This window comes from Bacillus cereus group sp. MYBK14-1 (assembly GCF_051916885.1).
Classification (GTDB): domain Bacteria; phylum Bacillota; class Bacilli; order Bacillales; family Bacillaceae_G; genus Bacillus_A; species Bacillus_A cereus.
Genome location: NZ_JBQAHM010000005.1, coordinates 285723 through 366854, shown reverse-complemented (window position 1 = coordinate 366854; position 81132 = coordinate 285723). Strand labels below are relative to the sequence as shown.

The following is an 81132-nucleotide window of genomic DNA, read 5'->3' as shown; positions in this document are numbered from 1 at the left end:
TGGTCGGCAACACTCTATCTACAAATTTAAGTATCTCATAAAAATAGATACTCTTGGGTTTATAGGTACATCCCGTCCCTAAAAAACCTAACTTAATCATACGAGGAGGTGAGAACTTGGAAAGAATTCACGAACTCATCAAGGCATTGAATATAAGCGATGTTATTACAAGTACTCAATTTAAAGTAGGTGGTGCTATAGGCGGTGGATTAGGAACAATAATTAATTTGTTATATGGTAAAGCGAACTTAATTTGGATCTCGATTTACTGCTGGATTATCATGCTCGACTGGATTACTGGTAGTAAGGCTTCAAAACTAGATGGAACATACTCATCACAATATGGAATTGAGGGCATCACGAGAACCGTGGTGCTTTTATCATTACCAGCTCTTGCACATTTATTTGATATTGCTCTTAAACTACCTGATTTCTTTTTCTTCATGGTAGTCGGTGGATTGAGTTACCACATTTTTAATAGTTTCGCAGCAAACTGCGCACGAATTGGCTGGGAAAAATGGATTCCTGCATGGTTATTAGAAAGTGTAGCATCCGAAATACAAGCAAAAATCCAAAGAAGTGATGCACGAAAAGAAAAACATAATACCAAATAAAAAAATACACGCCTTACATAAGAAGAGCATTGTCAAAAGACGGTGCTCTTTTTGTTTGGCAAAAAGGGGAAAATACACAATGAAAAAACCAATTAAACTATTCAGCTCATTATTTATGACTCTATTACTCTTATTTTCGTTTGCTACGGCTTCTTTTGCCGATAGAGTACTAATTATCCAAGACTTACCGAAACAAGCATATCGCTACGGTGTAGGCGCTTATGAGGGCGTTGTAGCACATAGTACTGCAACGCCAGAAGCACCAGCAATTAACATTCGAAATTATGAAGCTAGAACATGGAGAAATGCATTTGTACATTATGCTGTAGATTGGAACGAAACAGTCCAAATTGCTGATACAAAATATGTTGCTTATGGTGCTGGACCATCTGCAAATAAAAGATTTGTTCACGTAGAACTTTCTGAAACTAGCAACCCAAATAAATTTAAATCTTCTTACGAGCGTTATGTAAAACTATTAGCTAAGATTTTAAAAGATAGAGGAATTCATCCAAGCAAAGGTTTATGGACACATAAAGATATTACTTACAAATTAGGTGGAACTGACCACGAAGATCCGATTGATTACCTTCGCAGTCACGGTGTATCAGAATCGCAATTCAGAGCGGACGTACAAAAGGCGTATGAAGGCGCAACAGTTACAGTTAAACCAAAACCACAAGAACCATCTCAAAACGTTGCAGGCGAAACAGGAGTAGCTTATATTGATGGTTTTAACGTAAACCTAAGAAGTGGGCCATCAACAAATTATGGTGTTATCCGTCAATTAAATAAAGGAGAAGCATATCAAGTCTGGGGAAAACAAGGTGATTGGTTAAATCTTGGTGGTAACCAATGGATTTATAACAACCCTTCTTACATTAAATATCAAGGGGAACAAACTACTACTTCAAGTTCTGTAGTAGGAAAACGTGTTGTTTCTAAAGTGGACGACCTTCGTTTCTATGATTCTGCTTCTTGGTCTGATAAAGATGTAGCAGGAACAGTAGATGAAGGGCTTGGATTTACTATTGATGCTAAAGTATCCGTTAATGGTTCACCGCAATACAAAGTGCACAATAGTAAAGGAACAACATACTATGTAACTGCAAATGAAGCCTATGTTTATGTGAAGTAAAAGAGGCCTACTCTATCATGAGTAGGCACTTTTTGTATATATTTTAAACTAATTAAATTAACCACCTGTATGACCGTGCGAGTATTGTACAACTTCTTCAGAGGATACTTGTGTTTCTTTTGGGGTATTTGCATTTCCTAAGATTAAGGTAAAAGCAGTTAATATTCCTAACGAATAAAGAATTGTTTTTTTCATTTTATTGCCCCCCTAAATGATTTTTTCCGTTCATTATAGAACATAAATAAAAATACTCACTTGACTTCACATGATTATTTTCCCGATAGAATGTTAGTGCTAATTTTTCATTATATTCCTTTACATACTCATATATATTTTCTCGTTCAAAATATACATTACCTGCTAATACAATTTTTTCTAATTCTTCCGCACATACACCTTTTGCTATTGCTTGTGAAATTTTAAAGTGATGTTCATATTCTTCATTTTTCAGATCTGTACTAATTTTCAAGCCTTTCTCAAACAACTCTAATGCTTTTTCTTTTTCCCCAATTTTTTCATGTTCACATGCTGCAATCAATATAGCCTTATAATCATTTGGTAATTCTTTAATGACTTCTGAAAGGTGACGAATAGCTAAGTCTGATAGCTTTTGGTTTGCGTACATAAACCCTAAATTGTGACGCACATATAAGATAGCCTGTTCTTCTTTTTGTTTTTGAAATATATTCATTGCAGACATAAAAAATTCCTCGGCTGTTTCAAATTCATTTAAATGTGTACAGATAAGACCAGATACGTTATTGCAATATCCTATATTTAGTTCGTATCCGTTATATTTAGAGAAGATTTCTTCTGCTTTGGACACTTGTTGAAATGCAGGTATATACTGCTGATGGTGACAGTTAAATGTAGCGAGTTTGAAATAAAACTCCGCATGCTCTAACTGATCTGGTATTTCTCTTAGTTTTATTTCAGCTTTATCATAGTAAATTTTAGCTAAGTTGTAATTTCCGACTATCGTCGAATGCATCGCCTTAAAAAAGTAATAGTAGTATATAAGAGAATCATCTGTTGGAATATTAAAAGATTCGATTTTGTTGAAACTATCTTTTCCAATACTTAAACTATCAACTAAATATTGATGACGAAAATCTAATAGAGAGTAGTATAAAAGTAAGTTTTGATCTTCTTCCATATTTTTCATTTTTTTATCAATTTCAGTTTTTAATAGATGTGCATTTCTTAAGCGTCTAGCGCGAATTTCAATGTACCATTCATTCAGCATTTGCATGATTTGTTCATTTGTTTGTGCCTGAACCTCCATACAACAACCTCCTCTTAGAGTGACAATGTTTATTATTTCCATTTATTTTAACACGCCTTTAGATATATAAATTTTTAAAAACTTGATATAATATATACTGAATATTCAGTATATATTATTGATATTAAAAAGAACTCTTCAAGTCATGAAAGAGCTCTTTTTTTAACTATATTTAAGAATACAGGTTACTTAACTATTTTTTGCTATTCTGTAGAAAAAAATAACTAACAATGTAATCCCCATTCCTAAAATTATTGATATCAATATTACTAAATCATGTAATACATAGAATGTTAATAAACTCCATAATCCTAAAGTTAAAAAAATTAAGGTTAAAAACAAATTTGGTTTAATGTATTTAAATTTTTTCGCATACAGCAGTAATAGCATTATAGGAATAGTATAGATAACAAACATGAGAATGTCTTTTTGATCATCTAGATTCCTAATATCAAATCCTATTACAATGATTACCACTAAAGCAATCAACATAAACGCTATTTCTTTTATTTTTCCACATTAAACAATCCTTTTTTGCAAAAATTCCGAATTTTATACACAAACATATAACAACATAGTATACTTGGATATATTAACCATATATGGAGGGGTATTGTTAAAAGAATTATTGGGATTTTGTTCAGTTTAGTTTAATTGAAGAGTACTCTGGAATTTTAGCGAAAAAACTTTATCAAGAAGGGAATTATGAGAAAGCTAGCCAATATTTTAATATATCTTATGATGCTAAAGAATTACTTCAGAAGGGAAGTGCGTTAAAATGAAAAAATTACTAATGGGATTTTTTAGTTTTGCTGCTGTTTTAACTATTGGAAGCTTTACTGAATCTTTTACATCACAAGCTGATCATGGTAGACCACCTGCACCACAAAGACCAGATTATATTTCTAATGTGGCCGATTTTGATCACGGTAGACCACCTGCGCCGGCATACGAATACGGCGATACTTATATTGATCATGGTGAGCATATCTAAAACAAAAAGAGGACGAGATCTTGATATGATCCCCTTATAGTAGACAGGAAAAAGAAAGCGCATTAACCTGTTTACTATGGAGGGGATTTTTTTATGGGGAAAATTAGAGTCACTTACGATGTAGAATTTAAGAAAAAAGCTATAGATTTATACTTAAAAGAAGGCATGAGCTATAAAAACATTGCGAAAGAATTAGGTATTCATCACTCGGTTGTAAGTCGTTGGGTGAAATACTTTGAAGCTGAAGGTATCAAAGGACTAGAAGAAAAACGTGGAAAAGCGAAAGGGCCAGGTATAGGAAGAACAAAACCAAAAGATCCAGAAGCTAAGATTAAACGATTAGAAGCCGAGAATGAAATGTTAAAAAAGCTCTTAGGGATGTAAAAGGAGGTATGCAAGCTATATCCAAAACGAGAAAGTTTGAAGCTATACTTGAGATGTTAGAAAAGGGGTATACGATTAGCCTATTATGTGCCATCGCTGGTGTAACTAGAAGTGGGTATATAAGCGGACAAAGCGGCACTTAGTGCCTTCTGAAAAACAACTAGAGGACGCTAAAACCAAGAAAAAGATATTGAAGTGTCATAAAAAACTAAGAGGGATTTATGGATATAGAGGAGTGCAAGTGTGACTGAAAGTCACCTATAACCTTCATTTGAAGCATAAGCGCATACAAAGATTGATGAATCAATTAGGCATCAAAGATTTCAAAAGAAATTAAATAATCTGAGTCCATATAAATATAGAACTCAGGTTACTTAGTTGCGCTTTTTAAATCCTGTCTACTTGACAGGGGTCACTGCAGGCATCAATTCCTTGTGTTTCGAGCTGTTTTTTCCAAACAGAAATCGTTGAAGGGGCAGGAATATTAAAGATAGCTGCCGTCTCAAATAAGGACATACCGTTTTCAGTCATAAAGTTTAGTACGTCTAGTTTAAATTGTTGTGTGTAATTTGTACATCGTTTTAGAAAAGCTTCCAGACCATGCTGTTTATATTGGTTTACCCAATTCAAAATGATTGTGTCACTTATACCGAGCAATCTACCCATTTCTCGATAACTTTCATTTCCGTTCAAATAACGTAGAACGATTTGTATTTTTTCATCAGCTGTAAATTTAGCCATAGAAAAACTGCACCTCCAATTGTTAGACACAGTCTAACAATTGGAGGTGCAGTTCATTATAGGGTACTCTTTTATGAATCAGTACACCATTCATATATTGTTAATGTTTGTGAGTCATGAACAATTAAATGGTTTAACAAGTAAGGATTCAAGATAATGTATGTAAGATGAGTATAAATCGTTATAAAAAAATAAAGAAGAGCACCATTATATAGTACTCTTCTATGAATCAGTACACCATTTATATATTGTTGATGTTTGTGAGTCATGAACAATTAAATGGTTTAACAAGTAAGGATTCAAGATAATGTATGTAAGATGAGTGTAAGTTGTTACAAAAAATAAAAAAGAGCACCATTATAGGGTACTCTTTTATGAATCAGTACACCATTTATATATTGTTGATGTTTGTGAGTCATGAACAATTAAATGGTTTAACAAGTAAGGATTCAAGATAATGTATGTAAGATGAGTATAAGTTGTTACAAAGAAATAATTAGTCAGCAAAAGCAAAATGATTAGCTCTTAATGGAAAATGAAATGTATTATTAGAAACTCATGATATAAACAACTAGGTTGTGAAGATTAAAGTTTTTCAAAAAACTTCATTTGGTATTACTCTAGAATGGAATTATTGAACTTATAAATTAATATGCCTTTTCGTTTATTGACAAAATAAACACGTTGATAGGAGTAATAACGTATTCCTTTAAAAATACGCTTTTTCATTAGGGAATTAATCTAAGCACTAGATAAATAGATGCGTATACTTATATTATGTGAGTTGTGAATGTAATTAAACTGAATTTTTATAGTTTAATTATTAGTAACTATTTTTATTCTAAGAAAAATGGATATTTAAAAATATTCAACACCATTACAATTGAGTGTTTCTTAGTATAAGAATATTCTCTCAAAATTATTAAATAAGGAGGAAATAAATGAAACATAATGATTGTTTTGATCATAATAACTGCAATCCGATTGTTTTTTCAGCAGATTGTTGTAAAAATCCACAGTCAGTTCCTATAACTAGGGAACAATTAAGTCAATTAATTACTTTACTAAACTCATTAGTATCAGCTATTTCAGCATTTTTTGCAAATCCAAGTGATGCAAACAGATTAGCGTTACTCAATTTATTTAATCAATTTTTAATTTTCTTAAATTCCTTACTACCTTCCCCAGAAGTTAATTTTTTGAAACAATTAACTCAAAGTATTATAGTTTTATTACAATCTCCAGCACCTAATTTAGGACAATTGTCAACATTATTGCAACAATTTTATAGCGCCCTTGCACAATTCTTCTTCGCTTTAGATCTTATCCCTGTATCCTGCGACTCAAATGTCGATCCTGCAACTTTACAAGTTCTTTTTAATTTATTAATTCAATTAATCAATGCTACTCCAGGGGCAACAGGTCCAACAGGAGCAACAGGTCCAACAGGCCCAACGGGAGCGACAGGTCCAACAGGAGCAACAGGAACGGGAGCAACAGGTCCAACAGGAGCAACAGGCCCAACAGGTCCAACAGGTCCAACAGGTCCAACAGGTCCAACAGGTCCAACAGGTCCAACAGGTCCAACAGGTCTAACAGGTCTAACAGGTCCAACAGGTCCAACAGGTCCAACAGGCCCAACAGGAGCAACAGGTCCAACAGGTCCAACAGGAGCAACAGGTCCAACAGGTCCGACAGGTCTAACAGGTCCAACAGGCCTAACAGGAGCAACGGGAGCTGGAGCAGTTATTCCGTTTGCATCAGGTGGGCCAGTAGCGTTAGCAACTGTTTTAGGTGGATTAGCAAACACAGGAGCACTTCTTGGATTTGGAAGTTCATTCTTCCCTGTAATTGTCCCACCTGGTGGCCCGATTACTATAGGTCCTGTACCTCCAGTATTTGATTTCGCATTTGTAGCTCCTCGCGCAGGTACAATTACTTCGTTAGCAGGATTCTTTAGTGTAACTGTAGCGGTTGCTTTAGCATTAGGAAGCATACAAATTCAAATGCAGTTGTACAGCGCACCAGCAGCAAGTAATACTTTCACTCCAGTAGGTACACCGTTACTATTAACACCAGCATTTAGTGGTCTTATTGCTATCGGTAATACTTCAAGTGGTATTAGCGCACAAGCCATTGCAGTCGCTCCACAAGATAAGATATTACTTGTTGTTTCATCAACTACACCTGGTTTTGATATAGCTACTGCTATTACAGGCTTCGCAAGTGCAGGTATAACATTCGTATAATCACTTGTAAGTTTTGTAGTTGAAAATTTTGATATAAGAAAAGAGATTGTCAAAAAAGTATCCTCAGATTAACTTTTGAAGACAGTCTCTTTTCTTTAATTGTTTTTATACTTTATGTCTGGTGAAAATGATTAAATATACTATGAGAATGTAGTGTGATTGTGTTAAGTTAGATGATCACTGCTAGTAAATTACACAGTAATAGGCATAAGAAAATGAAGGTTTCCAACCTATTTGGTATACAGAATTAATTTCATACACATATAAAGGCATATATCTAAAATATTTTAAATTTTAGTCTTACATATGTAGGATTGAGAAGTGGGAGGGTTATATAATGAAGTATATGAGTATCAAAGAATTAAATGATGATTACATTTATACTATCCTTGGAATGAAACCAGGTAAGTTTTATAGAAAACGTAAATCAGGTATCATCAACTTTGCTACAGCGCTTGGCATGATTTAAAAAGTAATGGAATTTTAGGAGTACTGTTCAGGGCACTATTTAGGGCACTTAATTAGGTGCCTTTTTACATTGGAATCGGCGGTACGATATTTCTACAGTTAATTGTTCTTTGAAAAAAGAATGCTGTGGGGATAGCGTAGCTCCTTTATCAAAACGTTACTTGGTCGGAATAGACGGAGAAAAAAGGAAGAAAAAGACGAAAAGCTTAATTGATTTTATATATAAAGCCACGGTGCATAAGTGTCGTGGCTGGATATCATGAAACTGTCCGGGTGCCAACGGGAAAAAGTGTTGGCTTTTCATATAAATCTCATAATTGAGAATTGGTTTAAATAACCAGTGCACCAACAGCAAAATGTGATTCATATATTTGCGCACATTTTGCTCACATTTTGTTCACGTACTATATAAAAAAGTATGAAAATCTATAAAAACAATTATTTCAATAAAATTTATTCTGGATATTAAAAAGTGCCAAAACCCTTGTTTTATAAGGGTTTTTGCACTTTTGTATTTTATCAAATAAACAATTCTAAAATTGTTCATTCTTCTCCCAAGATTCAACGATATAATGTGCAATCGTCGGATTGAAGCCTTTACCAACTAAAAACATAATTGCAGCAACTTCTGTTAATGCGTGTTCGTGTGATGTATGTTTTGCTTCATTTAAACCGTAATCTACCCATGGTTTTACGAAATCTAGTACAGGTTTCTTGAAAGGTAAAAACTGTGTACCGACAACTTGTTGAATTTGTTGTTGTGTTGGTTCAGTAATTGGTCCAGGTGGTAAGATTTGTGGTTGTGTAATGTCTAGTGTTGGTCCGGGCGGTAAAATTTGTGGCTGAGTTGGATCTATTGTTGGTGGTTTAGGTGGTGAGACACGTGCGTCGTAGTTTGGTTGATACATTTGTTGTTGATATTGCGGTTGTTGTGGTTGAGTTGTGTATGGGTTTTGTGGTGCTGCATATGGATTTTGTTGATATTGTTGTTCTTGGTTTTGTGGTGCTGCATATGGATTTTGTTGATATTGTTGTTCTTGGTTTTGTGGTGCTACATATGGATTTTGTTGATATTGTTGTTCTTGGTTTTGTGGTGCTACATATGGATTTTGTTGATATTGTTGTTCTTGGTTTTGTGGTGCTGCATATGGATTTTGTTGATATTGTTGTTCTTGGTTTTGTGGTATTACATATGGATTTTGAGGATATCGCTGTTCTTGATTTTGTGGTGCTGCATATGGATTTTGAGGATATTCATAATTTGGACGTGTGTCATATGGATTTTGTTGAAATTCAGTTTCTTGGTTTTGCGTTGTTGCATATGGGTTTTCGTCATATTGTTGCTCTTGCTGTTGTAACTCTTGTTCTTCGTATTGTTCTGTGTATCGCTGTTCTTGTTGTTGAGGATACAATGGTTGCCTTGGATAAGGCGGTTGATTATTATAGAACATGTTTATTCCTCCTTCATGATGATGCCTACCACCTAGTGTATGGGCGGACAAGAAAATATGTGATGAAAAAATGCGGGCGTGTTACAATAAGTAACTGGGTGAAGATAAAATGACAAAACAAGAAAAAATTCAAAAAACAATTACTTTTGTAAAACATATTTTAGAAAAAGATGCGAGTGGGCATGATTGGTATCATATTGAACGTGTACATAAAATGGCGATTTCTTTATCTGAGCAAGAAGGTGGAAATCGTTTTATAATTGAAATGGCAGCATTACTTCACGATGTGGCAGATGAAAAGCTAAATGAAAGTGAAGAAGCAGGAATGAAAAAAGTTTCTGATTGGTTAGAAGAGCTACGTGTTGAAGAAGAGGAAAGTAAACATATTCTTCATATCATCGCCAATATGTCTTATAAAGGTGGCCATGGCGGCACAGTAGAGTCACTTGAAGGGAAAATTGTTCAAGATGCGGATCGTTTAGATGCTCTTGGTGCAATAGGAATTGCTCGTACATTTGCATATGGTGGGGCGAAAGGGAGATTAATGTATGACCCAACTATTCCGCCGCGTGAAGAAATGACGAAAGAAGAGTATAGAAAAAATAATGATCCATCTTTAAATCATTTTTATGAAAAACTTTTGAAATTAAAAGATTTAATGAATACGAATGCAGCAAAACAAGAGGCTGAAATTCGTCATCGTTATATGGAACAGTTTATTGAACAATTTATGAAAGAGTGGAATGCACAAATATGAAAATGTTAACTGTGGAGAACTTATCAAAATCATATGGAGAAAAGCCGTTATTTGATGGATTATCATGTAGTATTACAGAAGGACAACGTGTCGGAATTATTGGTGTAAACGGAACAGGTAAATCGACATTATTAAAAATTATTGCGGGATTAGAAACTCCTGATACAGGTGATATGACGCATTCACGAGGGTATACAATTAGTTATTTATCACAGCAACCAGAGTTTGATGAAAAACTGACAGTATTAGAGCAAGTGTTCCATGGTGATACACCTTTAATTCGTCTTCTTCGTGATTATGAAAAAGCACTATTAAATATTGAAAAAGATCCAAGTAATGAAAAAGTGCAGGAACAATTATTTGCAGTGCAGCAACGTATGGATGCAATGAGTGCATGGGAAGCAAATGCAAATGCGAAATCTCTTTTAACGAAATTAGGAATTACGGACTTTACTGCAATTGTTGGGAATTTATCTGGTGGACAGAAAAAACGTATCGCAATGGCACAATGTTTTATTGAAACACCGGATTTATTAATTTTAGACGAGCCTACGAACCATCTTGACCACGAGACAGTTGAATGGTTAGAAGAATATTTAGCGAGATATACAGGTTCGGTATTACTTGTAACCCATGATCGTTATTTCTTAGATCGTGTGACGAATCGTATTTTTGAATTAGATAATGGTAAACTATATAGCTACGAAGGAAACTATAGTACATTTTTAGAAGCGAAAGCACTTCGTGAAGAGCAAGAATTGGCACAAGAATCGAAACGCCAAAATTTATATCGTCGTGAACTTGCTTGGATTCGTCGTGGTGCAAAAGCCCGTTCTACGAAACAAAAGGCGCGTATTCAGCGTTTTGATGAGCTAAAGGCACAAGAAGGACCAGCTGCAAAACAGTCAGTTGATATTGCACTAAGCGGAAGTCGTCTAGGAAAGAAAGTACTTGAGTTAAAAGATGTAACGAAAAAATTTGGCGATAAGACGGTATTACATAATTTTAATCATATTGTGAAACCGGGTGATCGTATCGGAATTATTGGGGCGAATGGAAGTGGGAAATCTTCCCTATTAAATATGCTTGCAGGTAAGTTATCTCCTGATAGTGGTGAAGTGGAAGTAGGACAAACTGTAAAAGTTGCTTATTATACGCAAGAAAATGAAGAGATGAATTTAAATCAGCGTATGATTGAATACATTAAAGAGATTGCAGAAGTTATTCATACGACAGATGGAAAAGTAATTGGTGCATCTCAAATGTTAGAACGTTTCTTATTCCCGACGCATTCACATGGTACACCACTTGGTAAACTATCTGGTGGTGAAAGAAGACGTTTATATTTATTACGTATTTTAATGGGAGAACCAAACGTACTTTTACTTGATGAACCTACGAACGATCTAGATACACAAACATTAACAGTACTAGAAGATTATTTAGAAGATTTCCCAGGTGTCGTTTTAACTGTATCGCATGACCGTTACTTCTTAGATAAAGTAGTAGATGAACTGTTCATCTTTACTGGCGGAGGCGAAGTGCGTGAGTTTCTAGGTAGTTATACAGATTATTTAGAAATGGAAAAAACGAGAGAACTTATGGAGAAAGCAGAAGTTCAAAAAGAGAAAAAAGTTGTAGAAGAAGCTCCAAAACAACAACGTAAACGTAAACTTTCATACAATGAACAGCGTGAATGGGAAACGATTGAAGATACAATTGCCGAACTTGAAGAGAAAATTGAGTCAATTGGAGAAGAACTTGCGAAAGTTGGATCTGACTTCACAAAGGCACAAGAATTATCTGAAGCACAGCAGAAAACAGAAGAAGAGCTAGAAAAAAAGATGGAAAGATGGAGTGAACTATCAGACATCGTTGAAGGATTAAAATAAAAACAAGCTGCATATATTGAAAAGTAAAGAGAAAAACTTTACACTATTGGTAGAACCTATTTTAGGAGGGAAAAAATGAGAACATCTAATCCAATGTTGAAAAAAGAGGCATTCCGTAAAGAGGGAGCAAGTGCTTCTGCGATGACGATTGGCGGAACAGTAGGCAAAACGTTCATTATGCTTATCTTGCTACTTGCAACGTCTGTCTATTCATACATACAGATGATGCAGGGGACGATGAAGATGCCAGTATTAATTGGTGCTTTAATCGTTGCGGCAATCATCGCATTTGCGTCTATGTTCTTCCCGCGTATTTCACCTTTTGGTGCACCAATCTATGCAGCGGTAGAAGGGGTTGTGTTAGGAAGTATTTCAGCAGTTTATACAATGAAATTTGGCGATTCTATCGTTTTAAATGCTGTATTACTAACAATCTCAATTCTATTTGCAATGTTAGTGTTATATGCAACACGCGTAGTAAAAGTAACGGATAAATTCCGTACAGGCGTGATGGCAGCAACACTTGGAATTATGGTTATGTATTTAGTCGTATTTCTACTAAATATGTTTGGTGTAACTGTTCCATACATTCACCAAGGTGGTACAATCGGTATTATTATTAGTGCAGTTGTTATTGTAGTTGCTGCATTAAACTTATTACTAGATTTCGATTTAATCGAAAATGGTGTACGTAGTCAAGCTCCGAAATATATGGAGTGGTATACTGCGATGGGATTAATGCTTACATTAGTATGGTTATACTTAGAAATTCTTCGTTTCGTTTCGTACTTTACGAAAAATGACTAATAAAAAAATCCTGCATGAAAAATGCAGGATTTTTTTATTTTCAAAGATATATTGAATGTATGGTATAATATGGATGATAGCAACTTGAAGTGAAGGAGATGGAATATGATGAAAGAGAAGAAGGGGATTATGAAAAAACTATTTTCTAAAAGTTTTTTCATAGAACTAGATGAAGCTTTAACGTATCCATCATCAAAAGTTATTACTTCAGCGATTGAAGGATATGCAACTGAATGCAATGAAAGACTAAAATTTGAGAGTAAAGTTAAACCGATTACTTTCTACTTAGAAAATGCAATGTACCGTGCTGAAATAAAGATGGCTCGCGGAGGATATTACATATCTTGTACTGAAGTGTAATAAATTTTGAAACCATACATGTTTGAACTATGTATGGTTTCTTTTTTTGTTTTGTAAGGTCTAAAATAATACTTTTTACTTACGGATATATCATTTTGTGCTTTTTACCATTCAAACATTTCTCCTTACAATGAAGAAAAACATGTGAGGTGGTATAACTTATGATGAATCGAGTTGTATTAATCGGTAGATTGACAAAGGAGCCAGAATTATACTACACAAAACAAGGCGTCGCTTATGCACGAATATGTGTTGCGGTGAATAGAGGATTTCGAAATAGTTTAGGTGAACAACAAGTCGATTTTATTAATTGTGTCGTTTGGCGCAAATCGGCTGAGAATGTAACTGAATATTGTAAGAAGGGGTCGCTCGTTGGGATTACAGGGCGTATTCAGACTAGTAATTACGATGATGAACAAGGCAAGAGAATATATAGAACTGAAGTTGTGATTGAGAGTATTACCTTTTTGGAGAGAAGGCGGGAGGGGGCATTGTAATAAAAGGTGATTTTAAGTAATAGCTTCGGAAAAAATTGTGGAAAGTATTTTAATAAACTTAATGGATAAAAAATAAAAATCATCGGAAACGAAAGCTTTTAAAATCCCGTTCCTAATTTAAAATGTAAAAAGAATGAAATAGTATGGTAGCGGGAAGAAAGTAGTAAAATTAAGCATCCGAGTAGGAGTATAGAGTGATAATATGTTACAATACAGCTAAGAACATGCAATAAAGGAGAGTTTTTTACGTGAAGATTAAAGCAATTGAACCGACGCCAAGTCCAAATACAATGAAAGTTATTTTGAATGAAGTATTACCATCAGGAGCACGTAATAATTATACAAATGAAAATAAAGAACAAGCACCAATGCAAGTGCAAGAAATTTTGAAAATTGAAGGCATTAAAGGTGTATATCATGTAGCCGACTTTTTAGCAGTGGAGCGAAATGCGAAGTATGACTGGAAAGTTTTATTACAACAAGTTCGTGCTGTTTTCGGCGAAGAAGTATTGGAAGAAAGTGAAGAACAACAACTTGCTCATTTTGGAGAAGTGAAAGTGTTTGTTCAAATGTTCTTTACAATTCCAATGCAAGTAAAGTTAACAGATGGAACGACGGAAGAACGTGTTGGTTTACCAGATCGTTTTAAAGAATCAATTATGAAAGTGCAAATGTCTGCACCAAACGTTGTAAAAGAGCGTAAATGGGTAGAACAAAGTACACGTTACGGTAATTTTGAAGAAATTGGGAAAGAAGTAGTGGAAGAGATTGTTGCTGCTTATTCAGAAGAACGTGTAAATGAAACGGTTAAAGAATTATTAAATCAAGCGGGTGCTGTTGAAGTAACGATTCAAAAGCGTGAGCCATATAAAGTAACAGAAGAGATGATGAAAGATTCTGACTGGAAAAACCGTTTTGCAGCATTAGAACAAATGGATCCTACTGAAGAAGATATTCCAGTGTTGAAGATGGCGTTAGATGATGAAAAAGTTTCAATACGCCGCTTAGCAACAGCGTATTTAGGTATGGTAAAAGGTGATGAAGTATTACCGTTATTATATAAAGCGTTGTTAGATCGCTCTGTAAGTGTTCGCCGTACTGCAGGAGATTGTTTATCAGATGTAGGTGATCCGGCAGCGATGTTCGTTATGATTAAATCTCTGAAAGATCCAAGTAAATTAGTACGCTGGCGTGCAGCGATGTTCTTATTTGAACTTGGAGATGAAAGTGCGATTCCAGCATTAAAAGCAGCGCAAGATGATCCAGAGTTTGAAGTAGCGATGCAAGCACGTCTAGCATTAGAGCGTATTGAAGGCGGAGAAGAAGCAAAAGGTTCTGTATGGAAACAAATGACGGAGTCACGTAAAGGGGAATAATGTATGATTGTTTTCTATGATAGTTGGTGTCCGATGTGTACGGCCGTTGCAGAACGTACGAAAAAATTAGATAAAAAGGGTAAGATGAAATTTGTTTCATTTCGAAATGAAGATGTAGTTGAGAAGTATGAGCTTTCTCAAGAACTACAAAGTAAGATGGAACAAAGACTGTATATTTTTAAAAATAATAAGTGGTATGACGGTATTCAGAGCATAGATGTATTAGCAAAGGCCGTTCCATCTTATTGGTTTGCAGTTCCTTTTATAAAGCTATCTATCGTACTTGGTTTTGGAAGTAAAGTATACGATTATATCGCTAATAATAGAAAACTTGTTCCAGTGGGACATTGCCGCGGTGGGGTTTGTGAAATCCCTACAAAAAAATGAAATCATCGTTATCTTTCTTTTGCACCTATTAATAGAGCGTGATATGATGAATTTGGAATGAAAGTTGAAGGAGAGATTACAAGATGTCAAATGCTTATGAAGAATACATGCGCCAAATGGTAATCCCAATGCGCCAAGAGTTAGTGCGTTCTGGGTTTGAAGAGTTAACTACAGAAGAAGCTGTAACAGAATTTATGGAAAATACATCAGGTACAACTTTAGTAGTTATAAACTCTGTTTGTGGTTGTGCAGCTGGTTTAGCACGTCCATCAGCAGGTCAAGCGGTTGTTCGTGCTGAAAAACAACCTGATCATCTTGTAACTGTATTCGCAGGTCAAGATAAAGATGCTACTGCAAAAATGCGTGAATACTTCGGAGAAATTCCTCCATCTTCACCATCTATGGCATTATTAAAAGGAAAAGAAGTTGTTCACTTCATTCACCGTCATGAAATTGAAGGTGCAACTATGGACGAAATTATTACGAACTTAGAACAAGCTTTCGAAAAGAATTGCTAAAGAAGGGGGAGAGTAAATCTCCCTCTTTTCTTTATATAGAGGTGAAACAATGATCGTAACAACAGCAGGAAGAACGAATAAAGAAATGACAGATTATGCAAACGAGGTAGCAGCAGAATTAAATGCTTCTTTCGTTAAACGTAATGACATACCGGTACATAAGCTACATGAGCAGTATGAACAAGATGTGCTTGTCGTAGGGAAGAACCGATTAGCTATTTATCCAAAAGGTACGGAAGAATCGTTTTTCTTTCATCCGAACTCAGCGATGTTTCGTGTGAAAAGGTTAATGCGTGGAGAACACGATCCGTTTGTACAAGCTGCTAAATTAGAGAGCGGAATGACAGTGTTAGATTGTACGCTCGGGATGGCATCAGATAGTATTGTAGCTAGTTATGTTGTTGGGGAAAGCGGAAAAGTAACAGGACTTGAAGGCAATGAGTATATGGCTTATATTATGGAAAATGGTTTGAAAACATGGTCTTCATCTGTTTCTGAAATTGATGAAGCAATGCAAAGAATCCAAGTAAAGCAAACGGAGCATTTTTCATTTTTAGCGCAATGTGAAGACAATAGTTACGATGTCGTTTACCTTGATCCGATGTTTGAAGAAACTGTCATAGAATCCGATGGAATTAAAGGATTAAAACACTTCGCTTTGTATCATGATATTACTGACGAAACAATTGCGGAGGCAAAACGAGTGGCGAGAAAACGTGTCGTTTTAAAAGATCATTTTCGTAGTTCTAGATTTGAAAAACACAATTTTTATGTATACAAAAGAAAAAGTGCTAAGTTTCACTTTGGTGTAATTGACCCTTGCTAATTGTTTGAAAAGATGTATAATAAGCAATAATTAATTAAATATACTGTCTGTGATGAAGAGAGTAGTCTTTTTTAGAAGGAAAGCGAGCTAGGGATGGTGTGAGCCTAGTACGGAAGAAAAAGATGAAGCGCACTTCGGAGATGCTTCTTGAACGAATAGTAGAGAAAGCCGAGGCCCCCTGTCCTCGTTATAAACGGGAAAGTGGTTCGTAACGAACAACAAGGGTGGTACCACGGGTTAAAACTCGTCTCTTTTTTAGAGACGAGTTTTTTGTGTTTTAAAAATAAGGAGGTTGTATCATGGATTATAAAATGCAGTTTGCGGAAAGTTTATCTAATATTTTCACGAATGAATTAACGCAAAAACAAATTTTAGATTTAATTGAAACACCGAAACAAGATGAATTTGGAGACGCAGCGTTCCCATGCTTTTCATTAGCGAAGCAATATAAAAAAGCACCAGCTCTTATCGCAAAGGAAGTTGCTGAGAAATTCAATGATCCGTTTTTTACGAAAGTAGAAGCCGTTGGTCCTTATGTAAATGTATTTTTCAATCGTGAAACTGTAAGTGATGCAGTATTAAAAACAGTTTTAGCGGAGAAAGAAGAGTTCGGTCAAAACCACTTTGGCTGTGAAAAAACAGTAGTAATTGATTATTCCTCTCCTAATATCGCGAAACCTTTTTCGATGGGGCATTTACGTTCTACAATGATAGGAAATTCGCTGAAACATATCGCTGAAAAATGTGGCTATGAAGTTGTAGGGATTAATTATATAGGAGATTGGGGAACACAGTTTGGAAAGTTAATTACGGCTTATAAAAAATGGGGAAATGAAGCAGTAGTTAAAGAAGATCCAATACGTGAGCTATTTAAGTTATATGTCCAATTCCATGAAGAGGTAAAAGACGACGAAGAACTAGAAGAAGAAGGACGTGCTTGGTTTAAGAAACTAGAAGAAGGTGATGAAGAAGCGGTAGAACTTTGGAATTGGTTCCGTCATGAGTCCCTTAAAGAATTTTCGCGCATTTATGAACTTCTCGGCGTAGAATTTACTAATTTTCAGGGAGAAGCATTTTATAATAATTTAATGGAAGATTTTATTGGGATTTTAGAAGAACATGAGTTGCTTGAAGAATCAGAAGGTGCATTAGTCGTTAATTTAGAAGAAGAAGGAATGCCGCCTTGCTTAATTAGAAAATCAGATGGTGCGACGATTTATGCAACGCGTGACTTAACGGCAGCTTTATATCGTCAAAACACTTATGGGTTTGATAAAGCGCTATATGTTGTTGGTCCAGAACAAAGCTTACATTTCAATCAATTTTTCACCGTATTAAAAAAACTTGGCTATACTTGGGTTGATGGTATGGAACATGTACCGTTTGGCTTCATTTTAAAAGATGGTAAGAAAATGTCGACACGTAAAGGAAGAGTTATTTTACTTGAAGAAGTACTCGAAGAAGCAATCGAACTTGCAAAACAAAATATTGAAGAGAAAAATCCAAACTTAAAACAAAAAGAAGTAGTAGCAAAGCAAGTCGGTGTTGGTGCAATCATCTTCCACGATTTAAAAAATGAGCGTATGCACAATATTGAATTCTCATTAGAAAACATGCTGAAATTTGAAGGAGAAACAGGCCCGTACGTACAGTACACACATGCACGTGCTTGTTCTATTTTAAGAAAAGAAAGTGTAGAATTTGAAACATGTACACTTGCTTTAAAAGACGATCATAGCTGGAGTGTCGTAAAATTACTAAATAAATTCCCGCAAATAATTGAAGCAGCTTTCAATAAAAATGAGCCATCGATTATTTCGAAATATATATTAGATGTAGCACAATCATTCAATAAATATTACGGTAATGTTCGTATATTAGAAGAGAGCAAAGAAAAAGACAGCAGACTCGCATTGGTTTATGCTGTGACGGTTGTATTAAAAGAAGGATTACGTTTACTTGGGGTGGAGGCACCTGAGGAGATGTAACATAGTAGTAAACTGACAAACTGGGTCTAGTATAAACCTGGTTTGTTTTTTTATTGGATATATATTTTTTTTGCAAAATCAATTAAAATCTTTTTAGAGAGGGTGATTCATATTGATTCGAACTTTTATTTTACAAATTCCTTGTCATAGAAGATTAGATAGGAGTTTTTTTAAACTACAAAAGTACATACCTTTATGTGCACGTTGTACAGGCATGCTTATTGGTATTTTAATGTTTCCAATTTATTTTTATATGACACCTTCATTTCTTTTGGCAATCATACTATCATTTTTCGCTCAAATTCCGTTACTTATCGATGGGTTCACCCAAAAGTGGAAATGGAGAAATAGCTCAAATTTGCTAAGAATAACTACTGGTGTATTAAGCGGTAATGGTATGGGATTATTCATTTCCTCTAGTGTTATATGGATATTATCTTAAGATATATAGTAATGGAGGTATTTACATAGATGTTCTGGATTTACTTAATTCTAATTTTTATTTCAGGCGGAAGTGGAATTGGTTTTATGACTCAAAATAACTATACAGAAGCAATAATAGCTTTTGTTATTTGTATACTATTGTTTGGGCTACTGTATTATTATCTTAAAAGAAACAAAAGAAAGAGAAAAGCAGATTGTGACGATTTAGACTGTACGGATTGTTTTGATTGTGATTGTACTTGTTAAATTTTTCTTCCAAATAAAAAGCTAGTGTATTATTAAAAATACACTAGCTTTTTTGCTTTGAAATTTTAAGAAAAGTGTAGGAATACGGCTATTATATAGAGAACTTTAGTTTTGTATATAAAAGGAGGCGTTAGATGTTGGAAACATATGATTGGAACAATAAACTAACATATTTAAAAAACACGAGAGATTTATATTACAACGACGATTATGTAAGCTTTTTAGTAAATACAGTTTGGAAGATTACTGAGCCTGTACATATCGTTGATTACGGTTGTGGATATGGTTATTTAGGGTTAGTATTAATGCCATTACTCCCAGAAGGTTCAAAGTATACAGGTATTGATAGTGGAGAAACATTATTAGCTGAAGCCAGAGAGTTGTTTCGTTTACTTCCGTATGATTCAGAATTTCTTGAAGGAGATGCTACAGAAATTGAACTGAACGATAAATACGATATAGCAATCTGTCATGCTTTCTTATTACATATGACTACTCCAGAAACAATGCTACAAAAAATGATACATTCAGTTAAAAAGGGGGGGGAATAATCTGTTTTGAACCACATTGGATTTCTAATATGGCTTCTTATTTACTAGATGGGGAGAAACAATCGGAATTTATTCAGCTAGGTGTTTTGCAGAAATTATTTGAAAGTGATACGCAAAGAAATGGTAAAGATGGCAATATAGGCATGAAAATACCGATATATTTAAGTGAATTAGGTGTGAAAAATATTGAATGTAGAGTAAGCGATAAAGTGAACTTTTTAGATTCAAATATGCATCACAATGATAAAAACGATTTGTATCAATCATTAAAAGAAGAGGGGATTGCAGGTGATCCGGGTGATAAGCAACAATTTGTAGAACGTTTAATAGCCAGAGGATTAACATATGATAATGCGCTAGCTCAATATGAAGCTGAACTACGATTTTTCAAGGCATTTCATCTTCATTCTTCTTTAGTATATGCTCCGAATATGAAAATTACATTTGGTGAAATAGAATGTTGAAAGATAGTGATTTATTAAGGATTGCTACCTTCAATATATGGAACCATGATAGTCTTTGGTTGGAGAGATTAGAAGCTATTCGTGAGGAAATTTGAGTTATTTCTCCACATATTCTTGCTCTACAGGAGGTTAGAAGTTGTGTTAATTTGAATTCAAAGAAAAATGTTGCACAGTATATAGCGGGTCAAATAGAGTATCCGTTTTGTATATTTATGGAGTACCCTGATTTAATGAATGAGAAAAATGTCATTTTTTGTTGGTAAGTCGATATTCACCGTATAATCGCTGATATATCTTGAAAATCGCCGATATAATTTCATGTGCTGTTTTTAACTGACAAAAGATAGGATACACATGTTACGTTATTCTATATAATCAAACAAAATACAGAGAAAAACAATCATTTTTACTATATTTTGTTATAAATTTGAATAATATTAATTAATACTATCCATTATAAGAGATTTTAGTTGAATACATACTATATGGTGTGTAAAATCTAAGCAAGTAGCAGTATAAATATAAATTCGAGGTGAATGCATGCTAGATTTTAAGCAGTTAGAAACTTGTTTAAAAGACAAGAGATTTGTAGATGGATTACAGGAAATAAATAATGAAATTGCATATATAAAAGAAACGAATACTTTATCCTATGTGAAGAATTGGCTTGCCAATATTCCTTCGCATAAGGAGTTCGATATATTAATTCGTCTTACTGATGAAGGGCTTATGCACCAATACAGTTCATTCCTCATTCGTTACGCTTATAAAAAATTCCCAAATATGAGAACGCTCTCTTTATATTGTGATGAGTTAATTGATGAGCGGAAAATTCTTGAAGCAGAGCAGCTGTTAAAAGAAACTTTAGAAGAGAGTAATAAAGAAGAAATAGATGCAGATTTTTTAGCGAAAACATATTTTACGTTAGTACGATGTCTTTTAGAAATGAAACGAAACGAAGAAGCGTTAATGTATATGCAAAAAGCAGAGGAGTACAGTGCACGCGCAGTGTTTGATAAATGGGGCTACGTTTATATGCATACAGGTGAATGGGAGAAAGCGGAAGAACAATTTATTGCTGGCATGCAGCATGAAGATTGTGAAGAGTTATCTACCTATTTATTATCACAATTGTATGCCAATAAAGGAGAACAAAAACGCGCGATACAGTTAATCGATGATGCAATTGTAAAATTCCCACAAGTACCATATTTTCATTTTGAGAAGATAAAGTATTTATTAGATTTAGAGCGATATGAAGAGATGTTAGCGGTAATAGATAACATAAATACTCAGCTGCCGTATCATGCCTATAATACTTACTTTGTACATTTACGTGCAGAAGCACTGTACAAAATGAATAAATTTGCAGATTTACAAAAACTATTAAAAGAAGAAAAGAGTTTAAAAGAATCTTTATATCATAATTTAGAAAAAAATCCGGATGGAAAAAAGGTTCACTTGCCGATAGTTCCTATTGTACAAAAGGATAATTATTGTGTTCCGACAAGTTTAGAGATGATGTTGCGTATATGGGGAGAGAAACGTACACAAGATGAAATAGCAGAGTTTATTTTTGATATGACAGGTTCGAAGTTTTCAGATACTGTTTCTTATTTAGAAGAATTAGGTTATGAATATCGTTATTTTAAAGGGAATGAAGAGAATTATAAGAGACTGATTGACGAAGGAATTCCTGTTTTATTAAGTATAGATATTGAGCATGCTTCACACGTACAAGTTCTATCTGGATATGATGATACATTGCAAGCTTTCTATGTTCAAGATCCAAACTTTATAGAACCAGTTCTTGTGGAATATAGTAAATTACAAGAAAAATATCGTTATACAGGCTGTTTAGCAATCACGTTTGTTCCGAAAGAAAAGAAGGAGCAACTAGCGTTTCTAAGTGAGGAAGAAAATCGTTACTTTAAATCTATTTTTTCTCTTACGGATCATTTAGATGAACATGACAAAGAGGGGATTAGTAACTTAGTACAATTTTTAAAAGAAACGAGTGATAATCCAAATACGTGGTTATATACGATAAAGCACTTAGATGTTGAAGTAGATAAAGAATTTATTTTATATTGTATCGATAAGTTAATGGAAAAGTTTCCGAACTCGGACTTTGTTAAATTGCATGGTGCACAGTGTTTTATTCGTCTTCAAGAAGTAGAGAAAGCGGAGCAAATGCTGACAAGCGTTGAGAAGAAAAATAATCGTGCTTTATATCATTTAATAAACGGAAGATATGCTTTTGAGCAGGAAAGTTATATAGAAGCGATTTCAAGCTTTCGTTCATCGTTACAATTAGACGCAGATCAGCCTATTGCTTGGAGTTTTCTCGCTTTATCCTATATGTATATTGATCAATCTGAAAAAGCATTGCAATACTCTCAAGTTGCGTTAGAGCGTAGTCCTGAAAGGTTCACTTTAACAAATCACGGTTTAATATTAATAGATTTAGAAAGATATGAAGAAGCATATGAAATCTTTAATGACTTGTTAAAAGAGTATAAATATGAAGCGCATGTATGGTATGAACGAGCGAGATGTGCACATCAACTAGGGAAATTATATTTAGCAATAAAAGGGCTTAAAGTAGCGATTCGTTTGGATAGTAATGCACCTTACATTTATACGAAACTTTCGGAAATATACGAATCTGATTTGAAGGATGAGGAAAGTGCGAAAGAAATTTTATTAAACGGTATTGAGAATTGTGATGATAAAGCACCTCTTTACGTAAAATTAGGTGATTATCATTTTCAAAATGATAGCTTGGAAGAAGCAGAAGTATTGTATAAGCGTGCTTTAGAAGAAAATGATGAGGATGTTTATTCTCACTTCGGACTTACACAAGTTTATATGGCAAGAGAACAATATAAGGAAGCAAAAGAATATATACTTGGTCTTGAGAAGCAAATTGAAAAGAGCCAAGATTTCCTCATGAATGCAGGAATGGTTTTATGGGATGCTGAAATTGAACTTGGTGGAAATGAAGAAGGGTTTAAAGTAGCACTATCTAAGTTAGAAAATGGTATAAAGAAAAGTGATTATAATGTAGCAAGTGCGTTAGATGAATATGTGAATCGAATTAAAGGAACGGAATTTGTACAACGAGGTATAGCATTTTTAAGAACGTTACACAAAGAAAGAAATGAAGTAAGTGAGTACGGTTGTTATGCAGGTATTTTATATGAATCTATTGGACAGTACGGCCAAGCGATGAAAAGATATAATAAGGCGATAGAACAAATGGAAACGGCATTACCGTATTACCGAATTGGTGAAACACTTATGGCATTAGGGCAATTGACGGAAGCAAAACAAGCGTATGAAACATGTTTAGAGCTTGATGGGAATTTCGTAGGTGTACATTTACAGCTTGCGGAAATATACGAAAAAGAAGAAAACCGTTCTAAAGAACAAAGTCATATGGTTCAGGCGATGAAAGAAGAGCCGTTGCATATTAATATGGAATATTTAGCACAGCTTTCAGTAGATATGAATCTTCAGGAAGAATTGCTGACTGAACTAGAACAATTAGTGGACGAAGTACCTGAAATATGGCGTTTAGATGCGATTGCATATGTGTACGGAGCGATGAATGAAATAGATAAAGAACAAGCACAGGTTGAATACGCACTACAATTAGATGGTGAGCATATAGAAGTTCTATATCATTATGCAAAAGTATTAGTGAAAAAAAGAAATGTAAAAGCAATTGAAGTTGCAATGAAAGTAATACAAAAAGATTTTGATAATGAACGTATATTTGATGTTTATGTAAAAGCAGTAGAGCAACATAAAAAATTGTCTAACATACGAGATTTTCTTCATACGTTAAAGGTGAAAAAAGCAGAAAGGAGTACAGCATTCATGTATGCTGCAGCTGCGGTTACGGAAATATGGATTGAACGCCAGCTGCATGAACAGCCAAAACGATCTATCATTACGAGAGCTTTTTATCGTATGAAAAATCGTGCGAAAGAAATTTCAATGGTTACTATGATAATTGATTTATATGAAATCTCTTTAAAGTTAAATCCGAAAAATAGTATGGCAGCACAGCGATTTGCGCTATTTTATGAGAATGTAGAGATGAATAAAGAAGCAATAGAGATTCTGCACACGTCACTAGAAAATAAATGGGATTATGACGTAGCGAAGCAACTTGTAAATCTTTTCGTTGAGTGCGAGGAAGAAGATATGTTAAGAGATGCTTTGGAATTAACGAAACAAATGGTTCGAGAACTACCAGATGATTATGATACTCTTCTTCTGCAAGCACAAGTATTTTTTAAAGCAGGGGAAGAAAGAAAAGCAGAAAAGATTATCTTGCAATTAACAGAGCAAACACCGTTTGTAAGTAGAGCATTTCTTGCTTTAGGAGAAATATATCAAAGTCAAGAAAGGTTTGAAGAGGCAATTCATGTATTAGAAAATGCTTCTATACATCATCCAAATGAAACAGCAATTCTTCTTTCTTTAGCATCTTCATATCATGGTGCCGGCCAAACGATAAAGGCAGAAAAAATAACAAATGAAGTATTAATAATTGACGCGAGTGATTTGTTAGCAAGATATGATCGAGCTTGTTATTTAGCACAGTTAAATAGAAATGAAGAGGCGAAGGAAGAGCTTGAATTTGTCCTTCGTGAGGATGAATCGGGATTCTTTGCTGAACTTATTGAGGATGATGAAAATTTAGCAGCATTGCGAGAATTTGAAAAGTAATTGTATAAGAATAGGGGAAAAAGATAAGGATATATTTTGAATTAGTTGACAATTAGTTGCTAAATGGCATAAAATAACTTTTAACAAAGTATACAAATCTGAAGACGAGAAAGAGTAAAATAGTGAGCTGTTCTCCAGAGAGCCGGTATATTGCTGAAAGCCGGTGTGCAGACGTTATTTGAAAATCATCTCCGAGGAGCCGAGGCTGAAAGTAAGTAAGCCCGGACGGATGTCTACCGTTACAAAGAACACGTATGATAGTACGTTGCTAAGTGCTATTAGTGAAAAAGCTAATAGAATTAGGGTGGTATCGCGGGTAAACCCGTCCCTACTTTATAGGGACGGGTTTTTTGTGTGCTTTAAAATATTCAAAGGAGTGATTGTATATGGAAAAAGTAGATGTAAAAGAATCAGCTGTAGGAAGAGAAATGCGAATTCGCAAACAGTGGAACGAACAAAATATTTTCGAACAATCAATTCAGAATCGAGAAGGCGCACAGTCTTTCGTATTTTATGAAGGACCACCAACGGCGAACGGACTACCGCATGTAGGTCATGCACTTGGACGAACAATTAAAGACTTAGTAGCAAGATATAAAACGATGGCTGGTTATAAAGTGTTAAGAAAAGCAGGATGGGATACACATGGTTTACCTGTAGAATTAGGCGTTGAGAAGCAACTTGGTATTTCTGGTAAACATGAGATCGAAGAATATGGCATTGAACCATTTATTCAAAAGTGTAAAGAGAGTGTTTTCACATATGAGAAGCAGTGGCGCGAATTCACTGAAAGTATTGGTTATTGGGTAGATATGGATGATCCATATGTAACTTTAAAGAATCCATATATCGAAAGTGTATGGCATATTTTGGGGACAATCCATGAAAAAGGATTGTTATATAAAGGACATAGAGTTTCACCATACTGCCCAAGCTGCCAAACCTCATTGAGCTCACATGAGGTTGCACAAGGGTATAAAACAGTAAAAGATTTAAGTGCAACTGTGAAGTTTAAAGTGAAAGATAGTGAAAATGAGTATTTCTTAGGTTGGACAACGACACCTTGGACACTTCCAGCAAACGTTGCGCTTGCTGTCCATCCAAATATGGAATACGTTAAAGCAAAACAAGAAAGTCATGTATACATTGTTGCAAAAGAACGTGTACAAGAAGTATTAAAAGAGAATTATGAAGTATTATCTGTTCATAAAGGCGAAGAATTATTAAACACATCTTATACAGCACCATTTCCGATGAAAGAAGTTACAAATGGTTACCGCGTTATTGCAGCAGATTTTGTAACGGGAGATAGTGGTACAGGACTTGTTCATATTGCTCCAGCATATGGAGAGGACGATTATAGAGTTGTTCAAAGTGAAGGATTGTCATTCTTGCACGTTGTAGATGAAAAAGGTGAGTATACAGAGGCAGTACCATTTTTGAAAGGGAAATTTGTAAAAGATTGTGACGTGGATATCGTTCGTTATTTAGCGAAGGAAGGTTTACTGTATCATAAAGAAAAATATGAACATAGCTATCCGCATTGCTGGCGTTGTGATTCACCACTACTTTATTATGCAGGAGAAAGTTGGTTAATCCGAACAACTGCAATTAAAGATACATTTTTACAAAATAATGATTCTGTTACTTGGTATCCGGATCATATGAAACATGGACGTTTTGGTAAGTTTTTAGAAAATATGGTAGATTGGAATATTAGCCGAAATAGATATTGGGGAACGCCATTGAATGTATGGGAATGTGAAAGTTGTGATCATCAGTTCGCACCGAAAAGCATTGCCGAATTAAGAAAGAATAGTACGAAAGAAACACCAGAAGATTTGGAATTGCATAAGCCTTATGTAGATGAAGTGCAAGTCTGCTGCGGGAAATGCGGAGGCACAATGAATCGTACACCAGAAGTGATTGATGTTTGGTTTGATAGTGGTTCTATGCCATTTGCACAATATCATTACCCATTTGAAAATAAAGAGTTATTTGAAGAGCAGTTTCCAGCGGATGTTATTGCAGAAGGAATTGATCAAACACGCGGCTGGTTTTATAGTTTATTAGCAGTATCAGCACTATATACAGGAAAAGTACCGTATAAACGAGTGTTATCACTAGGGCATGTTTTAGATGAAGAAGGGCAGAAAATGTCTAAAAGCAAAGGAAATGCACTAGATCCAGTTGATTTAGTAGATAAATTTGGTGCAGATGCGCTAAGATGGGCTTTACTTGTTGATAGTGCCCCGTGGAATGCGAAGCGTTTTTCTGAAAGAACAGTACTGGAAGCGAAATCTAAATTTGTAGATACATTAGTCAATGTGTATAGCTTCTACGTTTTATATGCAAATTTAGATGAGTATAATCCGAAAGAAACGTATGATGTAAAGCTTACGAAATTAGACGAATGGGTATTATCAAGATTGCATAGTACAACGAAAAAAGTGAGAACTGCACTTGATGATTATCAATTTACGAATGCAGCTCGTGAAATTGCAGCACTTGTAGATGAAGTGAGTAACTGGTATGTAAGACGCTCACGTAATCGTTTCTGGGAATCTGGTATGAACGCTGAGAAAGCAGCTGCGTATGAGACACTTCATGAAGTGCTTGTAACAATTAGTAAATTAATTGCACCATTTACACCGTTTGTCGCGGAAGACATTCATCTAAATTTAGAAGGAAGCAGCGTTCATTTAGCCGATTATCCAGTTGTAAATGAATCACTACTTCAACCAAAATTAGAAGCGGAAATGGATGCTGTTTTACAAGTTGTTGAACTTGGAAGAAGTAACCGTAATCAGCATTCTTTAAAAGTAAAACAGCCGCTAGCAGAACTTGTATTACTTGAGCATAACGAGAATGATATGGATTGGGAATCTTATCGTGATATCGTTATGGATGAGTTAAATGTAAAAGCGTTCCATGTTGAACTCGATGAAACAAAATACACATCATATCAATTGAAGCTTAATTTTAAAACAGCGGGGCCGAAATTCGGTAAAAATGTGAATGCAGTGAATGGTTGGCTAAAACAATTATCACAAGAAGAAGTACAAAACTTTGTATCAACAGGAAGAGCAGTTTACGAAGCAAAACCAGAAGGAGAAGTAGTTGTAACTGGTGAAGATGTGTTAGTTGAGAAAGTTGCAAAATCAGGATTCTCTAATACGACTAACGGACAATATACAGTTATGTTAGATACGAATGTAACGGAAGAATTGTTACAAGAAGGAGTAGCGCGTGAATTCATTCGTGCGGTTCAAGAATACCGTAAACAGTTGAATTTACCAGTTAATTTACGAGTCGATATTATTCTTGATACAGAAGAAGAACTACAGCGAACGTTAACGAACCATAAAGATTTATTGGAAGAAAACTTACTCGTTAAACAATTTACATTTGGTCACTTAACGAACGAAGATGATGAACTTTCTTTAGGTGAAACAAAACTTAGAATTAAATTAAGTGCAGCTAATTAAAGAAAAAAGGAAGTTGGAATGATTCCAACTTCCTTTTTTGTATGGAGGTAAATTAACTAGCTAATTTCCTCATAATCCATTCGATAGGTCCTCTAGAAAATTTCTTTCTCCATAATACGCTAAACAAAATACTGAAAATGAAAAATACAGTAGCAAATAATAAAACGAAAAGTAGTGTTTGATGTTCCATTCTATTGAATAGAATTAATGTCCCAATCCCGATAAATACATGACTTACATAATGAGTTAATGTTAATTGACCTGTTTGTATAATGGAAGTAACAAACCAATTATTTTCATATTTTTCAGTAATATAGAGGCAAAGTATTAATATAGCAATAGCAGATCCTGTTGCAGATAAAATGTACAATACATTTGGTAAAACGGGTCCTGTATTAAACAAAAATGTAGCAGCTGCTTTGCCAATGTGTGGAATGAAGTAGTACGTGAGCCCTTTTGATAAAAGTTCTATCAGTATGGTGAATGTAATACCGAGCAAGAGCAACCTATCTCTAATCTTTTTATTATGAAGATCTAATCTGCCAATTATCATACCGATTAAGAAGAATGAAAACCATGGGAAAAAAGGGTGATAACCATTAAAGAATAAATTGCGAAGAAAACCGTTAACTGTCCAGAAGTCTACATAGTTTATAAATGGAGTAGGGCCTCCCCAACCTTCGAAAGCATTGAAAGTAAGCTGAAGAGATTGTGCCAAGAGTAGGATAATAATAGATAAGAAGAGTAATGCTTTTTTTCGGACTGTAATGAGTAAGGCAGCAACGAAAAGGTAAACACCATAGTAGTGTAATATATCCCCAGTCCACTCCATTACGTATAAAAGTAATCCTAAAATAAATAAGAATAGTGCCCGTTTCCATATGATCTTTCGGCTATTAGAAATTTTTATTTTTTCATTTCTAGCAACAGAGGATCTAGTCATTAAAGATATTCCAATTCCAGCAAGTATAACAAACAAGGCAGAAGCTCTACCTTCAAAAAGTGACATTAAAGTTATTAAAAATGGGGGACCATTTCCTTCTGCACCTGTTATCACCATAAAATTAACAAGCAGCATACCAAACATCGCCAAGGCCCTAGCAAAGTCTAAGCCGATAATTCGTTTTTTAGTATTCAATTCAATCCCTTCTTTCAAAAATACTGTTTACAGCTTCCATCCATATTTGTCTATAATCTATATCCACATGTAACATCATAAAATTCCCGACATTATCAAGCACTAATGCTAACATATGAGCTTTTGAAACTAGATTTTTATTTTCAATTAATTGCAGCTCATTTGCTTTTGTAAGGAGTGATTCAAACCCTTGTAAATATTCTGTTTGCACAGTTAGTAATCGATCTTTGTACATATCATTTCTTGAAGATAGTAATAAATATTCTTGCAACACACGATTAAAATAAGGATCGTTCTGCTGTTCATCAATTATTTTGAATCCAATTTCAATGCATTTCTCAATAAAATTTTCTTTCGTAAACTCTTCTGTATGGAAGAAGGAAGAAAACTGCATCGCAGCACATAATTCTGTGAAAATACATTCGATTAATGCATCTTTAGATTTAAAGTAATAATAAATGGACGGTTTAGCAATTCCGACTTCTTCAGCAATCATAGAATAGGTCGTTTTAGTAATGCCATGTCCGGCAAACAGTCGATAGCTTGCTTCCATAATTGAAGAGAGTGTTTCTTCACTTTTGCTCATAATAAAGCCTCCTACAAAAAGGTTATATAAATCGTATCATTCATAAATATTTTTTCAACCTACCGTTAGGTAAAAAATATCCTGTTTTTTACAAAGTAATTTAAAAAGGTTAAGAGTTATGGAAATACTTTAGAAATATATTTTTAAAGTATTGTGTTCACTTTACACATAAATATTGAGAAAATTTCACTTACCCTAAATGGAAAGGTAATAGAAGTGTTCATAGAGAATTACTCGTAGATTCAATTTTTATCCATCCGTTTTGCGGGGAATGATTGCCTAGTGGTAATGGGATAAGGTTGAGCTACTTTATTAGGGGGAGTGGTTCTATGTTTAATAAAAAAATGGTGGCAATGGCAATGACCGTGCCGTTAGTAATGGGGACGATTTCTACGGTTTCGGCATTGGAAAAACAACAGCAAGTAAAGTTAGAAGCTTATTCGCCACAGAAAAAAGCAACTGAATATTTAAAAGAAAATGCTGCGCAGTATGGATTGAAAACAGATCTTTCAGACTTGCAATATATTTCTACAACAGAAACATCAGTAGCTTCATATGTTAGGTTCCAACAAGTTGTTAATGGTGCACCTGTATTTTCAAAACAAATAACAGTTACGCTTAACGGAGAGGGAAAGGGAGTACTCGCTGTTTCTGATTATCAGCCTGTTACAGGTGTGAAGGAAGTAACGACAAAAATTAGTGAAAAAGATGCAATACAAAAATCAATGGCGTATGTTGGAGAAGCAAGTGAGCAAAATTTATGGGCTCCTACAGATAAAGAGTTCGGATATATTGTTGAAGAAGGAATTGCTCGTCCAGTATATAAAGTTGTAGTCCATTCTAATAATCCATTTGGTGCATGGGAAACATTTATTGATGCAGAAAATGGAAAGTTAATTAAAAAGGTTGATATAAACCGAAAAGCTGAAGGGTCAGGAAAAGTATTTTTACCTAACCCAGTCGTATCTAGCGGTAGTAAAGTAGGCTTAAAAGATAATAACGATGCAGATTCAACAGCTCTAACGAACCAACTGAAAACTGTTACGTTAAAAGGTTTAGATGGAACAGGATTTTTAATTGGAGAATATGTAACGATTTCTTCAAAAGCGAAAACAAAATCTACGAATTTACAATTTAACTATACACGCGCAAATGATAGCTTTGAAGATGTTATGTCGTACTATCATATCGACACATTGCAACGTTACATTCAAAGTCTAGGTTTTAAAAATATTAATAACCGTTCGATAAAAGTGAATGTTAATGGTACAACTGATGATAACTCATTCTATTCTCCATCAACAAAAGCTTTGACTTTCGGTACTGGCGGTGTTGATGATGCAGAAGATGCTGGTATTATCGCACATGAATATGGGCATTCGATTCAAGATAACCAAGTTCCTGGCTTTGGTAGTTCAGCAGAAGGTGGAGCGATGGGAGAAGGATTTGGGGACTTCTTAGGTGCTACATATGAAGATGCAGTATCGACTACTGGATATGGTAAAGCATGTGTTGGAGAATGGGATGCGACAGCTTATTCTAGTTCAGATCCAACATGCTTACGCCGATTAGATAATAATAAAGTATATCCGAAAGATATAACGAATGAAGTGCATGATGATGGTGAAATTTGGACTCAAGGCCAATACGAAATGGCACAAGCTTTTGGCCGTGATGTAGCAACAAAAATCATTTTACAATCACACTGGTCATTAACACCAAACTCTAAATTCAGTGATGGAGCGAAAGCGATTAAGCAAGCGGATGCTCTTTTATATGGCGGACAACATGCTGCTGATATTGATCGCATTTGGGCAGCGAGAGGCATTAGTACGAATTAATATAAAAAGTCGTGGCGTTTATAAGCCACGACTTTTTAATTTGCTTACGAACTGGTACTAGTAAATAAAGCTATATCAATGATAGTGTGAATATATCCGTATCCCATTTATTTTTTAGCTTCTTTAAAAACAAAATGCTCTTTAAATTTTCTAGACTCAACTTTTTGACCATTTCTCATGGAGCGGAAAGGGTGTTCTTGCCATGTAATAATTACATCAACCTCATCCGCTTTTGTAGCAACAGGTAAATTAGCGTGTTCAAATCCAGTTTTTCCACTTGCCAAACGACTTTCCTTTAGGGAAAAGAGTTCATATTTCGTTTTCTTATTTGGTTCGTTGCGGAATACTTCGACGTTTACATTATATACTTCATTATTCCCGACATTCTTTACTGAAAAATGATATGTTTGAAATTCATCTTTTTTAGCTTGAAGCATATTCTTGTTTGTTTTTTTCGGTTTATCAATATTCACTTGCCATCGATCAGAGTTTTGAGAGATTGGTAAAGATTTTGGTGAATAGGCATACGTTTCGTTTACTACAATTAAGCAAAACAAAAGGAGAAAGAAACTAATTGCTTTTTGCATAAACACACCTCGCTTTAAAATTTTTATTAATATGCGTAAATGAATTAGTTTTTATGTAAAAATTGGAAAATATTAAAGGTGTAATTTTGGATTTAATACATAAGAATATGTATTACAAAATTAACTTTTCACACTTTAGAAGAATCTAGGAGTTAGAAAATCAGAATGTTTTAAAAAAGGCTTGCATTTTATAAAGTAAGGAGTTAGAATACTCTGTAAATATAAAAAGTGATGATCAGGAAAAGTACATGGTGCAAAGATCTACAGAGAGCAGCCGGTTGCTGGGAAGGTTGCGATACCGCATGATGGAAAGACACCTGTGAGTGTTGCTTTGAACGTGATTATTAGTAAAAGCAAACGGTACCTACCGTTATCAGGGCTAAGATGGTCAGTATGACAATTTGGGTGGTACCGCGGAAAAAAATCCGTCCCTATTTATAGGGGCGGATTTTTGTATTCTTTGAAAGGGGGTGAGTGACCGTGGATGATGACGATGACAACAATAACGTAAATAAATATAAAATTACTGGAGGGAAAAATAATGGATTCAATAATGAAGCGTTCACTCACAAAAGAATGTACAAAGCAAAGTGGAAAGGTTGTATTACTTCAAGGATGGGTAAAAAAAATTCGGCACCTTGGAAATGTTAGTTTTTTATTATTACGGGACAGAACAGGAGTAATTCAATGTGTATTAGAAAATGAATTGGCCGGATATAAAGTTGATGTAGAAAGTGTTGTCCATGTAATCGGTGAGATAGTCGAGACATCGAAAACAGAATTGGGTGTTGAAGTACTTGCTCATGAAGTGAAAGTAATAAACGGTGCAGAGCCACTTCCATTTGAAATAAATAAAAAGAAGTTACAAGTTGGCTTAGATCAACTACTTAATGAGCGAGTAATATCATTAAGGCATGAGCGAACCGCAGCGATTTTTAAAGTGAAATCTACACTCGTTCAGAGCTTTAGTGAATTTCTTATAGAGAACGATTTCACACGGATCTTTACGCCGAAAATTGTTTCGCAAGGGGCAGAAGGAGGAGCAAATGTTTTTAAGCTTCCATACTTCCAAAAAGAAGCTTATTTAGCACAATCACCACAGTTTTATAAGCAAATGATGGTGGCAGGTGGGTTAGAACGAGTTTTTGAAATTGCACCTGTATATAGAGCGGAACATCATAATTCTTCCCGTCATTTGAATGAATATATATCGTTAGACGTAGAACTTGGTTTTATTCATGATTTTTATGAAGTGATGCAACTAGAAACGGATGTTTTACGATATATGTTTCAACAAGTAGCGAAAAAATGTGAAATAGAACTACAACTATTACAAATAGAAGTACCTGTTATTACTGAAATACCTAAAATTACATTGTTAGAAGCACAAGAAATTTTGAAAAGTAAGTATCGTAAAGAATCTCCTGTAGGGGATTTAGATACAGAAGGTGAAAAGTTACTAGGGAAATATGTAAAGGAAACATATAATAGTGAATTTGTTTTCATTACACATTATCCGAAAGAAGCGAGACCGATGTATACGATGCAAAATAAAGAGAATCCAGCTATTACTGATTCATTCGACTTATTATATAAAGGGCTAGAAATAACGTCAGGGGCACAGCGAATTCATAATTATGAATTGTTACTCGCTTCGTTTAAAGAAAAAGGATTACATCCAGAGAAATTTCAATCTTATTTAAATACATTCCGATATGGTTGTCCACCACATGGAGGTTTCGGAATTGGGTTAGAAAGGATTGTATATAAACTATTAGAATTAACAAATGTACGAGAGGCTAGTGCTTTTCCGAGAGATTGTACTCGTCTTATACCATAAAAAGAATCTTTGCGATTATCGCGAAGATTTTTTTTTAGTTCGTTTGAAAAGATGAAAATATAGACCCTTTCTTTTGCTAATAAGCTTAGTAAAAGTGAGTTATCAATATGAACCATTTCGACAAAAAATCAATATACCCCTTGACAGTTACAAATATAACCGATATACTTCATATTAATTTCAAAAGAAAATATATTCTAAATATTACAATGTGTTGAATAGGAGTAGTAAGGTCATGTATTTGTACAGAGAGCTATGGGTTGGTGTGACATAGTCAAATGATATCCTGAACTCGCCTAGGAGCAGTAAGGTGGAACGGAATTACATTCTTAGTAAATCTTAACGGTTAACCTTCGATATTAGGTTTGTAATCAAACGATTACTACTAAGGTGGATTCATAATGGAATCAATAAGGGTGGTACCGCGTTAAGTAAATGGCTTAGCGTCTCTTTATATAGAGATGCTAGGCCATTTTTTTATTATATGGAAGAAGAAATGGAGGGTTTATTTGAATAGGTTTATAAAATTTATTTATTTATATAAAAAGATTTAATTAGGAGGAAAATGAGATGAAACAGACGGAGCAATGGACTTCGAAATTAGGTTTTATAATGGCGGCAGCCGGATCAGCAATTGGACTTGGTGCGATATGGAAGTTCCCTTATATCGCTGGGAAGAGTGGGGGAGGAGCGTTCTTTTTAATATTTATATTATTTACTGTTTTAATTGGACTACCGCTACTTATAGCTGAATTTATGATTGGACGCAGTACGCAGAAACAAGCAGTTGGAGCATTTAAAAGCATCGCACCAAATACAGGATGGCATTGGATTGGACGCCTTGGTGTTGGAACGTGTTTTATACTACTTTCATTTTATAGTGTTGTAGGTGGATGGGTATTAATTTATTTATTCAGAGGAATAACTGGACAACTGATTACGCCAGGACAAAATTACGGCACATTATTTACTGAAACAATTGGGAATCCTGCTTGGGCTATTATGGGACATTTCGCTTTTATGTTCATTACGATATGGGTTGTATCAAAGGGTGTACAAAACGGAATTGAAAAAGCAAGTAAATATATGTTGCCAGCATTGTTCGTTTTATTTGTCGCTCTTATTATTCGTTCGTTAACACTTGATGATGCAATGAAAGGTGTGAAGTTTTTCTTACAACCAGATTTCTCAAAGATTACTTCGGAAAGTATTTTGTTCGCAATGGGGCAATCATTCTTTGCAATTAGTATCGGGATTTCAATTATGGTTACGTATAGTTCCTATTTAAATAAAAAAGAAAGTTTACCAAAATCAGCAATAACAATTGTTGGATTAAATTTATTTGTTTCATTATTTGCAGGTCTTGCTATTTTTCCAGCCGTATTTTCATTAGGAATGGAGCCAACAGAAGGACCTGGATTACTATTTATCGTATTACCATCTGTATTTAGTCAAATCCCATTCGGTGGATTTTTCTTAACAGTATTTCTTGCACTATTTACATTTGCGACATTAACATCAGCATTTTCTCTACTAGAAACTGTTGTTTCAGCATTAGCAAATGGTGAACAAGAAAAGAGAACGAAATTATCATGGCTGATCGGTTTCGGCATTTTCTTAGTAGGTATACCATCAGCGTTATCATTTGGAGTATGGAGTGATATTACGATTTTCGGAAAGAATATTTTTGATGCAGTAGACTTCTTATCTAGTAATATATTAATGCCACTTGGAGCACTATTTATTAGTATTTTCGTTTCATTCAAAATGGAGAAGAAGGTACTAGAAGCAGAGTTTTTTGTAGGTGGAAATTATGGAAAGAAAGTATTTACTTGTTGGGCATTTTTACTTCGATTTGTAGCACCACTTGCAATAATTATCGTCTTCTTAAATGTAATAGGAATTATTTAATATTAAATGTTATAATATTCAGTAAAAAAGGGGTGGTGATCATAAAGGAAAATTTGATAGAAGCAGGGAAATACATGAATATTAGAGGGAAAAAGCTATACGTTGAAACACATGGAAATCCTAAAAATAAGCCAGTCTTATACTTGCATGGTGGACCAGGAGAAAGTTGTTATGATTTTTCATTTCATCAAGCGGAACGTTTAAAAGATTCTCTATATGTAATTATGATAGATCAAAGAGGTGTTTGTCGCTCAGAAGAAATTACTGAAGACGAAGCTTTTGGATTAAATGATTTGATTGAAGACTGTGAGGAATTAAAAAAAGTATTACAAATTGAGAAGTGGTCTATAATTGGACACTCTTTCGGTGGATATGTAGCATTGCTTTATGCGTCGATATATCCAAGTTCAATAGAGAAAATAATATTTGAAGGACCAACTTTTAATTTTGCATTAACAAGTAGGGCTTTGTTACAAAAAACAGGGCATTTATTAAAAAAGTATGGAAAAGAAGAAATAGCAAAAGAATGCTTTGCTTATTCATCTAGCGATGCTAGTTCAGAAGAGTTGTTAGAAGCTTATATAAGATTAAGCGCTGAATTAGAAGAAAAAAGAATGGAGATTTACAATAATAAGGAAGATAGGACAGATGAGAGTTTATACAGTGATGAAGAGTGGGAAATATTTTCAAATCGCTCCAAAATTCACTTTGATAGATTAAAATTAGAGGGAGCATGTCATACATCATTATTATCAAAAATAAAAGATGTACAAAATCTAATGTTATTAATAGTAGGAAAACATGATGTAGTAACGTGTGAAGAACAAATTAAAACATTTAATAAAGATGCCCGAAACGGCAAGTATATCGTATTTGAAGAGAGCGGTCATTCACCTCATTATGAGGAAGCAGATAGATTTGCAGAAACAGTCATACATTTTTTGAAATGAAGAAAAGGGTGCTTCTATAAATGAGAGGCACCCTTTCTAAATTTCTGGATATGTGATTGTGATGCTAGGCCACTTACTTTGCCAATTCTTTTTTATAACTCTGTTTTTGTACATATGTAATCGTTCTTTCGATTTAAGAAAATGAGCTGTTGGTTTCACTTGTAAGGAAAGGACATCTTCAATACCACATGGGGCTGTTAAGATAACGTTGTTTAGTTCATCAAGTGTAACTCCTAAAGCCGTTGCTGTTTCAGGGAATTTAGATATAGCATTAACAGAAGAAGAATATGGTGGCATATTATTCACTACATGCATACGAGCTTGATTTTTTACAGACCAAGGGATAGTAGCATCAATATTCATTAATTTCGTTTCTAATGATTGTTCGTATATCTCATCTTGATGTAGACTATCATAATAAATCACATCAACATCAGGCATAGCCGTTTTAGCTTCATAGTCATGTAAAGTATCCCAAATTTTAGAACGAACAAATCCGGCACAAATCCACCAATCAGGTAGCTCTAGTGATTTTGCCATTTGTAATACATTCATCATCCATTCGTCGTTTTCTATTAAGCGAATGATATCTTGTTCTGTTTGTATAGTCATTTGTTATCTCACCTGCTTTTTTTTAGAGAGTAAATTTAATTCATAAGCTTTATAATCCATGTAATCCAGTAAGCACCTGGTATGAATAACAGTTGAGCAAGTAATGTACCAAAAAGTCTAGAAATCATTAGCCAAGCATACATTTTACTCATTGCTTCAGCACCTTCTTCTGATTGAAGAGCTCGCTCTGTTAAAAGAGCAATACGTGGATCTAGTAGCACTGTTAATAAAATAGTAGCAAAACCATTAATAAGACCAGAAGCTGTAGTGGCTTTTGTTGCGAAAGCTGGAATTAAAAAAGAAGCATATAGTGCGGAAAGAACTCCCGCTGTATAAATTGCAGTAGCGAACATGTTAATAAGCATTATACGCTTTGGAATACCGCCGATACGCAGTCTATGAATCATTTCTAACTTTGGAAAGCGGACATATTTTTTTGTGTACTTTAATTTTTGAATGTTATTCGTTTTCATCATTCGAATGAAAGAACCGTCTGTTTCAAAGTTTTGAATGACATATCCAAATAGTTTTGTCAAAGTTGGATACAGTATAATCGCAAGCAATGTACCGATAGAAGCAGATAATAGTACAAGACGTATAATATGCTCTAAATCAATAGAAGGATCTAGTTTTGCTTCGTCCACAATCCCGCCAAGTAAAAAGGCTTGTAGTAAGTTTGACGTTCTTGAAATGAGTAATACGATTCCTACGACGGATAATGCGACAGCAATCTTCTTTAAACGAACCCCCGCTAATCGAATACTATAAGAGCTTGTTTCAACTGCGTGGATTACAATTGTGAAAGCCATTATAAAAATTAACGTAATTGACATTTGTTTCACCAGTTTCTATTAAAATAATTGTAACTTTTTTACTTTATCATATCTATCGTATTTTGTAACTGAAAGTATGTGACATATGGAAATTGATTTTTCGAAAAAATAGATAATGATAGTATAATAGGGAGAAGTGGAAGAGATGTTAGCAGTTATTTATACAGCAAATTAAGTGGAGGAATGAAACATGTATAAAACATTTCTATTTGATTTAGATGGAACTTTAACGGATCCGAAAGAAGGAATTGTAAATTCGGTTTTGTATGCGTTAAAAAAAGTAGGAATTGAAGAAGTACATATAAGTGAGTTAGATTCATTTATAGGTCCTCCTATTCAGCAATCATTCGTAGAGAGATATAATATGAGTGAAGGAGAGGTTGAACGTGCAGTTTTTTACTTCCGTGAGTATTTAAAGCAGCGTGGATTGTTTGAAAATAATGTATACGAGGGGATTCTGAAGCTCTTGCAACAATTAAAAAGTTCAGGGAATCGCATATTTGTAGCAACTTCAAAGCCCACTGTATTTGCGAAACAAGTTATAGAGCATTTTCAATTAACGAATTATTTCGAAGACATCATTGGAAGTAATTTAGATGGTACGAGAATAAAAAAAGAAGAAATAATTGCTCATATTTTACAAAAAAATGAAGAACTAAATAAAGAAGAAATGATAATGATTGGTGATAGAAAGCACGATATAATAGGTGCAAATCAGAATGGAATTGCTTCAATTGGTGTTTTATATGGCTATGGCTGTGAAAAAGAACTGACTGAAGTTAGTGCGACCTACATAGTGAAAGATGTTGAAGAACTGTATCATTTTTGTGTAGAGAAAAATTTAATACAGCAGTAAATATAGATTCTAGCAATCCCTTTATAACGTATGACGATGAATTCGTTTCTGTTTAAAGGGATTTTTCATATGTAATCGAATAATTATAATTAGACATTTTTAGCATAAAAATTTGTATGAATAAGAGGAGGGATGTCAGAATTAAAAGGTTAGTAGAAATTTATCAATAAAATTTAGAATATTCTGTTTAATGGAGGGGTAAAATTGGAGTTAGTTATTATATTATTAGCACTAAGTTTACTTATGTTCGTAGCATACAGAGGTTTTTCTGTTATTTTATTCGCACCGATATTTGCATTATTTGCAGTATTTTTGACAGAACCTAGTTATGTATTACCTTTCTTTTCTAATATCTTTATGGAGAAAATGGTTGGATTTATAAAATTATATTTTCCTGTGTTTTTATTAGGAGCAATATTTGGAAAAGTAGTGGAAATGTCAGGAATTGCAGATTCTATCGCAAAAACAATTATTGAGTTAGTTGGTGAAAAACGTACTATATTAGCGATTGTATTAATGGGGGCTATTTTAACGTATAGTGGTGTTAGTGTGTATGTAGTAGTGTTTGCTGTTTATCCGTTCGCAGCTAAGTTGTTTCGACAAGCTAATATTCCAAAGCGTTTAATCCCTGGAACGATTGTTCTTGGAGCAGTAACGTTTACAATGGATGCGTTACCTGGATCACCACAAATTCAAAATGTAATACCTACAACATTTTTTAAAACGGATATTTATGCTGCACCGATACTTGGGATTGTAGGAGCAATTTTTGTTCTTACAGTAGGTTTACTATATTTAGAGAGTAGACGTAAGAAGGCAAAAGCGGCAGGTGAAGGATACTTTGGTTTTAATGATGGAAATACTGAAATGGCAGCATCTTTGCAAGTAGAACAAAAAAATATGCCATTAATTAATAACATTGAAATCACAAGAGCACAACAACTTATTGCATTTATACCACTTATTTTAGTAGGTGTAATGAATAAAGTGTTTACTATTATGATACCGAAGTGGTATCCAAGCGGTTTTGATTTTTCTGCAATTGGTATGAAAGCATTTGGAAAAGTAGAATTAAGTGCAGTAGTAGGAATTTGGTCTGTAGAATTGGCACTTATTATAGGGATCTTAACAACGTTATTATTATATTGGAAGCGAGTAGTAACAGGTTTCCAAGCTGGATTGAATACAAGTATTGGTGGAGCGCTACTTGCAACGATGAATACAGGAGCTGAGTTTGGATTCGGTGGTGTCATTGCAGCACTTCCAGGTTTCGCAATTATGAGAGATGGCATCTCTGCTACTTTCACAAATCCGTTAGTGAATGGTGCAGTAACGACGAATATTTTAGCTGGAATTACAGGCTCGGCATCAGGAGGAATGGGAATAGTATTAAGTGCAATGGGAGATAAATTTATTGCAGCGGCCAATCAATTTGATATTCCATTAGAAGTTATGCACCGTATCGTATCAATGGCATCAGGAGGAATGGATACACTACCACATAACGGGGCTATTATTACTATTCTTACAGTAACAGGATTAACACATAAACAGTCATATAAAGATATATTTGCTATTACAATTTTGAAAACGGTTGCTGTATTTTTAGTTATCGCATTCTATACTTTAACGGGACTCTATTAAAAAATTTGAATCGTAAAGATTCATCAAATCGATAATTTATGTTATAAAATATTAATTAGGATAAGAAGGGGTGGGGGACTTGCAAGAGGTTTCTGAGTTTCGTATGCCAAAGTCGGTATTATATGGAAGGAATTCGCTTGAAAAACTGGGAGAACAATCAAAAAAGTTAGGGAAAAGAGCTTTTCTAGTTACTGATACAATTATGGAGAAATTAGGATATGTTGAAAAGTGTATGCAACAACTAAATAAGAAAGGTATTACTGTTAGTACATATAATAAAGTGGATGCTGAGCCTACAAATATACACGTATTAGAAGCGTTATCTCTTTGTAAAGAGGAAAAGTGCGATTTTATTATCGGTATTGGTGGTGGAAGTTGTATTGATGCTGCGAAAGCGGTAGCGGTTTTATATACAAATGGTGGAGAAGTTGAGGATTATGTCCAAAAGGATATTAAAATAGAAAACAATCCACTACCACTTATTGCAATTCCAACAACTTCTGGTACTGGATCGGAAGTTACAAGTGTAGCAGTAATTACGAATAAAAAAACAGATGTAAAAATGATGATGAAGCATCCTAGTTTTATACCGAAAGTAGCAATTATAGATCCAGTTTTGACAAGTTCGTTACCCCCACAAATTACGGCAGCAACAGGAATAGATGCGTTATGTCATGCGATTGAAGCTTATATTTCTAAATTTTCACAACCACTTACAGATGTACTTGCTCTTTCAGCTATTGAAAGTATTATGAAATATTTACGTATAGCATATGAAGATGGACGTAATATGGAGGCAAGAGAAGCGATGATGATTGCTTCTTTACAAGCTGGAATTGCATTTTCTAATGCATCAGTTACATTAGTTCATGGAATGTCAAGGCCAGTGGGAGCATTATTTCATGTACCGCATGGAATATCAAATGCCATACTATTACCTACAGTGTTAGAGTTTACAAAAACAAGTGCAATGAAAAGGTTAGCAAAAATTGGACGTAGTTTAAATAAGGATTTGTATTCGAATTCTGATGAGGAAGTAGCAGACTACACACTTGGTGAAATAAAAAAACTTTGCTTTGATCTTCGTATTCCAAATTTAAAAGAATACGGAATCGATGAAATTGAATTTGAAAATGCTATTTCTAAAATGGCATCAGATGCAATTGAAAGTGGTAGCCCAGCTAATAACCCACGTGTTCCATCATATGATGAAATCAAAGAGCTGTATCGAGAGTGTTTTAATTATAAGTATAAAGAATTTATAAAAACATCAGATTGTTAATTTCAGAATATTCTATAAAAATTTCCTTGGAAATGAAAGTAGAATTATTCTTTATTATTTCCATATTTCCGTTAAAACAAGACTTTATATTCCAAACTTAAAGTCTTGTTTTATTATGTATAATATACACAATAAAACGTTGTTATTAGTTTTATAAAAATAGTTTAGGTAGGTGTTTATATGAAAACGATAGGTCTTATAGGTGGCATGAGTTGGGAATCAACTTCTGAATATTATCGAATTATTAATGAAGAAATAAAAGAGAGATTAGGAGGGCTACATTCAGCAAAATGTTTGATTAATAGTGTGGATTTTGAAGAGATTGAACGATGTCAGTCTAGCGGAGATTGGGATGGTGCTGGAGAAATTCTAGGGAATGCGGCATATTCATTACAAAAGGGAGGAGCAGACTTTATAATCATTTGTACAAATACAATGCATAAGGTAGTTGAAAAAATAAAGGAGAAAATTGATATTCCAGTCTTACATATTGCTGATGCAACTGCAAAAGAAATTAAAAGAAAAGACATTCAAAAGGTTGGTCTGCTTGGAACTAAATATACAATGGAGCAAGATTTCTATAAGTCACGTATTGAAGAGCATGATATAAAAGTAATAGTACCATCAGGAACAAATAGAGAAAAAGTAAACGAAGTAATATATACAGAATTATGTTTAGGAAAAATAGTAGTTCAATCTAGAGAGTATTATAAAAGGGTTATAGAAGAATTAGTACAAGAAGGAGCACAAGGAATTATATTAGGTTGTACGGAAATAGGTTTATTAATAAAGCAAGAAAACGTATCAGTCCCGATATTTGATACGACCCATATACATGCAATTGAAGCGGTCAAGGTAGCTTTAGATAAATAGATTATAATTATATTATGTAAACTTAATTCGTATATCTGGAAAACATTCAGAAAATACTTTATAATGTAAGTGGTTACATTTGAGGGGGAATGCGTATGTTTTCAGTTCAACCAATCGCATTTGTACATAATGAAAGAAAGGAAATAAAAGATGATGAGTGGGGAGAAGTAAGATCCCGTATAACTTTAACTGAAATGTATGCAGAAAAAAGTATACAAGGGATTGAAGATTTTTCTCATATTGAAGTTGTTTTTTATTTTCATAAAGTAACTGACGAGCAAATTCAGTATTTTGCTAGACATCCTAGAAATAATAAGGATTATCCTGAAGTAGGTATTTTTGCACAGCGCGGGAAAAATCGTCCGAATCGCATAGGTGTAACAATTGTAAAGGTGATCAAAAGAGAAGGTAAATCAATTATTGTTGAGGGATTAGATGCTATTGATGGCACTCCTATATTGGATATAAAACCAATAATGAAAGAGTTTATGCCGACAGAAGAAATACACCAGCCTAAATGGGCAACGGATATAATGAGACAGTATTGGAAGGGGAATGTAGTAAAATGAGAATATATGAAGCAACAATTGCAGATTTAGATGGACTGGCATCAGTTTTTAATAACTATCGCATGTTTTATAGACAAGATTCTGATTTAGAAGGGGCAAAAGTATTTTTACGAAATCGAATTGAGAGAAAAGAGTCTGTTATTTTCGTAGCAGTTGAAGACGACGAATATATTGGATTCACGCAACTATATCCATCATTTTCTTCCATTTCAATGAAAGAATTATGGATTTTAAATGATTTATTTGTACAAGCGGCGAAGCGTGGAGCCGGAACAGGTAAAAAATTATTAGAAGCTGCTAAAGAATACGCATTAGAAAATGGAGCAAAAGGTGTAAAATTGCAAACAGAGATTGATAATTTATCAGCACAACGATTATACGCTGAAAATGGCTATTTGAGAGATAATCGTTATTTCCATTACGAATTAACGTTTTAAAAAATTAAGTTGAAAGAGGCATTTTCAAGAAAAAGAATTTCTTTGTAATGAGAAATTCTTTTTTATTTTTGCCTAAATTAAAAAACATGACAAAAATAAAACGATATTTATTTATTGTTAAACAATAAATGTTGTGATAAAATTATGTTGCCATTAAATAAGTGAGGTATTGTAAATGAATCTTAAACGAAGTTCAACAATGTTCTTAAAAGTAATTATTTTTCTTGCTGGAATTTCAGTGCTTGCTTTATGCATATTTTTAGTGCCGGAAATGGCGGATTTCACAGCGAATTTGTATCCTAACATTGCTCCGATAAAATATCTTGTTTTCATTGTAATGTATGGAGCAGCTGTGCCTTTTTACGTTGCTCTTTATCAGGCTTTCAATCTTTTACAGTACATTGATGAGAACACAGCGTTCTCGGAATTATCAGTAAAGGCGTTAAAGAATATAAAGCGCTGTGCAATTACAATCAGTGGTTTGTATGTATTAAGTTTGCCACTTTTTCATTTTATAGCGAAAAAAATGGATCCTCCTATTGGGTTAGTGGGACTCATTATCGTTTTTGCTTCGCTCGTTATCGCCGTTTTTGCTGCTATCCTCCAACGACTTCTACAAGAGGCAATTCACATAAAATCAGAAAATGATTTGACGGTTTGAGGTGGCGGATATGACAATCATTATTAATATTGACGTCATGTTAGCAAAACGAAAAATGAGTGTAACGGAGCTTTCAGAGAAGGTTGGAATTACGATGGCGAATCTTTCTATTTTGAAAAATGCGAAAGCAAAAGCGGTTCGTTTTTCAACATTAGAAGCGATATGTAAAGCTTTGGAGTGTCAGCCAGGGGATATTTTGGAGTATAAAAACGATGAGAATACTCAATAAAAACAGATAACAAATGTAAATAATAGAAGTCAATAAAGAAGGGATAGCCACTAAGCTATTCCTTCTTTACGTTAATTGCTGTTACTAATAAAAAATATAATTTGAATTGCAATGTTTGCGTATCAAAAGGGAACTTGCTACCTTTTGAGGTGATCCGTTTTGTGGAATACAATTATTTGCCAAAAGGCTATTTTAACTATGTTTTAAATTATTTCGGGTGAATCAAAATTTTCATTTGTATTATAGTTGATTTAAAACCCAGTTTGTTGCATCTTCAAAGTTATCTGCAATGTAGTTTGGTTCAATATGTGCCCATTTGTCTCGGTACGTATGCAAAGCATCATACCCAGCGCCTGTTCGGACTAGAATCGTAGTCGCATTTACTTTTGCTCCTGCAACAATATCAGTCCAACGATCACCAACTACAGCACATTGTGTTAAATTAAGTCCATGTTTTTTTGCTGCTTTAAGCAGCATGCCTGTACTTGGTTTACGGCATTCACAACCATCACCGTGTTTATGAGGACATACATAAATATCATCAAAACCGAAGCCTTCTAATTCTTGTACAAAATCGGCTACAGTTGCTATTCCATCTGCGATACCGGGTTGATTTGTGAAAGAGAAAATTTTTATATTTTTAGCTTTTAGTTTTTGCAAGGATGTTTTTGTGAATGGAAATAATGTAAAAGATCCTGGATAATGTATTGTAGTGTCACCACCAATTGTACCGTCACGATCAATGAAAATTGCTTTAATGTTTGTCATAGTTATAGTCCCTTCACTTTATAAAGTAGTTTAAAAATATTTTACAAATCGGTAGCCATTTACTTCATAACCTAATTTTTTGTAAAAAGGATGAGCTTCTACTCTTTTTGTTCCACTAACTAGCCATGTGCCAATGCAATTATGTTTCTTTGCTAATTGCTCGGCATAATCCATCAAAACTTGTCCAATGCCTTTCCGTCGTATGTTAGAATCAACGCTAATAATTGAAATCTCTCCATAACGTGTTACATCTTCTAAATTTTCACGTATACGAAATCCAAGTAATCCAAATATAGCTTCTTCTTCCTCGTAAACATATAAAAAATCAAACGGACTCATTTGTACGAATTGTAGGCGGTTGTTCATATCTTCATAGGAAATAGAGGAACCTTTTAATTCTTTCGTTAAAGAACAAAGTGCGTCTATATCATCTATCGTTGCTTCACGAATTTGAAAAGACATATTATCAACTCCAATAAAATGTAATCAAACATTTAATATTCTGTTAAAAAATGTTTTTTCCTGCTATGAAAATAAATATTTTATAATGATATATAGATAGTTATATGTTATTCTTTTCCTTGATTGTATTGGAAATGGAAAGAAGGGGAATGCATGTTAAAAGTAAATATCCGCTCAGCTGGATATGAAATAGGGGAAAAAACAATTCATGATATAGTTTTTTCTATCGAAAAAGGTGAACTAGTTGCTCTTATTGGAGCAAATGGTGCTGGGAAAAGTACGACGATTAAAACGATACTCAGATTACTTGTAAATATGGACGGTGAAATATCATTCGGTGAAAAGAAAAATCCGTATGCATACGTACCAGAACATCCAACATACTATGATTACTTGACGCTCTGGGAACATATTGAATTATTAATGGCAGCTCGTGGAAGTGAAATGGGAAGTTGGGAAGAACGAGCGGAACAATTATTACATACTTTTCGAATGAATAAGCATAAACATGAGTATTTATCAAAGTTTTCAAAAGGCATGAAACAAAAGTCTATGCTAATATTGGCGTTTTTAACTGAGCCAGATTTTTATATCATTGACGAACCTTTTATCGGTTTAGATCCAGTAGCTACGAAAGAGTTTTTAAATTATTTATATAAAGAAAAAGAGCGCGGGGCAGGAATTTTACTTTGTACGCACGTATTAGATACTGCTGAAAAAATTTGTGAAAGATTTTTACTCATTTCACAAGGTACATTAGTCGCAGATGGACATTTAGAATCTATTCAAATATTAGCGGAAATGCCGGGTAGTTCATTATTAGACTGCTTTGATGTAATTGTAAGGCGTGAACAACATGATTAAACAACAATTTTATAAGAGATTACGCCATGAACTTGAGCGGAAATGGAAGTCTATACGTTCGGTAACAGATTGGACAGTCGCATTATATATTATTATTCCAGCACTTATATTTATGGGAATCTATTATCGATCGCTATGGATAAATGAATTATCAACGGAAGAGACGATTTATTTCGGATTAGGATTACTCGCATTTTATCTAGTAACATATCCAAGAGGAGTTCGTTCATTTTTTGAGCAAGCGGATAGTTTATTTTTAATTTCGTATGCAACACATATGCGAAAATTAGTCCAGTATGGCATGATGTACACATTTGTTCGAATAGCGATAACGAATATAATAGTAGTCGTTATTATGTTACCAGTGTTGATGAAAAGTATCGAAGTAACAGAGATACAAGTCCTATTATTTTGGGTATTCTTTACTATATTTCGATTTATGTTGTCGTTGTTAACGAGATTTGTTCATGTACATGTGGGGAAACGATGGGTTTTATGGATTGTAAAAAATGTAGTATTTTCTATGAGCGTGTCCTTTTTTGGAATTAGTTTATTTTTTATTTATAAAAATCCGTTGTATTCAATTCTATTTATCGGTCTAGTAATTTTCTTAAGTAGTGTATTAGTAAAAGAGAAAATGAATTATAAAAAGTTCTTTTTTAAAGAAATCGAGAAAGAAAAGGAGGAAAGCATGCGCTGGACGAGCGGAATTATGCAAGTTGGTGGTCATGCGGCTAAACCGAGTAGTTCGAATAAAAAACCGTGGATGTTTCCGCGCTCTAAAAGACTTTTAGGGAAAAAAGCTGATTCTCGTATTGTCGAATCTTTTTTGAAAGAATTTTTCCGTACAAGTACTGCACGAATATTTTATATTCAAATTGTATGTATCAGTACTGCAAGTATAATTATGACTCCAAGGTGGATTGCAGCTATTGTTCTCGTATTTGCTGTAGTTGCAATTTCTCGCTATGCACGTGATTATTGGAATGAATTTACGAATAAGATGTTTCTTCGTTTATATTGTGATGAAGGGAAATCACTATTGTTAAGATGGAAGGCAAATCGTTATTTACTACTACCAGCAATACTTTTATATGGAATAGTTATACTTTCACAGTTTTATTTATTGCCAGCTGTGGTAGGCAGCGTTGTTTTTATTTTATTAATTGTATGGATTGTATTTGTACCATTAAAAAAGAGCCATTGACGGCTCTTTTTCTAGTCTGTAACACATTGATAAATAAAATATACTAAAACGAGTATACTTGCGGCGGAATACATGACATCTAAAGTCATCTGATCGCCTCCTTATTGTTGTTGTATTTTTATTGTATGAAATCTTACAATTTCATATTCAAGTGAAAAATATGTGAACGTTAACAAAATTGTAAAGTGCAAAAATTACAATCATTTTGTATAATAGAAGAAACCACCGTTATATAAAAAATAATGAGTGAAAGGGGAGGGAACATAAATGCCAAATTGGTTTAGAAAAACCTTAGTCGCATTAATTACCGTGTTTACATTTGGTTTAGTGACGCCTCCTTCCATATTACTTGATAATGCCAAAGCTGCGGACAAGCCTACGAGCACAGCTGGGCAACAAAGTTTGGAGAGCACGTCCTATACATATGAAGAAACGAATGACAGGTTAACCACCGATACTTTTATTACTTATGCAATGCAAGAAGCAGAGAAGCAGTCGATGCAAAAGTTTGGTACTAAAATTGGTCCAGTAATTGAAGATGAGTTTAAAGATGTAATATTACCGAAAATTGAAGAGGCAATTGCTGAGCTTGCTAGTGATGTACCAGAAGATTCACTACAATCATTAGCGATTTCTCAAAAACCAGCTGGTGGAAATAATGAGAAGATTTTTCACGTCTACGATACGAAATCTGGAAATGATTTATTGCGTTTCCATGTAAGAAGAGATCATCCACCGCAAGATGGTTATTATTTTAATTTCCATTACCACCGTTTTGATGATGGATACTCTGGACATCATGAGTTAGGAAATATTTATTGGAATACGAATGTACCACCGAAATGGTTGTCTTAAAAAGAACAAGAGAAAATCTTGTTCTTTTTTATTTTTATAGAAGGGACAGACAACTATGTTGTTGAATAACATAGGTTTAGAAAAAAGAAGCAAAGGGAGTATGGGAATGCAAAAATATATTGTTTTTGACTTTGATGGCACATTAGTAGATTCACAAAATATATTTGTACCGATTTATAATCAACTTGCTGAAAAACATGGGTATAAAGCAGTAAAGGAAGACGAAATTGAACATTTACGTAAATTAACGATGCCAGAGAGATGTAAACAACTTAATGTACCACTGTATAAACTACCGATATTAGCGTTGGAATTTTATAAATTATATCAGCCTGCTATAAAAAATCTCGTTTTGTTCCATGGGATGAAAGAAGTATTAGATGAACTACATAAAAAAGGCTACGGAATTGCAGTCATATCATCGAACTCAGAAGAGCATATTCGGGCGTTTTTACACAAGAATGGTATCGAAAATATTCAAGAAGTGTATTGTTCTAAAAATTTGTTTGGTAAAGATAAAATGATAAAAAGATTTTTGAAATCAAAAAAAATAACAGAGAAAGATATGTTATATGTCGGTGATGAACAGCGAGACGTAGCAGCGTGTAAAAAGGCTGGAGTGAACGTAATTTGGGTATCTTGGGGATATGATGTTATTGAAACAGTGAAAAAAGATGCACCAGATTACATGGTTCATAAGCCGATGGAAATTGTGCAAGTAGTACAAGGAGCGTATTCTTAATATGAATACACTGCGAGCAGGCATTCATCATATTGAATTTTGGGTAGCAAATTTAGAGGAATCCATTTCTTTTTATAATAAGTTGTTTTCCATAATTGGGTGGAGAAAGTTAAATGAAATAGCATATAGCACAGGAGAAAGTGAAATATACTTTAAAGAAATAGATGAGGAAATTGTAAGGACGTTAGGGCCTAGACATATTTGTTATCAAGCTATTCATAGAGAAGTAGTTGAGGAAGTAGCAGATTTTCTTTCTAGTACGAAAGTGAAGGTAATACGTGGTCCAATTGAAATGAATCATTATTCGGAAGGTTACTATACGATTGATTTTTACGATCCGAATGGATTTATTGTAGAAGTTGCCTATACACCAAATGCAGAAATGTAAGGGGAATAGATATGAAGATAATTACAGCATGGCAAAACAATATACAAATAGTAAAAAATGCATTGGATATTAAAGAAATTTCTAAAGGTTTTTCACCTGATAAGAAATATATAATTACGAGTGCGAATAATGATAAATATTTATTGCAGACAGGCGATATAAAAGAGTATGAAAGAAAGAAAATAGAGTTTCAAATTTTAAATGAAATGCAAAATCGTAGTGTGCAAGCACAAAAACCAATTGAAATAGGTTTGTTGGCAGAAGAAGGTTTATGCTATGGCATCTTTTCGTATTTAGAAGGGGAAGATGCGAAGAAGTTATTGCCTACGTATTCACCAAAAGAACAATATGATATTGGTATAGAGGCAGGGAAAGATTTAGCAAAAATGCATACATATGAAGCTCCTAATAATATACTTCCATGGTATGAAAGAGCAATAAAAAAACATAGTAAATATTTAGAGGCATATAAAACATGTGGAATAAACATAAAAAATGATGATAAAATCATAAAGTTTATTGAAGAAAATGAAATATCTTTAAAGAACCGCCCAAATCGATTTCAACACGATGATTTTTATTTAGAAAATATAATTGTACGGGATGGAAAATATGTAGGTGTTGTTGATTTTAATGGCTACGACTGGGGCGACCCACTTCATGATTTTGTGAAAATTGCACTGTTTGCAAGGGACATTAGTATTCCGTATTCAATCGGACAAATAGAAGGATACTTTAATAGAAAAATACCAGAGGAATTCTGGAAATTATACACGGTGTACGTTGGTATGACAGTTTTCTCCTCAGTTGTCTGGACATTACGAGCAGCGCCGCATATGTTAGATGATATGTTAGAGCGCCTTACTATAGTTTTAGAGGATCATAATAACTTTGAGTTATCGAAGCCAATTTGGTTTCAACCAGATAAGATTGATATGAAATAGAAAAGGTAGGTGTGATTCGCACCTACCTTTATTTTTTACCATCAAAATACTTATTTAATTTTCTTAAATGTAAGCGGCTGAGTACTTAATGTAGCTGGTACATGTAACTGAAGGGATGGGAATTCACCACTTACATTCATTTCATAAGCGAATAATAAGCTCATTTTCATTTGGAATAAGTCAACTTTTGCAGAGAAGATGTCGTAATGATGATGCCCTAATTGAATATCCATTTCCATAAATTGTACATATAACGAATCATCTCGTTTGTATACTTGTAATGTTCCGTATGCAGGATGTTCAAAAGTACCAGTATAATCCTCTAACTTGTGCGAAGGTGTAGTCCCTTTAATTTGTTCAGGGAGGGATTCAGTTGCTTCTTTCATCATTTCCTTCATTTTTTTAGTATCTTCTACAGCACGTTTATGCCAATCAATGGATTCTAATTCAAGTAGTTCGTCATAAATTTGATTAGCGAGATAAGTAGGAAGTAATGTTCCTCCAGCATTCGTTAAAATGACAAGGCCTATGTTTTCTGTTGGTATGAATGAAACAAGCGCTGAAAATCCATCGATATTACCGCCATGATGAATCATTTTTTTACCACGATAAGCGCTAATAAACCAACCAAGACCGTAACTATTTAATGGAGATTCAGGGAGTGATAAAACCGGTTGGTCTGGAATTGAATTGTGTGGTGTATACATTTGTTGTAATAATTCAGAGGAGATTAATTCATGATCTCCAAATTTTCCTTCATTTAAGTGGAGAAGTACCCAATTTGCCATATCTTCAATTGTGGAATTAATACACCCAGCAGCGCCAACTGTATCGATGTTACGGAATGGAACTGCTTTTATTTCACCGTCATTTTCAATGTAAGGTAAAGCGTAATCATCTGTAGTTTGTGAATCGTTAACAGAGAAGTTTGTATGTCTCATATTTAAAGGTTCTAAAATATGTTCTGTAGTGTATTGCTCCCACGTTTGATTTGTAATGTTTTCAACAATGTAGCTAATTGTTGCATACATTAAGTTGTTATATAGAAATGCAGTTCGGAACGGTGCATCAAGTGGTAAATGTTTTATTTTTTCAACGAGATCTTTTCGAGATAAGGCAGAACTGTACCAAAGAGCCTCATGACGACTCACTCCAGTTCGATGAGAAGCTAAATCCCGTCCTGTAACTTGTGAGCTAGCAAGTAGTTCAGATAAAGTAAAGTTAGGTATATAGGACTGGATAGGGGTATCCCAATTAAACTTTTTTTGCTGTGCTAACAAGCTTAATGAAAGTGTGCCAAATGCTTTCGTTGAGGAACCGATTGCGAATCGAGTATTCGGTGTAACAGCCTCTTTTGTTTCTATATTACGATAGCCGAAACCTTCTGAAATAATAACTTCACCGTCTTTTATAACAGCGACAGCAGCACCAGGAACATTTAAATCCTTCATCATTTTTTCAGCCGTTGTTTGTAAAGAAGTCATAACAGGCGTTTCAATTTTAGACATACTTCTAACCTCCAAATATAAATTTTGTTCTACCGCACTATACTTTCGGTAATAGAAAATGAAAACCTTTTTATATTTGGAAAGTTAATAATTTTGTAAGAATTAGCGCAAGAAATTTTATTAATTAGGATTATTAAATTTATCATTTTTCATGTTATGATAAATTGCATATACGATTGAAAGAAGGTTTTCCTACATATGAAACATGCTGAAAATGAATACTTAAATTTATGCCGCCATGTAATGGAACATGGTACGAAGAAAGAAGACCGTACAGGGACAGGCACTGTATCTGTATTTGGATATCAAATGCGTTTTGATCTAAGTAAAGGTTTTCCTTTATTAACAACAAAGAGAGTACCGTTTCGCCTTGTAGCAAGTGAACTGCTTTGGTTTATGAAAGGTGATACAAATATTCGCTATTTATTGCAGCATAATAATAACATTTGGAATGAATGGGCGTTTAAGAGCTGGGTAGAAAGTGATGAGTATACTGGTCCTGACATGACTGATTTTGGTCTTCGCTCACAACAAGATGAAGAATTTAAAGTACAGTACGACGAGCAAATGGAATTGTTTAAAAAGAACGTTTTAGAAGATGATGAGTTCTCAAATAAATATGGTTATTTAGGAGACGTTTACGGTAAACAATGGCGTGCTTGGAAAACGACAGCTGGTGAGACACTTGATCAATTAAAAGATGTAATTGAAATGATTAAAAAAACACCAGACTCACGTCGTTTAATCGTTTCTGCTTGGAATCCTGAAGACGTACCGAGTATGGCATTACCGCCTTGTCATACATTATTCCAATTTTATGTAGCGGACGGAAAACTTTCTTGTCAGCTATATCAAAGAAGTGGTGACATATTCCTTGGAATTCCATTTAACATCGCAAGTTATTCACTACTAACACATTTAATTGCACATGAATGTGGTCTTGAAGTAGGAGAATTTGTTCATACAATTGGAGATGCACACATTTATACAAATCATTTTGAACAAGTAGAAAAGCAATTGGCACGTGAACCACGTCCATTCCCGAAACTTACATTAAATCCAGATGTGAAATCTGTGTTTGATTTTGAAATGGAAGATTTAACGATTGAAGGATACGATCCGCATCCAGCAATTAAAGCACCGGTTGCAGTATAATTGTAGAGGAGATGAAAAAATGATTGTTTCATTTATGGTCGCGATGGACGAAAATAGAGTAATTGGTAAAGATAATAATTTACCTTGGCGTTTACCGAGTGAATTACAATACGTGAAGAAAACAACGATGGGCCACCCGCTTATTATGGGAAGAAAGAACTATGAAGCGATTGGTAGACCACTGCCTGGAAGACGTAATATTATTGTAACTCGTAATGAAGGGTATCATGTTGAAGGCTGTGAAGTTGTTCATTCTGTAGAAGAAGTATTTGAACTATGTAAAAATGAAGAAGAGATTTTTATTTTTGGCGGAGCGCAAATTTACGATCTCTTTTTACCTTATGTAGACAAGTTATATATAACAAAAATCCATTATGCATTTGAAGGAGATACATTCTTCCCAGAAATGGATATGACAAATTGGAAAGAGATTTTTGTAGAAAAAGGTTTAACGGATGAAAAAAACCCGTATACGTATTATTACCATGTATATGAGAAGCAACAATAATAAAAAAGATTGATGTGAGAATTCACATCAATCTTTTTATTTGTATTCACCAATATAAGTTTATAGATGAGATTCGATAGTGCTATAATGATAGGTAGCATGTAAAAATGCTAAAATTTTCAAAAGTACTAATATAGAAAGAGGAGGAGAATCGATTGAGAAAGATATGGGGGATTCTTTTTCTTTGCTTAACATTCATGTTAGTTGGATGTGGTAAAGAAGAAAAACCACAAGAAGCGTTTGATACATATGTAAAAGCGTGGAATAAACAAAAATTTGCAGATATGTATGATCAACTATCAAAAAATGCAAAAAAAGATATTTCAAAGAAAGAGTTTACTGAGAAATATGAAAAAATTTATTCTGGTATCGAAGTGAAAGACTTAAAGGTAGAAACAGGGGAAGTAAAAGAAGATAAAAAAGATGAAGGTCCTGTTCCTTTTAAAGTAAGCATGGATACAGTTGGTGGTAAAATCACATTTGGTCATGAAGCAAAAATGGTGAAAGAAAAAGATGGAGATAAAGAATCTTGGAAAATAGATTGGACTCCTGATTTTATTTTCCCTGGCATGACGAAAGATAGTAAAGTGCGTATGCAGACAACACAGCCAAAACGTGGTGAAATATACGATCGTAATGGAAAAGGTCTTGCAACGAATGGGAAAGCTTCTGAAATCGGATTGATTCCTGAAAAGTTAGGCGATACTGCTCCGCAAACGAAAGAAACAGTAGCGAAGTTATTAAATATGTCTGTAGAAGAAATTGATCAAAAATTAGCTGCTAAATGGGTAAAACCAGGGTATCTCGTACCAATTGGAATTTTGCCTGAAGGGGCAACACAAAATACGTACATTGATTTACCAGGTGTTTCAACAAAACCTGTAAATGTTCGTACATATCCGTTAGGGGAAGCGGCAGCTCATCTGACTGGTTATATTGGAAAGGTAAATGCTGAAGATTTAAAAACGCTACAAAAGAAAGGCTATCAAGCTGATGACCCAGTTGGGAAAGCTGGTTTAGAGCAAGTATTAGAGGAAAAGCTACGCGGTAAAAAAGGTGGCCGTGTCTTTGTAGAAGATGCGCAAGGAAAAGAAATTAAAAACTTGGCAAAAACAGATGCTGTTGATGGAGAAAATGTAACTTTAACTATTGATAGTGTTGTTCAAGAAAAAACGTATAATGAAATGAAGGGCGAAGCTGGTTCAAGTGCAGCAATTAATCCGAAAAGTGGAGAAACAATTGCACTAGTAAGTAGTCCAGCATATGATCCTAATATAATTGCACGAGGGACATCGAAGGCACAACGCGAAGCTTGGAATAATGATCCGAAAAAACCAATGACAAATCGCTTTACACAATTGTCGGTACCAGGTTCTGTATTTAAACCTATTACAGCTGCAATTGGTCTTGAAACGAAAACGATTGATCCAAAAGAAGAGTTGAAAATTGAAGGATTAAAATGGACAAAAGATTCTTCTTGGGGTAATTACTATGTAACGCGTGTGAAAGATGCAAATCCGATTGATTTTGATAAGGCGATGAAATACTCAGATAATATTTACTTCGCACAAGAAGCTTTGAAAATCGGAAAAGACAAGTTTATGAGTGAAGCGAAAAAATTCGGATTCGATGAGAAACTACCAATTGAATATGGATTCCCTGCTTCTAAAATTGCAAATGACGGCATTAAAAATGATATTCAAATGGCAGATACAGGATATGGACAAGGACAAGTATTAATGACTCCTCTTCATTTAGCTTTAACGTATGCGCCAATTGTAAATGATGGAACGATTCCGTCACCGTATATTATTAAAACAGATAAACAACCAAAAGCTTGGAAAGAAAATGTAATTTCTAAAGGAAATCAGGATATATTAAAAACTGCAATGACGAAAGTAATTAATGATCCAGATGGTACAGGGAAAATTGCTAAAATTGATGGTATGACTCTTGCTGGAAAAACAGGTACAGCGGAATTAAAAGTATCAAAAGAGGCCGAAGGAAAAGAACTAGGTTGGTTCGCTGCATTTGATTTAAATTCGCCAGATATGGTCATTACAATGATGATTGAAGATGTAAAAGGTAGAGGCGGAAGTAATATTCCAGCTGAAAAAGTAAAACATGTATTTCAAAAATAATATGTAATAGAAGGCTATCTCTATAGGTTGTAGAGGTAGCCTTTTTATATGAAAGAGTTTGTAATATCTGTATACTAAATTTTAAGGAAACAAAGTAAATCATTAACTTACGAAAAAAAAGTAGCTATTTTTTATTGACATTGATTAAAACTTTTTATATTATACTTACATAAGGTAAGTTATTAACTTTTAAAAAACAAATCTTGAATTAAAGATAAAGAGAAAAAAGGGAGAGAATACAATGACAAAAGTACTATTTATTACAGCAAATCCAAATTCAGCAGAAGGTTCTTTCGGAATGGCAGTAGGGGAAGCTTTCATCGAAGCTTATAAAAACGAACATCCACAAGACGAAGTTGTAACAATTGATTTATTCAACACTACAGTACCAGCAATTGATGCAGATGTATTTGCTGCTTGGGGTAAATTTGCAGCAGGTGAAGGCTTTGAAGCTTTAACTGAAGTTCAACAACAAAAAGTAGCAGCAATGAACACAAACTTAGAAACATTTATGAATGCAGATCGTTATGTATTCGTAACTCCAATGTGGAACTTTAGCTATCCACCAGTAGTAAAAGCATACTTAGATAACGTAGCAATCGCAGGTAAAACATTCAAATATACTGAAAATGGTCCAGTCGGCTTATTAGAAGGTAAAAAAGCACTTCACATTCAAGCAACAGGTGGCGTATATTCTGAAGGAGCATACGCAGCTGTAGACTTCGGTCGTAATCACTTAAAGACTGTATTAGGATTTGTCGGTGTGAATGATACTGAATATATTGCAGTTGAAGGCATGAATGCAAACCCTGAAAAAGCACAAGAAATTAAAGAAGCAGCAATTGCTAATGCTCGTGAATTAGCAAAACGTTTCTAATATAGAATGCTTAAAAAGTCCGAACACTTGCTGTTTGGACTTTTTTTCTTCTTTTTCCTTCGTTTGTCTAGTATAATGAAGGTCGGAATGATAATAGGTGGGGGTTCTGTATGATTCAAACGTTTTTTAAAATCTTTTATTTAATTTTAATCGTAATTGCGATTACACCGAGAATGTGGCGTCTTAAAAGACAAGTAAATACGATGGCGCCAAAAGAAAAAGACAATGCTGTGTATAAAACGACAAATTGGTTTGGTAAGAAAATGGTACGTGTAGCTGGAGGGGCAGTAGAAGTGAAAGGACTTGAAAATGTTCCGAAAGACAAGCCAGTGCTAGTTGTAAGTAATCACCAAAGTAATATGGATATCCCTGTTTTACTAGGTTACTTAAATAAACCAATTGGATTCGTTTCAAAAGCAGAGATTAAAAAGTTCCCAGTTGTACCAACTTGGATGGAACTGATGAATTGTGTATTTATGGATCGTAGCGATCGTCGTCAATCTCTTCAAGCGATTAAAGATGGAATTGAACTATTAAAGAATGGACATTCTATCGTAATTTTCCCTGAAGGAACGAGAAGTAAGGGTGGCGAAGTTGGAGAGTTTAAGGCTGGTAGTTTTCATCTTGCAGTAAAGTCAGGTGTAGCAATTTTACCTGTAACGTTAGATGGTACATATAAGATGTTTGAAGCGAATGGAAATCGTATGAAGCCAGCTCATGCAACAGTAACAATTTCTAAGCCGATTACACCTGAAGATTATGCGAATATGGATATTAAAGAATTAACGAAGCATACACAGGAAGTTATTGCATCACAATTACATAAGTAATAAAAAAGGATTCAGCTTATCGTAAGCTGAATCCTTTTTATTATGCTGTAGGTAAGACATAAAAGAGTACACAGAAGAACATCATCGCACTACCACCTAAAACGAACAGGTGCCATATGGCATGGTTGAAAGGTAGCTTTTCCCAAAGGAAGAATATAGCTCCGACAGAATATAAAATGCCACCTGCTAAAAGTAGTGAAAAACCATGTCCAGTTAGATTTTCATAAAGTGGTTTAATAGCAACGATTATGAGCCATCCCATTATGATATAACATAGCGTTGATGCCTTAATAAAGCGACGTACAAAGAAAATTTTGAAGACGATACCTCCGATTGCTAGTGTCCATATTATAGCAAGCAACGTCCATCCTAATGGGCCACGAAGTGTAATAAGTAGAAAAGGAGTATACGTGCCAGCAATCAATAAGTAAATGGCTGAATGATCTAAAATAGTAAATATTTTTTCTACTTTAGGATGATGAATGCTATGTAGCAATGTTGAAAACAAGTACAGTAAGAACATACTTACACCATAAACAGTAAATGCAACTACGGCTGATGCGGTACCGTGCTTAGAAGCATGAATAATCAATATGATTAAGGCAGGGATGCTTAAAATGGCACCGATACCATGTGTAATTGCATTTGCAATTTCTTCTTTTACAAATTGGGTCATTCGTGTCATTTTTTCAGTCATAATGCAAATCCTTTCTACTATCATAAAATAATATGTCATTTCCCTTACCATATCATACACAAGAGCAATAGAAAATGAAATTTGTATAATTGATTATATTTTTGAATTTTTTTGACAAAAGACAATGGATTTGTTGACGTTTTCAAACTTTTTTGACAAAATAAAATTATGTAATAGTAGGACAAGGAAACTACTAATAAAGGGGATGGGGAAATGTTTTCAAATATTGGCTTTCCAGGGTTAATTTTAATTTTAGTAGCAGTACTCATTTTATTTGGACCTAAAAAATTGCCGGAAATCGGGAAGGCTTTAGGGGAAACGTTAAAAGAGTTTAAAAAATCAACGAAAGAATTGACAGATGACGCATTTCAAGAAAAGGAAAAGAAAGAAAAAATGTAGTGTATTTTCCTTGTAATGGATAAATAAAGTGTGGTGAACGAGATGGAAGATCGGGAAATGAGCGTAGTAGAACATATTGTTGAGCTTCGAAAAAGAGTAATATATACGGTGTTATCCTTTGTACTATTTTTAATTATTGGATTTACTTTTACAAAGGATATTTATTTTTGGCTTGTAAAAGATTTACCAATGAAATTAACTGTTCTCGGTCCAAGTGATGTATTGTGGATTTTTTTCTCGATTGCTACAGTATTTGCTATCGTTTGTACAATTCCTTTTGCTGCTATACAAATTTGGTTATTTGTAAAACCGGGTTTACATCCAAATGAACAAAAGATGACAATAATGTATATACCGGTATTGTCTATATTATTTCTCGCAGGTTTATGTTTTGGATATTTCATTGTAATGCCGTTTCTATTTCACTTTTTAACTACGATAGGTAATGAAATGTTTAATACGATGTTTACGACAGAAAAGTATTTTCATTTTGTACTTAATTTAACAGTTCCATTTGCTGTGATTTTTGAATTGCCAGTCGTTGTAATGTTTTTAACTAGTATTGGAATACTTACGGCGGAATTTTTAATAAAAATAAGAAGGTATGCTTACGTAGCATTAATTATCATTGCATCTTGTATATCACCGCCAGACTTTTTATCTCATAGTTTAGTTGCAGTGCCGCTTATTTGTATTTATGAAGTAAGTATTGCGTTATCAAAGGTTGTTAGTAAGAGGAAAAAGAAAAGAGAAGAAATGCAGTCGAAAAGTGCCTCGTTATAAAGGCACTTTTTTATTTATTTGTTATACTATAGCTATAAACGTATACAATATATAGAAGAAAAAAATTATAGAATCTCCAAAATTTAGACAAACTTTGCGCTTTTATAAGCTTATACTAAATGTATTAAACAATTGATGGATAATGAGATTCCCGTCTCAGAGATATTTAGGACGGGAAGGTGAATTAGGTGGAGATGAATAGAGTATAAATCTTCTAGCCATAAGGACTACAGAAATCATATAAGTCTGATTTTACTCCACTTTAAACAACGTGTTACAGCGCAAAGTAGAGGAAGTTCAAAAATCCAATGAAAAAGAGGATTGATATTGTGATTACGAAAAGTTTTTATTTCACTCATTCAACAGGGGATTGCATTAAAATATTCGAAATCCCTGTCCTACAGGCACAGCATCCATTATCGTTTCTAATTCAGTCTCGTCTTCAATTATTTATTGCAAAAATTCAAAAACAAAAACACCCAAGATTTTCGTATTCTTTCCGTGAATATTTACAAAATTGTTTGAAGTGGAATGATTATTTAAATGTATATAAAACAAATACCCTTGAAAAAAATGCATGATACGAAGTACGGACAGGGTTAGTAAACTCTGTCTTTTTCATTTTAGATATGAAAATATAATTAATTTGATGAAATTTCGTTCCAAATTGTTGAAAGCAATGGGAATACTAGTATAATAACAAGGAGAGCGTATTGGAAAGGGAAGAAGTATAGTATGCAAAAAATTAAAATTGTAACAGATTCAACGGCAGATTTATCACAAGACGTAATCGAAAAGTATGACATTCATGTTTTACCATTATCAATCTCTGTAAATGGACAAACATATTTAGATCGCGTTGATTTACAACCTGACGAATTTATTGAAGAAATGATTAAATCAGAGGAATTACCAAAAACATCACAACCAGCTATGGGTACATTTGTAGAAATGTATGACAAGCTAGGGGAAGATGGAAGCGAAGTCCTTTCTATCCATATGACAAGTGGAATGAGCGGTACTGTAGCAACTGCAAATAGCGCTGCATCAATGACTGATACAAAAGTAACAGTTGTTGATTCTCAATTTATTACACATGCTTTAGCATATCAAGTAATTGAAGCTGCAAAAATGGCAAATGACGGACGCTCACTAGAAGAAATTTTAAAACGTGTAGATGAAGTAAGAAAGAATACTCGTTTATATGTAGTAGTGGATACATTAGAAAACTTAGTGAAGGGTGGACGTATCGGTAAAGGAAAAGCGTTTATCGGTTCTCTACTTAATATAAAGCCAATTGCTAGTCTTGAAGACGGTGTTTATAATCCTGTAACGAAAGTTCGTAGCCAAGGCCAAATTGTAAAAACATTAGCTAAGTTATTTGAGCAAGATACGGCTGGAAAAGTCGTAAAAGCTGTTGCAATTCCGCATGCAAAAGCAATTCCTTTAGCTGAAAGTATGAAAGCGGCGGTTGAAAAAGTAAGTGGATTTGCTCAATCAGAAATTTTCTATACAACGCCTATTATTAGTACTCATACAGGTCCGGGCGCAATCGGATTTATGTATTTAGCAGAGTAATAAAAAAGCTACTTGAAAATATATTTCAAGTAGCTTTTTTATGTAAATAGAAAGTAAGAAATAAGAAGAGCTACACAGGCACTACCGCTAATGATATAGCGAGTCTGTAAATATTCATTCATAGAAAACACCCTTTATCCCGCTATTTGTGGACAGTAAAACTCTCTACCTCAAATTTAGCTGGAGCAAAGAGGTTAGGTAGCGGGCTGCCCGTAAAAGCTTGATTGGTGAAGGCAAATAATCAGTGGGGATGAAGAAAACCCACTAATTAAAGTTTCACTATAGGATTTTCTATATTATATGTTGGATATAGAAAATCAGTCATTACGTTACACATGTAAAGTTTCAATTTTTTCGTTTATTTGCTTATTATTTGTTGCGTTACTATAAATAAAAGTTTGACCTAAAAAGAGTACATGCAGTTGTTCCCACGGTAACATGCGCAAATTCCAATTATTTCGAAGTCTAGTTATTGCTTCACGAGGTGTTTCATCGGCGAGTGCAAAAGCTCCGTAATGCATTGGTATAAAATGCGTAGCGTTTAAATCTAAATAAGCTTGCACGGCCTCTTCAGGTGAAACATGAGATACTTTCATAAACCATTCTGGTTCATAAGCGCCAACGGGCATAAGAGCAATATCAATTAAAAAGCGTTCACCAATTTCTTTGAAACCTTGGAAATAGCCACTGTCACCACAAAAATATATGGTTTCCATAGTCGTTTCATTATCAATAATCCATCCACCCCAGTGAGACGTATTCATATCAAATAAGAATCTTCTCGTCCAGTGCTGAGCGGGTACGAAGTGAAAAGAAACTTCGTTAATTATCGTACTTTCCCACCATTTATACTCTTCTACATGTTTAAATTTCTTACGAGTAAATAATTTTTTTAATCCAATAGGTACAAGATATAGAACATCATCATTCAACTGACGAAGAGTTGAAAAATCTAAATGATCATAATGACCATGTGAAATAAGGACAATATCAATTTTAGGTAGTGCTTCTATAGAGAGTCCAGGTTCTGTAAGTCTTGGAACTAGCTTTAATTTATTAGCCCATACTGGATCTGTTAATATATTAAGTCCATTCGTTTGGATAAGAAAAGTGGAATGCCCAATCCATGTGATAGTCGTTTTTTCAACATTACTTTGCAAAAATGCACTTTGTTTAACGGGTGATTGTTCTACTAAGAAAGAAAAATCTTTTTTGTTTTGCTTTCGTTCTTTACGCCAGCGTAAAAAAGAGCGAATTGATTTTTTTGTACTAACATTATCCATATTTTCATAGCGCTTTGCCATGAACATCACCTCATTTAAAATCGTTGTATTTGTATTGTACCGAAATGTTGTTAAGGAATACAGTGTAAAACATGGATTAATGTTTAAGGAATTGTTAAAAAATAGGGAGAGGTATTTACAAAAGTAACAATAAAATTAGTTTTATCACTTTTATTTAGAGAAATAATAGTAAAAAAATATATTTTGTCTAGTAATTCGCTTGAAATAAAAAAGTAACATACGTAAATTCGTACGATTTCGTGAACAAATGTAGTAAACAATTTTCTCGTAGTGTTAACTTTTGTTATTATAAACATAACCTATTTAAATTTAGGATAGAGAAAAGAGGTTTATAAATGAAGCGTTATCAAAAAATAATTGGTCTTATGGTTGTATTTTGTCTCTTTGTACTTGCTGGATGTAGTGAATCAGGTTCAAAGCTTCGTAAACCATTAAATTGGGATTTAGAAACCTTCCAATTTACAAATCAAGATGGAAAGAAATTTGGTACAAAAGATTTAAAAGGGAAAGTTTGGGTTGCAGATTTTATGTTCACAAATTGTCAGACAGTTTGTCCACCAATGACTGCAAATATGGCCAAGCTTCAAAAGATGGTAAAAGAAGAGAAATTAGACGTTCAGTTTGTTTCATTTAGTGTAGATCCAGACCTTGATAAGCCAGAAAATCTGAAAGCTTTTATTCAAAAGTTTACAGAGGATACTAGTAACTGGAATTTATTAACGGGGTATTCGTTAGAAGATATTACAAAGTTTTCAAAAGATAATTTCCAATCACTTGTAGATAAGCCGGAGAACGGTCAGGTCATGCATGGTACATCATTTTATTTAATTGATCAAAACGGAAAAGTAATGAAAAAGTATAGTGGCATTAGTAATACGCCATACGAAGACATTATACGTGATATGAAGCGATTAGTGGGTTGAAAATAAGGGTGCATAGCACCCTTATTTTTTTGCATTAGTCTATCGATAAAATGTCATGTTGCTGGGGAAGTTTCGGCGCCCGAATTTCTAATACGCCGTTTTGATAAGAAGCTTTTGCCGCTTTTTTATTAATTGAATACGGCAATTTAATCAATCTTGATGCTTCTGAAATGGAACGTTCTCGGCGATAATAGTTATGGGATGTTTGTTCTTCTTCCTCTTCAAGTATCTCTTCTTTTACAGAGACTTTTAAGTATTCACTTTGTATTTCAATTTGGATTTGTTCTTTTTGTATACCTGGTAGTTCAGCTGTAACAACGAGTTCTTCACCAACTTCATATAAATCTACAGGGAATGTTAATAAACGGTTTCCTTTTTGGAAAAAATGATTTAAATCAGCGATTACATTGCGAAGAGGTGTTTGCTCGAAGAAATCATCAATTTGCTTTAAGTAATTACGAACCGGTGGGCGAGAAGAATCTTTTTTTTCTTCACTCATGGTATTCCCTCCTAGAAATCAATTTGCAATATCATATGACAAAAGCGGAGAAAGGTGAGTGCCTAGTTTTCATGTTTTCATAAAAAATTGTTAAAAATGTGAAATGGAGTGATTTTTTTATAGTTTTTGGTCGCCATATTCAGTTGATTATGCTAGTATAAATAGGGTTGATATAGTAGTATAGAGACAGAATGAAAACTGAAAGAGGGTAAGAAGTATGTGTGGTTTTGTAGGATGTTTATGTGAAAACCCTAGAGAGTTTTCAGAAACAGAAAAACATCAATTTGAAAATATGAACACGATGATTTTCCACCGTGGTCCAGATGACGAAGGATATTTTCGTGATGAACATGTACAATTTGGCTTCCGCCGTTTAAGCATCATTGACTTAGAGGCAGGACATCAGCCGCTAACTTATGAAAATGATCGATATGTAATTATTTTTAATGGTGAAATTTACAACTATGTAGAATTACGTGAAATGTTACTTGAAAAAGGTGCAACGTTTGCAACGCAATCTGATACAGAAGTTATCATTGCATTGTATGCACATATGAAAGAAAAATGTGTAGATTACCTTCGTGGTATGTTTGCATTTATGATTTGGGATCGTGAAGAAAAGAAACTTTTCGGTGCACGTGATCACTTCGGTATTAAACCTTTATACATCGCACAACAAGGTGATACTACATTCTTCGCATCTGAGAAGAAAAGTATTATGCATGTGATGGAAGATAAAGGCGTTAATCCAACGTCACTACAACATTACTTTACGTACCAATATGGTCCAGAGCCAGAAACTTTAACAATTGATGTTAATAAAATCGAGCCTGGTCATTATTTCGTAAAAGAAATCGGTAAAGAGATGGAAATCCATCGCTACTGGAAACCTTATTTCAACGCTTCAAGTGCAACGAAAGAGGAACATATCCAAGCAATTCGTGATGTGTTATATGATTCAGTAAAAGTGCATATGCGTAGTGATGTACCAGTAGGTTCATTCTTATCTGGTGGTATCGATTCATCTATCATCGCTTCTATCGCAAGAGAAATGAATCCAAATCTTTTAACATTCTCTGTTGGTTTTGAGCAACGTGGTTTCAGTGAAGTTGATGTTGCGAAAGAAACTGCTGAGAAATTAGGCGTTAAAAACCATAACGTATTCATTTCAGCGAAAGAATTTATGGATGAGTTCCCAAAAATCATTTGGCATATGGATGATCCTTTAGCTGATCCAGCAGCTGTACCATTGTACTTCGTTGCGAAAGAAGCACGTAAACATGTAACAGTTGTTCTTTCTGGTGAAGGCGCAGACGAGCTATTTGGTGGTTATAACATTTACCGTGAGCCAAACTCACTAAAAATGTTCTCTTACATTCCTAGTCCAGGTAAGAACGTTCTAAAAGCATTAAGTGGTGCTCTTAAAGAAGGATTTAAAGGTAAGAGCTTCCTAGAGCGTGGATGTACACCAATTGAAGAGCGTTACTATGGAAATGCTAAAATCTTCCGTGAAGAAGAGAAAGCTGAATTAATGAAGTATTACAATGAAAGTGTTAACTATATGGATATCACGAAACCATTGTATAACGAGATTAAAGATTATGATGATGTAAGTAAAATGCAGTATATTGACATGTTCACATGGTTACGCGGTGACATTTTATTAAAAGCTGATAAAATGACAATGGCAAACTCATTAGAACTTCGTGTACCGTTCTTAGATAAAGAAGTATTCGATGTTGCATCTAAAATTCCAACTGAATTTAAGATTGCTAACGGAACTACGAAAGCTATTTTACGTGAAGCAGCACGCGGAATCGTTCCAGATCACGTATTAGATCGTAAAAAACTTGGATTCCCAGTACCAATTCGTCACTGGTTAAAAGACGAAATGCATGATTGGGCTATAAATATTATAAACGAAAGTAAGACAGAGCATTTAATCGACAAACAGTATGTATTAAACTTACTGGAAGCACATTGTGCAGATAAAGGCGATTATAGCCGTAAAATTTGGACTGTACTTGCGTTTATGGTATGGCACCAAATTTATGTTGAGCATAAATACGATACGAATAAGTTCCATGAAGAAACAAAACGTGCGTATAGCTTAGTTTAATTAGAAAAACCTTAAGATCGCATACGGTCTTAAGGTTTTTTTCATAAATAGGAAGTATTATTGATACAATAATAGTAAAAGGATGGACAACATATGATTACGTTTGAGAAAGTTACTGTAGAAAATGAAAGCGTTGTTAAAGAAATGTTTAAATCGCATAGTTTAGGTGAGAAAAAGGTACAGTACTGTGTGAAAGTTGATGATACATATATTGGTGTAATAGATTATAGTGTACAAGAGGAACGGGCTGTTTTATCACAGCTAATTATTCATTTTGACTACCAAGGTTACGGTTATGGTACAAATACGTATTTTACATTTGAAGAAATGATGAAACAAAGAAATGTGAAAGAAATAAAAGTGCTACAAGAGAAATTAACAGAAAAGGCGAAGTCTTTCATAGAGAGTTTTGGTTTTACTTCAGAAGATGAAGAGTATGTAAAGAAAATATAACGATGATTATTTATGCGATACAATAAATATAAGGCAGGTGGATGTATGACGATGACTTCTGGTCTTGTATTAATTGGAGGGTGCTTTATAGTAGCAGAATTATGTCATATAATCATTCGGAAAAGAATGATTAAGAAAAAAAAGCCGTATGAATTACAATACGTCCCTGTCTTTTTCATTATGTTTTGCATGCTTAGTACATTACAAAATCTAATAAACTTTCCACCACTTGTAAATGTTTTTTTAAAGTTCGGTTTACTTTATAGTGGTGTTGGAATAGCACTTTTATTTATTTTATTTTGCATACGTTATGTTCACTATCAATCGTATATATTTATTTTAAATTGGTTAAAGCAAGATGATAGAAACCGCCTTACATAAGGCGGTTTTTTTATTTGCAATTGTAACAGAACTTGTACATTTCACATAAAATAGGACGAGTAGAAATGCAAACATATTACAAGAAAGGGGCGGGGCAATAAAATGAAACTTGTTATAGACGCAGGGCACGGTGGATATGATTCTGGTGCTGTTGGTAATGGTTTAGTAGAAAAAAACTTAACACTTCAAATTGCTAGACGCGTTCGAGACATTTTAACGGTAAATTACCCAATTACAATTAAAATGACACGTGATAGTGATGTGTTTATTTCTTTATCTGAACGTGCTAATATTGCTAATGCTTTCAGTGCGGATTATTTTATTTCATTTCATATTAATAGCGGCGGGGGTACAGGTTTTGAAAGTTATATTTATAATGCGTTATCCAATAGCAGCACTGCATATGCAAAGCAACAAAAAATGCATACAGCTGTCAATCCTGTATTAACAAAATATGGTCTTCGTGATCGAGGAGCAAAAAAAGAAAATTATGCGGTATTAAGAGAAACCGCAATGGATGCAATTTTAACTGAGACTGCTTTTATTGATACAGCTTTTGATGCAAATTTATTAAAAAATCCACAATTTATTGAAGATCTAAGTCAAGCGTATGCAAATGGAATAGCAGCTATTTTTGGAGTAGCTCCAAATCCACAACCTCCTAACCCACAACCGGTACCTCAAACGAAGGGAATCGCTTATGTTCTTGGGAAAAATGTAAATTTAAGAAATGGTCCATCAACTTCTTCCTCAGTTATTCGTCAATTAAATTCTCCAGAATCTTACGTTGTATATCAAGAAAGTAACGGATGGCTAGATTTGGGGAATGGACAATGGGTGTATAATGATTCTTCTTACATTAATTTTGTAAAGACAAGCAATAGTGATGGAAGCCCGATTGGGGTTGCATATATACAAGGGCTGAATGTAAATTTAAGAAGTGGTCCATCAACTACATCTGCAGTTATCCGCCAATTAAATTCTCCAGAATCTTATTTAGTATATATAAATGAAAATGGTTGGTTAAACCTTGGTGGAAATCAGTGGGTATATAATGACCCAGCGTATATTAAGTATACTCAATATTAGGAATTAAAATGATAGTGCAATATGGATGCGTATCCTTGTTATGTATAACAAGGATACGCATTTTAATAACAACATTTTTTTCATACTTATGCACTATGTTTTAAAAAGAAACATTAGAAAAGCGGATAGAATCTAAATAGTATATATTAAAAAAGTTTTCTGATATACATTGACAATGTATGTAAGATACATTAATCTTTAAATGTTAATGATAATCGATTTCATCTAGGGAGGACATATGATACATACTAAAAAACTAATTATGTTCTGCATTATGATACTCATGGTTGTAATTGCAGGATGTAGTAAAGAAGAGAAAAAAGAAAATAATATATCAGCGAAAGCAAAAGATTCATATACGGTAAAGCATGCAATGGGTGAAATGACAGTAAATGGTACACCTAAAAAAGTTGTTGTTTTAACAAATGAAGGCGCAGAGGCTCTCCTAGCTGTGGGCGTAACGCCAGTGGGGACTACGAAACCACGTGCTGGTGATGAATGGTATCCTCATTTAGCGAAAGAGTTAAAAAACACGGAAGTTGTAGGAACTGAACGTGATATTAATTTAGAGGCTGTAATGAAGCTTAAGCCAGATTTAATTATCGGAAATAAAATGCGTCATGAAAAAATATATGATCAGCTAAAAGAAATCGCACCAACTGTTTATGCAGAAACATTACGCGGTGATTGGAAAGAAAACTTTACACTTTATACAAAAGCTGTAAATAAAGAAAAAGAAGGGCAAAAAGCTCTTGATGATTATAAAAAACGCATTGAAGGAATGAAAGAGAAGTTAGGCGATAAATTGAATTCTAAAGTTTCTATTATTCGTTTCGTGCCAGGTGATGTTCGTATTTATCAAAAAAACTCATTCTCGGGCGTTGTTTTAAATGATATTGGATTTAAACGACCACCATTACAAGATAAAGATGATTTTGCGATAAAAGGAATTACAAAAGAGCAGATTCCAAATATGGACGGAGACTACTTATTCTATTTCACGTCTGATAAAGATGCAGATAAGAATAATGAAGGAAATTCGTTAGCGAAGGAATGGACAGAAGATCCACTCTTTAAGCAACTACAGGCTTCTAAAAATAATAAAGTATTCCAAGTGGATGAGGTAATCTGGAATACAGCAGGCGGTATTAAAGCTGCGAACCTTATGTTAGATGATATTGAAAAATATTTCCTTAAATAAATGATAAAATACATCACTTTTACGAAGTGATGTATTTTTAGTTTGTGAAAATACAGAAAATTCCTTCTTTCAGGGTGTCATAAGTTGTACAATAAAATCAATCATGTGATAAAGGAGTGGGGAAGAATGAAAGCTACTCATAAAGATTGGATCTTGTTTAATGGGAGAATGATTAATACGAAAGAAGAACAGCCGATGGTAGCATTAGAAGAGAGAGGCTTCCAATTTGGTGATGGGATTTATGAAGTATTTAGACTATACGATGGCAAGCCTCATTTATTAGATTTACATTTGGAACGATTCTTTAACTCTATGGCAGAAATAAAACTAATTCCACCATTTACGAAGGAAGAATTAGTAGAAGAGTTATATCAAATGATTGAAAAAAATCAATTTCAAGAAGATGGGAATGTATATTTACAAATATCAAGAGGTGCACAACCGCGCAATCATGTATATGAATCAGATTTACAACCGACATATTTTGCAAATCTTGTTTCGTTCCCAAGACCAGTTGCTTCAATGGAGGCAGGGATTAAGGTGACAGTAGAAGAGGACATCAGGTGGAAGTTTTGCCATATAAAATCTTTAAATTTGCTTCCTAATATCATGATCAAAAACAAAATAAATGAACAAGGGTATCAAGAAGCAATATTAGTACGAGATGGTATTGTGACTGAAGGGTGTCATTCCAATTTCTTTATCGTGAAGAATAATAAGTTGATTACACATCCAGCGGATCATTTCATTTTACATGGTATTACACGTCACTATGTAATTACATTAGCGAAAGAGTTACATATCGATGTAGAGGAACGAGAGTTTTCATTACAAGAAGTATATGACGCTGAGGAGTGCTTCTTTACAGCGACGCCACTTGAAATATTCCCAGTCGTTCAAATTGGTGATGAACAGTTCGGGGCTGGTGAAAGAGGACCAATTACGAAAAAACTACAAGCTGCATACGAAGAGAGTATTCGTTTGTTTAAAGTGACAAATTAATCATGAAGAAAAAAGCTGGTATTCTTCCGGCTTTTTTTCATGATATAATTCAAGCATAGGATAAGTTTTGAAAACGCTGTAAAAAGGGGATTTAATATATGAATTATGAAGATTTTAAAGAAGTAATTCACGGAAGACGAAGTGTTAGAAAGTTTACAGATCAAGAAGTATCTACTAATGATATAAAAGAAATAATTGATTGTGCTCGTTACGCACCAAGTGATACGAATTCACAAACGTGGGAATTCTTAGTTATCATGAATCGAGAGAAGATTAAAGAAATTGAACAAATGACATGGGATGCATTACATAAACTTGCGGAAAAAGCAGCAGAAAATGGAGAAGAGAAAGCAGGGAAATTACTTACACGTTCTTTCGGACCATATGCAACAGCTTTCTCGGAGGCACCAGTATTAATCGTATGTTTGGCAACACCATATGAATCAAAGTTCCGTGAAAAGATATTTGATCCAATTGCTTTTGTTCCAAATTCAGTTTGGGAAGAAGAAGGCATGAAGAGTAGCTGTTTAGCGGCACAAAACTTAATGTTAGCTGCACATGCAAAGGGACTTGGTACTTGTCCAATGACAGGGCCAGTATTGCTAGCTCAAGATGAACTGCGCCAATATTTACAAATTGAGCCTGAAAAACAAATAAATATGGTTATTTCACTCGGATTTCCGAAAGATAAACCGAAGAAACTTCCAAGAAAAGAAGTAGATGAGATTACAACGTTTGTTTTTTAATTGCTGTATAGAAAAGACATTGAACTAACAATGTCTTTTTATTTTTGAGGGTATGTAATTCATATGTTGGGCTAAAATGATAGATAAGAGGAAATTACTATTTATTTCATAAAAAAAATTAATGTTCTATTAAGGAAAGTATGATACATTAATCGTGAGCAAGATTCTATTTGTTCATGAAAGTGTTGAAAGTAGTCTCAAAATTTAAAAGTTATTTTTGTATAATAAATTATAATGAAGTTACAGGGGGGATGAATTTTGAAAAAATTCATAATCACTGGATTGTCTGTATTGTTATTAGTTGGTTGCGGTGCTCCACAGGAAAAAGAGGACGCGCAATCAAAACAGGAAGAACAAGTTGTAAACGCAAGTGATGAGAATATGGTTGTATTTCCTGAAGGAGCAATGTCAATTGGAGAAGGGAAAGTAAAAGTTATTACTCCAGATGGTACTTCTGAAAACGGCAATATACCGACTGTATTCATCAAAAAGGATACGTTAATTCAGCAAGTTGAATTAGAACTTTCTAATTTTCAAAGTGATAAAGAAACATTCGTATTTGTAGATCAAATGTATACAGATAAACATCAAGTAACTAGTACAACGCAGACAACAGTGCAGTTAAAAGAAAAAACGCTGGAAACAGGTAGTCATACAATTACTGCAGTTCAGTATGAAAACAATGACCCGAAAGGAAAGGTTATTAGTTTTAATCAAGCAACATTTGAGACAAAACCTGCGTCTTAATAAGAATAAAAAGTACATTACTCAAAAAGTAGTGTGCTTTTTTGTTTGGACTAGAGTGTGCAAGAGTGAATAACTTATTTCATTTTCTAATACGATTAAATAGGAAGTAATCACTTGTTACTACTATGACAGAGAAAGAGGTTGAAGATGTGAATCGGTGTATTCGTATCGTCTTGATTAGTATGATGATGGCAGTATTTTGGTTTACGATACAAGAGATGATTCAAGCTACGCTCAATTATCAAATTCATGACTTATTAATAGGAGCTATTTGTTTTACCATTGTTTATCTATTATATCCCGCACTAACGGGCAGTAAGACCTTACCTTAAAACTCGGTATAGGTGAGGAGATTAGGTGGGAGATCAACTGCCTGTAAATGCACGATTGATGAGGGCTGATAATCATTGGAGATGAACAAACTCTCCAATGATTAAAGTTTCACTTTATGATAAACTCGGATTAAGGTGAGTTTTGCAAGAAAAATGTAGGTATTTCATTTGAAATGTCGAATAGTACATACGATGTCGTAATAACAAATTTTCTATTGTTTACTGTGAAACAGGAGAAGGAGAGATAGTAATGAAACGAGCTCTTATAAATATTGATTATACATATGATTTTGTAGCTGAGAAAGGCGCTTTAACTTGCGGGAAACCAGGACAGGAAATTGAGAAGGAAATTGTACATATAACGAAGCAATATATTGAAAATGGAGATTACGTTGTCTTTGCTATTGATAAACATGAAGAAAATGATGTATATCATCCAGAATCAAAGTTATTCCCACCTCATAATATAGCTGGTACAAGTGGAAGAGATTTGTTTGGTGAATTACAAGATGTGTACGAAACATATAAAAATGCAGAGAATGTATATTATATGGACAAAACGCGATACAGTGCGTTTGCTGGAACGGATTTAGAGATGAAGCTAAGAGAAAGAGGAATAGAAGAAGTTCATCTTGTAGGTGTTTGTACTGATATTTGTGTTCTTCATACAGCAGTAGATGCTTATAATAAAGGGTTTAAAATTGTTGTTTATGAAAAGGCGGTTGCATCTTTTAATGCACAAGGGCATGAATATGCACTTGGACATTTTAAGTCATGCTTACATGCAGAAGTGAAGTGAAAAAAGAGGCCTTTAAAAAAGGTCTCTTTTATTTGTCCATGTTCATTGAAAACAGCTACAGCAACTCCTGTTAGATTGAGTGGTCTTGATCCGACAACTTTTCTAAGTTCTTCAATATATCCCATTGTATGTAACCTCTGTAAGAAAAAACAAGAGCAAATAAACTTATTCGTTATTATGTAAGTATATTCCTCTTTATAAGGGGAGAGATGACATATAACTTATTTGTTTTATTTGGTAAAATATACATCAAAAAAGGTCAAACAAAAACTTTGACCTTTTTTGACCAAATGTTATAATAAAGGCAGAAAGAGATAATCTTTCATTCATAAATAATAAGGAGGAAAAAATATGCGTAATTTATTTCCAGAGATAACAAAACGTCAAAATGGCATTTTTGATTTTGGGCCTTCTTTATTAGAAGGGATGACAGATGCTTTCTTTAAGCCACTGAACATGGATACTTTTAAAGTAGATGTTCATGAGCAATCTGGTAAATATACTGTGAAAGCAGATTTACCAGGTTTTCAAAAAGAAAACATTCAAGTTGATTTTGAACAAGATATATTAACGATCCAAGCAACGAATCATAATGAAGTAGAAGAAAAAGACGAGAATGGCACATATATTCGTAAAGAACGTTCTATAGGTTCTGTAACTCGACGCTTTAATTTTAAACAAGTTGAGGAAGAAAATGTTAAAGCAAATTATAAAGATGGCGTATTGACAATTGAATTGCCAAAATTGAAAGAAGAAAAAAGTAGTAAGACAACAATTAATATCGAATAAAAGAGCTGATAAATTCAGCTCTTTTTTTACGTAGTTAATGAATAAATGAGTTGAAATCGTAATGAGATGAATAAAGTTTTAACGTATAAAAAAATTTCACGATTTGCTCCCCCTTAGGTTATTAAAAAGGGTATATTTAAAGGGAAAGGAAAAAGAACACCTAGACATACTGTTTAAGGTGAATTAGTAATAGAATCAAAATACATAGTAAGGATAGTGGCATTTTAGATTAGGATAATAGATTTTTCTAGGCGATTATGAATTTTTTAATTAGTAAGGAAGTGGTTAAATGAGCTTATTAACGTATACTGAAGAATTTTTTAATTATGTAAGAGAGTTTTTACTTTTAAGATTTTTACTATTTGCTTTAGTTTTAATCATTATTTCTTTTGTAATAAACCGTATTATTGATTGGTTTTTTAGGAAATCAAGCTTTTTTGATGAAGAGGTAGAGCAGACGATTCAAAGTGTAATTCGATCTATTTTTAGATATATCATTATCATCAGTCTTATCATATATTTAATTAGCCAATTTGTAGATATAAAAAGTATTATTGCAGGTGCAGGGATAGCTGGAGTTGTCATCGGTTTTGCTGCACAACAGATGCTAAAAGATGTTATATTAGGCTTTGCAAGATTAGCGGACAAAGAGTTTCGGGTTGGTGATTTTGTAACTTTTAACGGAACAAATTCAGGAACTATTGAAGAGATTAGTATTCGTTTTATGCAAATTCGTGAATGGTCAGGAAAACTACTTACCATCCCGCACGGAGAGATTAGAACGATACAAAATTTTAATAAAGGATGGATGCGTGTAATTGAACGCATCACGGTAAGTTATCAGGAAGATCCAACAAGAGTGAAGGAATTGTTAGAAGAAGTATGTGTTATGTGCAATGAAGAATTGAATCAAACTCTTTATAGAGTAGAGGATGAGGCTGTTGAACCATTTAAATACGTCGGTGTTACAGACTTAAATCCTAACTTGAAATATGTTGGCTATGAATTTTGTATTACAGGTTTAATAAAGCCAGAAGATTATTTTGAAACTTCTAGACAAGTAAGATTTGAATTAATGTCTATGTTCCATAAGAATCAAGTGCAAATGCCAGCAGCGAATATGGTTGTTACTACTGAAGGTTTACAGCATATCCATGGTGGACAATCTTTATCGGACAGCTAAAGTAGAATCGTTTGTTAACAAAAATTCTGCTTCCAACATTGGATAGAATAACAATAATAAAATGATTGATATAAAGAAAGGGCTGAAGGAATTCGGTTCTTTTTTTATTTATAGAATTTAGAAATTTCTTAATGTTATAATTGTAGTTGGTGATGAGAATGAACTTTGAAGAAAAAGAGATGCGTCGTTTAGAAGCATTAAAAGAAATTGCTGAATTATTAAATGAAGCAACAAACTTACAGGATATGTTAGAAAAAGTGTTGCATACATTGTTACAAGTAATGAATTTACAAACAGGGTGGATATTCTTTATTGATGAAAGTGGAAAGCACAGCATGCTTGTAGACGAAAATTTACCAGAGGCTCTTACGTGGCAAAAGAAGAAGCCGATGTGTGAAGGAAACTGTTGGTGTGTAGAACGTTTTGTGAATGGGAGATTGGAAAAAGCGACTAATATTATTGAATGTAAGCGAATAGAAGATGCAATTGAATGTAATTGGGGAGAGACAGAAGATGTTACACATCATGCGACAATTCCGCTTAGGTCTGGATCAGAAAAATTTGGTCTACTAAATGTGGCTGCACCTCATAAGACTCATTTTTCTGAGGAAGAGTTAGCGTTATTAGAATCAATTGCATTTCAAATTGGAACGACAATACAACGTATTCAATTAGTTGAGAAAGAACGTAAATATGTAGTGGTAGCGGAAAGAAATCGACTTGCACGTGATTTACATGATTCAGTAAAACAATTGTTATTTTCTATTATGCTAACAGCGAAAGGTACTCTGAATATGACGCAAGATAGAGAATTGCAAGAGATGTTAAGTTATATTGGGGAATTATCACAAGAAGCATTACAAGAGATGACGCTATTAATTTGGCAATTAAGACCTGAAGGATTGGAGAAAGGATTAGCAGAAGCAATTCAAAATTACGGGAAGTTATTAGGAGTTCAAGTGGAAGTTCGAATTGATGGGATGGTTTCAATTGGGGATGAAATAGAAGAAGTTTTATGGCGTATTAGCCAAGAGGCGCTACATAATTGTAAAAAGCATGCTTCGTGTGAAAAGGTACATATTCTTTTGAAAATAGAAAATAACCAGTTACATTTTTACATAGAAGACAATGGAATAGGATTTATACAAGAACAAGTAAGGGAATCAGCACTTGGCCTGAAAAGTATGAAGGAACGTATTCAGTTAATGAAGGGGTCGTTTCAAATTATAACAGAGCTGAAAAAGGGTACAAAAATAGAAATTCAATTGCCGATTTGAAGGGGAGAATAAGGTTGAAGATTAAACTGCTACTAGTTGAGGACCATCATATCGTTCGAAGAGGACTTGTATTCTTTTTGAAAACGAGAGAAGAATTTGAAATTATTGGGGAAGCGGAAAATGGCGAAGAGGCATTACATTTCATGCAAAAAGAAAGACCAGATGTCGTACTAATGGATGTATCGATGCCGAAAATGGATGGAATTGAGGCAACAAAACGTCTAAAGCAATATGATGAGACAATAAAGGTACTTATATTAAGTAGTTTTTCAGAGCAAGATTATGTTATACCAGCACTTGAAGCTGGAGCAGATGGTTATCAATTAAAAGAAGTACAACCTGAGCAACTTGTCGCTTCTATTATTGCAGTACATCAAGGAAATGCGAATTTTCACCCGAAAGTAACACCTGCATTAATGGGGCGTTCTGCAGTAAAGAAGGAAGTAGAAAATCCTTTTTCAATGTTAACGAAAAGAGAGCAAGAGGTACTTCGCGAAATTGCGAAAGGAAGAAGCAACAAGGAGATTGCAGCAGAACTTCATATTACAGAACAAACTGTGAAAACACACGTTTCAAACGTTTTAGCTAAATTGGAAGTGGATGATCGTACGCAAGCCGCATTATACGCAGTGAAACATGGAGAGAATTATTCATAAGCATGAATAATTCTGTTATATCGTATGACAGAATACATAGGAGCAATTAAAATTTATAGTAATCCCTAATATAGGTTTTTCTTCTTTCGATAATTAGGTACAATAAAGTGAAACTCTAATCAGTGGGGGACCATCCCCACTGATGATTAGTTTAACTAATCGGTTTTTACAGGATAAAGCTACGATGGAAGGGGAGGATATGCTATGCCTGGTACAAGAAGTGGGATTGGAAAGATTCAGGCTTCGTTAAATGGTTTATCACCGAAATTGCGAAGTATTGCCGAACATATTTTGAAACATCCACAAGATGTTGTACATAAATCTATTACAGAATTAGCTGAAGTTACGAATAGTTCCGAAGCTACGATATTCCGCTTATGTAAAAACCTTGGTTTGCAAGGTTTTCAAGATTTAAAGATTACATTAGCTCGTGAAATTGTACATACACCGATGCAAAATATTCATGAAGAGGTATCAGCAGAAGATAGTATGGTAACTGTTGCTAAAAAAGTTTTTCATTCGCATATTACAGGACTGCAAGATACTTTACATTTGCTTAATGAAACGGCACTTGAGCAGGCTGTACGAGCCTTACAAGAAGCAAGTCGAATTGAGTTTTATGGAAATGGTGGCTCTGGTATTATTGCAATGGATGCGTATCATAAGTTTATGAGAACGGGTATTTCTTGTATCGCTCATACTGATTCGCATTTTCAAATTATGGGAGCAGGTTTACTCTCAGAAAATTCAGTTGTTATTGGTATTTCTCATTCTGGTAGCAATAAAGGATTACTTGAAGCGTTAGAAGTAGCGAAAGCAAGAGGAGCCAAAATTATTGCGATTACGAGCTATAAGAAATCAGCATTAAGTCAACTTGCTGATATAACGTTATATACATCAACACGTGAGACTGAATTCCGCACAGAAGCAAGTTCATCACGATTAGCACAGTTAAGCTTATTAGATACTTTGTATGTAGGGTTGTCGTTGCAGCGACAAGAGGAAACTCTAAAAAATTTACAAAGTATACGTGAAACGATTTCGATGAAGCGAATATAAAAAAAGCTCTTCAAATGAAGAGCTTTCAGACTGTAGACAAACTATTTTTGGAGAGTTCAAATGCTAAAAATAGTTTGTTTCTTATTTTAGGGATAATTTATCCAATGGAATTTATATGTAGTGCTTTCTATACTATAATTTACTATAAGTGAGGAAGATGTCTTATGAAAATATCTGTTTATGTTGCAAGTGCATTTAGCAAGGAGCATAAAGGCGGAAATAAAGCAGGAGTGGTATTTATTGAGAATACAAATACATTGACCACTACTCAAAAAATCGAAATAGCCAAACAACTGGGTTATGCGGAAACCGCATTTATATCAGAATCTGAAATTGCTGATTATAAATTTGAGTATTTTACTCCAAAAGAAGAAGTTGATTTATGTGGTCATGCCACAATTGGCTCTTTCGCGATACTGATGTATTTAAATAAACTTTTCAGGAATCGCTATACGATTGAAACGAACAGCGGTGTTCTTACTATCACTATAAAAGATGACATCATATTCATGGAACAAAATAAACCGAGATTCTATGATGTTGTATCTCCAAACGAGTTCATCGACTGTTTTGATAGTAAAGATATAGACAATAAATACCCAATTCAAATTGTCTCCACTGGCTTAAAAGATATTTTAATTCCTATAAAAAGCGAAATACAATTACATGCACTGCAACCTAATTTTGAAAAAATTAAAGAAATCAGCAAGTATTATAATGTTGTCGGGATGCATTTATATACTTTTAATGACAATCGAATTATATGCAGAAATTTTGCTCCACTATACGACATTAATGAAGAAGCAGCGACTGGAACTTCAAACGGTGCATTAGCTTGCTATCTTTATGAACAGCACTATTTGCAAAAAGAAGTCTATGTATTTGAACAAGGTTATTCTTTACACTCGCCTTCCGAAATATTAGTTAAATTAGCAACCAATAGCAAGAATAAAATAGAAAAAGTTTATGTTGGTGGCAAAGGCTATTACTGTGAAACTAAGTGTTTAAATATAGAAAATATTGAGTGAAGAGCTTTTTTATCGATGAGAAGTTTGTTACTTTATTTTCTTTTAGAAATGTATGACTTACTTATAGTCAGTGATAAACTCTCATTTTTAAAAATTTAAAATAAAGACCGATTTATGTAATAATTCAAATATTGTTCATAATTTCACAAATTGTTTATGAAGTGTCATGTTATGATGAAGATGTAATGATGATTGAACACTTAAATTTGGTACAATAACTAGCCAAAGTAGTGAAGAAAGTAGTTGTGAGATAAACTCATTAAAATGCTAAAACACTAAAGGGGAGATCACATATGAAAGCAGTAGTGGTTAATAAAAACAGCAAAGCAAACATCGAAGTGATTGAAAAAGAATTACGTCCGTTACACTCAGGTGAAGCGTTAGTAGATGTAGAGTATTGTGGAGTTTGCCACACTGATTTACACGTTGCGAATCATGATTTTGGTAACACTGATGGCCGTATTCTTGGTCATGAGGGTGTAGGTATTGTTACGAAAATAGCTGATGATGTTACTTCACTAAAGATAGGTGACCGTGTAAGTATTGCATGGATGTTCCAATCTTGTGGACGTTGTGAATATTGCGTAACTGGTAGAGAAACATTTTGCCGTGAAGTTAAAAACGCTGGTTATTCAGTGGATGGTGGTATGGCTGAACAATGTATCGTTACAGCTGATTATGCGGTAAAAGTACCAGAAGGATTAGATCCTGCTCAAGCATCATCAATTACTTGTGCTGGTGTAACTACATATAAAGCTATTAAAGTATCAGATATTAAACCTAGTCAACCTATTGTAATCTATGGCTGCGGTGGATTAGGTAACTTAGCTATCCAATATGCTAAAAATGTATTTGGTGCAAAGGTAATCGCAGTAGACATTAATGACGATAAATTAGCCTTAGCGAAAGAAGTTGGTGCTGATATGACTATCAATCCAATTTCTCAAGGTCCTGCTGATAAAATTGTGCAAGAGAAGTTTGGTGGCGCTTATGCTGCGGTAGTAACAGCAGTCTCTAAAGTAGCCTTTAACTCAGCAGTTGATGCAGTACGTGCTTGCGGTAAAGTAGTTGCAGTAGGGCTACCAGTAGAAACAATGGACTTAAACATCCCACGACTTGTACTGGATGGAATTGAAGTAGTTGGTTCTCTAGTTGGTACTCGTAAAGATTTGGAAGAGGCGTTTATGTTTGGGGCAGAAGGAAAAGTAGTGCCGGTTGTTCAAACTTGTTCGCTAGATAAAGTACAAAATGTATTCGAAGAAATGGAACAAGGTAGAATTCAAGGGCGTATGGTAATTGATTTTAAAAAACATAATTGTGAT

General features: G+C 34.0%; 79 protein-coding genes, 5 pseudogenes and 4 other annotated features (1 of these 88 cut by a window edge). Of the genes and pseudogenes, 68 read left to right on the top strand and 16 right to left on the bottom strand.

What is annotated here, in order from left to right; genetic code table 11:
• Positions 1-116 precede the first annotated feature (116 nt).
• Together ACTFR3_RS16745 and ACTFR3_RS16740 are read left to right on the top strand one after the other, a co-directional pair.
• Complete coding sequence (locus ACTFR3_RS16745; protein ID WP_000439586.1) at positions 117-614, top strand: phage holin family protein; 498 nt, start codon at positions 117-119, stop codon at positions 612-614.
• 79 nt (positions 615-693) lie between these two features.
• A complete protein-coding gene (locus ACTFR3_RS16740) occupies positions 694-1752 on the top strand; it encodes an N-acetylmuramoyl-L-alanine amidase (RefSeq protein WP_324656369.1) in 1059 nt (352 codons plus the stop codon).
• A gap of 57 nt (positions 1753-1809) precedes the next feature.
• Here ACTFR3_RS16740 and ACTFR3_RS16735 read toward each other — a convergent pair whose 3' ends face one another.
• Together ACTFR3_RS16735 and ACTFR3_RS16730 are read right to left on the bottom strand one after the other, a co-directional pair.
• Positions 1810-1947 carry a hypothetical protein gene (locus ACTFR3_RS16735; RefSeq protein WP_170879373.1) on the bottom strand — a complete coding sequence of 46 codons (138 nt, stop codon included), beginning with the start codon at positions 1945-1947 and terminating at the stop codon, positions 1810-1812.
• Between the two features lies 1 nt (position 1948).
• Positions 1949-3037 carry a hypothetical protein gene (locus ACTFR3_RS16730; RefSeq protein ID WP_086408604.1) on the bottom strand — a complete coding sequence of 363 codons (1089 nt, stop codon included), beginning with the start codon at positions 3035-3037 and terminating at the stop codon, positions 1949-1951.
• A 644-nt stretch (positions 3038-3681) separates the two neighbouring features.
• On the opposite strand from ACTFR3_RS16730, the pseudogene ACTFR3_RS16725 reads away from it, so the two are divergent.
• From ACTFR3_RS16725 to ACTFR3_RS16710, 4 genes and pseudogenes are all read left to right on the top strand, one after another.
• Positions 3682-3819: pseudogene (locus ACTFR3_RS16725) on the top strand (aspartate phosphatase); the annotation flags it as partial.
• Positions 3816-4031, top strand: a complete 216-nt coding sequence (locus ACTFR3_RS16720; protein WP_061457132.1) for a hypothetical protein — start codon at positions 3816-3818, stop codon at positions 4029-4031. The pseudogene ACTFR3_RS16725 and the gene ACTFR3_RS16720, both read left to right, overlap by 4 nt.
• Positions 4032-4124: 93 nt before the next feature.
• Positions 4125-4415, top strand: a complete 291-nt coding sequence (locus ACTFR3_RS16715) for a transposase (protein WP_061457133.1) — start codon at positions 4125-4127, stop codon at positions 4413-4415.
• An 8-nt stretch (positions 4416-4423) separates the two neighbouring features.
• The gene (locus tag ACTFR3_RS16710; RefSeq protein ID WP_262984027.1) at positions 4424-4558 is read left to right on the top strand and encodes a hypothetical protein; all 135 of its coding nucleotides are present in this window, start codon (positions 4424-4426) and stop codon (positions 4556-4558) included.
• A gap of 277 nt (positions 4559-4835) precedes the next feature.
• Here the strand turns inward: ACTFR3_RS16710 and ACTFR3_RS16705 are convergent.
• Positions 4836-5156: pseudogene (locus tag ACTFR3_RS16705) on the bottom strand (transposase); the annotation flags it as partial.
• 941 nt (positions 5157-6097) lie between these two features.
• Here ACTFR3_RS16705 and ACTFR3_RS16700 point away from each other — a divergent pair.
• The gene (locus ACTFR3_RS16700; protein WP_440044604.1) at positions 6098-7405 is read left to right on the top strand and encodes an exosporium glycoprotein BclB-related protein; all 1308 of its coding nucleotides are present in this window, start codon (positions 6098-6100) and stop codon (positions 7403-7405) included.
• 337 nt (positions 7406-7742) lie between these two features.
• Positions 7743-7874, top strand: a pseudogene (locus ACTFR3_RS16695) (ArpU family transcriptional regulator); the annotation flags it as partial.
• A gap of 532 nt (positions 7875-8406) precedes the next feature.
• On the opposite strand, the gene ACTFR3_RS16690 reads toward ACTFR3_RS16695, so the two are convergent.
• Positions 8407-9324, bottom strand: a complete 918-nt coding sequence (locus ACTFR3_RS16690) for a hypothetical protein (protein ID WP_440044603.1) — start codon at positions 9322-9324, stop codon at positions 8407-8409.
• Between the two features lie 109 nt (positions 9325-9433).
• Between ACTFR3_RS16690 and ACTFR3_RS16685 the strand changes: the two genes are divergently transcribed.
• The 15 genes and pseudogenes from ACTFR3_RS16685 to ileS all read left to right on the top strand — a co-directional run bounded on the left by ACTFR3_RS16685 (position 9434) and on the right by ileS (position 28668).
• Positions 9434-10081 (top strand): HD domain-containing protein, encoded by a 648-nt coding sequence (locus ACTFR3_RS16685; protein WP_000165966.1) that lies wholly within the window; start codon positions 9434-9436, stop codon positions 10079-10081.
• Entirely contained in the window at positions 10078-11973 is a 1896-nt protein-coding gene (locus ACTFR3_RS16680; protein ID WP_000783169.1) for an ABC-F family ATP-binding cassette domain-containing protein, read from the top strand. Before ACTFR3_RS16685 ends, ACTFR3_RS16680 begins: the two co-directional genes overlap by 4 nt.
• Before the next feature lie 75 nt (positions 11974-12048).
• Positions 12049-12780, top strand: coding sequence for a Bax inhibitor-1/YccA family protein (locus ACTFR3_RS16675; protein WP_001260655.1), 732 nt, complete (start codon positions 12049-12051; stop codon positions 12778-12780).
• 105 nt (positions 12781-12885) lie between these two features.
• On the top strand, positions 12886-13140 hold the full coding sequence (locus tag ACTFR3_RS16670) for a DUF4318 domain-containing protein (protein WP_000975138.1): 255 nt from the start codon (positions 12886-12888) through the stop codon (positions 13138-13140).
• 161 nt (positions 13141-13301) lie between these two features.
• Positions 13302-13637 carry a single-stranded DNA-binding protein gene (locus ACTFR3_RS16665; RefSeq protein WP_000982017.1) on the top strand — a complete coding sequence of 112 codons (336 nt, stop codon included), beginning with the start codon at positions 13302-13304 and terminating at the stop codon, positions 13635-13637.
• A gap of 248 nt (positions 13638-13885) precedes the next feature.
• On the top strand, positions 13886-15013 hold the full coding sequence (locus tag ACTFR3_RS16660) for a conserved virulence factor C family protein (protein WP_000692564.1): 1128 nt from the start codon (positions 13886-13888) through the stop codon (positions 15011-15013).
• A 3-nt stretch (positions 15014-15016) separates the two neighbouring features.
• Positions 15017-15400, top strand: a complete 384-nt coding sequence (locus tag ACTFR3_RS16655) for a thiol-disulfide oxidoreductase DCC family protein (protein WP_000634884.1) — start codon at positions 15017-15019, stop codon at positions 15398-15400.
• Between the two features lie 83 nt (positions 15401-15483).
• Entirely contained in the window at positions 15484-15918 is a 435-nt protein-coding gene (locus ACTFR3_RS16650; protein WP_440044602.1) for a BrxA/BrxB family bacilliredoxin, read from the top strand.
• 49 nt (positions 15919-15967) lie between these two features.
• The gene (locus ACTFR3_RS16645; RefSeq protein WP_000637455.1) at positions 15968-16744 is read left to right on the top strand and encodes a class I SAM-dependent methyltransferase; all 777 of its coding nucleotides are present in this window, start codon (positions 15968-15970) and stop codon (positions 16742-16744) included.
• A gap of 40 nt (positions 16745-16784) precedes the next feature.
• Positions 16785-16999, top strand: a binding site (T-box leader).
• 44 nt (positions 17000-17043) lie between these two features.
• Positions 17044-18732: an arginine--tRNA ligase gene (argS, locus tag ACTFR3_RS16640; RefSeq protein WP_440044601.1), complete on the top strand. Its 1689-nt coding sequence runs from the start codon at positions 17044-17046 to the stop codon at positions 18730-18732.
• Between the two features lie 112 nt (positions 18733-18844).
• Complete coding sequence (locus tag ACTFR3_RS16635; RefSeq protein WP_000621474.1) at positions 18845-19174, top strand: DUF2085 domain-containing protein; 330 nt, start codon at positions 18845-18847, stop codon at positions 19172-19174.
• 29 nt (positions 19175-19203) lie between these two features.
• Entirely contained in the window at positions 19204-19422 is a 219-nt protein-coding gene (locus ACTFR3_RS16630) for a hypothetical protein (RefSeq protein ID WP_000498606.1), read from the top strand.
• 137 nt (positions 19423-19559) lie between these two features.
• Positions 19560-20437: pseudogene (locus ACTFR3_RS16625) on the top strand (class I SAM-dependent methyltransferase).
• A 540-nt stretch (positions 20438-20977) separates the two neighbouring features.
• A complete protein-coding gene (locus ACTFR3_RS16620) occupies positions 20978-25180 on the top strand; it encodes a bacteriocin-processing peptidase family protein (RefSeq protein WP_048656758.1) in 4203 nt (1400 codons plus the stop codon).
• 92 nt (positions 25181-25272) lie between these two features.
• Positions 25273-25513: a binding site (T-box leader), on the top strand.
• A 53-nt stretch (positions 25514-25566) separates the two neighbouring features.
• Positions 25567-28668, top strand: coding sequence for an isoleucine--tRNA ligase (gene ileS, locus ACTFR3_RS16615; protein ID WP_440044600.1), 3102 nt, complete (start codon positions 25567-25569; stop codon positions 28666-28668).
• 52 nt (positions 28669-28720) lie between these two features.
• Here the strand turns inward: ileS and ACTFR3_RS16610 are convergent, their stop codons facing one another.
• Both ACTFR3_RS16610 and ACTFR3_RS16605 read right to left on the bottom strand, forming a co-directional pair.
• Positions 28721-29806: a DUF418 domain-containing protein gene (locus ACTFR3_RS16610; protein ID WP_001093114.1), complete on the bottom strand. Its 1086-nt coding sequence runs from the start codon at positions 29804-29806 to the stop codon at positions 28721-28723.
• Position 29807: 1 nt separating this feature from the next.
• The gene (locus ACTFR3_RS16605) at positions 29808-30392 is read right to left on the bottom strand and encodes a TetR/AcrR family transcriptional regulator (protein ID WP_406904054.1); all 585 of its coding nucleotides are present in this window, start codon (positions 30390-30392) and stop codon (positions 29808-29810) included.
• 329 nt (positions 30393-30721) lie between these two features.
• Between ACTFR3_RS16605 and ACTFR3_RS16600 the strand changes: the two genes are divergently transcribed.
• Positions 30722-32233, top strand: a complete 1512-nt coding sequence (locus ACTFR3_RS16600; RefSeq protein WP_440044599.1) for a M36 family metallopeptidase — start codon at positions 30722-30724, stop codon at positions 32231-32233.
• 107 nt (positions 32234-32340) lie between these two features.
• On the opposite strand, the gene ACTFR3_RS16595 is transcribed toward ACTFR3_RS16600, so the two are convergent.
• Positions 32341-32820, bottom strand: a complete 480-nt coding sequence (locus ACTFR3_RS16595; RefSeq protein ID WP_001167920.1) for a hypothetical protein — start codon at positions 32818-32820, stop codon at positions 32341-32343.
• A 222-nt stretch (positions 32821-33042) separates the two neighbouring features.
• Positions 33043-33256, top strand: a binding site (T-box leader).
• A 105-nt stretch (positions 33257-33361) separates the two neighbouring features.
• Between ACTFR3_RS16595 and aspS the strand changes: the two genes are divergently transcribed.
• The 3 genes from aspS (at position 33362) to ACTFR3_RS16580 (ending at position 37521) form a co-directional block, all read left to right on the top strand.
• Positions 33362-34660 carry an aspartate--tRNA(Asn) ligase gene (gene aspS / locus ACTFR3_RS16590; RefSeq protein WP_000377346.1) on the top strand — a complete coding sequence of 433 codons (1299 nt, stop codon included), beginning with the start codon at positions 33362-33364 and terminating at the stop codon, positions 34658-34660.
• Between the two features lie 205 nt (positions 34661-34865).
• Positions 34866-35114, top strand: a binding site (T-box leader).
• 116 nt (positions 35115-35230) lie between these two features.
• Positions 35231-36571 carry a sodium-dependent transporter gene (locus tag ACTFR3_RS16585; protein WP_000814537.1) on the top strand — a complete coding sequence of 447 codons (1341 nt, stop codon included), beginning with the start codon at positions 35231-35233 and terminating at the stop codon, positions 36569-36571.
• 74 nt (positions 36572-36645) lie between these two features.
• Positions 36646-37521, top strand: a complete 876-nt coding sequence (locus ACTFR3_RS16580; protein WP_001026102.1) for an alpha/beta fold hydrolase — start codon at positions 36646-36648, stop codon at positions 37519-37521.
• Between the two features lie 36 nt (positions 37522-37557).
• On the opposite strand, the gene ACTFR3_RS16575 is transcribed toward ACTFR3_RS16580, so the two are convergent.
• Both ACTFR3_RS16575 and ACTFR3_RS16570 read right to left on the bottom strand, forming a co-directional pair.
• Entirely contained in the window at positions 37558-38133 is a 576-nt protein-coding gene (locus ACTFR3_RS16575; RefSeq protein WP_000155287.1) for a nucleotidyltransferase family protein, read from the bottom strand.
• A gap of 35 nt (positions 38134-38168) precedes the next feature.
• Positions 38169-38966, bottom strand: a complete 798-nt coding sequence (locus ACTFR3_RS16570; protein ID WP_000028911.1) for a lipid II flippase Amj family protein — start codon at positions 38964-38966, stop codon at positions 38169-38171.
• A gap of 190 nt (positions 38967-39156) precedes the next feature.
• Between ACTFR3_RS16570 and ACTFR3_RS16565 the strand changes: the two genes are divergently transcribed.
• The 8 genes from ACTFR3_RS16565 (at position 39157) to ACTFR3_RS16530 (ending at position 45517) form a co-directional block, all read left to right on the top strand.
• A complete protein-coding gene (locus ACTFR3_RS16565; protein ID WP_000278485.1) occupies positions 39157-39822 on the top strand; it encodes an HAD family hydrolase in 666 nt (221 codons plus the stop codon).
• A 204-nt stretch (positions 39823-40026) separates the two neighbouring features.
• On the top strand, positions 40027-41466 hold the full coding sequence (locus ACTFR3_RS16560; protein WP_000424332.1) for a GntP family permease: 1440 nt from the start codon (positions 40027-40029) through the stop codon (positions 41464-41466).
• Between the two features lie 79 nt (positions 41467-41545).
• Positions 41546-42748 carry an iron-containing alcohol dehydrogenase gene (locus tag ACTFR3_RS16555; RefSeq protein ID WP_440044598.1) on the top strand — a complete coding sequence of 401 codons (1203 nt, stop codon included), beginning with the start codon at positions 41546-41548 and terminating at the stop codon, positions 42746-42748.
• 180 nt (positions 42749-42928) lie between these two features.
• A complete protein-coding gene (locus ACTFR3_RS16550) occupies positions 42929-43621 on the top strand; it encodes an aspartate/glutamate racemase family protein (protein ID WP_000848563.1) in 693 nt (230 codons plus the stop codon).
• Between the two features lie 95 nt (positions 43622-43716).
• Positions 43717-44190 (top strand): SAM-dependent methyltransferase, encoded by a 474-nt coding sequence (locus tag ACTFR3_RS16545; protein WP_000493258.1) that lies wholly within the window; start codon positions 43717-43719, stop codon positions 44188-44190.
• Entirely contained in the window at positions 44187-44627 is a 441-nt protein-coding gene (locus ACTFR3_RS16540; RefSeq protein ID WP_001223868.1) for a GNAT family N-acetyltransferase, read from the top strand. Before ACTFR3_RS16545 ends, ACTFR3_RS16540 begins: the two co-directional genes overlap by 4 nt.
• Before the next feature lie 175 nt (positions 44628-44802).
• The gene (locus tag ACTFR3_RS16535) at positions 44803-45288 is read left to right on the top strand and encodes a DUF2975 domain-containing protein (protein ID WP_001050141.1); all 486 of its coding nucleotides are present in this window, start codon (positions 44803-44805) and stop codon (positions 45286-45288) included.
• 10 nt (positions 45289-45298) lie between these two features.
• Entirely contained in the window at positions 45299-45517 is a 219-nt protein-coding gene (locus tag ACTFR3_RS16530; RefSeq protein ID WP_000152532.1) for a helix-turn-helix domain-containing protein, read from the top strand.
• Positions 45518-45757: 240 nt separating this feature from the next.
• Here ACTFR3_RS16530 and ACTFR3_RS16525 read toward each other — a convergent pair whose 3' ends face one another.
• Positions 45758-46285 carry an HAD-IIIA family hydrolase gene (locus ACTFR3_RS16525; protein ID WP_000181785.1) on the bottom strand — a complete coding sequence of 176 codons (528 nt, stop codon included), beginning with the start codon at positions 46283-46285 and terminating at the stop codon, positions 45758-45760.
• 30 nt (positions 46286-46315) lie between these two features.
• Complete coding sequence (locus ACTFR3_RS16520) at positions 46316-46747, bottom strand: GNAT family N-acetyltransferase (RefSeq protein ID WP_000009777.1); 432 nt, start codon at positions 46745-46747, stop codon at positions 46316-46318.
• Positions 46748-46900: 153 nt separating this feature from the next.
• Between ACTFR3_RS16520 and ACTFR3_RS16515 the strand changes: the two genes are divergently transcribed.
• From ACTFR3_RS16515 to ACTFR3_RS16490, 6 genes are all read left to right on the top strand, one after another.
• On the top strand, positions 46901-47611 hold the full coding sequence (locus tag ACTFR3_RS16515; protein WP_100655295.1) for an ABC transporter ATP-binding protein: 711 nt from the start codon (positions 46901-46903) through the stop codon (positions 47609-47611).
• Positions 47604-48818: an ABC transporter permease gene (locus ACTFR3_RS16510; protein ID WP_000595445.1), complete on the top strand. Its 1215-nt coding sequence runs from the start codon at positions 47604-47606 to the stop codon at positions 48816-48818. Before ACTFR3_RS16515 ends, ACTFR3_RS16510 begins: the two co-directional genes overlap by 8 nt.
• Before the next feature lie 267 nt (positions 48819-49085).
• On the top strand, positions 49086-49673 hold the full coding sequence (locus ACTFR3_RS16505) for a YpjP family protein (protein WP_001134421.1): 588 nt from the start codon (positions 49086-49088) through the stop codon (positions 49671-49673).
• A 106-nt stretch (positions 49674-49779) separates the two neighbouring features.
• Positions 49780-50415, top strand: a complete 636-nt coding sequence (locus ACTFR3_RS16500; RefSeq protein WP_025687389.1) for an HAD family hydrolase — start codon at positions 49780-49782, stop codon at positions 50413-50415.
• A 1-nt stretch (position 50416) separates the two neighbouring features.
• Complete coding sequence (locus ACTFR3_RS16495; protein WP_234574438.1) at positions 50417-50803, top strand: VOC family protein; 387 nt, start codon at positions 50417-50419, stop codon at positions 50801-50803.
• 11 nt (positions 50804-50814) lie between these two features.
• Positions 50815-51747 (top strand): aminoglycoside phosphotransferase family protein, encoded by a 933-nt coding sequence (locus ACTFR3_RS16490; protein ID WP_440044597.1) that lies wholly within the window; start codon positions 50815-50817, stop codon positions 51745-51747.
• Positions 51748-51797: 50 nt separating this feature from the next.
• On the opposite strand, the gene ACTFR3_RS16485 is transcribed toward ACTFR3_RS16490, so the two are convergent.
• Positions 51798-53255 (bottom strand): serine hydrolase, encoded by a 1458-nt coding sequence (locus ACTFR3_RS16485; RefSeq protein WP_440044595.1) that lies wholly within the window; start codon positions 53253-53255, stop codon positions 51798-51800.
• A 198-nt stretch (positions 53256-53453) separates the two neighbouring features.
• Between ACTFR3_RS16485 and ACTFR3_RS16480 the strand changes: the two genes are divergently transcribed.
• From ACTFR3_RS16480 to ACTFR3_RS16460, 5 genes are all read left to right on the top strand, one after another.
• A complete protein-coding gene (locus ACTFR3_RS16480) occupies positions 53454-54410 on the top strand; it encodes a thymidylate synthase (RefSeq protein WP_000679609.1) in 957 nt (318 codons plus the stop codon).
• A gap of 19 nt (positions 54411-54429) precedes the next feature.
• A complete protein-coding gene (locus tag ACTFR3_RS16475; RefSeq protein ID WP_000637207.1) occupies positions 54430-54918 on the top strand; it encodes a dihydrofolate reductase in 489 nt (162 codons plus the stop codon).
• A 155-nt stretch (positions 54919-55073) separates the two neighbouring features.
• Entirely contained in the window at positions 55074-57059 is a 1986-nt protein-coding gene (pbpC, locus tag ACTFR3_RS16470; protein ID WP_016117734.1) for a penicillin-binding protein 3, read from the top strand.
• 241 nt (positions 57060-57300) lie between these two features.
• Positions 57301-57936: an FMN-dependent NADH-azoreductase gene (locus ACTFR3_RS16465; protein WP_000170025.1), complete on the top strand. Its 636-nt coding sequence runs from the start codon at positions 57301-57303 to the stop codon at positions 57934-57936.
• A gap of 110 nt (positions 57937-58046) precedes the next feature.
• Positions 58047-58766, top strand: coding sequence for a lysophospholipid acyltransferase family protein (locus tag ACTFR3_RS16460; protein WP_000616577.1), 720 nt, complete (start codon positions 58047-58049; stop codon positions 58764-58766).
• Between the two features lie 40 nt (positions 58767-58806).
• On the opposite strand, the gene trhA is transcribed toward ACTFR3_RS16460, so the two are convergent.
• Entirely contained in the window at positions 58807-59463 is a 657-nt protein-coding gene (gene trhA, locus ACTFR3_RS16455; protein WP_000136889.1) for a PAQR family membrane homeostasis protein TrhA, read from the bottom strand.
• Between the two features lie 213 nt (positions 59464-59676).
• On the opposite strand from trhA, the gene ACTFR3_RS16450 reads away from it, so the two are divergent.
• From ACTFR3_RS16450 to ACTFR3_RS16435, 4 genes are all read left to right on the top strand, one after another.
• Entirely contained in the window at positions 59677-59862 is a 186-nt protein-coding gene (locus ACTFR3_RS16450; RefSeq protein ID WP_000492443.1) for a twin-arginine translocase TatA/TatE family subunit, read from the top strand.
• Positions 59863-59904: 42 nt separating this feature from the next.
• Complete coding sequence (gene tatC / locus ACTFR3_RS16445; RefSeq protein ID WP_000390120.1) at positions 59905-60645, top strand: twin-arginine translocase subunit TatC; 741 nt, start codon at positions 59905-59907, stop codon at positions 60643-60645.
• A 329-nt stretch (positions 60646-60974) separates the two neighbouring features.
• Positions 60975-61226, top strand: coding sequence for a DUF2535 family protein (locus ACTFR3_RS16440; protein ID WP_000629012.1), 252 nt, complete (start codon positions 60975-60977; stop codon positions 61224-61226).
• A 154-nt stretch (positions 61227-61380) separates the two neighbouring features.
• On the top strand, positions 61381-62223 hold the full coding sequence (locus tag ACTFR3_RS16435) for a DegV family protein (RefSeq protein ID WP_001169470.1): 843 nt from the start codon (positions 61381-61383) through the stop codon (positions 62221-62223).
• A gap of 329 nt (positions 62224-62552) precedes the next feature.
• On the opposite strand, the gene ACTFR3_RS16430 is transcribed toward ACTFR3_RS16435, so the two are convergent.
• A complete protein-coding gene (locus ACTFR3_RS16430) occupies positions 62553-63527 on the bottom strand; it encodes an MBL fold metallo-hydrolase (RefSeq protein ID WP_440044594.1) in 975 nt (324 codons plus the stop codon).
• A gap of 335 nt (positions 63528-63862) precedes the next feature.
• Between ACTFR3_RS16430 and ACTFR3_RS16425 the strand changes: the two genes are divergently transcribed.
• A complete protein-coding gene (locus ACTFR3_RS16425) occupies positions 63863-64450 on the top strand; it encodes an SCO family protein (protein ID WP_440044592.1) in 588 nt (195 codons plus the stop codon).
• A gap of 34 nt (positions 64451-64484) precedes the next feature.
• Here ACTFR3_RS16425 and ACTFR3_RS16420 read toward each other — a convergent pair whose 3' ends face one another.
• Positions 64485-64949, bottom strand: a complete 465-nt coding sequence (locus ACTFR3_RS16420; RefSeq protein WP_001288085.1) for an Hsp20/alpha crystallin family protein — start codon at positions 64947-64949, stop codon at positions 64485-64487.
• Between the two features lie 217 nt (positions 64950-65166).
• On the opposite strand from ACTFR3_RS16420, the gene asnB reads away from it, so the two are divergent.
• The 10 genes from asnB to ACTFR3_RS16370 all read left to right on the top strand — a co-directional run bounded on the left by asnB (position 65167) and on the right by ACTFR3_RS16370 (position 73818).
• Positions 65167-67068, top strand: coding sequence for an asparagine synthase (glutamine-hydrolyzing) (gene asnB, locus ACTFR3_RS16415; protein ID WP_440044591.1), 1902 nt, complete (start codon positions 65167-65169; stop codon positions 67066-67068).
• A gap of 93 nt (positions 67069-67161) precedes the next feature.
• Positions 67162-67521 (top strand): GNAT family N-acetyltransferase, encoded by a 360-nt coding sequence (locus ACTFR3_RS16410; protein WP_000627523.1) that lies wholly within the window; start codon positions 67162-67164, stop codon positions 67519-67521.
• A 51-nt stretch (positions 67522-67572) separates the two neighbouring features.
• Positions 67573-67902 (top strand): hypothetical protein, encoded by a 330-nt coding sequence (locus ACTFR3_RS16405; RefSeq protein ID WP_000200455.1) that lies wholly within the window; start codon positions 67573-67575, stop codon positions 67900-67902.
• A gap of 102 nt (positions 67903-68004) precedes the next feature.
• Complete coding sequence (locus ACTFR3_RS16400; protein ID WP_226368539.1) at positions 68005-68991, top strand: N-acetylmuramoyl-L-alanine amidase; 987 nt, start codon at positions 68005-68007, stop codon at positions 68989-68991.
• Positions 68992-69229: 238 nt separating this feature from the next.
• Positions 69230-70192, top strand: a complete 963-nt coding sequence (locus ACTFR3_RS16395; protein WP_440044590.1) for an ABC transporter substrate-binding protein — start codon at positions 69230-69232, stop codon at positions 70190-70192.
• A gap of 126 nt (positions 70193-70318) precedes the next feature.
• Positions 70319-71194 carry a D-amino-acid transaminase gene (gene dat / locus ACTFR3_RS16390; protein ID WP_000648383.1) on the top strand — a complete coding sequence of 292 codons (876 nt, stop codon included), beginning with the start codon at positions 70319-70321 and terminating at the stop codon, positions 71192-71194.
• 98 nt (positions 71195-71292) lie between these two features.
• Positions 71293-71940 carry a nitroreductase family protein gene (locus ACTFR3_RS16385; RefSeq protein WP_025687397.1) on the top strand — a complete coding sequence of 216 codons (648 nt, stop codon included), beginning with the start codon at positions 71293-71295 and terminating at the stop codon, positions 71938-71940.
• Between the two features lie 258 nt (positions 71941-72198).
• Positions 72199-72687 (top strand): hypothetical protein, encoded by a 489-nt coding sequence (locus ACTFR3_RS16380; RefSeq protein ID WP_000713496.1) that lies wholly within the window; start codon positions 72199-72201, stop codon positions 72685-72687.
• 125 nt (positions 72688-72812) lie between these two features.
• Positions 72813-73019 carry a hypothetical protein gene (locus ACTFR3_RS16375; RefSeq protein ID WP_255854291.1) on the top strand — a complete coding sequence of 69 codons (207 nt, stop codon included), beginning with the start codon at positions 72813-72815 and terminating at the stop codon, positions 73017-73019.
• Between the two features lie 250 nt (positions 73020-73269).
• Positions 73270-73818, top strand: coding sequence for a cysteine hydrolase family protein (locus ACTFR3_RS16370; RefSeq protein ID WP_000816763.1), 549 nt, complete (start codon positions 73270-73272; stop codon positions 73816-73818).
• A 29-nt stretch (positions 73819-73847) separates the two neighbouring features.
• On the opposite strand, the pseudogene ACTFR3_RS16365 reads toward ACTFR3_RS16370, so the two are convergent.
• Positions 73848-73943 (bottom strand): annotated as a pseudogene (locus tag ACTFR3_RS16365) (DNA mismatch repair protein MutT); the annotation flags it as partial.
• A 226-nt stretch (positions 73944-74169) separates the two neighbouring features.
• Between ACTFR3_RS16365 and ACTFR3_RS16360 the strand changes: the two are divergent.
• From ACTFR3_RS16360 to adhP, 7 genes are all read left to right on the top strand, one after another.
• Positions 74170-74607, top strand: coding sequence for an Hsp20/alpha crystallin family protein (locus ACTFR3_RS16360; protein ID WP_016122429.1), 438 nt, complete (start codon positions 74170-74172; stop codon positions 74605-74607).
• 289 nt (positions 74608-74896) lie between these two features.
• Positions 74897-75790, top strand: coding sequence for a mechanosensitive ion channel family protein (locus ACTFR3_RS16355; protein WP_098582987.1), 894 nt, complete (start codon positions 74897-74899; stop codon positions 75788-75790).
• A 179-nt stretch (positions 75791-75969) separates the two neighbouring features.
• Positions 75970-77067 carry a two-component system sensor histidine kinase CasK gene (casK, locus tag ACTFR3_RS16350; RefSeq protein WP_170879395.1) on the top strand — a complete coding sequence of 366 codons (1098 nt, stop codon included), beginning with the start codon at positions 75970-75972 and terminating at the stop codon, positions 77065-77067.
• 14 nt (positions 77068-77081) lie between these two features.
• Positions 77082-77723, top strand: a complete 642-nt coding sequence (gene casR / locus ACTFR3_RS16345; RefSeq protein WP_000694623.1) for a two-component system response regulator CasR — start codon at positions 77082-77084, stop codon at positions 77721-77723.
• Between the two features lie 204 nt (positions 77724-77927).
• A complete protein-coding gene (locus ACTFR3_RS16340) occupies positions 77928-78782 on the top strand; it encodes a MurR/RpiR family transcriptional regulator (RefSeq protein WP_001119646.1) in 855 nt (284 codons plus the stop codon).
• Positions 78783-78946: 164 nt separating this feature from the next.
• Positions 78947-79810, top strand: coding sequence for a PhzF family phenazine biosynthesis protein (locus tag ACTFR3_RS16335; RefSeq protein WP_000704350.1), 864 nt, complete (start codon positions 78947-78949; stop codon positions 79808-79810).
• A 293-nt stretch (positions 79811-80103) separates the two neighbouring features.
• On the top strand, positions 80104-81132 hold the 5' portion of the coding sequence (gene adhP, locus ACTFR3_RS16330) for an alcohol dehydrogenase AdhP (protein WP_000649120.1). Its footprint extends 9 nt past the window's final position; 1029 of the gene's 1038 nt are visible here — the first part of the coding sequence; it begins with the start codon at positions 80104-80106; its stop codon lies off the right edge, out of view.

What these genes read in the sequence shown, in the direction of transcription:
- ACTFR3_RS16620 (WP_048656758.1), top strand. Translation starts at nt 20,978, where the DNA reads ATGCTAGATTTTAAGCAGTTAGAAACTTGTTTAAAAGACAAGAGATTT.
- tatC (WP_000390120.1), top strand. Translation starts at nt 59,905, where the DNA reads ATGGAAGATCGGGAAATGAGCGTAGTAGAACATATTGTTGAGCTTCGA.
- ACTFR3_RS16665 (WP_000982017.1), top strand. Translation starts at nt 13,302, where the DNA reads ATGATGAATCGAGTTGTATTAATCGGTAGATTGACAAAGGAGCCAGAA.
- ACTFR3_RS16360 (WP_016122429.1), top strand. Translation starts at nt 74,170, where the DNA reads ATGCGTAATTTATTTCCAGAGATAACAAAACGTCAAAATGGCATTTTT.
- ACTFR3_RS16535 (WP_001050141.1), top strand. Translation starts at nt 44,803, where the DNA reads ATGAATCTTAAACGAAGTTCAACAATGTTCTTAAAAGTAATTATTTTT.
- ACTFR3_RS16410 (WP_000627523.1), top strand. Translation starts at nt 67,162, where the DNA reads ATGATTACGTTTGAGAAAGTTACTGTAGAAAATGAAAGCGTTGTTAAA.
- ACTFR3_RS16515 (WP_100655295.1), top strand. Translation starts at nt 46,901, where the DNA reads ATGTTAAAAGTAAATATCCGCTCAGCTGGATATGAAATAGGGGAAAAA.
- ACTFR3_RS16545 (WP_000493258.1), top strand. Translation starts at nt 43,717, where the DNA reads ATGTTTTCAGTTCAACCAATCGCATTTGTACATAATGAAAGAAAGGAA.
- ACTFR3_RS16595 (WP_001167920.1), bottom strand. Translation starts at nt 32,820, where the DNA reads ATGCAAAAAGCAATTAGTTTCTTTCTCCTTTTGTTTTGCTTAATTGTA.
- ACTFR3_RS16450 (WP_000492443.1), top strand. Translation starts at nt 59,677, where the DNA reads ATGTTTTCAAATATTGGCTTTCCAGGGTTAATTTTAATTTTAGTAGCA.
- ACTFR3_RS16570 (WP_000028911.1), bottom strand. Translation starts at nt 38,966, where the DNA reads ATGTCAATTACGTTAATTTTTATAATGGCTTTCACAATTGTAATCCAC.
- ACTFR3_RS16715 (WP_061457133.1), top strand. Translation starts at nt 4,125, where the DNA reads ATGGGGAAAATTAGAGTCACTTACGATGTAGAATTTAAGAAAAAAGCT.
- ACTFR3_RS16430 (WP_440044594.1), bottom strand. Translation starts at nt 63,527, where the DNA reads ATGGCAAAGCGCTATGAAAATATGGATAATGTTAGTACAAAAAAATCA.
- ACTFR3_RS16385 (WP_025687397.1), top strand. Translation starts at nt 71,293, where the DNA reads ATGAATTATGAAGATTTTAAAGAAGTAATTCACGGAAGACGAAGTGTT.
- ACTFR3_RS16735 (WP_170879373.1), bottom strand. Translation starts at nt 1,947, where the DNA reads ATGAAAAAAACAATTCTTTATTCGTTAGGAATATTAACTGCTTTTACC.
- ACTFR3_RS16510 (WP_000595445.1), top strand. Translation starts at nt 47,604, where the DNA reads ATGATTAAACAACAATTTTATAAGAGATTACGCCATGAACTTGAGCGG.
- asnB (WP_440044591.1), top strand. Translation starts at nt 65,167, where the DNA reads ATGTGTGGTTTTGTAGGATGTTTATGTGAAAACCCTAGAGAGTTTTCA.
- ACTFR3_RS16500 (WP_025687389.1), top strand. Translation starts at nt 49,780, where the DNA reads ATGCAAAAATATATTGTTTTTGACTTTGATGGCACATTAGTAGATTCA.
- ACTFR3_RS16655 (WP_000634884.1), top strand. Translation starts at nt 15,017, where the DNA reads ATGATTGTTTTCTATGATAGTTGGTGTCCGATGTGTACGGCCGTTGCA.
- trhA (WP_000136889.1), bottom strand. Translation starts at nt 59,463, where the DNA reads ATGACTGAAAAAATGACACGAATGACCCAATTTGTAAAAGAAGAAATT.
- casK (WP_170879395.1), top strand. Translation starts at nt 75,970, where the DNA reads ATGCGTCGTTTAGAAGCATTAAAAGAAATTGCTGAATTATTAAATGAA.
- ACTFR3_RS16650 (WP_440044602.1), top strand. Translation starts at nt 15,484, where the DNA reads ATGTCAAATGCTTATGAAGAATACATGCGCCAAATGGTAATCCCAATG.
- ileS (WP_440044600.1), top strand. Translation starts at nt 25,567, where the DNA reads ATGGAAAAAGTAGATGTAAAAGAATCAGCTGTAGGAAGAGAAATGCGA.
- ACTFR3_RS16690 (WP_440044603.1), bottom strand. Translation starts at nt 9,324, where the DNA reads ATGTTCTATAATAATCAACCGCCTTATCCAAGGCAACCATTGTATCCT.
- ACTFR3_RS16575 (WP_000155287.1), bottom strand. Translation starts at nt 38,133, where the DNA reads ATGACTATACAAACAGAACAAGATATCATTCGCTTAATAGAAAACGAC.
- argS (WP_440044601.1), top strand. Translation starts at nt 17,044, where the DNA reads ATGGATTATAAAATGCAGTTTGCGGAAAGTTTATCTAATATTTTCACG.
- ACTFR3_RS16680 (WP_000783169.1), top strand. Translation starts at nt 10,078, where the DNA reads ATGAAAATGTTAACTGTGGAGAACTTATCAAAATCATATGGAGAAAAG.
- ACTFR3_RS16630 (WP_000498606.1), top strand. Translation starts at nt 19,204, where the DNA reads ATGTTCTGGATTTACTTAATTCTAATTTTTATTTCAGGCGGAAGTGGA.
- ACTFR3_RS16495 (WP_234574438.1), top strand. Translation starts at nt 50,417, where the DNA reads ATGAATACACTGCGAGCAGGCATTCATCATATTGAATTTTGGGTAGCA.
- ACTFR3_RS16465 (WP_000170025.1), top strand. Translation starts at nt 57,301, where the DNA reads ATGACAAAAGTACTATTTATTACAGCAAATCCAAATTCAGCAGAAGGT.
- ACTFR3_RS16425 (WP_440044592.1), top strand. Translation starts at nt 63,863, where the DNA reads ATGAAGCGTTATCAAAAAATAATTGGTCTTATGGTTGTATTTTGTCTC.
- ACTFR3_RS16485 (WP_440044595.1), bottom strand. Translation starts at nt 53,255, where the DNA reads ATGTCTAAAATTGAAACGCCTGTTATGACTTCTTTACAAACAACGGCT.
- aspS (WP_000377346.1), top strand. Translation starts at nt 33,362, where the DNA reads ATGGATTCAATAATGAAGCGTTCACTCACAAAAGAATGTACAAAGCAA.
- ACTFR3_RS16335 (WP_000704350.1), top strand. Translation starts at nt 78,947, where the DNA reads ATGAAAATATCTGTTTATGTTGCAAGTGCATTTAGCAAGGAGCATAAA.
- ACTFR3_RS16685 (WP_000165966.1), top strand. Translation starts at nt 9,434, where the DNA reads ATGACAAAACAAGAAAAAATTCAAAAAACAATTACTTTTGTAAAACAT.
- ACTFR3_RS16600 (WP_440044599.1), top strand. Translation starts at nt 30,722, where the DNA reads ATGTTTAATAAAAAAATGGTGGCAATGGCAATGACCGTGCCGTTAGTA.
- ACTFR3_RS16585 (WP_000814537.1), top strand. Translation starts at nt 35,231, where the DNA reads ATGAAACAGACGGAGCAATGGACTTCGAAATTAGGTTTTATAATGGCG.
- ACTFR3_RS16710 (WP_262984027.1), top strand. Translation starts at nt 4,424, where the DNA reads ATGCAAGCTATATCCAAAACGAGAAAGTTTGAAGCTATACTTGAGATG.
- ACTFR3_RS16400 (WP_226368539.1), top strand. Translation starts at nt 68,005, where the DNA reads ATGAAACTTGTTATAGACGCAGGGCACGGTGGATATGATTCTGGTGCT.
- ACTFR3_RS16540 (WP_001223868.1), top strand. Translation starts at nt 44,187, where the DNA reads ATGAGAATATATGAAGCAACAATTGCAGATTTAGATGGACTGGCATCA.
- ACTFR3_RS16435 (WP_001169470.1), top strand. Translation starts at nt 61,381, where the DNA reads ATGCAAAAAATTAAAATTGTAACAGATTCAACGGCAGATTTATCACAA.
- ACTFR3_RS16405 (WP_000200455.1), top strand. Translation starts at nt 67,573, where the DNA reads ATGACTTCTGGTCTTGTATTAATTGGAGGGTGCTTTATAGTAGCAGAA.
- ACTFR3_RS16730 (WP_086408604.1), bottom strand. Translation starts at nt 3,037, where the DNA reads ATGGAGGTTCAGGCACAAACAAATGAACAAATCATGCAAATGCTGAAT.
- ACTFR3_RS16550 (WP_000848563.1), top strand. Translation starts at nt 42,929, where the DNA reads ATGAAAACGATAGGTCTTATAGGTGGCATGAGTTGGGAATCAACTTCT.
- ACTFR3_RS16355 (WP_098582987.1), top strand. Translation starts at nt 74,897, where the DNA reads ATGAGCTTATTAACGTATACTGAAGAATTTTTTAATTATGTAAGAGAG.
- ACTFR3_RS16370 (WP_000816763.1), top strand. Translation starts at nt 73,270, where the DNA reads ATGAAACGAGCTCTTATAAATATTGATTATACATATGATTTTGTAGCT.
- ACTFR3_RS16525 (WP_000181785.1), bottom strand. Translation starts at nt 46,285, where the DNA reads ATGACAAACATTAAAGCAATTTTCATTGATCGTGACGGTACAATTGGT.
- ACTFR3_RS16720 (WP_061457132.1), top strand. Translation starts at nt 3,816, where the DNA reads ATGAAAAAATTACTAATGGGATTTTTTAGTTTTGCTGCTGTTTTAACT.
- ACTFR3_RS16375 (WP_255854291.1), top strand. Translation starts at nt 72,813, where the DNA reads ATGACAGAGAAAGAGGTTGAAGATGTGAATCGGTGTATTCGTATCGTC.
- ACTFR3_RS16530 (WP_000152532.1), top strand. Translation starts at nt 45,299, where the DNA reads ATGACAATCATTATTAATATTGACGTCATGTTAGCAAAACGAAAAATG.
- ACTFR3_RS16675 (WP_001260655.1), top strand. Translation starts at nt 12,049, where the DNA reads ATGAGAACATCTAATCCAATGTTGAAAAAAGAGGCATTCCGTAAAGAG.
- ACTFR3_RS16740 (WP_324656369.1), top strand. Translation starts at nt 694, where the DNA reads ATGAAAAAACCAATTAAACTATTCAGCTCATTATTTATGACTCTATTA.
- ACTFR3_RS16420 (WP_001288085.1), bottom strand. Translation starts at nt 64,949, where the DNA reads ATGAGTGAAGAAAAAAAAGATTCTTCTCGCCCACCGGTTCGTAATTAC.
- ACTFR3_RS16565 (WP_000278485.1), top strand. Translation starts at nt 39,157, where the DNA reads ATGTATAAAACATTTCTATTTGATTTAGATGGAACTTTAACGGATCCG.
- ACTFR3_RS16475 (WP_000637207.1), top strand. Translation starts at nt 54,430, where the DNA reads ATGATTGTTTCATTTATGGTCGCGATGGACGAAAATAGAGTAATTGGT.
- ACTFR3_RS16490 (WP_440044597.1), top strand. Translation starts at nt 50,815, where the DNA reads ATGAAGATAATTACAGCATGGCAAAACAATATACAAATAGTAAAAAAT.
- ACTFR3_RS16700 (WP_440044604.1), top strand. Translation starts at nt 6,098, where the DNA reads ATGAAACATAATGATTGTTTTGATCATAATAACTGCAATCCGATTGTT.
- ACTFR3_RS16505 (WP_001134421.1), top strand. Translation starts at nt 49,086, where the DNA reads ATGCCAAATTGGTTTAGAAAAACCTTAGTCGCATTAATTACCGTGTTT.
- ACTFR3_RS16580 (WP_001026102.1), top strand. Translation starts at nt 36,646, where the DNA reads ATGAATATTAGAGGGAAAAAGCTATACGTTGAAACACATGGAAATCCT.
- ACTFR3_RS16520 (WP_000009777.1), bottom strand. Translation starts at nt 46,747, where the DNA reads ATGTCTTTTCAAATTCGTGAAGCAACGATAGATGATATAGACGCACTT.
- ACTFR3_RS16480 (WP_000679609.1), top strand. Translation starts at nt 53,454, where the DNA reads ATGAAACATGCTGAAAATGAATACTTAAATTTATGCCGCCATGTAATG.
- ACTFR3_RS16645 (WP_000637455.1), top strand. Translation starts at nt 15,968, where the DNA reads ATGATCGTAACAACAGCAGGAAGAACGAATAAAGAAATGACAGATTAT.
- dat (WP_000648383.1), top strand. Translation starts at nt 70,319, where the DNA reads ATGAAAGCTACTCATAAAGATTGGATCTTGTTTAATGGGAGAATGATT.
- ACTFR3_RS16605 (WP_406904054.1), bottom strand. Translation starts at nt 30,392, where the DNA reads ATGAGCAAAAGTGAAGAAACACTCTCTTCAATTATGGAAGCAAGCTAT.
- ACTFR3_RS16460 (WP_000616577.1), top strand. Translation starts at nt 58,047, where the DNA reads ATGATTCAAACGTTTTTTAAAATCTTTTATTTAATTTTAATCGTAATT.
- ACTFR3_RS16340 (WP_001119646.1), top strand. Translation starts at nt 77,928, where the DNA reads ATGCCTGGTACAAGAAGTGGGATTGGAAAGATTCAGGCTTCGTTAAAT.
- ACTFR3_RS16395 (WP_440044590.1), top strand. Translation starts at nt 69,230, where the DNA reads ATGATACATACTAAAAAACTAATTATGTTCTGCATTATGATACTCATG.
- ACTFR3_RS16670 (WP_000975138.1), top strand. Translation starts at nt 12,886, where the DNA reads ATGATGAAAGAGAAGAAGGGGATTATGAAAAAACTATTTTCTAAAAGT.